Here is a 91,673-nt window from a genome sequence, read left to right on the forward strand (position 1 = left end):
TGGCGGCCGAACGCATCAAGGACGATCCCGGATTCGATAAGGATCACTGGCCATCGATGGCGGATTCGACATGGGGTACGCAATTGCATGACTACTACAATCGCCGTCCGTACTGGCTGGCGACCGGGGAGCTTCCGGGACGCGATCCTGGCATGAACAACCCGGTTGACCTGTAAAGGCAGTCGGGCTTCGAGAGCGCTTATCGTCCGATCGTCCAGATTGACACGGACCTGATGTAAAACAATCGCCTGGGCGGCAAGCCGGGCATCGGTTTGATCGGCCGATGCCCGCTCTCTTGTGTCAGGGTGGTCGTCGCAGTCTAACGCGGCGACGTGCGGCACACTTTCTGCTGGCTAATCCCACGATGCCGCGCCGGGGCATGCGTGGTCGCGCCTCCAGGAGAAGGCGGGGCAATTGAATAACGCGGCGCGTGCCGCTGCGGATGAAGGGCGCAAGGCGACCATAGACATCACTAATACGAGGGCTGGCGACGGGACCCGACTGGCCATGGCGGTAGTGCTCGACGATGCGAATCGTGAATACGCGTATGGGCCGGCGCAAGGCCTTCCAGACTCGAAATCGGTACATTTACGTCCGAGCTTACGACGAAGCAATCCGCTCCGGCTGGGTCGTGATCAGCATGAACGTGACTGGAAATGTATCTTCTCGTGGGGGAAATAGATTGCGGCAACGCGTTCGGACAACACACCCATTTTTGCCACATTCCCGCATCAACGGGGTAGCGCTAGCGCCTTAAGCTCCTTGCGCGCCGTACCAAAGCTACCAAGCTGATAGACCGACGCACCGACCACGAAAAACGAGAACGGTGGGTATGGCTGCGTGAGCATCTTGTTTAGATACGTTTGCGTTCCGACGCCGATCGTCACGTGCGGATTGAAGTGCTTACCCGTCGCCTCGGGGACAAAGCTGGCGACGTAGAGAATCAGCGATTTCTGGATGTCGTGCCCATCCTCCTCGCTGAAGAACGCCGCCGGCGCTCCTGTCTTCACGGTGAAAGGCTTCACGGCTGATATGAGTTCATTCTGCAGTCGATGCAGGTCTTCAGTCGGTTCGACGACGATTCCAGCAAGGCCAACCGGCGGATCCGGGATGTAGTAATATTTGTATGCCTTCAGCGTCCATGTTGCGGGTTTTTCTTTGGCCAGCACTGCGTTCGCCGCTGCATAGACCTTGTCGAGGTCGTCTGTGCGGACGAACCGTTGCAGTATTGAAATGTGCGGGTGGTGCGTCGCATCCAGCGCGAAGCCCTTTGGAAAATCGTTGAGTAGCACGACGTTTGCGTCCATCGCGTGCTGCATCATCGTCGCGTCGGGTTCAAGCGCAATGTCGATCGCTGTTACAGGATTTTGCTGGGCGACTGAACTTTGCGCAAGCGAGAGCGCCAGTCCCAGCCCGAGTCCAATCGTCACGAAGGGTTCCAGGTACTTGCGCATATGTGCCTCTTCCTTTTTATGCGTCGAGCCCGTGCAAAGGATCTGATACCTGGAGCATAGTAGAATATGCCGTTTTATCGACCTGATGCGCATCCATATTCTCGAGACGCGGGAGCGGGCTTTGAAGCTGTCATCGCGCGGGTCATGATCTAACGATACGACTGCTCGTTCCGCACGTCCGCAGCGGCACGCGCCGACGCATTCATTTCGCGCGTTTCGTGCGCCCGACGGAAGCGGTGCGCTTGCGCTCCACGCGCAGCGCGTACCGGAACGCGCCGCTGCGGAAATAAAGATACTCAAAATCGACCGGATTGCCGTCGCTGTCCTGCGTAAGCCGTTCGATACGCAGCAGCGGCGCGTCCTTCTTGATCTCCAGCGCACGAGCGATCGCGCTTTCGGCTGCGACGGCGTCGATATTCAGATCCGCGCCGCTAAGCGCGATGCCGCAATCGTTCTCCAGAATCAGAAAGATGTCGCGTGTCGCGAGGTCGGCGCGCTGCAGACGCTTGCCGATCGCTTCCGGCACGAAGGTGATCTCGTACGAAACCGGCTCGCGTTCGAGCAGACGCACGCGATGGATTTCGGCCACGGTAGTCCGCGCCTCAAGACCGAGCTGCTGTGCCACGTGCGCCGGCGCAGGCACGAAGCGAAACTGCAGGACGCGATTGACGATCTCTTGACCGCTCTCCTGCATCGCCTCGGCGAAGCCTTGCAGCGACGTGATGTCTTGCACGGCTTTCGGCTGCGAGACGAACGAGCCCTTGCCGTGCACCTTGAATATCAGCCCTTCTTTCTGCAGGTCGCCGAGCGCCTGCCGGATCGTGATGCGGCTCACGTCGAACATTGCCTGCAGTTCGCTTTCCGAGGGCATGCGGCTCATGGGCGGATATTCGCCGTCGAGAATCCCGGCGCGCAGCGTGTTCTTGATCTGGACGTAGAGCGGGACGGGCGACTCGATCTCGAAGGCAGAGGACATGGCGGCGAAGGGCAGGGCGGCGGTCGATGGCGTGCGCAACTGAAGGTCCTGGAATTATACGCTGCGCCTCGTCGGGAGTCCCGGTGCGATTGCCATCCTCAACTTGTTATGACATGATATGTCGTGTTGAATCTAGATGCGCCAACGTGCGAGTGCGCAAGTCCGTCATTGGGCCCTCGCTATTACCGGAAGACGATCATCGACTCCGCCCTCTGGCTCTTTGCCGTGGCGCTCGGTTGCAGCGCGCTAGGCGGCATGCTCGGCATAGCGAGCGGCCTTTTCATCGTCCCCGCGCTCACCGTGTTCGGCCACATGGACCTGCATGCGGCGATAGGCGCGAGCCTGGTTTCCGTAATCGCCTGCTCGTGCGGCGGCGCCGCGCCGTATCTGCGCGGGCGTCTCACGCACGTGCGCCTCGCGGTGTTGCTGGAAAGCGGTACGACGCTCGGCGCCCTGACGGGCGTCGTGCTTGCCGGCGTGGTGTCCGTGAGGGCGCTCGATTTCCTGTTCGCGGGCGTCATGCTGGTCTCGGCGTGGCAGATGTTCGTGCAGCGAGTGGAGCGTCCTGGCGTGCCGCCAAACGGAACCGGGCGTTCGAACGCCCTCGACAGCAGCTATCCCGACACCGCGACGGGTCGCGAAATCGCCTATACGGTCGGGCGCGTGCGGTTGGCGCTCGGGCTCATGTATGTGGCGGGGCTCGTTTCTGCGCTGCTGGGCATCGGTAGTGGCGTGCTGAAGATACCCGCGATGGACACGGCGTTGCGCCTGCCTATCAAGGTCTCCACGGCCACGTCCAACTTCATGATTGGCGTGACCGCCGCCGCGAGTGCGTGCGCCTACTTCCTGCGCGGTGAGATTGTCACGTCGATTGCGGCGCCGATCGCTCTCGGTTCCGTTGCTGGCGCGCTGGTCGGCGCGCGCATCCTTATGAAGGTTTCCAGCCAGCGTCTGCGCGGGCTTTTCGTTGTGGTGCTGGTGGCGGTAGCCGTGCAAATGTTGCTGCAAGGTTGCGGCATTAACCCGTTCTGACGCTCGAACCATGCACCTGGTCCCTGGGACTCCCCGCAAGCCGCGCGCGAGCGCGAGGCTCGAAAGGCTTCTGGCTGCGCTGCTCCAGTATGGCACGTGGGCGGGCTCGTGCGCGATGGCGGCTGGCATCGCGGTGCGCTGGTCGGCAAGTGCGGCTGTCGAGCAGTTCGGCGGCGCCGCGCTCACGGTGGGCGTTTGCATCATCATCCTGCTACCCGTCGCGAGACTGATGCTGATGCTCGCTGTTTATACGATCGAACGCGACTACCGGTTTGCCTCGATTGCGGCGTTCGTGCTGCTGATCGTGATCGCGGGTTGTGTTGTGGGTGTCGCATTGGGGCCGCTTGGGGGGTGACTGGCACGAAGCCAGCGGGTTTCAAGACGAGAAAATCGGCACATGCGTGTAACCAGGTCGCGTGGCGCACCGATATACCCTGTGGAGACCGCAATCCGGTCGCATTGGTTGAACACCCACACCGGCGCGTTTCGCCGGCTTGCCCATAGGGAAATCACGCATGAATCCGCTTTCGTCTGTCTTCCGTCTTGCCGACCCGTGGTGGCTAGTCTCGAAGTTTCAACGTTATGCGCCGTTACCAGTCCGCTTTGTAGTCGGTTACGGATTCATGGCGCACGGGTACGCAAAAATTGCAAAGAATCCCGAGCATTTCGCCGCCATCCTCCACGCTCTTGGCGTGCCCGTTCCACACTTCATGGCATGGGCGACCATCGTGATCGAACTGCTGGGCGGCTTTGCGATTCTCTGCGGAGCATTTGTTCCGCTCGCGACGGTGCCAATGCTTGCTGTGCTGCTCGTTGCGACGCTTACCGTCCATCTGCAGTTCGGGTTCACCTCGATCAAGTTGATGGATGTCGTGAGCGGTGTGCCGCGGTTCGGGCCGCCTGGTTATGAAACCGACTTGCTATACGTAGCAGGGTTGCTGTCGCTCGTATTTGGTGGTGTGGGCCCACTCGCTGTCGATACGCTGTTGCGTCCATGGTACGCACACCTGAGCACACGACTCCGTGTGTCTGGAGAGGCAGTCTGAACGGACAAAAGCCGGCGCTCCGGCGCCTCTTTTGAGATTCTGGATCATGATAGTCAGCAAACTGAACCCCGCAGCCGGAGTGCATGAGCACGCGACGGCCAGTTCGGAGGTTGAACGCCGGTTGACTTCGCTCCTCGCGCAGTCGCTTGAGGGCGACAGGAAGGCTTACCGGACATTCCTTTACGAGCTGACGGGACATTTGCGGGCACGCTTGAGAAAGAAACTGCGCAGGAAGGACGAAGACATCGAGGACCTGATGCAGGAGATCCTGATTGCGGTCCACAAGGGTCTTGAAACATTCAAGCCGGAAGTACCGCTGACCGCCTGGATAAGCGCGATCGTCCGGTACAAGGTTGCAGACTATCATCGCGCGTACTTTCGCTGGGATTCGCTGCACGAGCCGTTGGATGATGATGGTGAGCTGTTCACCGATTCCGGCACAGAAGCTGCGGATGCGAGACGCGATTTACAGCAATTGCTGGCGACATTGCCGAGAGGCCAGCAATTGCCGATTGTGCACATGCGCCTGTGGGGCATGTCCGTTGCGCAAACAGCTTCGGCGACGGGGCTTTCCGAGTCTGCAGTGAAGGTTGGCGTGCATCGCGGACTCAAGGCGCTCGCCGCGAAAATTCGGAAGAAAGCCCATGAAGACTGAAGATCTCATTGTGATGCTGGCAGACGCGCCGCGCCCTCCGAGCCGTGCGGTGGCTGGCAAACGGCTGGGCCGGGCCCTCGCGATGAGCATCGTAACGGCGTTGCTGCTGATTCAAACGATCCCGGTTAGCGGCGTGCGGCTCGAGGGAGTGGTCTTTACGCCGCTCTTCTGGATCAAGGTTCTGCTACCGCTTTCGATGACGGTAGGTGGGGTATGGGTCACCGCGCGCCTTTCACGACCGGGTGTCGAAGTGGGGCGCCTCTGGCTTGCCCTCGGGTTGCCAATGGCAGCCGTGTGGCTGGTGGCAGTGATCACCCTGCTTGCGTCACCCGCCCCGACACGGACAGATCTTGTGCTGGGCCATACGTGGCGTACGTGCTCGCTATACATTGCGGAGCTGTCATGCCTGCCACTGCTTATACTGTTCTGGGCAATGCGGGGGCTGGCCGCAACACAGCCGGTTGCGGCAGGCGTGGCTACCGGAGTGCTGGCAGGAGCAATCGGCACATTGGCCTATTGCTTTCGCTGTCCAGAGACCGCAGTACCTTTCTGGGCGACGTGGTACTCGCTTGGCATGGCCATTCCCGCCCTGATCGGTGGAATGGCCGGTAGATGGATACTCCGTTGGTAGAGCCCCCCATCTCTGCAGCGCGTGGCGGCCACTGCTGCAGTAGCGTGGATTCTGTTTCCACGTCTGATGTGAAGTGTCTCCCACGATACTGGATTGCATGCCGCTACGGTTGTTGCACAATCCGATCTCGATGAAGCAGCTGTAAGAAGCGAATTCGTTTCTCCGCTGTAACCAAAAGCGTATTTGAATCGATGTATCCAGTAGCAAGCTCGAGAATGTGCTTGCCACAGAGGCGATGATCAAAACGATCATAATTAGGATGACGAATTAAGCCGGTTGCTCTTTCGGTACAGGAAAAAACGCTCAAGCTGAAGTGCCAGCGTTTTAGGGGCCTGTCAGGAGGACAGCAGGTGAACCTTATGAGGAGTTGAGATGAACGTGCGAAAAATTATGGGCGTAATCCTGGTTGCCGGTATTTGCGGGGCGGTTGTAACAGACGCAAACGCTCAAGGAAGGACCCGTGCGGAAGCGCGACAGGAACTTATTGATGCGGAAAATCACGGTCTGAATCTGGTCACCGATACCTCGTACCCGGATGTTAGTCCGATCTACCAGCAACGTCCGGCCCAAATGAACGCGATGCAAGACAGCGGTACCGGGGCGGGATCGAGCGGAACTAATGAAAGTGGTACGAAGGAGACCCCTCCGAAACCCTCCTCGAGTGACAGTTGTGTCGGCCCGGTCAGTTTCTGCAACATTTATTTTGGCAGTTGAGTGAGGCTCGTTCGCGCGCTGACGGCTAGCTTCGGTAGGTCGGAGAACCTGAGGATTTGCGTCGACTCGCTCGATCTTGGCGAAGACGTGGACGTTGGCGTGCAGATCGAAAGGGTCAACGGCCACCACCGTGGCCAAGGCGGGATCGTTGATTCGCTCCGCGCTGCTTGCTATATCTTGCATTGACCTCGACGCCAAGAGCGGGATGATGGCCGTTCTTCATGCGCTCGACGAGCTGCAGCGGGAGACCGGCTGCGCGATCCTGATCGTGGATCACAACGGCTATCCGGCTATCCCGGAACCGCCTGAACTTGGCGGACACAAGGTCCTCCTCGAGGCGCTGCACATGACGGTCGGGGTATGGCGCGGAGGCGACCGCCAAGAATTCGGCTGCCAGAGTTTCACTGACGAAATGTCGATTACCGTGGCCTGATCGACGGATGGACGTCGAAGATCGAAGCAGCTGTCGAGCGCGGCAGAGGCCTGGCGTGGCCGCGCCATCGCCGATTCTCACGCGTGAGATGCCGTTGGCCGCGCATCCGTAGCGGAACGGTTGACGCCAAGGGTCGCTGAAAGGTTGTATCGTATGGCGACCCCAACACCATGACATCGCAAATGATTGAGATCCGCCAGCGCTGGGCACCGCTGAGGTATTCGCTAATGTTCGTTCTTTCCATCGCCGCGGCATCGGCTGCTGTCATGACCGCGGGATGTACGGCGTCCTCGCATGCGGTTTCTCGCGACTCGCAAGCGTCCTCGTTGAAGGAGACCTCGCTGACTGCGGCCATCGACGGCCCCCAGCGCAGCGAAAAGGCGAGGGCGCGAGACGTCTACCGTCATCCAAAGGAAACTTTGCAGTTCTTCGAGGTCGGTTCGACGCAGACCGTCATGGAGATCGCGCCGGGCGGCGGATGGTACACGGACATACTCGCCCCGTATCTACATGACCATGGGCATCTTTACGAAGCGCAATACATCAGTACGTTGGCAGAGCTGGCGGGCGAGGACCGTCCAACGGATGCGGCCTATCTGCGCAAGCTGGCGGGAGAGCCGGCTATTTACGGTAATGTCGTGGTTGGCGCGTTGCGCGCCGGGGAATTCATGGGTTTCGACGCGGATGGTCAATTTGATCGTGTGCTTACGTTTCGCAACATCCACAACTGGATGAAAGACGGTCAGTTCGACGCGAATCTCCTGGCCTTTTATCGCGCGCTCAAGCCTGGCGGAATACTGGGTGTCGAGGAACATCGCGCGCGGCCGGGGACAACCTTGCAGCAAATGATCGACACCGGCTACGTAACGGAAGACTACGTGATCGAACATGCGAAAGCCGCCGGTTTCATATTGACTGCACGCAGTGAAATCAACGCGAACGCTCGGGATACCAGGGACTATCCGCACGGCGTCTGGTCACTTCCCCCGACATACGCGGGCGGCGACGTCGATAGGGCACGCTACGCTGCGATCGGCGAATCGGATCGCATGACGCTCAAGTTCGTTAAAGCGGAATAACCTGGCGTACAAACAACCGTGAATACTCCGGTTGCGATCGACTGTAGTTAGACGGTATCGCCGCGCTTGATCTCGGGGTCCGGGGAGCAATGGAACAGTGAAGTCAGTTAAGCCCGTAAACCCGCCCAATGCACTTCATTGATCGTTTCCCCTCGTCAAAGGGCGCAGCTCTCCGCGCGTCACGGACTCGGGCACCGAGAACGAATAGCGCCCGAGCATGTTGATGTGCTCATGGGCGAACGGCGACAGCCGCGCCTCATTCTCGGGCAGCACCGGGTAGCCCTCGCTGCGTAATTGCGCCTGCACCGCGTCCATGTAGAGCGTGTTCCACAGCACGATCGGGGAGGTTCAGACTGCGGAAGATGAGCTCAGCGCAATGGCACAACACCCGCGAGGGAGGCTAAGGGTGGGACTGGCACTTTCGGCGGGGCTACCACTGCCCGTGCTTTCAGCGTTCATGGAGCGCTATCCCGAGATTGAACTCGATCTTGATTTCACTGATCGACTGGTCGATGTAATCGATGAAGGGTTCGACGTAGTCATTCGTGGGAGCACGCTTCGAGATTCGCGCCTGGTGTCTCGCCCGCTGGGTCCCTGGCGCGCCTGTCTGGTGGCCGCACCAGCGTATCTGGAAAGAATGGGGACTCCGACAAAGCCGGATGACCTTTTGAATCACGCATGTCTGCACTATCGCTGGACACCTACTGGAAAACTGTATCAATGGCCGCTGCGGCATTCAACATTCACGTCAGCAGGCTCGTCGCTGCCTTTGACGATGGTGTGCAACAGCCTGGACGTCATGGTTTATTTAGCTCTGGCGGGGCGCGGGATCGCATGCGTGCCTGACTTCTCTGTCGAGAATGCCGTCGCTGGTGGACGCCTGAAAACCGTGCTGGACACCTATGTGGCGGACTCCAGCACTATTCACGTGGTGTGGCCCAGCAATCGGAAAATGACGCCAAAGGTACGCGTCTTCGTGGACTTTGTGCGCGTCAATTTTGGCAAGCACCTGGTCACTGAAACGGACGACCGGAAGCGACAAAGGGTTAGGCCGCACACTTGAATACGTCTCGCTTCACCGGAGCGGTGCTCGATGGAGCAGGCTGAGACGAACGCGACGCGGTGAACAGGCTGAAATTGAGCCAAGCTATGCCTTACATCTCGAATGACCGCCGCCAAAACGCGTTGCGCCATGCGAACGTCGCTGACTGCGCACAGGTGACGGTCCCTTGATGGCCGACTGCCGCCTGACGCGGTCGGCGGTAGTCGACCCCTCAAGCGCCATTTCGACTCGGCGGACGAATGGCGGCTTTCCGCGCAGCATCTCTTCTCGCTGTGACGACCTGTCGGCGCCGAGTTACGGTTTCGCACGCGGGAGTGACACCGAAAAGGTGGTCTCCGTCTCATCCGAGCGCGTTTCGATGGCGCCGTGGTGGGCCCTGGCGATCTCACTCGCGATATACAAACCCAGTCCGAGGTTCCCGGCCCTCTCGTCCTGGTTCTGGTGGTCTCGTCCTCGCTCCAGGGGATCGAAGATGCGGGCGAGCGTTGCGGGTTCGATCGCAGCGCCGCAGTTGCTGACGTCGATTCGGACATGAGTTACATCGCCCGTCACCATCACGCGCACAGGTGTGTCCTGTGCCCCGTACTTCATGGCGTTGATCACGAGATTCCCCAGCAATTGCTGCAGGCGCAGGCTGTCCCAGATTCCCTGGAGATCACCCGTCACGTGTAGCTCAATCTGTCTGTCCGGATGAATAGCACGCAACTCGTCCAGCGCCTCAGCAAGCACATCCGCCAGATTGGTATGCGTAGGCGAGACGTTGATACCCAAACCCAGTTTTGTCCGGTTGAATTCCGTCAGATCATCAAGCAAGGCCTGCATCCGGGCCCCGCTGCGTATCAGGCGGCCGGCGGCCTTCGATACAGATTCCCCCGCATTCAGCGCTGCCAGATACGATGAGGTCACCTGAATCGCCTGAAGGGGGCTGCGCATGTCGTGCCCCAGCATGCCAAGCAGAAGGTTCCGGTTCTGCTCGATCTGCATATTGAACGAGATGACCGATTCGGCAAGCGCCTGATCGATCGCCTCATTGAAGCGAATGATATCGTCGAGGTCAGGCGCTTCCGGCGCGCAGACGTCCATCCACAGGCGAAGCACGCTTGCGCGTAACGCGCGATATTCGGCGGCGAGTTGGTTGACAGTGAAGCCGCCCCGAGCCCTCAGAAAGCCATGCGTTCGCGCCGCTGTTTCGGATGTCCCGACCCGCGTGGGACCTTGGTCTAACGATTTTTTGCGTTGGGCTTCTCTGGTCTGCGGGGTTCGCAAGTCTGCAGCTACGGCGCGCAGCATTTGCTCTGCCTCTTCGCGCAACTCTACCGATCCCATCTCTGACGACGCCGGCAGCAGGGTGGCTGCGAATGCCTCCCATGTCGCAAGTATCGCCTCCATGTCTCGCAAGATAAAGTCTGCAAGCCGCATGTCCGCCTCTCCAAACGGTAAGTGGACTACTGCTGGGGCAATCAGCGTAGCTATGTTACGCGCATATTGGTTACGCCCTCCAATCGAAGGAGTACCCGGCACCTTGGTGACAAGAGAGCGCCTTTTTGTCTGCGGTATGCCGCAAACTCGTACGCGGCGCCAATCGAAAGCGGTCGTTCGCGCGCCGCTATCGAACGTCTCAAGATGGCCAGACTGTGTCCCACGATTGAGCGAGACAGTCATCTCGTGTCGTGCTTGATGCGACAGGCATAGGTCGACCCTCAACGGTCCTTCGCCTCTCCTGATAACGGCCACACGACCCGGACTGGCCACGTAGTTTAGCGACAGGGCACGCCGCGCTCAGAGGAAGTTCCTGATTAGCATCGTCACCCACCACCAGGCACCGCCGCAGCCGGCGGCCCGGCAGCGCGCATCGGGATCCGCCAGAAGGCGGCCATTGGCGTCGCTCACCGAACTTGAGTTGCGCAGGAAGTACGCCACGCTGTCTTGCAAGGGATCGAGCCCGTCCTCAGGGATATCTATCCACAGGCCGTTTTCGGTATTCAAGCGGGCCGACAGCGAATCGAAATTGAAACTGCCGAGATAATATCGATGGCCGTCGATGAGGACCAGCTTGGCGTGCATCATGCGGTTCTCTCGGTCGGAATATTCGCGCACCTCGATCCCGGCATTCACCAAGCCGGGCAGATCGTCGGCATAGGCGCGCCCGACTGCGGGGAATTCCTGCGTGATGCTCGCCAGCGAGGCGCTCACCAGGATCACGTGGACACCTTCGCGCCGCTTGCGCTCAAGCTCCTCGCGCAGTTCCGGCACCAGGATCAGGTAGGGGTTGATGATCAGGATTTCGTGCTGCGCCGTATCGAATGCTTGTAGCATGTCCTGCAACGTGCCTGGCGAGCGCTTGTCGGGCCAGTCGTGGACATAGTGCAGGCGCTCGCAGGCGATCGGCATCCAGGCGGGATCAAAATACGCCCCGGGCGCGGGCGGAGCGGCGGGATCATTGGGCGTATCGGAGGCAGATGGTGTATCGGTAGCGGCCAGGTCTGTCGTCTGGGCTGCAGCATCGAGCGGAGCCAGCAGCCATTCGCGCCAATAATGGATGCGCGCCGGGTCCAGCGTCGCATAACCCTGCGAGACGCGATAAGGACTTGCGACTTTGAGGAATTTTTCCGGCTCGGGGCGAACCACTTCCGGGCTATTCCAGAACAGGGCGAAATGCTGGTACATGGCGTGCAGTGAGGAAGCATCCTGGCCGGCGTCGCCCGACACCATCAGATCGCGCTCGCTGAGCCAGTTGCGGAAGCTCGCATCCCAGATCGAGGTACTGCCGATCACGGCCGTGTCGCCAACCAGGAACAGTTTGTCGTGCATGCGATGCGAAATCTCGACGAGATCGGATCGTGGATGGAAGATTCGGAGTTCAATGCCGGGAGCCACCTCGTGCAGGGCGACGATGAACTCGTCCTCGAACGGGTAGTGCGGCTCGGGGCCGATGCCGTCGACCAGCAGCTTGACCGGCACGCCTCGGCGCGCAGCCTCGACCAGATGACGCAACAGCAGGCCGCCGGTCTGATCGATTTCGAAGATGTAGGCGAGGATGCGGATCTGCTCGGTAGGCGTGGCACGCTCGACCAGCGCAATCCGCGACTGCATCAACTGACCGTCGTCAAGACTGGCGACCAGGTCGACACATTGCGCGTGGCCTTGCTGAGAAGAGGCAAACACGCATGCAAGAATGAGCGCGAGGCTTCTTGTTGTGGCCATGATGTGGCGAACTGGTTCGATGTGTCTCCGGCCCTACGTCCTTGAAGGTCTGGAAGGCTTTGTCGCGTTAGCGCGGTCAAGTAGCTCGCTGTTACTTCGAGAAGGTGAGCAGAACGGCGAGCCTGCACATTAAGCACGCAGTGGACAGGACATCAGCGCAGTTGAAAGAATGGCTTTCCAGAATGTCCGATTGTCGCCGATCTATGAGCACTGTTCCAACGACCCGCTCATGGCCGCACTCGGGAGTTCGTCGCCAACGCTGCCCGTCCATCCTACCGCCGCTCCGAACTTCCGCAGTCGACCCCGAGCTGCCCTTCGTGCCTATGTAAGATGTGTCTGCTGGATTCTCTGAACCGGTCACTCGAATCGTGTTCGACGAGCAGCGGTATCGCCGAAATGTGCAAACCACGCCCGCCTTCTGCTTGCTCTCAGGCAGCGCCTCTCACACCCGTGTACGATGGCGACCGGCGACGCCTTCGCTGGGTCGGCGTCGCGCGCCCGGCACCTTCTCGCGACGTCCCCTCCTTCAAGTCTTCAACTGTTCGATGAACACTGAGAACTCGGTCCAGCCGGACTCGTCCGCTGAAGAGCACGCCCTCATCGAGCGCGAGACGCATCTCGTGCTCGCGATGCCGCCCGCGGACTCGCGCCGCTCGCCGAAACCGCGTCGCCCGTTGTCGCCTGTGGTCGATGATTTGCGTCTCGCGCAGGCCGTTCGCTTCATGGAGCGCAACATGGCCGAATCGGCCCTGCTGAACGCCGTCGCGGCAACGTCGATCTGAGCCCGTTTCACTTCCAGTGTTTTTTCAAAGAAGCGATGGGAGAACCGCCAACCGCGTATGTCCGGCGCGTGAAGCTCGACGAAGCAGTGGTCGGTCTGTGGATCAACGACAAGCCCGTGATCGATCTCGCGTTAGGCTCGGGTTATGGCAGCCACGAGGCCTTCGTGCGCTCGTTTCATCGCCAGGTTGGCCTCGTGCCCTCACAGTACCGTGCGTATGCGAGACGCGCCGCAAGTCAACCGGAGCCAGCGGATCACACGCGCGCCAAAACGGTGCGCGTGCAACCAATGCCCACCACTACGCTTCTGGCGATGCGCTTCTACGGCCCTTATGCGAATGTCGAAGTGCACTGGCAGCACTCTGCGCGAGCGCTTCGCGCGGAGGGTCTTGAGCCGAAGGGGCAGCAGGCGATCGGCATTACCTACGACAGCCCGAAAATTACGCCAAACGAACTGGTCCGCTACGACTGCGCGATCGTCGATCCGGGATTCAATAGCCCTCGCTCCCCTTTCACGCCGCTCAAGCTCGCATCCGGTCTCTACGCAGCGCTGAGGCACCACGCTCGCTATCACGCGATCTTCGAGACATACCGGACCGTCAGCGTCACCAGGCGCGCCGGCGCCGCGCGCAACTATGCGGTTGAGGTCATCCGGGCCTACGAGCTCCCGTCTGCGTTTGCGGGTGCACATCGCTAACTCCTGCAACGATTTGGGAGACATAGCAAGATTTATCAAGTAATGTCTTACGCGCCTTGCTAAAGTCGCGCGTCTGCGCGTCTGCGCGTCAGGCGGGGACAACGGGGCGCCTCCTGCTCGACAACGCGGAGCGATACGCGACGAGCGGGCGCGCTTTAGGGCGTTCGACCGTGACCGCTACGCGGCGCGCGCGGAGATCAGAGAACAAAAGAAACATAGGACAGGCGCCGTCTCGGAGGCGCCGGAGGCCGCGCGGCGCTTTGCCAACGCGCAGATCACGAACTACAGCCAGCGACTCGAAAGCCTGCATGGCGCCGGACACGCGCCTTCGACCAACGGTATTTCGCTGTCGCTTCCCACGCCAGCGCCCGGCGCCGGCGCGCCATGTGAAGACGCAGCGTCGCCCACGTTACGCGATGGCTGCCTGCGCGCTAACCAGGACCTCGGCACTGCCTCGTCGACGTCTGGAGGCGCGGCCAGAACCAGGCAAAGCCTGGCGCAAAACGCAGCGCCCGTGAATACTCATCGGACCTCGCATTCTGGAGCGCCGGCTCGGTCGACTTCGGCATGAACGACGCGGGCGCGCAACGCCAGGGGTTCCGCTTTACGACGCCCGGCGTGACGGCGGGGATGGACTACCGCATCTCCGACCGGTTTTCGATCGGCGCCGGGTTCGGCTATGGCCACGACTCCACCGACATCGGCAGCGACGGTACGAAGAGCACCGGCGATTACTACAGCGTCGCGCTGTACGGCAGCTACCGGCCGCAGCCGGCTCTGTTCGTCGACGGTGTCGCCGGCTTCGGAACACTCAGTTTTAATGCGCAGCGCTGGGATACCCAAGCGAACGCGTTCGCGGTCGGAGCGCGTAGCGGCCACGAGACCTTCGCGTCGCTGTCGGCCGGCTATGAGCGCCGCAGCGAGACGTGGCTCATCTCACCCTACGCGCGGATGTCGTATTCGGAGGCAACGCTGAACCAGTACAGCGAAAGCGGCGCCGGCATCGACTCGCTCACCTACTTCGGGCAAACGGTCACCACCGTCTCGGGCACGTTCGGGATACGCACCGAATACGCACTGGCGACAAAGTGGGGCGTGCTGTTGCCGCAGGCGAGGCTCGAATATCAACACGATTTCAACGGGCAAAGCACCGTGGGCATTGCGTACGCCGACCTGAGCAGCGCCGGCCCCGCTTACTTCGTGACGACGACTCCGTTCAGCCAGAACCGGATGCTGGTCGATGTCGGTTCCAGATTTCAGATGCGCTGGATGACGCTCGGCCTCGACTACAGCGTGATGTTCGGCAACAACAGCTTCTTGCAGACGGTACGGTTGTCGCTGTCCGCACCGTGGTGAGCGGCGTAGCGGGTTCGCGCACAAACGGCCGCTATCTGATGGTGAGTCGACGTTCGAATGTCCTTGGAAGGGCACGGGGCAATGTCGGGAGATGGCCGGTTTCGCGCGGACGGAGGAGCGCCCAAAAGCAGCCGCACGAACTCAAATTCAGTCCGTGCGGCATGCGCCGGTCCGGTTAGATCTCAGTCTGTTTGGAGATCTCCAGGGCATCGTCAACTTCGATCCCAAGGTAGCGCACTGTACCTTCCAGCTTGCTGTGACCAGGCAAAAGTCGGACAGCCCTGAGATTCTTTGTGCGCTTGTCTATCAATGTCACTTTGGTTCGGCGCATCGAATGGGTGCCATGAGCGGTTGGGTCAAGCCCCGACGCAACTGCCCATTGATGTACCATCCGGGCGTATTGCCGGGGCGAAATGTGCGGATACTCCGAAAGTCGACTCGGGAAAAGACGTTGCTCCGGCCTTAGCGAGGCCTTCTCGAGCTAAGCTCCAATGGCGGATCGGGTTGGCTCGGTCAGTTCAAACTGTACGGGGCGCCGGGTCTTTTGCTGAACGACCAGCGCCCGGGGCAATACCTGATTGCCGTGAGTGACGTCGCGAACTCTCAGACTGACAAGGTCACAGCCGCGCAGCTTGCTATCGATAGCCAGGTTGAACAAAGCGAGATCACGGACCGCGTAGGCGTTCTGGAGGTGGACCCTGATGGCCCAGACGTCTTTTGGCCGCAGCGGAGGCTTTGGCCGATGAGCTTCCATTGGCGCTTATGGCCGATGACGCGACGGCGGCTTCCAGCGACCAAGTGACCGCTTACCGAGTGGAGCGGTCGTCTCATTGATCTGGCAACCCATCGATTGACAGTCGCTTCGCGGCCGGCCACGGAGTTGGGTGGTCATCGCATGAACCGCGAATACCGGTCCTGGGCGCCTCTACCATGAGGCCGGAACAGGTGAATCGACAGGGACGGGCGCGCCATGGCGGCAGTGCGCGCAGGCGACGGCACCTTGCTTCCCTTGATAAGGGGCGTCATCACGGCAGATGTGCAGACCGACAGGACGAAAACGGGAGTCTGCGTTGGTCCTTGCTGGGCGGGTTCTGTGGACGCCAAGCCCTCCGCCCGTGTCTTCACACGATTACCCTGGATAGGCGAGGCCACGGACAACAACTTTCCACGTAATGCACCGCCAAAATTGCAGGGTTCCAGCCGGCTGACCACGTAAAGCACCTCGAAATTCGTGATTTCGTATTTCGGGTCAAATTACGTGGAATATCGGACACCGATTACGTGGAAGCACTAACGTCAGGGTCGCCCTTGCACTGACGCAAAATACTGTATAAATTAACAGTATGTGTTTACGTCCAGTAGGAGCGTCGCATGGAACCGCTAGTCCGCATTGTGAATGACGAAGACCGTCAGGCGTTTGAATGGCTGATCGCAAATGTAGGTGCGGATCGCGTTGCTGCTGCGACCCAACGGCTCGCTGGTGGAGGGAAGCGGCCGTTCGTTTCCGCGCTGTGCCGATACCTCGGTGCGTGGCCACCTGCTGCGCGTCGTGCCCGAAAGGCCGAGCCCGTGCATACGGCCGTTGGCGATCTGCATCTGGCGCGCATCCGCGAGTTGCTTGCGCAACGCAACGCAGTGAAAGTCGGCGCGCACTGATTTGCCAGCGCACCCTCGCTCGAGGGCACAACAGCGCTGCACTCACAATCCGCTTGCGATGACTTCCTATCGCAGCGGTGCCTTGTTTGACGTCTTGCGTCACCAGACAGTGCGAAACCCGTAGTTCGTCTTTTCTTGTCTGACTGGCTGAGATCCACTCTGACAAGTCAACTTTTCGCAAGCCTGTTCGAAACATGCCGCCGCCATACTTCGGGGTCAACCAATCTGCGTAATGAATTGGGGAAACTCCTGACTCATATAGCATTCATGACGCGGATTTAACAAAGTTAGAATCAAGGCTCTAGATCGACGCCGGCACTCGTTTCCGAATGGGCAACGCCACTCGCGTTGAAAAGCCATACATCAGATGCGGTCGATGCAGACATAGCGATTGATGAAATGCACGGGGGGTTAAATAAGTATGCCTAATAAAAAATTCGCAGCTGCGGAAGGCGAATCGTGGGCCGCAAATTTCGCGACGCGGACCGGTCATCTATTCGATGGTTTTTGTGAACTCGCGCGCCTGAATCTCGCGACTTGCAGGTCGATATTCACTGGGACGCAACAGCACTTCGAAGGCATGTTGTCCGCGCATACGCCGGAGCAATTTGTCCGCAACCAGGTCGAGATGTTGCCGTGGGTTGCTTCGCAGGCGGCCGGGTACACGCGCGCATGCATGGACATTGCGTCGGAGACTGCGGCGAAGCTGCGGTAGCACGCATGGCGGTTGGGCGGCGAGTGCGCTCGCAATCGCGAAGAAGTGGAATCAAACAGGATCAAGCGGGAGGGAAATAACATGTTGAGCCCCCACGAACTTGCCACGTTGATGCTGATAAAGAATGCGCCAGGGCGGATCGAGCCAGACCGGGAGGAACTCGGTGCGCTTCGCGATCTTCATCTGGTCATCGTCGATACGCCCGAATCCGGCTTCCCTACGCCCCGAGTGACGCCTCAAGGCGATGCGCTCCTGAGAGCGGTCGCCCGCGTGCGCTGATTGGCGGTCGAGGCCGCATAGTCTGTCACACGAACGGGCTATATTCAGAGTGCGTTGCTCACAATTGGGTTGCGATCCGCATGGATCCAGGGAGGCTGACGTGGACCAGTCCTGGTTGGGTATGGCTGCCGGCACGATCGTGCTCGTAATAGCCGCAGTTAGTGTCACCGCTCACTACCGGCGCGAACGGCGCAGGGCCGATTTGCTGCGCAATCTCGATCACCACGAGTGGTGTCGCTGGACACGGGTTCGACGCTGAGAACCCGGTGTCGCACTCCCGCGGCGCAGGCGGATTTCGATATTCGATGCCGCTTTGCTTAGGATAATTGATCGGTTGCTACCTGGCGATCGCCATCGCTCGCGCGATGCGCATGCGGATGACATGCTACGATCGACCGCATCTCACTTCAATTTGTGCAAGCCATGGCGACGTTGTATGACTTGCTGGGCGTACGCGACGACGCGAGCGACGCAGACATCAAACGGGCCTACCGCAGGGCCGCGATGAAAGCGCATCCCGACCGTAATATGGGACGCGAGGCCTCTGCGCATGCGCAGTTCCAGGAGATCAAGGAAGCTTACGCGATTCTTTCCGATCCGGCGCAGCGCAGCGTCTACGACGCGGTCTATGCCGGGGAGATGGGGCGTATCGCCCGTGAACAGGAAGAAGAGGCGCGTTTGCAGGAGGCGGCGCGTCAGGAGGCGTATGCGCGGCACGTGTCCGTGGCCATGCGCTTCGCGGAGCAGGGCTACAACCGTGATGTCGTGTTCGGCGCACTGCTCGCTGGCGATTGCGAAGCCCAATTGGCCGGGCGCATTGCCGACGGTGCTATCGCGCTGCACCTGTCGCGTCAGGCGGACAACGCCACGCCGCGCCATGCCGGGGAGCCGGACGAGGCCATGCCGCCGTCTTCATCGCACGGCGCAGGCGAGGGCGAGTCGCAAAAGTCCGACGATCATCGTCACGCCAGCCTCTTGAGTGCGATCTGGCACGGTATGTTCGGGTTACATCCCTGAATGCGTCCCGGTGCCAAAATGAGCCAGACGGGCAGGAGCGGGGGTACGATAGTGGCGGATACACTACTCAACGTGGCCACCCTATGACTTCGAACTCACATGCCGCCCGCGATGTCGACACAGAGGCGTTGGCAACCTTGTCAGAGTACCTGGAGCTTGCGCTCGACAAGGGGGGAAGCCTCATTCTCGTTCGAACGCCTGGCGGGAAAAGCGAGGTCTATCTGGGAGATCCCGCGCTGTTGCAGGAAGACTGGGCACACCTTGGGGCGATTCCGGAGCCGGTGGCCCGGGCGATACTGGAGGGCACGCGCTCCGGGCTCAACGAACTGACTATCCAGGCGCAAAGCTATCGTTTCGTACGGTTGTTCGCTCAGGTTGCCGATGTGGGGGCAGTCGTCTTCGTCGCGGCCTGAACGATCCGCTGCTTCCGCTTGCTTTCGACGCCGTAAAAGTCGTGCGGTCACGTTGGAAGGGGGCGTGAGCGAAAGCCACTATGATTAGCGAATGGTGTCCACGCGCAGGAGACGATTCGTGGCAACGTACAAGGAACTGAAGGCGCAACTCGCGGAACTCGAGAGTCAGGCGGCCATCGCCCGTCAACAGGAGTTCGAGACGGTTCTCGCCGATATCCGCGCAAAGGTGGCGGAATTCGGGTACACGCAGCAGGACATCTTTGGTAGTCGTCGCGGCAGGCCGGGGCTTTCGCATAGCGCGGCGCCCCCGAAATATCGTGATCCCGCAAGCGGCGCAACCTGGTCCGGCAGGGGACGCGCACCGAACTGGATCAAGGACGCGAAGAATCGCGACCGGTTTCTGATAAGCGAATGAATTGCCCCGTAGCGAGCGTCTGGCCGGGGACCGACGCAATCCTCAAAAAAGGTCGCGCAGCGGCAGGCGACGCAAATCGTCGGTGACCGGGACGCTCGCGAGAATCACCAGCAGCATCGACAAAGGAACGCCGGCGGCAAATCCAAAATGCCGGAAAGCCACGGCGCCCAGCGTTCCGCCAAGCAAAAACATCCCGAGCAGGGAACCGAGTACGCGTACCCGCTTGATATCAGCCGCCACATGTTGCGACGCTGAGGCCGGCACGCCCCAATTCCAGTACAGTGCCTTCCCAAGTTCAATTCCCAGATCTGTCACGATGCCGGTCACATGCGTCGTGCGGATCTCGGCGCGCGAGATTTTCGTGATCATGGCGTTCTGCACGCCCATGATGTAACAGAGCACAGCCACCGTCAGCGGCACGAAGAGAACGCGATGTATGCCCAGATTCGCGCCGAGCGCGGCGAAGCAAAGGAGCAGGGCGGCTTCGAGCAGGAGCGGCAGCGCATAGACGCTGCGCGCGCAACGGCGGCGTCCCCAGTTGATCAGAATGGCGGAAGTCGCGGCGCCACTCACAAAGGCAAGGACGGAACTGATAGCGGACAGCGCGATACCGCTATCGCCAAGCGCGGTGCTGTCGGCAAGCGACGAGACGATGCCCGACATGTGCGACGTGTATTGCCCAACGGCGAGGAAGCCGCCGGCATTGATGGCACCGGCGACCCAGGCCAGCGCACGGCCGAGCCGCAGGTTGGCACGCTCGGTGCGTTCGACAGAGGTGAAGCTGCGCAGATAGTGAATGGGCACGACGGCTTTCCGGACTACGAGCGTCGAAACCCACAGTGTACGATGCGGACTGATTGCACGGCCCGACGCCATATGGCGTTTGAGGTGCGGTTGTTTGCCGCAGGTCTTCCCGCATTGTCGCAAATTCGTGTAAGTCGACTGCGCATGTCTTTTTTGCGCCAGACCCGGGTCTCGATCGAGCGTCCGCAAGGCCGGACAGTCGGTGATCCGCGATGCGCAACGCTGTGAGGTCGTTCAGGCTTGCGCTTCGGGCATCGTCTGGACGATCAGCCTGTAAAGATCGTTGAGATTGTCCTCGGTCTCCAGACTCTCGAACGGATCGCGATTTGCGGCGAACGCCTCATCGATTTCCACCCAGTCCGATACGGTCAAATAACGTTGCGCGCCGGGCAGGATGACGGACTCTTCCAGGTGCCGGTGACTGGCGTAGAAGTCGGCGTAGCCATACACGCCGTCGCGCAACGCGGGCAGCAAGTCGGCGCCAGCGAGTTCATATCGTCTGAGCGCGCGTTCGAGCGCGTGAACGCGCAGCCTGCCGTCCTCGTGCTGGCGCGCGAGTTCCCCGGTGACGGCGTCGAATTGTTCAGAGCGCTCTCGAAGCCGCGCGAACAGGTATTGCTCCTCTTTCGGATGATGAACCTGCTCGGGGAATTCGCTGATGTAGTAGAGCATCGCCCGCATCAGCATGGCGCTGCGTGGGCCAGAGCCGGACGTCATGCCATCGACCACACGCAGCATGCCGCTGACGATGCTCGTCAGACGGCGGTGTTCGCTCAGTATCACTTGTATAGCACTGCTTCGGGTGGCGAGTTCCATGTCGGGCTCCGTGAGAGGAGCGGCCGACCTGGGTCAAGGGAGCGGGGGGCACTTCGCGAAAGCGCACGACATCGCGCCCGCCGGCCCGTCCCGCCCGTCCAGGCCTTACTGCGTCGGCTCGTAGGGGACCGCCTGCTCGCCCCTGCTACTGCTCGTTGGGGTCAGGATCGGCGGCTCATAGCCGCCCGTGTCAACGGCGAAACCCGCTTTGGTTGGGCCGCTCACGCCCGGCGGGCCATAGTCGTTCGCAGCCCGTGCAGGACCCGCGCCGTGGCCTGCGCCGCTGCCCGTGCCGGCCACGGCTGGTGGACCGTAGTCGTTCGCAACCGGCGCAGCACTTGGCCTCGCGACCGCACCCGGGGCCGGCCCCGGTTGCGGTCGCGCTACGTTCGGCGGCGCGTAGTTCGCAACGGGCGCAGCGGGTGCCCCGGGAGTTGCGCCTCGGACCGACGTGGTCGCGCTCGTTGGGGGGGCATAGTCGCTCCTGGCTCGCGCGGGCACCGCCACGGCACTCATACGATGATCCGAGTCGGGCGGGTGCGGCGGTGGGCCGTATGCGTTTGTAACCGTTGCATTTCTGATCGGCGCCGGTGGATGAGGTGGCACTATTTCGACCATAGCCGTAGGTGCACTCACGCTTGGTGAGCCGCGGCCCAAAGGTCCACCAGGGCCGCCTGTACTCGCGCTACCTGAGGAGCTACCCGCACCCGAGCTACCGCTTGCACCGGCGCTACTTCCACCGGCGCTACTTCCACCAGCGCTACTTCCACCGGAACTGCCTGCGCCCGAGCTACCTGCGCCCGAGCTACCTGCGCCCGAGCTACCTGCGCCCGAGCTACCTGCGCCCGAGCTACCTGCGCCCGAGCTACCTGCACCGGAACTGCCTGCACCGGAACTGCCTGCACCGGAACTGCCTGCACCGGAACTGCCTGCACCGGAACTGCCTGCGCCGGAACTGCCTGCACCCGAACTGCCTGCGCCGGAACTGCCTGCGCCGGAACTGCCTGCGCCGGAACTGCCTGCACCCGAGCCCGAGCTCGACCCTGAGCCCGACCCAGAGCCGTGGCCACCGCCCGCACCGGCACCCGCGCCGCCGCCATTACCGCCGCCATTGCCTCCACCGTTACCGCCGCCATTGCCTCCACCGTTACCGCCGCCATTGCCTCCACCGTTACCGCCGCCATTGCCTCCACCATTGCCGCCGCCGTTCCCTCCGCCATTACCGCCGGCCGCACCATAAGCCGCACCCGACAGGGCCAAAGCGAGTACCCATACCACGGTCTGCTTCGTTGATCGGTTCATCGTTCCCCCCCATTTCGCGCAAGCCGCTTCAAATGCACGCCTTGCCCGCGCAAAGCCACTCCGCGCGTTGGTCAACAGGCGCGCAAGCGATGTGCCTCGACACGTTCCCCCGGTGCGTGTCGTTGGCATTGTTCAGAAGAACTATCTTCATTGCGACTCTGCCTGCAATTAGCGGAACGCAATGACGCATCGCTGCAGAATACGGCGATTAGAAATGCAAGTCATCCGTCATTTGATTCGCATTGCGAAGCATTATGATTCACGTACTCGATAAGCGACGCAGCCTATATGTGGATTGTCGAGGCTAGCAGTTGAGATGGAATAGGTTGGCGAAGAAATGCTAGTGAATGGCGTTGGTCCGGGACGTCAGCACATGACGATGGCAGCGCGGGCAAACAAAGCGCTTTCAATAGCCGCTTTTAATTAAACAGAAGTAGGTTTCGTCCATCCCTGAGTGGGGTCAGGCCCGGTAGCGTGGGTTAGTGTAGAGGCACTGCGTTTTCTTCTTCGCTGCCGCGAAAGCGGTTTTCCGAATCGATCATGCGCCGCTTCAGTGGCGGCACATTGTTGACGACACGCATCGCCGTGCGCATTGCCCCGAGCGCGAAGCGTCCGACAATGGGCCGATGTATTGCGTCGCGCTCGTCGAACTGTTTGCGCGATTCGGCCACCGCGTGAAAGCCATAACGGCGCATCTGCGTTTCATAGTCGGCAACCGCATCCACTAGCGCGAGTTCGCCGCGTGCTACCCGCACGAGTTGCGAGCCGAGCAGTTGCGCATCGCGCAGCGCGGTATTCGCACCGACGCCTCTGCCCGGCGTCATGAGATGAATCGCGTCGCCGAGCACGGTAGCGTTCGAGGCCGGCCAGGGCGCGACGGGCACCGACGTGCGCACGTCCAGGGCGAAAGTTGTCGAGAGGTCCGACGCGCGAATCAATGCGCGCAGACTGGGATGCCAGCCGTCGGTCATCTGCATGGCGAGCGCGAGCCGGGCGGGCGCTTCGAGCTTCATCGGGTCGGCGGGGACGTTGCGGCGCGCGCCCCACACGCCCCACATCAGGTAGTCGCGTGTGTTGTCGTAGAGCAGGCCCGGCCAGCGCTCGATCAACGCGGCGTCGTTGCCGCCGACGCCGGACCTGGCGCCGGCCTGGTCCCAGTTGAATGCCATCACGTGGATGATTGCACCGTAGCCCTTCGGCGCCGAGATCAGCGTAATGCCGTCGAGTACCTTGGGCGGCAGCAGCGCGCGGTTTTCTTCGGTCATCGGCACTTTGGCCGCGATGCTCACGATGCCGGTGTTTTCGAGCTTCGCGTGCGGCAGCAGTTGCCTTCGCACCTTCGAACGCGCGCCGTCCGCGCCGACGAGCACATCGGCGCTCGCGCTCGTGCCGTCGGCAAAGCGCGCAGTCACGCGGCCGTCGACGTGCTGCTCGTATTCGACGAAGGTCTTGTCGAAGTGCACGCGCTCTTCGAGGCCTGTAAGGAGGACCTGGCGCAGCGTCATGCGGCTCACGGACTTCCCGCCATCGATCTCGCTTTCGCCGATCCCGACCGAGAGCAGCTCCGACATGCGCTCGGTCAGCATGTTGAAGTAGCGTGGCGTGCGCGCACAGGTGGCGAGGAACGTAGCGAAGAGTTCAGGCGGCAGCGCGGCCTTCAGTGCGGCGAGGCCGTGTGGATCGACGCCGACGCGATAGCCTTGCAGACCGTCAACGCGCGTGCGATCCCGTTCGTACACCTGAACGTCGATGCCGGCACGCTGCAGGCCGTGCGCGAGACACAGGCCGCCGGTTCCCGCGCCAATGATCATGACCGAGAGCGGAGTTTGCGGGGTGACGTGCGACATGGCTATTTCTCCTTCGATGATTCGCGTGCTGCAGGCGCGTCGGACGGCGGTGCGAAACGCTCGGCGAGTTCACGCAGCCAGGGCTCGCTCCACGTGAGATTGCCGGCTTTCAGGTCGCCCACGACGCTCGCGACCCAGTCGAGCTCGGTCTTGAGCGACGCTCTCATGAGTTCGCCTTCGAGCAGGAAAAGGCGCGGCACCTGCATCGCCTCGGCGCTCGCATACAAGGCGTCCATGCGGGCGAGTTCGCGCGTGAGGGCCGCCACGCGCGTTTCGAGCTGACGGCGGGCGTCGTCGGGCGGCAGCAAGGGCAACAGCGAAAGCGCTGCCGGAAACGCCGGGAATTCGCGCGCGGGCTGCGCGAGCTGCTCACGCAGCCACAGGCGGGCGGTGTCGCGCCCCGCATCGGTGATTTCGTAGATCGTGCGTTCGGGAAACGCGCCGTCGCGCTCCGTTTCCCGAACGGCGATCAGGTCGCCGCGCAACAGCCGGTCGATCGTCTGATAGAGGCTGTTGCGCTGCTTCACGTTGACGACTTCGTCCTTGCCGCGCGCCTTGATGAGCTGCTGCATCCGGTAGGGATGCATTGGTGCTTCGGTCAGCATGGCGAGAACGGCGAGGGCGAGCGGCGAATGTCGGAGCATGACGGGCTAGTAACTGTGTGTCTAGTTATATTATGACTAGACGCGCCGGAATGCAAACGAAGGCAGGCCGACATGCCAGCGCCTGAGCAGCACGCCATAGAGAGCGTAGGCGGCACTTGCGCAAAGCATCAGCAGATCGCCCGCATGCAGGCCGCCCGCGAGTAACGCCGGCGGATGGCCGGCTGTGATCAGCCAGACGAGTCCCGCGAACGACAGCACACCGCCACTGGCCATGCCGGCCGTCGGCGTTTCGCCGAGCAGCGCGACCGCGAGCAGCATGGTGAGAAGCGGCACGAGGGCAGTCATGATCGCCATGTTGGTGGCCGTCGTCGTCCTGGCGGCTTCGTACGACAGGCACTGGAACAGCGCCATCGCGAGCAGGCCGAGAAAGGCGAGCTTCGGCAGTTGCGGAACAATGGCAGCGCGGTTGCGCCATGCTCCCACGGGCACGAAGAGACTCATCAGCAAAACGGCGAGCACGAGGCGCCAGAAGGTGATGGCATACGGGTCGATGGTGTGTGCGGAGAGGCGCGACACCATGACATTGCCGGACCACAGCGCAAGCGCCGCGACGGGAAAGAGTGAATAGTGCGCGGAGCGCGAGGAAGGAGCGGGCATCGGTGCCTCCTGAACACAGTCGTGTGAGTGGAAGAACGATGAGATTGCCCGCCGCGAATGGGGTCTGTCTCGCGCTAGAATGGCTGTTCCTGTCGCAAAACTGCCACCCAGCCTACACGTCGATGACTGCTCTCCCGCCGATCTGCTCATGCGTCTGTTGCTCGCCGAACTCGCGGTCATACCGCGTTTGCCGCTGTATCTGCCATGGCCTGCCGGCACGCGACTGCGCAAGCTCTGCGACGCGATCATCGATGCGCCGGACGCGCCGCACGAAGTTGCGCACTGGGCGCACAGGCTGGGCATGGCGGAGCGCACGCTGCACCGAGCGTTCCAGCGCGAGACTGGCATGACGCTCGGGCGCTGGCGCCGGCATGCGCGGCTCTTTCTGGCGCTCGAGCGTCTCGCGCGCGGCGAAAAGATCGTGACCGTCGCACTCGATCACGGCTACACGAGTCAGAGTGCATTTGCTGCGATGTTCAAGCGGCATTTCGGTGTCGCGCCTTCCGAGTTTTACCGCTGAGATAACGGCCGCAGAGTCCTCGGGGCGAGGGAGCGGCACATCGTTGCCGCTTCGCTCAAAGCCCAGGCGAGCGCGCGCCGCTCGCGCGCAAAATCAACCGCACCACTTCCTCGGTGCTCGCCTCGAACCCCGCTGATGAAAGCGCGCGCTTGCCCGAGAGCGCGCGAATTTGCGCCTCGAAATCGGCATAGTGCTGCGTGGTCGCCCAGATCATGAAAAGCAGCGCTTTCGGATCGACGGGTGCGAGCAAGCCTTCCGCAATCCAGCGATCGATCAGCCTCACGCGCGTTTCCATCCACGGCTTCACACGCTTGAGCAGGATGTCCTGCATATGCGTCGCGCCGCTGATGATCTCGTTCGCCCACACTTTTGATCCAAGCGGCCTGCGCCGCGAGAGTTCCATCTTCGCGCGCACGTAACCGCCAATGGCCACGACCGGATCGTCGCTCGCGTCGAAAGTGTTCGCGGCCGCGTTCCATTCCTCGAACAGATCGTCGAGCACGCGCCAGTAGAGCGCGAGCTTGGTCGGGAAGTAGTAGTGCAGATTGGCCTTCGGCAGGCCCGCGCGCTCCGCGATCAGCGCCGTGCTCGCGCCTTCGAAGCCGCGCTCGGCGAACACGGCCTCCGCGCAGGCGAGCAGATGCGCTTCGTTCGACTCGCGAATGGCGGCTTTGCGCCGGCGCGGCTTGTGCGTTGCGTCAGCGGCTTCCGGTTCGTGCGCCGTGCCGCGCATCGCGTGGGTCGCGGCTCGCGTGGTGGGTTCGTCGTCGCGCATGATGGTCGGTCCATTCGGAAGGAAGAGGCGGCGCACGGCGTTCGCGCCCATGACGGCTTCATTGTAGTCACGATGTAAGCGCCTCGTGCACTCACCGCCCTCGGGGGAAACGCGCGGAGCGCCGGGGCGTTATCGCGCACTGCAGCATGGATGGCACGCTTCTCGCTGGTAACACCGCATTGAATTCGCGAAGTTTATCGTCTACAACCTGTCCAATCGGACAGGATTCGCGGGGCGAGGTTTCGGGAATCGCGAAGCGCCATTCAAGCGCGCACCGCCATGGCGCTTCCCGCCCCAGAAGGTGGCACGAATGCACGTTTGACGAACACGGACAGGAGGACACGCATGAACGCAGTAAGCGAAGCCGCGCTGACGACCGCGATTCACGTGAACGGCCAGCGGTTGTGGGACAGCCTGATGGAGATGGCGAAAATCGGCGCTACGCCCAAGGGCGGCGTGTGCCGTCTCGCGCTCACCGACCTCGACAAGACAGGGCGCGATCTCATCGTGCAATGGGCGAAAGGGGCGGGCTGCACGGTGAGCGTCGACCAGATGGGCAACGTGTTCATGCGCCGCGCGGGGCGCAACAACGACCTGCCGCCGGTGATGACCGGTTCGCACGCCGACTCTCAGCCCACGGGCGGGCGCTTCGACGGCATCTATGGCGTGCTGGGCGGGCTCGAGGTGATCCGCTCGCTTAACGACCACGGCATTCAAACCGAGCGCCCCGTCGAAACCGTGATCTGGACCAACGAGGAAGGCTCGCGTTTCGCGCCAGCCATGGTCGCCTCCGGCGTGTTCGCGGGCGTCTTCACGCTCGACTACGGGCTCTCGCGCAAGGATGTCGATGGCAAGACCATCGGCGAGGAATTGCAGCGCATCGGCTATGCGGGCGAACTGCCGTGCGGCGGGCGCAAGATTCACGCGGCATTCGAGCTGCATATCGAGCAGGGGCCGATACTCGAAGCCGAAAACAAGACCATCGGCGTCGTCACGGACGCGCAGGGGCAGCGCTGGTACGAAGTCGTGCTCACGGGGCAGGAAGCCCACGCGGGCCCGACGCCCATGCCGCGCCGCCGCGACGCGCTGCTGGGCGCCTCGCGTGTCGTGCAGCTCGTCAACGAAATTGGCCTGCGCCATGCGCCGCTAGCCTGCGCGACGGTCGGCATGATGCAGGTGCATCCGAATTCGCGCAACGTGATTCCGGGCCGCGTGTTCTTTACCATCGATTTCCGCCATCCTGAGGACGACGTGCTCGCGCAGATGGACGCCGAGCTGCGCGAGGGAATTGTAAGGATTGCGGAGCAAGGCAAGCTCGAAACCCAGGTCGAGCAGATTTTCTATTACGCGCCGGTGCCGTTCGACAAGGCCTGCGTGAACTCCGTGCGCGCGGCGGCGGAGCGCTTTGGCTACTCGAACCGCGAGATCGTTTCGGGCGCGGGCCACGACGCGTGCTATCTCGCGACGGTCGCGCCGACTTCGATGGTGTTCGTGCCATGCATCGACGGCATCAGTCACAACGAGGTCGAGGACGCGACGATCGAATGGATCGAGGCGGGCGCGAACGTGCTGCTGCACGCCATGCTCGAGCGCGCGAGCGAACCCGGCTGACGCCTTTGATGCTAACGCAAGCGGCCTGAGAGCCGCGCTGTCTTTCCCGTTGTCCCCACGTACCGGCTGCGCACGTCACGCACAGCCGGCGGGCCCGTGTTTTGCCTCGCAAGGAGCATCCGGATGTCCCAGCTCAACTCGAATGCCGCCGACGGCATCGCGCCAGGCCGCCTCACGGCCGAGCAGCTTGGCTGCAACTTTGCCGACGTCGCGCCGCCACTTTCCACCCACGCAGCCGTCATCGCCGCCGACCGCTGCCATTACTGTTACGACGCGCCATGCGTCGCGGCTTGTCCGACCGGCATCGACATTCCGGGCTTTATCCGCAAGATCGGCAACGGCAATCTCAAGGGCGCGGCGCGCGATATATTGAGCGCGAATCCGCTGGGCGGCACGTGCGCGCGCGTGTGCCCAACCGAAATCCTCTGCGAAGGCGCGTGCGTTCGGAATCATCAGGATGGCGAACCAGTTCGGATCGGCGCGCTGCAGCGCCATGCCACCGATTTTCAGATGGCGCGCGAAGCCGCCGGTGCGCCCGTGCTCTTCAAGCGCGCGAGTGAGACCGGACGGCGCGTCGCCGTGGTCGGGGCCGGCCCGGCGGGGCTTGCCTGCGCGCATACGCTTGCCCTCGCCGGGCATCGCCTGACCGTATTCGACGCGCGCGAAAAGCCCGGCGGCCTCAACGAATACGGCATCGCGGCGTACAAGGTCGTCGACGATTTTGCGCAACGCGAAGTGCAATGGCTGCTTTCCATCGGCGGGATCGAAATACGTCAGGGCCAGCGGCTTGGCCGCGATGTCACGCTTACGGAGCTGCGGGCCGCGTATGACGCCGTGTTCATTGGCGTGGGCCTCGGCGGCACGCAATCGCTTTCCATTGAAGGCGAAGCGCTCGATGGCGTGCGCGATGCGGTGGAATTTATCGCACGCCTGCGCGAAGCCGACGATCTTACTACGCTTGCGGTGGGCCGCAAGGTGGTGGTGATCGGCGGCGGCAATACGGCCATCGATGCCGCCGTGCAAAGCCGCAAGCTGGGCGCGGAGCAGGTGACGCTTGCGTATCGCCGCGGCGCGGCGCAGATGAGCGCCACGTGGGCCGAACAGGAATTCGCACGCGCGCAGGGCGTGGTACTGGCCGAATGGATGAAGCCGCTGCGCATTACCGGCGACACCCGCGTGCAGGCTGTGGAGTTCGAGCGCACCGCGCTCGATGCGGGCGGCGCGTTGCGCGGCACCGGCCAAATCGTGCGCGTAGAAGCCGACATGGTCTTGAAAGCCATTGGCCAAAAGCTCTTGCCAGAAGGCCTGATCGGCCTCGACGCCCTGCAACTTACCGCGGGCGGTGCGCGCATTGCCGTGGATGCGGATGGAGCGACATCCATCGAAGGCGTATTCGCGGGCGGCGACTGCGCAGGCCATGGCGCAACCGATCTCACCGTGCAGGCCGTGCAGGACGGCAAGCTCGCCGCGCGCGCGATCGACCGCTACCTCGCGAGTCAGTCCGCCAAAGCCGCTTGAACTACGCGGCTGGAGCCAAGCGAACAACACACCGAATCCAGACAATACGAAGGAGTCGCACCATGGCCGACCTGCGCTGCACGATTGCCGGCATCGAATCGCCGAACCCTTTCTGGCTCGCTTCCGCGCCACCGACCGACAAGGCCTACAACGTCAACCGCGCCTTCGAGGCGGGTTGGGGCGGCGTGGTCTGGAAAACACTCGGGCTCGACCCGCACGTGGTGAACGTGAGTTCGCGCTATGGCGCCACTACGTGGCGCGGCCAGCGCATGGCGGGGTTGAACAACATCGAGCTCATCACCGACCGGCCGCTCGACGTGAATCTCAAGGAAATCGCGCAGGTGAAGCGAGACTGGCCCGATCGGGCGCTCATCGTCTCGCTGATGGTGCCGTGCACCGAGCAAGACTGGAAGTGGATCCTGCCGCTGGTGGAAGATACCGGCGCCGACGCGGTGGAGCTCAACTTCGGCTGCCCGCATGGTATGAGCGAGCGCGGCATGGGCGCGGCCGTGGGGCAGGTGCCCGAATACATCGAAATGGTCACACGCTGGGTGAAGGAGGGTACGCGCCTGCCGTGCCTCGTGAAACTCACGCCCAACGTGACCGACATTCGCCACGGCGCGCGCGCGGCGATGAAGGGCGGCGCGGACGGCGTCTCGCTCATCAATACGATCAACTCGATTGTGGGTGTCGATCTCGACGTGATGGCGCCGCTGCCGACCGTGGATGGAAAAGGCACGCACGGCGGCTATTGCGGCCCCGCCGCGAAGCCCATTGCGCTGCATATGGTCGCGGAAATCGCGCGCGACCCGCAAACGCACGGCTTGCCCATCTCCGGCATCGGCGGCATTTCCGATTGGCGTGACGCCGCCGAATTCATCGTGCTGGGCGCGGGAAGCGTGCAGGTTTGCACCGCCGCGATGCACTACGGATTCCGAATCGTCAGCGATATGATCGACGGCCTCTCCAACTGGATGGACGACAAGGGCTACGAGAATCTCGACGCCATTCGCGGCCGCGCCGTGCCCAACGTCACCGACTGGCAGTACCTGAACCTCAACTACGACATCAAGGCGCGCATCGACCAGGACCGCTGCATCCAGTGCGGGCTCTGCCATATCGCCTGCGAGGACACCTCGCATCAGGCCATTACCGCTACGCGCGACGGCAAGCGTCACTTCGAGGTCGTCGATGCCGACTGCGTCGGGTGCAATTTATGCATGCATGTCTGCCCGGTCGACCAATGCATCACGATGGAGCGCGTCGACTCGGCCCGCTACGCGAACTGGACCACGCATCCCAACAACCCGGCGCGCGTGGCCGATCCGAAAGCCGCCTGACGCATCGAAACAGCACTGAGCCGAACCGAACCAGACCAACGACAAGCCACGGAGAACTGCAACCATGAGTCAGCCATTGACAGGCGACGCGAGCGTGCGCCGCGCCGAAAGCGAGCTATACAACGACGATCTCGCGCCAACCGGCGCGGCGCAGCGCACGTGGCGCTGGTATCACTTCGCTGCGCTCTGGGTGGGCATGGTGATGAACATCGCCTCGTACATGCTCGCGGCCGGGCTCACCGAGCAGGGAATGTCGCCGTGGCAGTCCGTGCTCACGGTGCTGCTCGGCAATCTCATCGTGCTCGTGCCGATGCTGCTGATCGGGCACGCCGGCACGAAATATGGCATTCCTTACGCGGTGCTGGTGCGTTCTTCGTTCGGCACGCAGGGCGCGAAGCTGCCCGCCATGCTGCGCGCCATCGTGGCGTGCGGCTGGTACGGTATCCAGTCGTGGCTTGGCGGTAGCGCCATCTATACGCTCGCCAATATCCTCACGCACAACGCACTGGTGGGCGACGCGCTGCCGTTTCTCGGCATCTCGATCGGCCAGGGTGCGTGTTTCCTTGTGTTCTGGGTGCTGCAACTCTACTTCATCCTGCACGGTACCGATTCGATCCGCTGGCTCGAAAGCTGGTCCGCGCCCATCAAGGTCGTGATGTGCGTGGTGCTCGTGTGGTGGGCCTGTTCGAAGGCGGGCGGCGTGGGTTCGATGCTCTCGCAACCTTCCCAGTTCGCCGCTGGCGGCAAGAAGGCGGGTCTCTTCTGGGCGACATTCTGGCCAAGTCTCACGGCCATGGTGGGCTTCTGGGCCACGCTCGCGCTCAACATTCCCGACTTCACGCGCTTCGCAAAAACGCAAAAGGACCAATTCGTGGGGCAGGCCATCGGTCTGCCTATTCCGATGGCGCTGCTTTCGGTGGTCTCGGTCGTCGTGACTTCGGCCACGGTGGTGATCTACGGCAAGGCGATCTGGGACCCCATCGATCTCACGAGCCGCATGGAAGGCGTGGGCGTGGGCATTGCGCTCGTCATCCTCACGCTCGACACGATGTGCTGCAATCTCGCCGCGAACCTCGTCGGACCGGCCTACGATTTTTCGAGCCTCTGGCCCAAGGCTATCTCGTACAAGGCGGGTGGGCTCATTACCGCGGGGATCGCCATCGTGATGATGCCGTGGAAGATTCTCGCCACCACGCAGGGCTACATTTTCACCTGGCTCGTCGGCTATTCGGCGCTGCTCGGACCTGTGGCGGGTATTCTCATCGTCGATTACTTCTTCGTTCGCGGCACGCGCCTGAATACTGCTGAGCTATTCGAGGAGAACGGCGAATATGCCTACACGAACGGCTGGAATCTCGCGGCCGTCATCGCGCTGGTCCTGGGCGTGCTGCCCAATCTGCCGGGCTTTCTCTACACCGCGTTCCCCACTGTGTTTCCCTCCGTGCCCGACGCGTTCAAAAGCATTTACACCTATGCATGGTTCGTCGGGCTCGCCATTGCGGCGCTCGCCTACGGCGTGATGATGAAGCTCGGCAAGAGCCGCCGCGCGAGCGTGGCAAACGCGTGAGTTGCTGCAGCGTGAATTCGTTCAACTGAAGGAGACTTGACATCATGGCGATCCTGATTCGAGGCGGCACCATCGTCAATGCGGACAAGAGCTGGCGTGCGGACGTGCTCTGCGAAAGCGGCGTGATCCAGGCCGTGGGCGAAAATCTGGACGCGCCCGCGGGCGCGACCGTGGTCGACGCGGGCGGCCAGTATGTGATGCCGGGCGGCATCGACCCGCATACGCACATGGAGCTGCCGTTCATGGGCACGACAGCGAGCGACGACTTTTACACGGGCACGGCGGCGGGCCTGGCGGGCGGCACGACGTCGATCATCGATTTCGTGATTCCGAACCCGAAGCAGCCGCTCATGGACGCGTTTCGCGAGTGGCGCGGCTGGGCCGAAAAAGCTGCCGCCGACTATGGCTTTCACGTAGCGGTCACGTGGTGGGACGATAGCGTGCATCGCGACATGGGCCTGCTCGTGAACGAACACGGCGTGTCGAGCTTCAAGCACTTCATGGCGTACAAGAACGCCATCATGGCCGACGACGAGATTCTCGTGAACAGCTTCGCTCGCTCGCTCGAACTGGGCGCTTTGCCTACCGTGCATGCGGAAAACGGCGAACTCGTCTTCCAGTTGCAGCGGCAGTTGCTCGCGCGCGGCTTCACGGGGCCCGAGGCGCATCCGCTTTCGAGGCCGCCCGAAGTCGAAGGCGAGGCGGCAAATCGCGCAATTCGCATTGCGCAGGTGCTGGGCGTGCCGGTGTACATCGTGCATGTTTCGGCGAAAGACGCGCTCGAAGCCATCGCCCGTGCGCGCAGCGAAGGGCAACGCGTGTTCGGCGAGGTGCTCGCGGGGCATCTGGTGATCGACGAGTCCGTCTATCGCGACCCGGACTGGACGCGCGCCGCCGCCCATGTCATGAGCCCGCCGTTCCGTACGAAAGAGCATCGCGACGCGCTTTGGCGCGGGCTGCAAGGCGGCCTGCTCCACACCACGGCGACCGACCACTGCGTGTTCTGTGCTTCGCAGAAGGCAATGGGACGCAATGACTTCACAAGGATTCCGAATGGATGCGGCGGCGTGGAAGACCGCATGGCCGTGCTGTGGGACCAGGGTGTGAACACGGGCCGGCTCACTCCGAACGAGTTCGTGCGGGTGACCTCCACTAACGCCGCGCAGATCTTCAACCTGTATCCGCGCAAGGGCACGGTGGCTGTCGGCGCCGACGCCGACCTCGTCGTGTGGGATCCGCAGGCCACGCGTACGATCTCGGTGAAGACGCATCATCAGAACGTCGACTTCAACGTCTTCGAAGGCATGACGGTGCGCGGCGTGCCTACGCATACGGTCTCCCAGGGCGAACTCGTGTGGGCGAACGGCGATCTGCGGGCGCGGCGCGGTGCCGGACGTTACCTGAAGCGGCCTGCAAATCCCGGCTATTTGCAGGCGTCGCGGCTCGCGAAGAGCCTGAAGGAGACGCAACCCGTGCATCGCGAGGGGGATTCGTCTAACTAGCGGCGAGGCAACCGATCGTTCAACTCACGATTCCGCTATATTTGCGAACCTTCTTGAACCCATTTGCGTGGGCTATGCTTTCGAGACCGCGCGGCGATAAGCGTGGCTCGCGTGAATGCGCTCGATCGACGGGAAGAACATGAAGCGGGAGACCGAAGATGAGCGGAGCCAATGGGGCCAATTATCCCAAGACCATTTTCATCATCAGGCATGGGGAAAAGCCGGGTGACCCGGCGACGGACAGTCCTCAGGACGGCGTCAATCTCTCGATGCGCGGCTATGAACGTGCCGCAGCGCTCGCGCCGTATTTCATCGCGACATTCGGGAAGCCCGATGCCCTGTTCGCCACGCAGGCGTCGAACCACAGCAATCGTCCTGTCGAAACCATTACGCCACTGGCGCAAGCATTACAGATGACCATCAAGTCGGATATCGCGGATGATGACTACGGTACGCTCACCAACAAAATCCTTTCGGACAGTCACTATGCCGGAAAGATTCTGTTGATTTGCTGGCATCACGGCAATATCCCAGCGCTCACGCAGAGTCTCGGTGGTCAGCCACCCCAGACCCCGTGGCCCGGCACGGTGTTCGATCGCGTGTGGCAGATCGACTATCCGGCCGGCTCGGGGAAACCATCAGGACTACCAGTCAAAAATATTCCCCAGCAACTGTTGTACGGCGATCAGTCTGATTGACGGCGAAGTGTCGTTTCAAGGCACCAGACATCTCACGTAGTTGATCGGGGCGTGATCCGCGAGGTCGCGCACCATGACATCACCGATGCGCCAAGCGTATGTGAGCACATAATCTTCGCGCGCGGCGGCGCGGTCCGCTTGCACGAATGCATCGTCGGCGTGCGGAGCCAGTTCGCCTACACGCGTGATGTAGTTCGACGCTCCCGCGTGAATGTATCCGCCAATGGGCGGCGGCAAATCGGTGACGAGATCGCAGCAGTCGACATAACGCGTGATGGCGACCCCGTCGAGCGTCGCGACAAACGTCGCGTCGCCTACGCGTGGCGAGCCGATCGTGACCAGGGCGTTTGGCTTGCATATGCTGGCAAAGAGCGTCGCGATGGCCGCACCGAGGCTATGGCCGGTCAAGATGAGTTGGGTTCGCGTCGTAGCGGTCGCTTGCAACCAGTCATCGACCGCTTCGCGCAAGCCGCGGGCGGCGCATGCGAATCCAGCATGAACCTGACCGGCGCTCTCTGTCCACTCCGTCAAGCTGCCTTTCAGGTCGAGAGCGATATCGGAGAGCGACTGCGGTTCCGTTCCCCGGAATGCGAGCAGGGCGAGGCCATCGGAGTGCCTTACGGCGCCGAAGCCATGCGTGTCGTCGTCGGCATTATTGAAGGGAACGGCGCCCTCAAATCCAACCAGCGCGAGCGCTTGTTCGAGTCGCTGGAGGTCAGCACCGCCATTCTCGTAGCGTATGTAGGCAAGCCGCGCTAACTCGGCGCACAGTCCGTCAATGTCGTAATTGCCTTCGGCAGTGAATACTGTCGGCCTGAGTTCCGGTGAGTTGAGCGCGTCGCACGACGCGTCGTAGGGGATAGAACACATGTGCACCTCCGTGTTCACAGCGACAGCAGGTTGCGCATCTGCGAATATCCCAACTCGCGATGCGATTCCCACTGGACGTCGTCAAAAAACTGGTTGGCGGTGGTCTCGTTGGGAAACGAGGGGTTCTGCTTCCGATATTCCCGCACGTCCGGCGGCGCGGCGGACGTGACGCGCGGCTTGATGACCAGTATCTGCCCGTTGCTCCCGTTGGCGAAGGTGACGGCGAACTGGAGCGCGAGGAACTTTCGCTTCTTCCTGAATTCTCCAATCGACAAGGCGATATGGGCCGGATTCAGGCGGAACCAGGAAGGGAGGGGGAGCCGTGTGCGCGGCTCGCGTATTTCGGCGCCGAAATCGACGCGCGCGCGGCGAATCAGGTTTGCGATATCGCCGAACTGGTATTTTGGATCGTAGCCATTGTCGATCAGCACGATGAATTTCAGCTTGCGACGCAGCAATTCGTAGGCGCCCGTGTTTTCGAAATGACCGCCATCGGTGAGATACCAGCGGCGGCCACGGGGCCCGTCGTATTCGCCCATCAGTTCGTCCATGAGGCAGAACTGCGTGCCGAAGAGCTTCTCGGAGAGAAAACGGTGAGGCAGGTTCGCGTCGGGTATCGGCACACGCTTGCGCTCGAAGTTCACCGCGCCCAGCTGGAATGGCTTCGAAAACGTATCCCACCAATAGCCGAGGCGAATATTCGCCACGCCAAGCAGCAGTGAGTAACCAACGTGCGTATTCTGGCCGAGCCCAGTGCTCACAGCCGCACCGGAAATGGCGACCCAGTCGCCCAGCGTCATCGATTCGAGCCAGATGTCACGCGTGCGCGATTCCCCACGGACGTAACAGGCCGGCGTCGAAATATCGTTCGCACTTTCCCATTCGCACTCGAGCACGCCGAGCCTGGCGCCCACGGTCATGCCGGCTGGCCCGATGCTGAAGGCGAGCCCGCGGGCGCCACGCTGCACCAGCGACGAGTCCCAGTCGATCGTCTTGTTGATCGTCGCGTTGATGAGATGAACCGGCGCATGGCTGCGGGAGTGGAAATATTCGGCCATCGTGATGCTGTCGCCAGCCACGAGATTGGTCACGTCACGCATGGCGGGCATGTTCAGCCGCGCGGCATTGGTCGCGCCCAGGAAGGCGCGGGTCAGGCGCGTGCTGTAGAGCCGCTGATAGGTCGAGAGGTTCAGGAACTGGATGCACAGGCCATCCACGATCGCTAGCACGAGAAAGGCGCCACACAGGATCGCCAGGCGCGAGGCGTAGTCCTGGCCGTTACCGTAATGTCGCCATATGACCATCGAGATCGAGAGGGCCACGGCGGACCAGAACGCCAGCGTGGCGAGCGCGGCGAAGACCGCGGCGACCGAAGCGAGAACGAGGCGCGGGATTTTGCTGAGACCGCCAACGATGTTGTCGCCTTTCGCTAGCAGGAAACGGGCGAGACTCCATAGCACGGCGCCGATGCCGGCCAGCGCGCCCAGTGGGCCAGAGTTCGGCGCACTCAGGAAGTTCATGGAGAGATGGCGGGTGGCTTCGTAGGTGAGTCCACCGAGTGCGTCGACGAGTGCGAGAAGCAGCATCCAGAGCACTATCTGAATCGGCCCGGCGCCGACACGATGTCCGCAGAGACGAAGCGGTGTTGTGAACGCGTTCGTGAGCGCATTGCGCAAGCGGTCAACGAAGGCGCGGCTATCCGAGCGCGGCGAAGAGGAGGGAGTCGAGCCGCGGTACCACGATTTGCCGGACCCGCTGCCGCGCTTGCCGACGTACATCCACGCGATGACGAGAAACAGGGTGCCGAGCACGCCCGTGCTGATGACGAACAACGCGGCGAGAAGCTTGCCGGACGGATGCGTCAGCTGGCCGAGCAGCAGCGTTGCGACCGGCTTTGACGATCCGTGATTGAATACGGCGATCGTGCTGACGGCCAGTGAAGTGACTACGAATAGCGAAATGAATGGCAGCCACTTTCCGACGAAGCCCGTTTTCTGTGCGAGGTTCTGAGTCAGCCAGTAGGCGCGGCTGAGCGGAGAAAAAACAAATGCGGCGATGAAGGCGGCGATGGCCGCCGGCAACAGCGAGCGCGCCCACCAGATGTCGGGCACGGCCGATTGCAGCGGAGCCCACCAGGGGTCGCCCACGATCAGCGGGGAACACCAGACGTCGGGGACGGACGAGAGCAGCGGAGACCAGCACACTTCAGGCGAGACCAGGTGCAATTGCTTGAGATCCGCTACGGCCATCGAGGGATGTGTCAACCACGTCGCAGGGTGGGGTGAGAGTACGTAGAACCACCAGACGTTTGATGCTGGCAAGGGCGGCCCGAGGAGCTGTGCGGCCAGACCGTGCACAGCGAAGTCCAGCAGGCCAAACGCAAGGAGGATCGTCAGGAGCGACACGCCGATTACGTACTGTACGGCAAACCAGTTTCTCATCGAGAACACAAGGTATTGAAGGTAGTCCTTCAAACCGTTCGGCACGAGATAGTTGCAGTTGTCGCGCAAATAGGCGATGGGCGTGACCGCGTCCGCAGCGGTAGGCGCCGCGTCCGGACATAACTTGCCCGACGCGCTTTGGGCCTGAGCGATGTAAGCGGACTGCGCAAGCCGCAAATTCCCCGCGCGTAGTTCGTCCGGAACGAAAAGACTGCCATAGAAAGCGCCGATGTAGCTGCCGCCTGAAACCGTTGAAAGATAGTCGAAGTGCTTCAGCGTATTCGTGTCCGCCATAGCCTGAAGGATGCCTAACGAAAATACGGCACTCCGTATGCCGCCGCCCGAGATGGCCAGGCCGCAGGCATCGGCGGCGCTGGGCAATGCGGAAAGATTGACCGCGTGCCGATGACGCTCGACCTGCTCCAGTTCCCGACGGGAGAAGTCCTGGGGCAGTTGCCACGACGGTGCTGGTGGGGGCGTCGACACCGTGGCGGGCTTGCGCGCTGGCCGCAGTAGGGTCCTGACAATGAACGAAAGTAGACCCGGCATCATTCACTCCTGTTCCCTGGACGATGAACGGCGCAGCACTTGTCAAAATATCAGGATAGCCAGGCACAGGATGCGAGATCGTAGCGTGTCCAGACTGCCGCGGCGCGCGAGCCAGCCCCCCGGCGCACACCGAAGCGACGCCGGACTTAAGCTGACGTGAAGCGCCAACGGCAGGCGCTTTACGGATGCTCCTTCGAACACATATGAGGAAATTAAAGGCCGGATAGTTAGCGGCGTATGTGATCTGGCGAACACAAGTGGCGCAAACACCCTGGAGACGATCGCAATCGTTCGTAACGCGCAAGCGTCCGTTTGCTTGCAACGTGCCAGTAGGCGTACTGGCCGAGGTGGCGAGTGGGGAGTCGATCGCTAATCAAAAGAGCTTATTCTGTATCGTTTGTTGTTAATTGTTTTATATATGATGGAAAACGGAAATTCTTTAAGAACGACTCCTATCAGAGCTTCGTTATTGCAATAAATTTCCTCTGGTCCTACGGTTTCGATGGTTTTCAAGAGTGAGTGGGGGTCGCCCGTGAATTCCAGGCGACAATCTACCTTCCATTCCTGTTGCAGGTTCAACGGGTAGGCGGAATCGTCGATGGCAAGTGTCTTTTTATAGCGTTGATCTTCGGGGAGTGCCGCTTCCGCCTTCGCGAAATCATCAAAGCACTGGCGGCTGGTGACATATCTCTCCCACGGCAATATTGCATGCACTGGTGAGCAGTCTTTGTAGAAGTCAGCCTTTGCTCTGCTGTTGGCATGGTGCACCAATGTCAGTACCCTGATCAAAGACTCGTCTTTCACAAAAGAGAGCAAATAATTTTGGCAATTCGCCAGCGTATATCCAACACCGGCAACATCGTCCACCAGCAGGATTCTCTTGCCGTCCTTGATGCAGCCGTCGACAAGATCAAACACTTTCTTGTTGTTGATTTCAGCCTTTTCCTCCCGACGATCGTAGTGTACGAAGTCCACGGGTAGGCCCAACATCTGCGAAAGCATCAGGGCAGGTATGGCGCCTCCGCGCAAGATGCCGAGTATCAAGCCTATGTTTTCTTGAATCAGTTGCTCTCTTTTAGACAAGCAAAACGTTTCTATGTCGTCGTAGCCATAGAAGTAGACGGGAAGTCTGGAAAATTCTGTGTTCACCTATTTTTGCTCCGTTCACCTACAACGATATCGGCAACGCAAGATGTCGGGCGTACATCAGATCGCGATGTTCAAGCAAGATGTGATCCAACGCCGCGTCGGTCTCCGGATCCCGTGTTTCGAAAGCAGTCCTCACGCCAGCGTCCATCGGACACACGTCATGCGGTAGCGGGCGAAAGAGCGCCAGGACAGTGGCACTGTAGATATCAACCGCAGTCACTGAATCGCCGATGTAATACGAGGAGCCCGCCTCGCGCTGCGCCTTCAGACGCGTGGTCAGCATTCCCAACACGGCCTTCACGCGGTCGGCCGCAGCGGCACCGGCCTCCGGACTGTACCCGTACTTCTTGCCCAGATACTTCGCGACCCGGTCGGGAAAGCCACCGTCATTCTGCAAGCCCGCATGAATCAGCTGCAAACGGCGCGACCACCCCAAACCGCTCTCACCGCACAGTTTATGCGCGAGGCCGAAAGCCAGAGCACGCTCGGTGGGATCATCCGGCAACAACGACGGTGGGGGCGCCAAATGCTCCGCAAGCAGAAGAATATCCGCCCATCCGCGGCGCGGTCGCTCCTGCCCGATCATGAGCACAGGCGCGCTCAGTTCCCCGGCCCACTGCTTCAGTGTCTCGCTGTCGTAGGCGAGTCGCGCGGCAGCCCACTCGATACCCTTGATGTGCAGGATGCCCTTGGCCGCTTCGCTCCAGGGACTCGGAACACCGCCGACCACGACCATACGCAAGCCATCGCGCTGGACTGCGGTTTCGACGTCGATATATTCGACCGGTATCTATCTGCTCCCCCAAGGCGAGCAGGGCCAGCGCACTAGCCCCGTTCTCCCGATCCAGGTCCGAACTTCACGTCACGCCACGCGCTTTACTGCGTGGGCGGACCGCTGCCTTGCTTGAGCGTCGGATCGAGCACCGCATCCTTGACGTTGAGCGAAGACGTTTGTCCGAGCTTGGCGTAATCCTTCTTGAGCCACAGGTCGGCGATCTCGCGTCCACGGTCGAACAGCATTTTGAGCAACGCCCAGGACGTGCTGCTCTTGGAGACGAAGCCGAACTGCGCGAGAAAGTCGTCGTCGCGAATCAGGTGAAACCGGATGGTCTTGAAGCGGCTTTGGCTCGCGGCCTGCTCGCCAACCGAATCGAGCACACGGTTGACCGCTTCGATCGCATTGATCTCCAGCACCACTGAAGCGTTGAAGCCGATTTCGTTGAGCCGGTCCAGAATGCCGCGAGCATTTTTCGGTGGCATGTCCTCGCGCTTGAACGGATTCACGAGGATTAGAATCAAGTCCTGCGCGTGGGCGATCAGTGGCGCCAAAGGCGGATTGCCGAGATAGCCGCCGTCCCAGTACGGCACGCCTTTTACGTCCACAGTGCGGAATTCGCTCGGCAGGCACGCGGAAGCGCGCAACACGTCGACGGATATTTCGGGTTGCGTAAAGATGGCGCGCTCGTTGGTTCGTACATTGGTGGCGCATATGAAAAGCTGCGGGCTGCCGCTCTTCGCGTTGAGCGTAGAGAGGTCAGATTCTGAGAGCGCGGAGCGGATCACCGGGCCGAGCGGATCGCGATAAAAGGGATTGTTGTAAGGCGAAGCGACGAGTCCCACGATCTCCGTGAAAATGGCGCCGGGACTCCAGTCGATATTCCAGCGGCCAAACGGCCCAGGTTCGGAAAAGCCGAAAAGCGCATTGCCGGCCAGTGTCCCGGCGCGCGACACCGACTCCCAAAAGGCGCGCAGCATCTCGCGCGCTTTCGTGGCTCCCCCGCTGGCGAGGCCTGCTGCGCAAAGTGCTGCGTTGATTGCGCCCGCGCTCGCGCCGCTGATCGCCGCGACATTGAATGGCGTTGCCTGCGAAGTCGATTCGAGCAATCGATCGAGCACGCCCCACGTGAAGGCGCCGTGTGAGCCGCCCCCTTGCAAGGCAAGCGCGACTTTGGGGCCGGACTGTTGCACACCGCTCGGGGATTCCTCGATCGCCATGGCTCCTCTCTCGTCGTTATCGCGTTGCTCGCAATCGTACGCGTGCGGGTGAATGCGCGTGCTGTGAATGCCGCGTCAGAAACCGACGAGGTCAGGCGGCGCGACCTTCAGCGCATGCGTCATCAGGGCAATCGCCATTCGCTCTCCGGCAGGATCGGCCGGAATGCGTCCGTCGAGCGCCAGCGTCGCGAGGCCGTGGACGAGCCCCCAGCAAGCGAGCGCGCCAGCCTCGACCCCATTCGGCGCCAGTTCCGCCACGCGGCGGGCCATCAACGTATAAGCGCCCCGGCAATCCTCATGGGGCAGCGCGAGTCCGGCCCCATCGGCGAACATCAGCCGGAACAGCGCGGGATGCGCGCGGGCGAAGCCAACGTAGGCCACGCCCTGCGCGGCGAGTGCTTCGCGCGCATCGTCCGATTCATTGGCCCGCGCAGCGTCCGCCTCCAGCATGGCAAAGCCTTTGAGCGCGACGGCGCCCATCAGCGCCGTCTTGTCCTCGAAATGGCGATAGGGCGCCATCGCCGAAACGCCGGCCGCCCGCGCAACCGCACGCAGGCTGAGGTCGCTTTCGCCCTGTTCGAGCAAGGCCAGCGCGCAGTCGACCAGCCGGTCACGAAGGGACAATATCGAATCGCTCATCGCTGTTTACACTGTAATCATCTGGGACTATGCTTACAGCGTAAGCAGCCGGGAGCCGCCATGCAAGCCTCTGTTACCCGCAGGTCCGTCGACCTCAGCACGTACCCGAATCTTGTGGTCATCATCCTGGGCTTTCGCGTGCGCCGGTTGCGGGGGATCGCCACCTTGTTCGGCATCGGCAAAGGCTTGCGGCAAATCGAGTTGAATCCGCCTGCCGGATTGCTCTCGAGTGAGCAGTTTCTTTTCGCGCTCAATCATGTGGGTATCCGCCAGTATTGGCGTGACCTCGAAAGCCTCGAGGCGTTTACTCGGAGCGCGCCGCATTCGCGCTGGTGGGGCGAATTCCTGCGCGACAGCGGCGGCGCGGGCTTCTGGCATGAAAGCTACAGCCGGCAGGGAATGGAGGCGGTTTATATCGATATGCCCGGACCCGTGGGCTTCGACCGCTTCGCACCGGCGCGCCAGCCGACCGGACCTTTCATGACCGCGCGAAAGCGCATGGCGGCGGATTAGAACTCTGCCGGTTCAATTGGCGCTAATACGTGCGCAAGCACCATGGTTATCAAACACCTCGATATCCTCGTGCAGAATGCGCCGGATTTCGAAAATCGCCTCAGGTGTTTCCTGAACGCTATGTCCCGAAACGATCACCTTTTCGGAGAGCGCGCCGTCGAGGTGCGCGCTGCGATACGGGACGACCCCATCATCGGAATCCTCAAGCGGGCCCGTCTCACGGCGCCGCGCAATAATCGAGTGAAAGCACACCGTTGGGCTGATCGGCAGTCGTGAAATCGACTGGATGATCGGATCGGTCTCCCGCAACTGCTCAATGCTGTTGGGAACCGGGATGGTCTTGCCCGCCCGCTGGGTGCTATCCGCGTTGGTGGCGGTCTGCAGCATCTCGTCGATCTCCTTCAACAGCGTAAGCGGCAAGCGCACCAGGTTTGCGACCCAGCGAGAAAGGCGATTGCTCGCGAACGGCGTGCCGCGGTGCGGCGTGGCGATGAAGATCGCCCGCTCGACCTGTGGCATCGGCGTAAAGCGCAGCAGACGATTGAGCCGCTCATCCTCGCGCACGATGTCGATACCTTCGGGCAGGTACTTGTTCTGGATGGTTACCCACAGAACATCGTCGGAGGACGAGACGAGCAACCGCGCGAGCACACCGCCCATACTGTGCCCAATCAGCACCATACCGTTTGAAGCTGGCAGCTCGCCTGCGGGATCGAAATGCGCGAGCGTCAGTTGCACCGCCTGTCGTATTCTCGCGAGGTTCACGAGTATGGGCATGTTGGTCGGGTAGTAGACCTGCCAGACCTGGAAATGCTGCCGAAGCATTTCGTCGCCCTGAATGTCGTTGGCGACGTTGACCCATGCCTCGGGACTGCTGGCCAATCCGTGCAGCATCAGAACGATGCGCCGGTCCGGATCGAAGGGTTGCATCATGTAAATGCGTGGGCGATCGATGCCCCTCGTGCGGCCGAGCAGCGAACGCAAGGATTGCCTGGCAAAGCCGGAGCGGGCAAGCCAGATGCCGTAGCCCGCACTGAAGTTGGCCGCGAGCGGCACTGTCTCGCCGTTGAGTTCTACGCTCTCTACGCGAAACGGATCGTAGGCGGAGAACACCACGTCGTGCGAATCGAGCACCTGCTCGAGCGTGCCCTCGCCAAACGACAGCAGTGCGGTGACGTTCGGCGAAGGCATTTCATTGAACGGACGCGAGCCGGGTGCGAACCAGATGCTTGCGCGTGCGTTCGCATTCGCATTGTCCTCAGCCGTTGTCGCGGTGCCGGCTGTCGCGCTATTAGTCGCGCTGTCAGTCCTGGTGCTATCCGGGTCGGACTGGGCGGCCTGTGTGACCGCAACCAGATCCGCACCCAGGCCGTCCCGGCGATAGGTATTGTGGAGTCCCGCGAATGACAGTCCCGAGGCGGGAATGACTTCGCTGAGTTCGCGTACGCCCTCGGGGAGCCGGACCTCGCGCAGGTCGATATGAACGGTCCAGCCTGCTATGAACTGCTTCTCCGGGTCGCGATGGCTGGCGTTCGCTTCGGAGGTGCCGCGCAGAAACAGCGCACCGGCAAGCTCCTGGACCGCATAGTTGTAGTAGTCGCGAACCTGCGTCTGGCGGTCCTCGAATGCCCGTTCGCCAGCCGTGCGTTGGCCCAGGAACAGGAACGCGTAAGCGTATCGCGCTGTTTTGAGCCACGAATCGAATTGAGCGTCGGTCCAGGGGGTGCCAGCGGGCGGCGTTTGCTCAAGCGCCATCTGGAGCGATAACTCGGCGAGGCTGGCAAGGCGCTGTCCGGTATTGAGTCCGCCGACGGTTCCGATCGTGTCGATACACGCTTGCGGCGCGCTCTGGCACGAACTTTCGTCCAGGGCCGCAACCCGCAACGTGGCCCGTGTCGCTGCGCTCAACTGCCCGGTCGAGAGAATATCTCCCCGACGCATGGCAAAGTATTGCTGCGGGCCGAGCGAGTTCACGCGCACCATCGCGCAGCCGGATAGCAGCGCGGCAACAAGAAGGGCCAACACATTGGCCAGCAGCGGGCAACGCGACATGCGTGATGAGTAAGGGCGCGTCATGAAGGATCCAGGCCATTCGCGCGGTCGCGCACAAGCGTGTGGCGAAATGGGGGCCGTCGCAGCGCTGTGGCCGGCAGATCGATATATACCAGCCTGGTCTGGATCGCGTCCGCACGGTGATCCGCGGCCGGCCGAGATGCGGTCGCCCGGGTTGACTGGCGGCCCTGGCATCAACAGACTCTAGTCACGATCGATCCACGCGGGAGCGAACTTGGCCAACCCGGATCTTATTGAAAGCGAGCGGAAGGGCGCGCATGTCGTCTCCGTGCAGGCGAGCCCGTGCGACGAGCTCGTCATCCGCACGCAGCCCACCACAGTCGACCGTCCGTGCCGGCGCAAGCGTCTTGCGCTCGCTGCGACGATCCTGGGTTCGAGCATGGCGTTCATCGACGGCTCCGTCGTCAACGTCGCACTGCCGTCCATTCAGAGCGAACTCGGAGCGAGCGTCGCGGCGATGCAATGGGTCGTCAACGCGTATTTGCTTTTTCTCGGCTCCCTCGTGCTGGTCGGCGGGTCGATGGGGGACAAGCTTGGCCGCCGCACAGTGTTCATCGCGGGCATCGCGCTGTTTACGCTGGCGTCGGCGGCTTGCGGCCTGGCGCCGAATGCGGCTGCGCTGATCGCCGCGCGCGCGGTTCAAGGCATCGGCGCGGCGCTGCTCGTACCCAGCAGTCTCGCGATCATCGGCGCGGTGTTCGACGACGAAGCGCGTGGACGGGCGATCGGCACCTGGGCTGGCGTCGGCGCGATCACGTCGGCGGTGGGGCCCGTGGCGGGCGGCTGGCTCGTCGATGCATTTTCCTGGCGCGCGATCTTCTTCCTGAACGTCCCGCTAGCCGCGCTAACGATCGCGCTCGCCATTTCATCCGTGCCCAACAGCCACAGGCTCGATGCGCCCGGGCAGCTCGACTGGCCCGGCGCGCTGGCCGCGGCAGGGGGACTCGCCAGTCTGACTTTCGGCCTGACCCAGGCGTCGGCGCGAGGCTTTCAGCATCCGTTCGTATTGGGCGCAATGGGCGCCGGCGTGCTCGTGCTCGCCGCATTCGTGATGATCGAAGCACGCAGCGCTAACCCCATGATGCCGCTCGATGTGTTCCGTTCGCGCGACTTCACCGGCGCGAACCTCGTCACACTGCTCCTTTATTTCGGGCTGGGCGGCGCGTTCTTCTTCCTGCCGTTCACGCTGATCCGCGCGCATGGTTTCACCGCGACCGAAGCGGGCGCGGCGCTGTTGCCGGTGCCCGTCATCATCGGTTTGCTGTCGCGCTTCACCGGTGGGCTGACGAGCCGCTTTGGATCACGCGCCCTGTTGACCGTTGGCCCGGGCGTCGCCGGCATCGGGTTCACGCTACTGGCGTTGCCGTTCGTGCGCGGCAGCTATTGGACCGGATTCTTCCCTGCGCTCGCGGTGCTCGGGCTCGGCATGACGATTACCGTCGCGCCGCTCACCACGACCGTGATGGGCTCGGTGTCGAGCGAGCGCACCGGCGTCGCGTCCGGCATCAACAACGCCGTTGCGCGCGTGGCGAGCCTGCTGGCGGTGGCGGTGCTCGGCATCGTGTTCGTGTGGTCGCATGACGCAGCGCTCTCGGCGCGCCTCGACGCGTTGCACGTGCCGGTGGACGCACGCCAGAAGGGGCAACTGCTGGAGCCGGACGGGCAAGGCGGGATCGCATCGAACGGCGCCAACACGTCGCACGGGACGCTGGTGGCGCGTGCGCAAGCGGACGCCATGATCGACGCGCTGCGCGCCGTCGCCGTTGTGTCTGCCGCGTGCGCGTTCGCTGGAGCGGGTATTGCGGCGGCAGCCATACGGCCACGGCGATCAGCTGCAAACGTTTGCAGCTGATCGAATTGGCGGAAATTACACTTCGGCACGAATATTTCGAGAATCCAGGTGGGTTAATGCGCGCACGCCGAACATGCTTAGCAGTGCATCTAATGGTGCTATTCTTTCGACCGCGCGTTCGCGTCCGGACGGATGCTCATAAAAGATAATTCTGTTTGACCTCATACCCTGGCGTGCAGGGCAGATCACATTCAAAATGAAAACGACTGAATTCAAGTTTCGTATTCGGGGAAGCTGGCGATCTGGACTAGTGAATGCGGTGCCGCGTTAAATTAGCGCGCCCATTTTTACGCGCAAACGTTTTCGTATTTTATTTGTCGTGCAGACGTGACAAATCGAGCGCTGCAGACAAATTAAAAAATAAACCTGGCGAGAATCATACGTATAATCCGCCGCGCGCGTCAGTTGATCTCCCGTCCTTCCGGAATCACCCACAAAGATCGCCTGCGCTTAACGCCGGTCACTGCGCGAATGGTGACCATGGCCGCTTCTGCAAGTTCTGTTGACCCGATGCGCCTCCTTTCCGGGCGCATGAATAGGTGATGAATTCCATGCCAGCACCGCAATGGCGTCCGTTCCTGTCGTTCCTCACACAAGAGTTGACGCAGAACCTGACGCCCAGGTTTTTGACCCAGCTCATGCGTGCCGCGGGCGGGCAATTCGCGCGTCAATATGCGCTTGGTGAGGCGGGGACCGTGGCCGCGATGCGGGAGGCCATGAATCAGGTGTGGGGCGAGCTGGACTGGGGCCAGGTCGAGATACGCGAGGCTCAGGACTGGCTGGTGCTCACGCACTATTACGCGCCGCTCAAGGCCGTATTCGGCGCGGAGAATGTGGCGTGGGCCGCGGCGTTCCTCGAAGGGGCCTATGAAGCATGGATGCACCAGCTGGGCGCCGATTCGCAGTTGCGAATGACCACGGCAGGTCCTGCGGATGCGTCGGGAACGCTGGTTTTCCTGTTCGGTAAGTAGCGGTCAGCAGGTCGGCAGGTCAGTAAAAAAACACAAAACGTGCGGCGCGCATGACGCGCTTTGATGGACAGCACAACAAATACTACGGGGTCGGGGCATGAGCAGCGCATCGGACATTGCGAATCTTTTCGAGGTAGCGGACGCAAGCCCATCGCAGTACCAGGAAGTGGAAAGGGCGGAGCAGATGCAAGGTCTGCGTGGGCGCTGGTCCATGCTGCACGCGCAGGAGCCGGAGCCCGTCGCGCCAGTGGCGTTGGCGCAGAGCAACGCCACTGATTCGGCCGATGGTCCCATTACGACCGATGCGCCCGACACGACTGATTCGTCACCCGACGCGGTTTGCGCCACGCCTGCAACCGCGTCCGAACCTCCCCCGGCTGAGCAGGCCGCACCCGCACAGCCTGTCGTTCAACCCACGCCCGAGCCTGTCGTCGCTGTGCAGCAGTCTGCCGCGCTGACCAGTGTGTTTGCGCGCCTCATGGAACGCAATGAGCCTCGCGGCGAGGTTGCGCAGCGTGGGGCGCCATGATCGTCAAACAGAAATCGATGCGGCCGCAACGACAACCGGCCGGTGCGGTGCAAAGCGACGATGCCGGAGACTGGGACGACAAACTGCTGCAAGCGGGTGCGTCCCTGCTCGCGTCGCGCTGGTCGCGCGTACTCGTGACGCTGGCGGCCGTGCTGTTGTTCACGTCGGCCATGACGGTCCATCTGGCTTTGTCGAAGCAGTGGGTGTTCGCCATTCTGTGCATGAGCGTCGCGATCGCCCTGAGCCGCATTCGCGGCCGCGTCCTCACCGTGTCGCTGGTGGCGTTGTCGGTCTTCATGTCGCTGCGCTACCTGTACTGGCGCGTGACGCAGACCCTCTCCTTCACCAACTCGCTCGACAGGACCTTCGGCTATTTGCTGTTGCTGGCCGAAGGCTACGCGGTGCTCATGCTGTTGTGCAGCTACTTCCAGACGCTCTGGCCGCTGCATCGCCGGCCTGCGCCGCTGCCGGCCGATACGTCGGCCTGGCCCACGGTGGACGTCTACATCCCCACCTACAACGAGCCGCTCGAAGTCGTGCGGCAGTCGGTGCTGGCCGCGACGCTGCTCGACTGGCCGGCCGACAAGCTGCGCGTGTACCTGCTCGACGACGGCCGTCGTGACGAGTTCCGGGCATTCTGCGAGCAGGCCGGCGTGGATTATCTGACTCGCCCCGACAACACGCACGCCAAGGCGGGCAATCTCAACGCGGCGCTGGCGAAGACCCACGGCGAGTACATCGCCGTGTTCGACTGCGATCACGTCACCACGCGCTCGTTTCTGCAGATCTGCATGGGCTGGTTCCTGAAAGATCCGAAGATGGCCATGGTGCAGACGCCGCACGTGTTCTATTCGCCCGATCCGTTCGAGCGCAACCTCGAAACCTACCGCAAGGTGCCCAACGAGGGCGACCTGTTCTATGGCGTGCTGCAAAACGGCAACGATCTCTGGAATGCCGCGTTTTTCTGCGGTTCCTGCGCGGTGTTGCGACGTTCCGCGCTCGACGAGGTGGGCGGCGTGGCGACCGAAAGCGTCACGGAAGACGCGCTGACCGCGCTCAAGATGAGCATGAAGGGCTACAACACGGGCTATCTCGCCATTCCGCAGGCGGCGGGTCTGGCGACCGAAAGCCTGGGCCGCCACATCGGTCAGCGGATTCGCTGGGCGCGCGGCATGGCGGAGATCTTCCGCCAGTTCAACCCGCTGTTGATCTCGGGGCTGACGCTGCCGCAACGGCTGTGTTACCTCAGCGCGATGATGCACTTCTTCTTCGGCTTGCCGCGCATCGTGTTCCTGATCACGCCGATGGCCTATCTGTTCTTCGGCGCGCATGTCTTTCATGCGTCGGCGCTGATGGTGCTGGCCTATGCCGTGCCGCATCTCGTGATTTCGAGCATCGGCGCTTCGCGCATTCAAGGACGCTTCCGCCATTCGTTCTGGAGCGAGGTCTACGAAACGGTGCTGGCGTGGTACGTGATTCTGCCCGCGCTCCAGGCCGTGCTGTTTCCCGGCAGAAAAGGCTTCAACGTGACGTCCAAGGGCGGCGTGATCCGACAGTCCTTCCTGGATTGGGCGATGGCGCGGCCCTACATCGGCCTGTTGCTCATCAACCTCGCCGGGTTCGCGGTGGGGGTGACCGGTCTGATCCGCAGTCCCGGCTGGCCCGAGGCGATGAGCATTTTGTTCAACCTGATCTGGGTGATCTACAACGTCATGAACCTGAGCGCGGCGGCAGGCGTGGCGTCCGAGTCGAGGCAACTGCGCCTCATGCCGCGCGTGCAGATCGAGTTGCCGGCCGCCATCCGTCTGGCCGACGGGCGTCGCGTCGTCTGCCAGACCAGCGACTATTCGCACGGCGGCCTCGGACTGGTGCTGCCCGAGGACGCGCCGCTGCCGCAGCGCGGCGAGCGCGTCGTGGTCTCGGTGTTCCGCGACGACTACGAGGGCAAGTTCCCCGCCGAGGTCCAGGTGTGCCGCGGGCGCACCGTGGGCGTGAGTTTCCCGGCCCTGACGATCGATCAGGAACGCGACCTGATGCGCGTGACGTTCTCGCGCGCCGACAGCTGGATTGCTTCCTGGGGCCGCTATCGTCGCGACCGGCCGTTGCGCAGCCTGCTCGAGGTGCTCGGCGTCGGCATGCGCGGCCTGAAGGAGTTGTTCCGGCATCTGCTGATGGGCTCGCGAGAACGTCTCGCGCGTTCGGCCGAGGCGCAGGCGGGCGAGTTGGGATCGAAGTCGTGAGTCGCGCCTATCTGTTGCCTTTGCGCGCCCTCGCGTGCACGCGCCGGTTGGCGCCGCGGTTGGGTTCGGTGCTCGCCGTGCTCGCGCTCGGCGCCAACGTTGCGCTCGCCGCGAGTGCGCCGCCCATCGCGCGAGCCGCATCCGCGCCGTCGTTTGCGTCGCAGGCCGTGACGGCCGAAGCGCCTTCATCAGCGCAGCCGCAGCCCGCTACCGACTCTGGCGATACCTATACCTATCGCATCCCGCTGCTGCGGCAAAGCGCTGCGCAAGGGCTGACGTTGCTCGGCGAGGACGCCTATGGCGGCATGGACTTCGGTGTGCGCCGTGACGAGCGCGTGGTCGGCGCGCGGCTCGTGCTGGACTACCGCTATTCGCCCACGTTGCTCCCCGCGCTCTCGCACCTCAATGTGCTGCTCAACAGTGTGGTGGGGGCGACGATTGCGTTGCCAGAACCTGCGCCGCGCACGTCGACGCAGGTGACAGTGGATTTGCCGGTGTCGCTGCTCACCGAGTTCAATCACCTCAACCTCGAACTGATTGCTCATAGCAAGGCCAGCGATCAAGGCAACGATCCGCTGAGTCCCGACCTGTGGCTGAAAGCCGGCCCGAATAGCGCGCTCGAACTGACCGTGGCGCCGGCGGCGCTCGCGAGCGACCTGTCGCAATTGCCCGCGCCGTTCGTCGACGGGCGCGACGTGCGCAGGGTGAAACTGCCCGTCGTGCTGCCGCGCGCGCCGGGCGCGAGGCGCCTCGAATCCGCGGGGATCGTGGCCTCGTGGCTGGGCGCGCAGGCGGGCTATCGCGGCTCGCACTTTGCCGCGAGTCTCGGCGCGCTGCCCGCACATGGCCATGCCGTCGTGCTGGCGCTGCGCGACGAGTTGCCGGTGCTGGGCCTGGCCCCGCTCGCGATCGATGGTCCGACGCTGGCGATCGTGCCCAACCCCAACGACCCCAGCGGCAAGCTGCTCCTGGTCACGGGCCGCGACGAGCCGCAACTGCGCACGGCGGCGCTGGCGCTGGTGCTGGGCGCGAAGACGCTCGCAGGGCCACAGGTCCGCATCGACGGTCAGGTTTCGGCAGCGCCGCGCAAGCCCTTCGACGCACCGAACTGGTTGCCGGGCGACCGCCCGGTGGAACTGGGCGAACTGTTGCCAGCGGACCGGTTCACGATCCAGGGTTTCCGCCCCGGCGCGATCGATGTGGACCTGCGCCTGCCGCCGGGCTTGTTCGGTTTCAACAACAGCGGCGCGGTGCTGAATCTGCGTTATCGCTATACGGCGCGCCCCGAGTCGACTCATTCGGCGCTGCACGTGCTGGCAGGCAATACGCCGATCGCGGCGTTGCCGCTACCCGGAGACGCATCGGACGGCCATGCCTTGGTTCGGATTCCGACGTATCTGCTGCCGCCGTTGACGACGCTGCAATTCGACTATCGCTACGAGTCGGTCAAGACGAAGGACCACTGGCAGGACGTGCCCGGCGGCCCGCTGCTGAGCGCCATCGATCCGACTTCGACGATCGATATTTCGCAGTTGCCGCGTTACACGGCCATGCCGGATCTGGGCGCGTTCGCCAACGCGGGCTTTCCGTTTACGCGCCTCGCCGATCTGTCCGAAACCGCGGTGATTCTGCCCACGCAGCCGGCCGCGGACGACTACTCCGCGTATCTGACGCTGATGGGCAGCATGGGTCAGGCCACCGGTTATCCGGTTCTGGGCGTGACGGTGGGCAATCCGGCCCAAGTCGAAACGCTGCGGCAAAAGGACTTGCTCGTGCTGGCGTCGGGCGACAACCAACCTGTGCTCAAGACGTGGCGCAGCGATTTGCCGCGCGGGTTCTTCACTCCGGCGGCGGCGTCGGGCAACGGGCTCGCCGGGTGGTGGGACAAGCTAACCGGCGGCCAGACACAAGCCAGGCGCGAAGCCGACATCGCCGCGCTCTATCGCAGCGACGACCATGACGGCATGGTGGCCGGTCTCGAGTCGCCGCTGGCGCATGGCCGCAGCGTGGTGGTCGTATCGGGCAATACGCCGGGTGGCCTCAGTGCGGTCGTGGACGCGCTGCAAGCCCGCCACTACCGTGCCGACGACACGATAGGCGGCAGCCTCGTGGTCGTGAATGACGGCATCCTCACCACGCTGAACAAGGATCAGAGCTATTTCATCGGGTCCTTGCCGCTTCGGCTCGCCATCGAGTGGTTCTTCGCGAGTCACATTCTGCTGCTGCTCGTGGCGACGCTCGTCAGCGTCGTGCTCATCGGTTTGCTCGGCGGCGTACTCCTGCATCGGCGCGCCCTGAGCCGCCTGAATCTGGACATTCCCCAGACATCGCAACGTGAAGAAGGACGACGAGGTTCTCATGTTTAAAAGACGGCCTGCTATTTCCCGGGCACGCCTCGCGCGTTGCATGACCGTACGGCCGGTATTGCGGGCGTTGCCTGCACTGCTGCTCGGCTGCACCTTCGTCTTGACGGCGCACGCCCAGGCCGCGGCAAGCGGCAATGGCGCAAACAACGCGCAGGCGCAGCCCGCTGCGGCTACGGCGGCGTCGTCAACGACCGTGACCTGGTCGTTGCGGCAATTGGGTGCGCAATACGCGCTCAACCTGCGCGGTGTCGACGGCAGCAACACGGTGCCGGTCGGCGTGCGCGACGATCAGGTGGTGAGCGGTGCGCGCCTGAATCTGCGCTACGCCTATTCGCCGGCGCTGCTGCCCGATCTCTCGCACATCAACGTGCTGGTCAACGATCAGGTGGCGGCCTCGATCGCGGTGCCGAAGGACACGGCCGGCTCGAGCCTGCAGCGCACGATCGCGCTGCCGGCGTATCTGTTCACCTCGAACAGCAAGTTGCGTCTGCAACTGATCGGCCACTACACCACGCAGTGCGAGGACCCGCTGCATTCGAGCCTGTGGGCCAACATCAGCAACGAAAGCACGCTGAGCATCGACACGCAGCCGCTGCCGCAGGCCAACGATCTGGCGCGCTTGCCCAAGCCGTTCTTCGACGGCCAGGACATCCGCCGGCTGAACCTGCCGGTCGTGTTCGCGCGCAATCCCGATACGGCCGCGCTGGAGGCCGCAGGCGCCGTGTCGTCGTGGTTCGGCGCGCTGGCCAGCTATCGCGGCGCGGACTTCCCGGTGTCGCTCTCCGCCGTGCCCGCGCAGGGCGACGCGGTTGTCATCGTCGAAGGTACGGAGCAGGCGGCGCTCGCTGGGGCCCCGCTGCAAGGTCCTACGCTCGCCATCGTCAGCAACCCGAACGATCCCAACGGCAAGCTGCTGCTCGTCATGGGCCGCGACGGCAAGGAACTCAAGCAGGCGGCCGACGCGCTGGTCACGGGCAGCCAGACGCTGTCGGGCTCGAGCGCGCTCATCACGCATTTCGCCGATCTCGCGCCGCGCAAGCCCTACGACGCACCGCGCTGGCTGCGCACCGACCGCCCCGTGTCGTTCGGTGAACTGATCGACACCAAGCAGTTGAGCGTGTCGGGCTACAGCCCAGACCTTATCCGCATCAATACGCGCGTGCCGCCCGACCTGTTCGGCTGGCACGCGCCCAACGTGCCGATCGACCTGCATTACCGCTACACGCCGCAGCCTTACATGGTCAATTCGTCGCTGCTGTTCAGCGTCAGTGATCAGTTCATGAAGTCGATTCCGCTGCTGCCGCTCGAGCGCCTCGAAGGCGGCGACAAGCTGCGCGCCGAAGTGCTGCCCGACAGCAGCCTGCCGCGTCGGGCGAAACTGGAAGTGCCGCTGGAGACGCTCCTGCAGCCGAACACGCAGCTCCAGTTCCGCTACATGTACGACTACATCAAGCAGGGCGAGTGCCGGGACATCATCATCGACAACGTGCGCGGCGCGATCGATCCCGAATCGACGATCGATCTGTCGACGTATCCGCACTACATCGCGATGCCGAATCTGGCCGCGTTCGCCCAGGCGGGTTTCCCGTTCACGCGCATGGCCGATCTGTCCGACACGGACGTCGTTCTCGGCGCCAATGCGGGGCCGCAGGAGTACAGCACGTATCTGGCCGTGATGGGCCGCATGGGCGACTCGACCGGCTATCCGGCGCGCGGCGTCACCGTGCTGCGTGGCCAGCGCATCGACGCCATGCCAACGGCGAAGGATCTGCTCGTGATCGCCTCGGGCGCCGATCAAGCCTGGCTCAAGGACTGGGCGCCGTACATGCCCGCGGCGTACGACCACGGCGCGCAGTTCTCGCTCTCGGATCTGCCGGGCCGCGTGCGTGGGTGGTTCCACTCCAATCCGCGTCTGGACGCGGCACCCGGGCGCCTGTCGCTCGCCTGGACGGGGCCGGGCGTAAGCGCCGTGCTGGCGGGGTTCGAGTCGCCGAAGGAGAAGGGCCGCAGCGTGGTCATGCTGGTCAGCAATCAACCGGACGGGCTGAAGGATGCGGTCTCGGCGCTCCTGGGCGTGCCGAACTACGACAAGCAGCCCATCCAGGGCAGCCTCGTGTCGATCCGCGGCAACGAAGTCGATGCGCTCGTGGGCGAGCACACGTACTACGTCGGGCATCTGGGTCTCTGGCGCGGCCTCGACTGGTGGCTGGCTTCGTTCGGTGTGTCGCTGGCCTCGCTGCTGAAGGCGCTCGGTGTCGTCGCACTCGTGCTGCTGGCGGCGGGTGGGTTCGTGGTCTTGCGGCGCCGTCAGGCGCGGCGCGATGCCGAAGCCGAGGCACGGCTGCGCGCCAGGCAGCACGCGCAACAATAATCAGGAAACCTTCATGTTAGTCAGCCGCAGCCAGGCCTGTGTTCTGGGTTTGTTGCTCACCTCGGTCAGCCACCCCGCGTGGGCGCAGGACGCCAGCTCCAGAATGCTGCTCGAGCAGGGCCGCTATTGGCAGGCGCATGACAAGCCCGATCTGGCCGCGCAGTCCTGGTCGAAACTGCTGCTGACCGACCCGAAGCAGCCCGAAGGCCTCTATGGCATGGGGTCGATCGCCGTGGGCAAGAAGCAGTTTTCGGTCGCCAGCGACTATCTGGCGAAGCTGCGCGCCGCTGCGCCCGACAGCCGCTTCGTGCCGCTGCTCGAGCAGGACTTGCGCCTTGCCATGGAACCCGGCAAGGCCACGGTCGCCCGGGCGCGCCAGATGGCGCAGGACGCCGTCAACCAGAACGACCCGAAAGCGCTGACGGCCGCGATCGCGCAATACGACAAGGCATTGGGCGGACGGGCCCCGCAGGGCAGTGTGGCGCGCGAGTACTACACCTACCTCGGCTATACGGATGGCGGCGTGGATCCCGCCATTCAGGGCTTGACGCGCCTGAACGCCGAGACGCCCAACGATCCGTACACCCTGTTGGCGCTGGCCCAGCATCAGGTGCGCGACGAACGCGATCGTGCGGCTGGCGTCGCCTTGCTGGAAAAACTGGCCGCGCGCCCGGACATCGGCGGCGCGGCCACGGAAGCCTGGCGCTCCGTGTTGACCTGGGTCACGCCTACGCCGAAGAACAAGTCGTGGTTCGAGGACTATCTGAAGCTGCATCCCGATGACGATGAAATTCGCCATCAGATGCTGTCGCCGCGCGCGGCAGGCGCCGCCGCCGTGCCCGTCATGGACCCGCGCCTGACGCGCGGCTTCGCGGCGTTCAAGGCGGGCGACATCACGACCGCCGAACAATCCTTCACCGATGTGCTGCGCGACAAACCCAACGACACCGACGCGCTCGGCGGCCTGGGTCTGGTGCGCATGCAACAGGGGGATCTGGCGCAGGCGCAGACGCTGCTCGCGCGTGCAGTCGCGCGTCCGGGCGCCGGAGCCAACTGGAACAAGGCGCTCGCTTCGGCGCGCTACTGGCTGCTGGTGAATCAGGCCGAAGGCGCGCAAAGCGTGAGCGACTACGCAACCGCGCGCAGCAAGCTCGACCAGGCGCTGCGCATGGACCCCGCGGAGCCGGGCGGCCTCAATGCATCGGCCCGGCTGTATGCGGCGCAGGGCGATCTGACCCGCGCCGAAAAGGTCTACCGCGAGGTGCTGGCGGCACACCCGAACAACCGCGAGGCGGTGAGCGGGCTCGTCGATATCCTGGCCGCAACGGGGCGCGCCGACGAGGCCCAGAAGTGGGTCGATGGCATGTCGCCCGAGCAGCAGGCGGGCATCGGCGGCCTCGATCGGCTGCGTGCCGCCGTCGCCTCGGGCCGCGCCGACGCCGCCGAGCAGCGCGGCGATCTGGACGCCGCGCGACATATTCTCGAAGACGCGCAGCGCCGCGATCCCGACAATCCGTGGATCCGTCTGGAACTGGCGCGCTACGAGCTGCGGCAGGGCCATGCCGACGAGGCGAGGGAACTCGTCGACGGCCTGCTCGCCTCGAACCCCGACAATCCCGACGCCCTCTACGCGAGCGCGCTGCTGGCCATGCAGATGGGCGACTGGACGCGCGCGCAGGACACGATGGCGCGCATTCCCGCTGCCGCGCGTACGCCGAACATGGTTGCGACCGCGCAGCAGATCGACTTCCAGGCGGTGGCGGCGCAAGCCTCGCAACTGGCGCGCGACGGCAATCTGGACGACGCGCGCAATATGCTGGCGCGGCTCGAAGCGTCGGCGGGCAAGGACCCGGCGCGGGTGAGCGCGCTCGCCCAGGCCTATGTCGACGCTGGGAATCTGCCGCGCGCCATGGCCTTGATGCATGGGCTGATGCCGGGCGGCCTGAAGGGCAGTGGTCCCGATGTGCAACTGGCCTATGCGGGCCTGCTGCTCAAGACCGGCCAGAACGTTCAGGCACAGGACGTGATCCGCGGGTTGCAGGGCGAGACGCTGACCGCAGACCAGCGGCGGCAACTGGATGATCTGAATTACCTCTACGCCGTACGCCTCGCCGAGCAGCAACGCCAGCAAGGCGATCTTGCGCAGGCCTACGACACGCTCGCGCCGGTTCTCGCGAAGCGGCCCAACGACAGCCTGGCCAACGCCGCGCTGGCGCGCATGTATGCGGCCGACGGCCAGTACAGCAAGGCACTGTCGCTCTATCGGAAGGCGCTCGCGAACGACCCCGACAACCCCGGTCTGGAGCTGGGCGTGGCGATGACGGCGGTGCAGGCCGGCGAGGGCGGCGTGGCGGACGCCGCCTTGAAACTGGCCGTTGCGAAGGCGCCGAACGATCCGGACGTGCTGGCGGGCGCCGCGCGCATCTACGTCATGCAGGGCAAGACCCGCGAGGCGCAGTCGCTGCTGGTGACGGCCATCGCCGCCAAGGAAAAGCGGCTCGGCGTGCAGGCGCAAGGCGTCCACGTGGCGGGCAATCCCTTCGTGCACGACGACGATCGCCGCCGCCGTGCGGCTCGCGAGAAGCGCCAGCCGGCTGCCAATGCGTTTGCCGCGCAGGGCACAGCAGGCGCTGCCACTGATGGCGTGCTCGCGAACGACGCGGGAACGGCTTCTGGTCTCGCGTCTGCAACGACGTCGAAGGCGGCGCGTGCGTCCGCGCTGCCTTCCGTGGCCGGCACGCCGATCGGCGAGCAGACGCCGCAGGACGCGGCGGCCACGAGCGCGCCTCAGGAGGGCGCCATCTCGCTCGACGACATGCGCAACGAACTCGACGATATCCGCTCGGAGCGCTCAGCGGAAATTCGCGGTGGCCTGTTCGTCTCGTCGAACAACAGCGCCGGCGGGACCTCGCAATTGACGAATGTGCAGCAGCCGCTGGAAGCCTTGCTGCCGGTCGGCAACGGCAAGCTGTCGCTGCGCGTGACGCCGGTGGAGCTCGAGGGCGGCACGCTTGGCACCGACGTCTACAGCAGCAGCCAGTTCGGCGGCGGCCCGGTCGCGGCGCAGGCGCAGAAAGACGGCACGGTCGCTGCGCCCGGCGCGCAGAGCGCCCATGGCGTCGGTCTGGGCGTGGGCTACGAGACGCGCAAGTGGGCGTTCGACATCGGCACGACGCCTCTGGGTTTCCAGTACACCAATGTCGTCGGCGGCGTGTCGTTCAAGAGCGCCATCGATGCGAAAGCGGGCAGCTGGTTCAACGCGGGCGTGTCGCGCCGTGCCGTGATCGACAGCATCACGTCGTTCGCCGGCTCGACCGACGCGCGCTCGGGGCTGCGCTGGGGCGGCGTGACCGCCACGGGGCTGCATGGCGCGATCGGCCTCGACAACCAGGAATACGGCTTCTACGGCTACGGTTCCGTGAAGTACCTGGACGGCTATAGCGTCCAGTCCAACGAGGGCGCCGAGGTCGGCGCGGGCACGTACTGGTACCTGCTTCGCAGCGCCAGCAACATGCTGACCATCGGCATGAATGTGAGCGGCGAGTTCTACCGCCACGACCAAAACAACTTCACCTACGGCAACGGCGGCTATTTCAGTCCGCAGCGCTTTTATGCGTTCACCGTGCCCATCACGTGGTCGCAGCGCTCGGATCGCTGGACCTACAAGCTGCAAGGGTCGGCAGGTTTGCAGTACTACCACGAGGCCGGCGCGCCGTACTTCCCGACCGACAGCACGCTGCAGGCGGCCGCCGCCACGGCAGCGACGTCGCTTGGCTTGAGCGACGGCGCGGTCCATCCCGCGCAGTCGAAGACCGGCATCGGCTACAACCTGCTGGCCGCGGCCGAATACCGCTTCAGCAATCACCTCACGGGCGGCGCATCGGTAGGCGCCAACAACGCGTCCAGCTACCGCCAGTGGGTGGCTGGGCTGTATCTGCGCTTTAGTTTCGCACCGCAGACGAAGTCGCTGGATATGCCGGTCATGCCTTACCAGTCGCATTACAACGATCAGTAGCCCGATCGATCGGAGATCGATCGTTTTTCAGGAGTTTTACGTTCATGCTTGCTTCCGTACTTGCAGGTCTCAGCATTCTCATGATTGGCGATAGCCATCTGAGCGAGCCGGGTTATCTCATCGACACGTTTCAGGACCAGCTGATCGCCGCTGGTGCACAGGTGCATACCTACGGGGTGTGCGGCAGTGCGCCAGGCGACTGGGTGAAGTCGGTGCCGGGCACCTGCGGCGGAGCCACGCGTAACGGCAAGTCGCCGCTCGTCGTCGATCACAGCGCGAAGACGCAGCCGATCGATCAACTGATCGCCGCGAACAAGGCCAACCTCGTCATCATCGTCGAAGGCGACACCATCGGCGGATACGGCAAGGACGAATTTCCCAAGAGCTGGGTGTGGCAGCAGGTCACGGCGCTCACGCACGATCTGGCCGCGAGCAAGACTGCGTGCGTCTGGGTCGGGCCGGCCTGGGGCACGGAGGGCGGTAAGTACCAGAAGACCTTTGCGCGCGTGAAGCAGCTCTCGTCGTTCCTTGCCACCAATGTCGCGCCGTGCCAATACATCGACTCGCTCGCATTTTCGAAGCCGGGCGAATGGGCAACGGTCGACGGTCAGCATTTGACGACGACCGGCTACAAGAACTGGGGCGCGGACATCATGAAGGCGCTGGTCAAGCTGCCGGTCGTACAACAAAAGTAAGGCGCCGCCGCCGTTTCGTCACATCGAAAGTCCGAGAAAAACAATGAAGAACGTCCTTTCCCAGCCGTTGCGCATCGTCCTTCGCAGCCTCGCGCTGTCCGGCTTCGTGCTGGCCGCGCAGTTTGCTATTCAACCGGCCACGGCCGCCGATATCCCGCTGTACCCGACCGGTCCCGCGGAGGATTCGTCGTTCGTGCGTTTCGTCGATGGCGGATCGCATCCTGTGGACGTGACCTCGGCAGGTTCGAAAGCGCGTCTGACGCTCGATGCCGCGAGCCCGGCCAGCCACTTCTTTCCGATCACCGCGGGCAAACCCGTGGCCGGTACGTTGACGGCCGGCGGCGCGCACCAGGATGTCAGCGCGACCGTGAAGCCCGGCGAGTTCGTCAGCATCGTTGCGCTCGACGGCGCGGAAAAGGGCGCGCGTTCGCAGGTCGTGACGGTCCGCGAAAAGCCGGACGACTTCAACGCGCTCAAAGCCTCGGTGGGCTTTTACAACCTCGATGCGCACTGCGCGACGCCCACGCTGAAAGTGCCGGGCCGCGACATCGTGCTGCTCGACGGCGTGGCCGCGCGGCAGAGCAAGCGCCGGCAAGTCAACCCGGTCGCGTTGTCGGTGCAACTCGCCTGCGGCGGCCAGCCGGTGGGTCAGCCGCTGAATCTGGGCACGCTCGTGGCGGGACAGCGTTACACGGTGTTTCTCGTGCCGGCCGGGGCACAGTCGCGCATCTTCTTCGCGAACGACGCGGTGAGCCGCTGATCGCATGGTTTTCGCGTCCCTCGAATTCCTGACGCTGTTTCTGCCGGCCTTCCTCGCGATCTACGTCGTGTCGCCGGCGCGCTGGCGCAACGGCGTGCTGCTCTTTTGCAGCTGGTTCTTCTACGCCTGGTGGAGCCCGGTCTTTCTGCTGCTGTTCATCGCGCTGACCTTCTGCGGGTGGTTCGGGGGCGTGGTCATCGACCGCGCGCCGAGCCCGCGTGCGCGGGGCGGATGGCTCGCGGTCTTCATCGTCGTGAACGTCGCGATTCTGTGCTGGTACAAGTACGCCAACATCGTGGTCGATAGCCTCGACAATGTGCTGGCGGCAGGCCATGTGGGGCCGCTTCCCTGGCAACACGTCGTGTTGCCCATTGGACTGTCCTTCATCGTGCTGCAATCCATCTCGTACCTGATCGACGTGCAGCGCGGCACGGTCCCGGCCGACCGCAGCGTGATCCGCTATGGGGCCTATCAGGGAATGTTCGTACACCTGATCGCCGGGCCGATCATTCGCTATGCGTGGGTCAAGCGCGAGCTGGTGTCGCGCACGGTCGACTGGGACGCGTTTGCGGCGGGAGCGCGGCGCCTCATGGTGGGGATGAGCATGAAGGTGCTCGTGGCCGACACGCTGTCGCCCATCGTCGATGCGGTCTTCGGCATGCATGCGCCCACGCTGGCGGACGCGTGGCTCGGTTGCGGCTTCTATACGCTGCAGCTTTTCTTCGATTTCGCGGGCTATAGCGCCATGGCCATCGGGCTGGGGCAGATGCTGGGCTTTCGCTTCCCCGAGAACTTCGACCATCCGTACCTCGCCAGCAGCATTCAGGACTTCTGGCGTCGCTGGCACTTGTCGCTGTCGAGCTGGATTCGCGATTACCTGTACATCCCGCTAGGCGGCAACCGCGATGGCGAGTGGCAAACCTCCCGAAACCTGCTGCTGACCATGGCCATCGCGGGCCTGTGGCACGGCGGAGATAGCTGGAACTTCCTGCTGTGGGGTATCGCTCACGGTGTGGCGCTGATGGTTGCGCGCCTCTGGCGGCGCGTCGGCATGCGCGCCGTGCCGCTCGGGTTGTCGCACGTGCTGACGCTCGTTTTCGTCATGCTCGCGTGGACGCTATTCCGCGCGGTGGGTTTTCATGCCGCGCTCGCCATGTACCGTGGCCAGTTCGGCTTGAACGGAATCGGCTTGAGCGACGCCACGATCGTGCTGCTGCGGCCCGTGCATGGGCTGGCCGCCGCGCTGGGCATCGTCTGTGTGCTGCTGCCGATCTGGGAATCGCGCTGGGGCCGCCTGGCAGACACGGCGCCGGGCCGGTTGTGGCAGGCCGTGTGGCCGCTCGCGGGCTTTCTGCTGTCGTTCGGGTTGATCGTCGCGCGCGGCGCGGTGCCTTTCCTTTACTTCCAGTTCTAACGCCATGGAAGATCCCAAGCCGCTACCGCAAATTCCCGCTACGCGCGCCGGCAAGGTCGTTGCGGTCATCCTGATGGGCTTTCTGTTTGCGGGCCTGTTCTTCAATATCCGGTTCGCCGCGACGACGGCGTCGCTGTTGCCTCACGCCGTCACGCGTGCGGGCATGCTGGACGGTACGGTATCGAAGGAACTCGCCAGCCGCATGGCCGATACGCCGATCGCTGCCGACGCCGCGCGCATGCAGCGCGCGCTGGGCTGGCTGACGCTGGGCGATCTGGGCCCGCGCGTGCGGCGGGGCTGTCCCGGCTGGCTGTTTCTGCGCGACGAACTGAACGTGTACGCCGACGGCGACCACCATCTCGCGGCGCGCGCCAGTACAGTCGCCGCAGTACAGCGCGAACTCGCGAGTCATGGCATCGCGTTGCTCGTCGCCGTGGTGCCCGACAAGTCGCGCATCGAACCGCAACATCTGTGCGGCCTGTATCGGCCGGCATCGCTGAGCGCGCGTCTGAACGACTGGACATCGCGTCTCGCAGCCGTTGGCGTGCCGGTGGTGGACCTGGGCGCGGCGCTGCGCGGCGTGCCGGGCAACGCGTTTTTCCGGACTGACACGCACTGGACCCAGGACGGCGCGGGCGCTGCGGCGCGCGCGGTGGCGCAGCGCATTCAGGCGATGGGCGAGCCACCGGGTTCGAGCGTTTCGAGCCAGCCCGGCTACCGCGTTGCCGACAAGCCGCCCGCCCGGCGCCCCGGCGATCTCGTGCGACTGGCCGGCCTGGATGCGTTGCCGGTGTCCTGGCAGCCGAGAGCGGAGATCGTGACTGGCCGGGATTACCTTCACGTGGCCCAGGCGGCTGCGTCGGCCGACGATCTGTTCGGCGATGCCGATCTGCCGAGTATCGCGGTCATCGGCACCTCGTATTCGACGACGTCCGATTTCGTGCCTCAACTGGCGTTGGCGCTAGGGAGGGGCGTGGGGAATTTCGCGCGCGACGGCGGCAAGTTTGGCGGCTCGGCGCGCGCATATTTCGCGAGCGCGGCGTATGCCCAGACGCCGCCCAAACTTGTTGTTTGGGAACTGGACGAACGGGATTTGCAGGCGCCGCTCGAAGCGGAGGACGACGTTGTCGTGCCGAAATCCCGTCCGGTCGGCACGATGGCTTCGCGTTGAGACTTTCGGTCCGGGAAATCGATGCAGCGGGCCAGCGACGATCAGGCCTTCAGCAGCTCGGCTGCGAAAGAATTCGCATGCGCTACGGCCTCTTGCGCGTTGAGGAATACACCGAGCTGCTCCCAGCGCTCCTCGACCGCGTATGTGCCTTTTATCGCGAGCGCTCTCTGTACGCGCAATTGCGCTGCGTACTTGCCGTCCTCCAGGGGGCGAGCCGTCGCAACGATCCTGTGCGGAGGGCCGGATCTTTCTGGCTGGACTAACTGTGCAGGATCGCCAGGGATGCCGACATCTTTCAACTCGTTTCGGGTGTTGCAGTCCGGGCAGTAGAAGCACCACCCCTCGTCCTCGTGACTGGCTCTGACCTGCCCGCGAGCCAGCACGGCACGACATTCAACGTTTTCGCAGATGAACGGCATCGCAGTCTCCGGAGTTGTTTGAAGGGAGCCTAGCACGTCCGCCGCCGGTCAACCATTGGCGATGTTGCCGGGCCCGACGTTAAGGAAAACCCTCAAGCGCGCGCCGACGTCGTCGCGTTAAGCGGCACTCGCAACGCTCCATGTCGCCCGATGGGCGTACTCGGAGAAGCTGACCTCTGCCCCGAACGGCAGAGCGCAGTCCTGGGTGTAAAAGAAGAACCACGCTCCCTCGCGCGCAAAGTGCGCCCGGAAACAGGTCGAATCGTCACGCACTTCCGGCGCGTCGGAACAGCGAAACCAGTAGGTGATCCCGTCCAGAACACCGTGGGCGAGGCGGTGCGAAGGGACCTTTTCGCAAGCCGGGGATTGGTAGGCAAGGGCGCGGCTCACTCTCCCACCGGGCAGGAGAACGGTCACTTGACCGGCGACGCGATCCTCGCAACTGGGGGCCGTGTTATTCGGAGCCGGATCGATTGCGTCGCCACCCGTGCCGGGATGCCAAATCAGGGAGCGAACGTGTGCGAGGTGGAAGGACGGTATCGCCTTCGATCCGGGGCGAAAGGGCTTGATGTTTGCCACGCTGCGGCTCCTGTGCAATTGGTTCTCGGGGCAATTGCAAGGATAGGATTGCACGGGCTGGAAGCCTGCGACCTGGCGGCGCACATTGAGGCTCCACTCTACCTTTTGGGCAGAGCGGCCTTTTATCAATCGCGTGCGGTTGATATGTCCACTAACATATCGAGCGTGATCGCGAGCCGCCGGAAACGGTAAGCGAAATACCGATAAGGCCAGCGCTAGAACGCACTGGCCGGGTCTACGCGCTACGCGACCTTGCGAGTCAAATCCACCTGTCCCGAGGCGCCGGCGCTCAGCTCGGCGCGATCCGACTCGGGCACTTCACCCGCGCGCCGATGGATGTCGTGCGTGACGAAGCCTTGCTCGCGGCTCGGTATCGCGAACCAGTCCGGACGTGCAAACGACGCGCGAATGTCTTCAACTCCGCTCGACCAGTGCTCGTTCATGGTGTCGGCACTGAATTCGTAGTCCTTGTAATGTCCTTCGTAAGGCTTGTTCTTGTAGATCAGATGAACCACATTGATCGACGAACCATCGGCCACATTCTCGGCGAGCCGGAAAAGGGGATCACTGCGGCGCGCTTCGGCAGGTACGTGCTCGAGGAGTTCCTTGATAAAGCGCGCGTGCTTTTGCCGGTCGGCAAGCATGTTGGTGATGGCGCGCGTGCGGCTCGAATATTGAATGTCCTTGGCTCGCTCGGCCACGTCCATGAAATCGGCGGGTACGTTGCCGCTCGCGCTCCATAGATCGACCTGGAATACGAGCGTGTCCTTGTGGTCCGCGTCACGCAGCACCTCCGTGAGCGGTGTGTTCGACACGAGGCCGCCGTCCCAGTAATACTCGCCTTCGATTTCCACGGCCGGAAAGCCCGGCGGCAGCGCGCCGGATGCCATGAAGTGCTCGGGCTCGAGCCGCATTTTCGCGTTGTCGAAATAGACGAGATTGCCGCTGCGCACGTTCACGGCGCCCACTGACACCCGGATTGGGCCATCGTTGATACGGTCGAAATCGGCGAAACGTTGCAGCGTCGACTTCAATGCGGCGGTGTCGTAGTAACTTACCGCAGTCGGCGTTGCCTTATGCCAGCCCGCGACAGGCAGCGGGCGGCGCGGTGCGAAAAAGCCTGGCTGACCTTCAGTGAGCGCACGACCCGCGGCCCACATGCTGGCCCAACGGCGCGACAATTCTTGATGGCTGAACATCGGCATGGCGAGCGCGCCGAGGTTCCCGAACCAGTCGAGCGGATGGCAGATCGACTCCCAAAAGCCACGCAGCGCTTCGACGCGCCGCGCGGGCTCGTTGCCCGCAATAATCGCCGTGTTGAGCGCGCCGATCGACACGCCCGCAATGCGATGCGGTTCGACGCCAGCCTGCGCGAGCCCTTCGAACACGCCGGCCTGATAGGACCCGAGCGCGCCGCCGCCCTGCAAAACAAGAGCGATTTCGTCGTAGCGCGGCAGCTCAAACGGCTTGCGCTCCGTGCGGACGGCTAGATTGCTGCTGCGCATACGTTCTCCCTTCGTTCGTTGGTTGCTTAGTGCATCGACCAGCCGTGCGTGACGAGCACAGACTGGCCCGTCAACGCGGCCGACTCGAAGCCCGCGAGGAACGCGACCGTGTTGGCCACGTCGTCGAGCGAGGTGAACTCCCCGTCCACGGTGTCCTTGAGCATCACGTTCTTGACGACTTCGGCTTCCGAGATACCGAGTGCCTTGGCCTGCTCGGGAATCTGCTTGTCGACGAGCGGCGTACGGACGAAACCCGGGCACACGACGTTGGCGCGAACGCCGCGCGGACCGCCTTCCTTCGCCACTACGCGGGCAAGGCCGAGCAAACCGTGCTTCGCGGTGACATAAGCAGCCTTGAGCTTCGACGCCTCGTGCGAGTGCACCGATCCCATGTAGACGATCGAGCCGCCCTTGCCGCTGCCGTACATATGCTTGAGCGCGGCCTTGGTGGTGAGAAAGGCGCCGTCGAGATGGATCGCGAGCATCTTCTTCCAGTCGGCAAACGGGAACTCGTCCACAGGGCTGATAAACTGGATGCCCGCATTCGATACGAGCACGTCGATCCCACCGAAGACTTTCGCCGCTTCTTCGATGCCTGCATTCACGGCTTCTTCGTTGGTGACATCCATCGCCACGGCAAGGGCCTTGCCGCCCCCGGCCACGATGCTGTCCGCTACTTTTCCAGCGTTCGCGAGATTGAGGTCGGCGATCACGACCGCCGCACCCTGGCTCGCGAACGTGCGCGCGCAATGTTCGCCAATGCCGCTCGCGGCGCCCGTGATGACTGCAACCTTATCTTTCAAAGACATGCGTATTCCTTAATAAAAGCGATTTATATACAGATCAGGCGAGCTCGGCTTCGGGTTCGCCCAGGGCGGCGTCCTGGCTCGATGTCGAGGCGAGATAGTCGAAGGCGACCTCGCCGATGTCGAGCGTGAGGTCCGCGATGACGTGACGTGCACCCACCACGCGACGCACCGGCAGATCGGCGACGGGCGCGAGCGCGTGCGGATGCAGCTCGATCGCGGCCGGTCCGCTCCATGCGCCTCGCACCGTCACGTCGCGCAGATAGAAGCGCACGAGTTCGCAGATGCGCGCTGTGCCGTCCACATGCGGAATGATCTTGAGAAGATAGTTGGGCGTGTCGGCGAGCTTGCGGCGCTCGTCTTCGCTGTTGAGCACGTGATGCTTGTAGCCCATCGTGCCGGTAGCGATGCGCTGCGTGCCGTAATCGAGCGTGCCAAGCAGCGTGTCGTTGCCATCGACTGCCAGCACGGGGCGCGCGAGCTTCTTCGGGAAGCCCCAGATTTCACGGCCGCCGGCAATCGGGCCTTCGTCGTCGAGATACATCGAATGCGTGTAATTCGCGAGGCGACCTTGCGGATCGCGTACGGAAATCACCTGTCCGCTTTCGGTGTAATCGCCAAAACCTGACGAGTCGGGCATGCGGATGAATTCGTAGTGAACGAGATTATTTTCCGGCTTTAGCGGCTCCGGCACGATGGCGCGCAGCGCATCGGGATCGGTTTCGTACGTGATGATGAAATATTCGCGATTGACGAAGCGAAACGGCGGCCGCGGATACGCGGGGTTGTGCATGGGCATCGCGAATGCATCGCGGCGGATTCTTGCCAGATCCATACTGTTCTCCAGGCTAGGCTGCGTGAAAACGTCGGGACAGATGTTAAATGGAAAACATGACACGATCGCATTTATGACGATAAAACACCGTTTCAATTTCGTTAAATAAAAAGGAAATTGAAAGTTTATTGATCATCTCGACGACATTTTCGTGTGACTGGCTCAACGCCGCGTATGCCGATTTCCGCTGCTTAATCATGACATTACGTTTGTTGCGCTGGAAACATATGATGAATGCTGCTCAAAACAGGAAATAGATTGATGCGTGGATTGGGAGAGGAGGCCAGCCACCTTGCACAGTGAAGGAACGCCTCGCCCCGGCATAGATGTAGTTCGTCGTAATTTAGAAGGAGTACGAAGGGTATGGCTGCGTGGGAGAAGCCGCCGCGATACTGCCTCGTCGCGCACTGAGCACCATGTTATATGACATCTCTATGGTTGGCTGGCGTAATATATCCCCGCTTCCAGCGGGGAAGCGGGCGGGGCCGGCTGTGACCGACTAGAATGGATTGGCACGCCTAAGCACGAGACGTGCTTCCTGCTTCGCGAGCCAGCGAGCATACCGGCGAGATGCGATGAGCATATTCAGGTTTCAATCGGCGACGGAATCGGCGTTCCTCAAACGCTCGCATGCGCCCAGCGCCGTTCGCGCATGGCTGGTCGATATGCTTTGCTGGCCCGCTCGATTCGAGGATCCGCAGGTCGAACGGGAATTTACGGAGGACTATGGTCGGCGTTTTGCCGACTTTCGCCGTGCGGCGTTGGTGCTCGGAACCCTGATCTGGGTGTGTTTTGGCTTTTGGGAAATCAGCCTTGCGCAGAGCAGTCCGGTGTTCCGGCCGTACTTTCCGGAGGTTTTCGCGTTCCGCTGTGCCGGTGCGCTTGGCGCGACCGTCGGCATCGTGCTGGCCTTCAGGCTCGAATTTCATCGGGACAAGGTTGCCCACTGGATCCTGCTGTCGGGCTTGGCGTTCATGTGCCTTTGCCTGTTGATGCAAACGGTCCTTGCCCCACGCCCATTCAATTTCACCCATTTTTTTGTCGGCTTTTATTTAATTCTCTTTTATTTGTTTGGCTTTCTTCGCCTGCGGGCCAAGGCGACGCTAATGCTTACTGTGTGCGTGATCGCCGTAATCGTGATGACTCAACTGGTCACTCAGGCGGTCGAGCCGGACAACTTCGCGGCGGGCATGTTCTATCTTTTGAACGTCGCCGTTCTGGGGCATAGCGTCAACGTGAATGCCGAGCGGCATGTGCGCGACCGGTATGTTGCCGTCCAGGCACTTGCCCATAGCAACGATGCGCTGCAAAGCGCTAACGCCGAGCTCGCGCAAAAGCACCATGACCTCGAGCACGCACGGCGCGACCAGCAGACCAAGTCGGAAGCCCTGATCGCCTTGCGCGAGCAGCAACGCGAAGACGCAGAGCAGGCGAGCCGGGCAAAATCGCGCTTTCTGGCCGCCGCAGCGCACGACCTGCGCCAGCCCATGCACGCGCTGAACCTTTTTCTTGCGGCGGCAGACGAAGCGCTGGGAGCGCGCGACATCGAAGCATCGAGCAAGCTGATCGGCGAAGCGCGCAAGGCGTCGGTATTGACGGCGCGTCTTTTCAACGCGGTGCTCGACCTGTCGAAGCTCGAATCGGGGCACGTCAACCCGAACTATACGAGCGTCGATCTGAGCCGCGTGACCGAGGAGGCGGTCGAGCAACTCGCGTCGTTCGCTGCGAGCCGCGGCGTGGTGCTGCGCTATGCAAAGGCGCTGCAAAAACCCGCGTGGGTACGCACCGACGCCGACTGGATTCCCCGCGTGCTGAGCAACCTCATTGCGAACGGAATCAAATATTCGGATCCGTCGAAAGCGGGACGCTCCACGGTGCTCGTGGGTTTGGTACGTATGCCTAATTATGTGCGGCTCGACGTGCTCGATAACGGAATTGGCATCGCGTCAGAGCATTGGGATGCGATCTTCCAGCCGTTCGTACAACTCGGAAACCCGGAGCGGGACCGCGAGAAAGGGCTCGGACTCGGTTTGTCGATCGTGAATGCGGTGGTGTCACTGCTCGAGGGACATCGTCTCGAACTCAAGTCGATCGAGGGTCATGGGTCGCGCTTCTCGGTGCGCATGCCGGTGGCGGATCAATTCGCGCGCGAGGATGCCGCGATATCGCCCGCTGATGCGGCATCGTCGCCGTCACCGTCGTCGCTGCGCGGTCGCTACGTGTTGCTGGTCGAGGACGACAGCCTGGTGCGCGCCTCGATGGAGGCCTTGTTTGCACGATGGGGGGTGCTGTCCGATTCGGTTCGCTCCGCAGCCGAACTCAACGATCTGCTGCAGACGATCGAACGCGTGCCGGACCTGGTGATCAGCGACTACCGGTTGCCGGAGATGTCGACCGCGCACGACGTCATCCGTCTCCTGGGCGATCACTTTGCGCGGCCCGTGCCGTGCCTCGTGGTGACGGGGGAAGCCGTGGCAAGCACGCAGGGTGTGTTGCCGGAGCGCTGCGTGCTCAGCAAGCCATTGTCTCCCGACCTGCTGATTGCGCGGATGCTCGAATTGACGGAGGCAGCGGCCCGGCCCGGTTAGACCGCCGGGGCGTGCGCAACGGTGGGAATCTCGATGCCGCGGCGCGCCATTTCGACGATCAGGAACGTGCGCCGCGATACGTTGAAGCGGCTCAGCAAATCGCTGATGTACTCCTTTGCGGTGTTCTCCGAGATATTCATCTTTCGCGCTATGGCCTTGTTCGACATGCCCTGCAGGAGAAAACCCAAGGTTTGCGCGAGGCGCGGCGGGAGGTTCAGCGAGTCGATTGGAATGGCCTTGCTCGGGCCCGGGGACTGCGGGGTATGGCCGCCCTTGCCGAGTACGCTGTTGGGCAGGTAGACCCGTCCATTCAAGATCGTCTGCAGGGCTTCCCGGAACACCGCACCGCCCTCCTCGCTGGCCTTCGAGATGAAGCCGCCAGCGCCATTCTTGATGCAGTCCAGCACGGTCTCGCGGTCGTCCTGCGCGGACAGCATGACCACATGCGCAGCGCGCTCGTTTTCCTGCAGCCAGCGCAGCAAGTCAAGCCCAGTGTGATTGTTCCCGATCTGGTAATCGAGAAAAACCAGGTCGTAAGCCTTGTTCTGCAACCGTTCGACGGCAGCGTCGTACGAGCCGGCCTCGTCGATGTCGAGCGTCGGTTCTGAGGTCAGGATCAGGCTCTTCATCGCGATACGCGTCAAGCCCTCGTCTTCTACGAGCAGTACGTGGCGGAAATACAGGTTGTCCATCGGCTCTTCTCCAGTGGAGACCACTGTACCCGCATTCCTTCAGGTTGCGATCCCCCCAAAGCGGGGGACGCTTCTGGGGCCGCCTTGTGGGGGCGTTTTTCCCCCGGCATGGCCGGTTTTGCCAGAACCCCGGTCCGCGCACGATGGAGTCGCTGCAGTTCGGACGATAAGGGACACCATCATGCACACGCCGCATCCCGACTTCAAAAGCCTGCTGAACATTTTCCGCTTCGCGTCGGATGACGAAACACGCGCACGCCCTTGCAAACCGGAGCCTGAACCGGCGACGCAGCCGGACGCAACGATCCTGGCCGAGTTGCTTCGGGCAAGGGCGCTCATGGTCCGCATCGAGTCGAGCGGCGTGAAATTTCCGGACCAGATCTACGACGTCTTCGTGCAGGCCCTGGCCGCCTATGACCAGAAGTGCTGGACGGAGCAGATCGACCGGAGTTTCTGCATCACGTTGAGCCTGCTGGAGTCAGTCGCACGCCACCGGCGTGGCGCCGCAGCGGCGCGCGCCGTGTGCACGGATGCGACCCTTGTTAATCACGACAATCCGGGCCCGACGGTCATCATCAGCGAGCACCGGAAGCACCGGAACGTGCTCGACGGTAATTGGTGAGCGATCAACACATGGGCGGTTGAACTGCCTGGCCGACGAGGAGATCGTGCGATGCAAGACAATTCCATCGGGTACGACGCTTTCGATGAACAGCGCCTGCAATCCCTGCTTGCGCAGGAACGTGAAAGCCGGGCGGGAGGCCGGCGGGCAGGGAGCGAGAAAACGATTCAGGCAAAGACGGAGACGGAACGCCGACCTCTCAGTCCCTACACTGTCCACAATCTCGACACCGCAATTGCGCACCTGGAAAGCGCGATCAGCGCGGACAAAGCGATGGCGATTTTCGGTGCGAGCTATTGGCACTCTCGCGTGATCGAGCTCCGTTCCACACCGGGCATCCTGCACATTCAGGAGCGTCGGCTGCAGTGTTTGCTGGATCAGTTCGTGGCGAGGTCCGGGGGATAACAAATTGACTGAATAGTGCCTGAATCGGGAGAGCAAAGGAGATCGAATAAATTCGGGAAGCGTGAGAGACCACCAAATAATCAGCGAAAAAACCATTAACTTGTATTAACCGGCAATGGCGGCTAGAGATCCAGCGTCACGCCGGCCGCTGCCGGATGCCCGACGCAGATCAGCGCGTAGCCCGGCTCGACGTCGAATTCCGGTGGTTCGTTGTATTCCACCCTGCCATCCAGCACGCGCGTAGCGCAGGTCCCGCACATGCCGGAACGGCAGCTGGACACCGCGTCGGTGCCGCAGCGCTCGGCGGTGTCGAGCAGCGAACCTTGCTGCGGCGCCCAGTGCACCGTTTTCCCCATGCGGGCAAATGTCACCGGTCTGGCTTTCGTTGGCTCGCTCGCAACGGGAGCCTGATTAGACACACGCTTCAAACTCGATGGCCCGAACGCCTCGAAGCGGATCCGCTCGTCCGCAATATTCAGCGCGCGCAGCCCGTCGTACAGATCGCGCATGAACGCTTCGGGGCCGCACAGATAGAAGTCGTAGTCGTCGAACGGCAGGAAGCGACGCATTGCATCGATGTCCACGCGGCCCGCGAGCCGGTCGCCATCGAGCGAGTCGTGCTGCGCCGTGCTGTCGAACAGATGCACCGACACGTTCGGATGCGCGCGTTCGATCTCCCGCAGCGCCGCTGCGAATGGTCTTTCGCGCTCACCGCGCGTACCGTGGAACACGTGGATTCGGCGTTGAGGTTCGAGCGTGAGTGCCGCGTCGAGCATCGCCAGCATCGGCGTGATGCCGATGCCTGCCGCCGCCAGCACGATCGCGCGCGGGCTGCTTGCATCGAGTTTGAACGAGCCGCGGGGCGCCAGCGTGTCGATCAGCGAGCCGATGCGTGCGTGTTCATGCAGCCAGCGCGATACTGCGCCGTCGCGCTTCACGCTGATCCGGTAGCGCGCCGGACGTGCCGCATCGCGCGCCGCAGAGAGCGTGTACGTGCGCATGAGCGGCTTGGCCGACCCAGGCATTGCGATGCGCAGCGGGAGGTACTGCCCAGCTTCGAACAGCGCGAGTGGTTCGCTGTCCACCGGTTCGAAATGGAACGAGCGGATCGTTGGGGATTCGTCGCGCACCTCGGCCACGCGCAGCGGGCGCCACGGGCGCGTGTCGGCTTCTTTCGGCGCAGCCGTCGATGAGGATTCCGTTGAAACCTGTGCGAACTGCGGCGCATAGTCGACCGCCGACCATCGCAATGGCAAGGCTTCTCGCACGCGGCGGACTTCCGCCACATGAAACCGCACCAGCCGCTGTGCCAGCGGGAATTGCGCGATTTCGGGGCCGTCCCAGATCACCTCGGCGCGTACAGCCAGATACAACAGATCACCGCGCGCAAAGTCGACGAACAGCAACCCCGCGCGCGGATCGCGCAGCAGGTTGCCGATCGTGTTGAAAAACTTGTTCCCACTGAAGTCCGGCGCGGTCAGCGTGCGCACGTCGTCGATCCGCACGAAGCCGGGCATGCCGCCGCGATGCGAAACGTCGGCGCCGCCCGCCGCGCCCGCTGCCTCATCGAGATTGGCGGTGGCGATGAAAAATACATCGGCGCGCGCGATCAGCGCGCGGTCTTCCTGCGAGAGTGCGTCCGCATGTTCGACCATGGCTTTCGTCGGCGCGTTGCCGACGAAAGCGGGCTCACGTCCGTTGATGTACTTCGCGCAGTTGCCGAAGCTCTGTTTGACTGCAAGCGTCACCACGCCGCCATCGACCGCTTCGATCACGCCATTCACGCGATTGCGCCGCCTTGTGTGCGGCTGGATGCCGAGCCCGCCAATACGCGCGCCCGGCACCCAGCTCCCTTCGAGCGGATCGCCCGGCAGCACGCCGCCGTCGATGCGCAGCGTGCGGCTGTCCGGCGTCGACACGAAGCCCGCCGTATTCGCGCGCAGTGTCGCCCACGGCTGACCGCTTGCGTCGACACCGCCGAACACCATGAACGGCAGCATCGCGAAGAACGCGCGATGCTGGTCCGGCATGTAATCGCGGATGCCGCGCGAGCCGTTTTCGAGTGCGACGCTGGCCACCCCCGCGCGCAATTGGGCCTCGCGCTCGCCGTCGTGAAACGGCCCGGCGGCGCGGTACGAATCCAGTACAGGGAGAGCGGTCATGACGGTCTCAGGTTGGCGGCGCGCAACTGCCGTTTAGGCGGCGAGCAGGCCCGCTTTTGTCGGTGGCATCGGCACAAAGCCCGGCAATGCGGCCACGCGGTCGAGCCATGCGCGCAGATGCGGATACGGCTCCAGCGACACGCCGCCTTCAGGCGCATGCGCGATGTAGGTATGCGCGGCAATATCGGCGATCGTCACGTGATCGCCGGCCGCGAATGGCTTGCTGGCGAGTTCGGCATCGAGCAGCGGCAGCAGCGTCCTCGCGATTTCCTGTGCGCGTGCCAGATCGAGATCGCGCTTGAATACGTGGACGAGACGTGCGGCGCACGGGCCGAACGCGATCGGACCGGCTGCGAGCGACAACCAGCGTTGCACGGCTGCCGCGCCACGTGGATCGTCCGGCAGCCACGACGAATCGCCGTAACGCTTTGCCAGATAGACGAGAATCGCGTTCGAATCGAACAACACCGTATCGCCGTCGACGATGGTTGGCACCTGGCCGAAGGGATTGAGCTTCAGGTACGCGGGCTGGCGGTGTTCGCCCGCTGCGAGATCCACCGGCACGATCTCGAACGGCAGATCCAGCATGGACAGGAACAGCCGGACGCGGTGTCCGTGGCCGGAAAGCAGGGTCGTGTACAGGCGAATCGGCGTGGCGGGACGGACAGCGGGCATTGCATTCTCCATAATAAAAGCGCCTCGGGAAGAAGCGGCAGGGAGCGTTCAGGATAGGCAATGGCTGCGCGCGCGAGAAGACTGCTAAGCTTGCATTCATTTTCTATCGAAAGTGGACAATCGCCGATGACTGATGTGCGCGACGTGAATCTGAACCGGCTGGCGGTGTTCGTTGCCGTGGTCGAGGCGGGCTCGCTTACGGCGGCGGCTGAGCGGCTCGGCATCGCCAAGACGATGGTCAGCGCGCACATGCAGCGCCTCGAACGCGAGATCGGCGCGAGCCTGATCACGCGCACCACGCGGCAGCTGTCCGTGACCGATGCGGGTCGTGCGTTTTACGACGCCAGCTGCCGCATCCTGCAGATGACGGAAGAGGCGCTAGCGGCCGTCTCGGACGAGGCCACGCCCGCGCGCGGCGCGCTGCGGGTGAGCGCGCCTGTCGACTACGGCGCGCAGATCGTCGCGCCCGCCCTCGTCGATCTGCGTGGGGTCTATCCGGAACTCGACATCGAACTGATTTGCGCCGATCACTACGTCGACCTGATCGGCGAGGGGATCGATCTGGCTGTGCGGCTGGGCAATCTGCCGGACTCGAACTACCGTACGGTGAAACTCGGTAGCTACGTGCGTTGGCTGGTTGCGAGCCCCGCGTTCGTTGCGCGGCACGGCATGCCGAGGTCGCTGAACGCTTTGGCGTCCTTGCCGCATATCGCGATGACAGTGCTGCGGCATCCGTCGACGCTCGAGTTGACGCGCGATGCCGGGCGGCTCGCGGCGAGCCGCGTCACCAACGACCGCGCCGTGCGCCGCGTGCGCTGCGTGAATGCGCTGAGCGTGAACACGGCGACGTCGGCGCGCGCGGCGGTCCTCGCGGGTGGCGGTTTTGCAGCGCTGACCGATTTCTCGACCCGGGCTGATCTTGCGTCTGGCGCGCTCGTCCGGTTGCTGCCCGAGTGGTCCGGTGTGCCTTCGAATGTGCAGGCCGTGTTTGCGCCGACGAGCTACCCGTCGGGCAAGGTGCGGGCGGTCATCGAGGCCCTGAAGGCGAGGATCGCGAAAAGTGCCGCGTAAGCGTGCCTCGCTGCTCACGTGAGTGATCTTGAACACGCGCCGTGAGATTAGCCGTGAGGCAAAAAGCGATCCTCGACGAAGAACCGCCGGCGAGCCTCTTCGTCCGAGGGCGTCTCAGGACCGAGCCCCGGGAGATCGGGCGCGCGATCGGGCTCCATGGCGAAACACGGCAGGATGCGTGCGCGGCGTTCGTCGGCGATCGCGCCGCGTTCGTACAGCAGCTGGGTGAGCCAGTCCAGTACGCGGTGCAGGGCGCCGTAATACCGGTCGTGCTCAAAGGCGTACGCGTGTGCGGCGGCTTCCCAGTCATCGGTCGCGAGCAAACGGTCAAGCAGCACCCTGACGTCACGCAGCGTCAACGACAGCCCGCATCCCCATGACGGGTCGCTGGCGGCCGCCGCGTCTCCGATCAGCACCACGCGGCCGTTGCAGGGATGCTCGACCCAGATGTCCGCTCCTGGATAAGCCGCGAGCGGCCCAATGACACTCGCGCGTTCGAACCAGTCGCGCGGCACGCCCGTGTCGACGCAGGCGTCGAGGAACTCGCGGATCTGCCCGCTGCCGCTGATGGGGTGCGCGCGCTGCCCGACCCATGAGACAAAGTACGACCTGAACCGCTGGTGCCCGATCGGAAAAATCAATGCGGCCTGTCCCAACGCCGGGGACTGGAAGTGGTGGACCGAATTTTCCGGCGCGTCGAGCCCCTCGTAGAGCACACCCGCCACGACCAGTCGCCCGGGATCCTGGTTGAGCGTGAAGCCGGCTATTCTGCGCACCGTCGACCTGCGTCCGTCGGCGCCCACCACGAGCCGCGCTTTCACCCGATGTGTGCCGCCTTCCATTCGAATCTCGACGACCGGCAGCTTGCCCGGGGTATCGCCCGGCTCGATGCGCACGACCTCGGCGCCGCGCAGCACAACGGCCCCCGATGACTCGGCCGCGTCCAGCAGGGTGCGCTGCATCGACGGATGATAGAAGTCCAGACACGGGGTGTGCTTTGGGGTGGTGTCCGCGAGGTCGCGGGATTCGGCTGGCACCAGTCCGCTGTATCGCCTCCAGAACGGGACCACGTGCGCCCCGTCATCACACAGCAGTCGATCGATGCCGAGCGCTCGGGCTTCGACGACACCCCAAGGCATCATGCCCTCGCCGCGGACGCGATCCCTGAACGCCGCCTCGCGTTCGACAACGAGCGTCCGCAATCCAGCGCCTGCCAGTGCACGGCCAAGCGTTGCGCCGCCGAGACCGCCGCCCGCGATCACGATGTCGTAGCTGCCCTGTGTCATTTGAAAACCTCCATGCCATGGCGGCGGCGCGAACTCAGACGTCAGCAAACTGACGGCGCACGAGGCGCACGAGCGTGTGTGCCGCGAGGCGTGCGGATAGCGCTATTATGCGACTCGCATAGTCCGCGGAGGCAAGATTCGATGTTCGGGAGGCGAAGCGCCTTGATGACAAAGTCGAGCGTCGGCGTGCTGCCTCAATTCACGCCAGTGGCATAGCGGCGACAATGCTCAAGATATCCAGCTTCGTGGCTGCTCGCCAGTTGCACGATGCTTGTCCAGAGCCACAGCGGCGCATCGATCGTCTTCGAGCGAGCGCGCCGGAGTTCGGCGAGCCAACTGCGCCGGGTCGGCGGATCCATCTGGCGTGCGTGCGCGTTGCCTACCACCGCCGCGAGATAGAACGCGACCTTGCGCGCCTCGCCCTCGGCGAGTTCATCGATTTCGAGCTTGAGATCCTGTGGCAGCAACTCGCGAATCACCACGGCGCGATCGAGCAAGCGGGCCGCCCGCATGCGCTCGCCGAGAAAGGGCGAGAGATGACGCGCGCCTTCCACCACTCGCTCGGCGTTGTCGCGCGGCATCGATGCGTCTTCGTAGCGCGGCGCAGCGGCTTTCACGCCCTCCTTGATGTCCATGAGGCACAGATCGTCGCCATCGATCACACCGCCGTCGACATCGAGTAGGACTGCATAGCGTAGCCTGCCGAGCGAGCTGCAACCCTTGACCCAGTACGCCGCGTCGATCACCTCGACCTTGCCGGCATCATTGCGGCCGCGCAGGCCCGTGGGCAGACTCGCGATGGCTTCGTCGCGAAAGAGCGTGTCGATTGCCTTGCGCTCGGAGCGCGTGAGCGGCCAGAAACGCTTGCCAAGCGGTATCGTGGGCTCGAGATCCTCAATGCGTTCCTCGGCCAGATGCTGCCATGAGCGGCGTACGGCCACTTTCATCGCAAGATGCACGGGTTCGGGGCGCCCGGACATTTGGACCTTCGCGCGCTTTGTTGCGAACGCAGATTCGTAGCCCGCTGCGAGCGCCTCCATCATATGCACGATGGTGAGACCGGAAAGCGAGGAGCCGCGTGCCGCGGTCGCCAGCGAGAGGCCGAGGCGGATGAGGTCGTGCGCGGGGTTGCCGATCACCGTCTGATCGAGGTCGCGGATGTGGACTTCGACCTTGCCTTCCTGATTCGCGACGGGGCCGAGATTGCCGGTATGGCAATCGCCGCAGATCCAGATCGCCGGGCCGCGCGGCAGCGAGTCGCCGTTCGTCTCGACGATCCATTCGTAGAATCGGGTCGTATTGCCACGCACGTAGGCATGCGGCGAGCGCGCCATTTTCAGGCGACGCTGCCCGGTAAGGATGGCCGCGCGCTCGCCGGGTCTGGGCAGCGCCTTTGACGGCCCTGCGCCTTTCGAAGCTTTCGGGTTCCGCTCTTTCGGCAGTTTGCCGCGTTTTTTTTCGCTGGACATGTTCGTCATCCCCTTTTTACAGGCGCTCAATTGCATCGACGCCTATGTCATGGTTCGCGGGGTGAGAGCAAGCGGTGTGCCGCCAGTGTCGTTACGGGCCGAAAGATCGATGTTGTGCTGCCGTCACGAACGCGGCGGGACACGAAACCACGTGACTGCCACAACCAGCAGGAACCCCGCATAGGCCGTCGCAAACACCCAGCCGGGCAAGTCGTAATACAGCCAGTCGCTAACCCAGCGCTGGACGAAGCCCTGCGGCCCCGCGTGTCCGGTACGTAGCCAGTCCTCGAGGACCGTGAGCGGACACGGGATGCCAAGGACAGCAAGAATGGCGACGACGCCTATCGCAATGAGATGCGTGAGCCGGAACACGCGGTTGCGTACCCAACCGCGCCCGAGCCAGGCGCCCACCCAGATCGCGAGCAATCCGCCGACGATGAAGAGTACGACCAGCGCGTGCAACACGAGAACGGTATTGGCCAGCCAGTTCATGACGGTGCTCGCAGTTGCCCTCGCCCTGCGTTCCCTGCTTCGATGATACGTCTTCAAAGGTCGATGGGTCGGGGTAGGGTTCCCGCGTTTGGAGTCGGCCCGGTTGCCGTGAACGGCGAGTCGAAAGCCGTAATTTCGATTTCAGGATTGACGAGGTCGTTGTCGCGCTTGTTCTGCTCGGTCCAGATCCGGCTATCGGGAAACCAGAATGCGTTTTCGCGTGGAGGCACGACGAGCCTCACCCGCAGCGACGGATTGAAGATCTTCGACCACGCCGAGAGATAGGAGGGCGTCTTGATCAAATGGCCGCAATTTGCGAGGAGCAGGCTCGCGACCAGTGCTTCGCGGCCGATTGCGAGTCCGGGATGTCCGCTGAAGTGCACGGGCTTCTCACCGCTCGCGAGCAACGTGGCAGGCGCGACGTTGACGGGCACAGCGAAGCCCCACTTCTGGAAGAAATCGAGGAAGGTCTGCTCGTCGCTGGAGACGAAGAGGTTCGTGAGACGGTGATCGTCCGCAAGTGTTTTCTCGACCAGGCGGCAAAACGCATTCCAGTCGATCGTCTGGGCCTCGAACTTTTTATCTGTGCCGCGAAAATGGACGCCCAACGTCGAAGCGCCGATATCGAGCCGCTCGCAGATGCGCGCGACTTCCTCCCGGATCGATTCGCCTGGCCGATAGTTCGACAGGAATAGCTTACTAGCCCGCTCCAGCCCGAGGCCGGCTTCGTAACGGCGAAAGCCCAGATCGCCGAGATCGCGCACGAGCGACGTTCGCAAACCAGGCCTCGCGGCGTCCGGCACGGCGGACGGTGCAAGGTTTTCAAAGCATTCGGCTAGCCAGTCGATCTTGCCTTCCTCGTCGCCATAACTGCCGCCGCGCGCCGAAATGACGGGCGTCAATCGCTTTTCGTCGCAGTACAGCAGGATGCACAAGACGATCTGCATGACGGAAAAGAAGCCCGAATTTGCGCGAATCTCTATGACGAAGTAGCCGCGGTTGAAGCGTTGCTTCGCATGCAGGCAAAGGCGAGCTGGCGTATTGAGCACGTTCTTGAAGTCTTCGCTGCGCCGCACCTGTCTTGCGAACTCGATAAGGTTTCTGAACATGCCATGTCCCTTCGATCCACGAAACGGGGATTACCTTTCGAGCAGAGCGACGCCGCTTCCTGTTCGCAGGCGAGCGGGGCGCTCACGGTAGATTCCGTCGATGGATTCGCCATTAACTGCGTTAGCAACGATTGTGGGAGGAGACGTATATTTTCCGACGATAGCTGATCGTCGCACACGCTTGGGCTGGCTGGTTATTTGGCATCCTAAGCGGTTGAGGCATTCTAGGATGCCATGTTTACGCATTGATTAAGCTGAGGATTAGGTGGCATCCCCAATGCCAACGAACGCTGGCGCGACTAGTCAAACGGCCTGAGCTGCGAATCTGGCACGTCGACGCGCAAGTTTACCATCAGCACCGTTTCGATCGGCTCACGTGACTCGCCTTCGCTCACGACCTTGACGGGCAGCCCATGGCTCGAATCGAACCACAACTCATAACGGAACACGCCGGTCGAAAAGTGTCCAGGCCGGCACGTCACGATCACATGCGCCGCCCGGTGCGTGCCGATCGTCTCGGCGCCGACGACCTGCGTGTCCCCTTGTTCCTGCAGCTCACGAACATTGACTAACAGTGCGCCGATATCGGACTCGTCGACGCGATGGCCCTGCGGGCTCTGAATCATGTGATTGTCGGGGCTCAGCGTGAGCCTCGGAAACGTGTCGATACCGAACGGCCAAAGCTTGACCTTCCCCGATTCCGGGTTGAAGGTGAGTGTCGCGCCGCCATGCGGCCGGATGAAGTCCATCCGAACGAAGCCGGGCTTTCGGTAGCCATAAAGCACCTCGACCGTTTCCGCTCCCGCCGATGTCGATTTCAACGTGACCAGATAGTTTGCGAGCGCATCGAAGCGTGCCTGCGCGACGGCAACGAAATCGCGGTCCGGAAGCGTCATCGCCGCCTCCTATACTCGAATGTGAATGTCAGGTAATTCTGGAGCACGGCTTCACACCACGCAAGGCACGCCTGGCCCTGGCGCAGACAAGGAGGAAGCGAACGATGGCGGAATTCCGTCTGACCACCTTGTGGTGCATCGAGGCGCCGCTGCAGCCGGTGTGGGACGCGATCCACGATTCGACGAATTGGCCGAGGTGGTGGAAGAACGTCGAAGCGGTACGCGAGTTGCAGGCGGGCGAGACCGACGGGCTGGGCGCGGTGCATCGTTACACGTGGAAGGGTGTGCTGCCTTATCGGGTGATCATCGACGTGCGCGTCACCCGCGTCGCGCCGCTCGTTGCCCTGGAGGGAGAGGCCAGCGGCGCGCTGGAGGGCGTGGGGCGCTGGCATTTCGCAGCCGACGGCAGCCGCACGGTGGTGCGCTACGATTGGCACGTCAGGACGGCCAGTGCGTGGATGAGCGCGGTCGCGCTCGCGCCTCTCGCGCGGCTGGCATTCCGCTGGAATCACGATTCGATCATGCGCGAAGGCGGCCAGGCGCTTGCGCGCCTGCTCAAGGCACGATTTATCGACTACAGCGGCAAACCGCGATAAGTGCAACAATCGAATTCGTCAGTGCGGTTGCACACGCTTTCTGCGAGATTTCTGCAAGACGGAGGTGTTATGAACAGTCCCCACCGCGCACTTGCCTTGCATGGGAGGCACCATGATTGAGATCGAGAAGGAGCCAGTCGTCGCAGCGCTGAACAAGATCCTCGAATCCGAGCTGGCGGGCGTTGTGCGGTACACGCACTATTCGTTCCTGGTGTTCGGTTTCGGCCGCATTCCGATCGTCTCCTGGCTGCGGCAGCAGGCGGACGAGTCGCTCTTGCATGCGCAGCAGGCTGGCGAATGGATCACGACGCTCGGCGCGTATCCGTCGCTCGCAATCGGTCCGCTGCTCGATTCCCACACTTTCGATATCGGGGCCATCCTGCGCGAATCGCTCGAGGCCGAACAGATCGCGCTCGGCCTTTACCGCGAGCTGCTTTTGCTCGTGGAAGACCGCTCGGTTGCGCTCGAGGAGTACGCGCGCCAGATGATCCAGGTCGAGGAACTGCACGCGGGCGAGGTCGACAAGATGCTGCGCCGTCCAGGCTCCACCACGACGTCGCCGCAGCACGGTATGGGGCTCGCCGAATAGGCGCTGCATCTGGCTCAACATGCTGACGCTTGCCAACGTATCGAAGCACTATGACGGCACCACGCCGCGCAACGTGCTGCGCGGCGTGAATCTCGAACTGCGCTCAGGTGAATGCGTCGCGATCATGGGCGAGTCGGGCGCGGGAAAATCGACGCTGCTCAATCTCGCTGCAGGTCTCGACCGGCCGGACGCGGGAGATATCGTTTTCGACGGACGCGATCTGGCTACACTCGACGACGACGCGGCCACCCTGCAGCGCCGCCGGAAAATGGGCTTCGTGTTCCAGGCGTTCCATGTGCTGCCGAACCTCTCGGCCGCGCAGAACATCGCGCTGCCGTTGCTCTTGAACGGGATGCGGGGGAAAGACGTGCCGGTGCGCGTGTCGTTCGTGCTGCACTCGGTCGGGCTCGGCGGGCGCGAGCACGCGCTGCCGCGCGAGTTGTCGGGCGGCGAGTTGCAGCGCGTGGCGATCGCGCGTGCGCTCGTGCATCAGCCGCGTCTTGTGCTGGCCGACGAGCCCACCGGCAATCTCGATCATGACACGGCGATGCGCATCCTCGCGCTCCTGCGCGAGCTGGCGCAAAAGAACGGCGCGGGCGTGCTGCTCGCGACGCACTCGGCCGCCGTGGCGGCTGCCGCCGACCGCGTACTGCGGCTCACGCCCGACGGGCTCGAGCCGTACGCGCCCGGCGCAGGCGGCGCGTAGGCGATGCGCTGGTTCGGCGCCCTGGGTTCATCGCGCGACTCCGCCGCATCGCGCGCATCGCGTTGCCCGGGCAATCGCGTGCTCGCTGGCGGCGTCGGCGCGGCGCTCATCGCCGGTGAAATGCGCGCGCATCCGCTGCGCACATTGATCGGCATTCTCGCGATTGCGGCGGGTGTCGCGATGGGCTACGCCGTGCAGTTGATCAATCGCGCGGCGCTTAACGAACTGTCGGCGACCGTCAACTCGCTGATGGGCAACGCCGATATCGAGCTGCGCGGCCCGCGCGCGGGCTTCGACGAAGCGCTTTACCCGCGCATTGCCCGCTTGCCCGAAGTCGCCGCGGCGAGCCCGGTGGTTGAGGTCGATGCGCGCGTGGTGGGTCGCGACGAGTCATTGAAGCTGATCGGCGTCGATGTGTTTCGCGCAGGGTATGTCACGCCGAATCTCGTCGGCCGCGTGAAAATGGCGGATCGCACGAATGGCACGAAGGCCACCACCCTCGATCTGCTCGACCCCGACACCGTATTTCTCTCGCCAGCGGCGCTGAGCTGGCTCGCGCTCAAGCCCGGCGACTCGCTCACGGTGCAAGTCGGGCTCGCTTCGGTCGCGCTGCGCGTCGCCGGCGTGTTGCCCGCATCGGGCGATGCGGTGCGCGTCGGCGTGATGGACATCGGCGCCGCGCAATGGCGCTTGCAGCGGCTCGGCACGCTGGAGCGCATCGACATCAAGCTCAAGCCGGGCGTCGATGCCGAAGTGTTCGCGCAGTCGATCGCGCCGCGCTTGCCCGCGGGTGTCGCCGCCGTTACACCGGGCGACAACGCACACCGCACCTCGATGCTCTCGCGTGCGTATCGTGCGAATCTCAACGTGCTCGCGCTCGTTGCGCTGTTCACGGGGGCGTTCCTCGTCTTCACGATGCAGGCCCTCGCGGTGCTGCGGCGCCGTGCGCAGTTTGCGCTGCTGCGCGCGCTCGGCGTGACGCAGCGAGGCGTGCTGTGGCTCGTCGTCTCGGAGGGCGCGATTCTCGGCGTGCTCGGCGCGGCAGCGGGTCTTGCCATCGGCTTCGCGCTCGCGGCCGCCGTGCTCCGCTATGCGGGCGGCGATCTAGGTGGCGGCTATTTCGAAGGGGTTCAGCCGCGCGTGCATTTCGATGCGATGCCCGCGGCGATATTTTTTGCGCTGGGGATGGCCGCGTCGGTGCTTGGCAGTCTCGCGCCGGCGCTCGAAGCAGCGAGAGCGCGACCCGCGCGGGCGCTGAAAGCGGGCGACGAGGAAGCGCGGGCCGCCCGGCTGCGTACGAAGCGCACGGTCACGGCGGCGCTGCTCGCTGTCGCCGCCGGGCTCGTAACCGCGCTATTGCCGCCCGTGGCTGGCTTGCCGGTGTTCGGCTATCTCGCCATCGCGCTGTTGTTGCTGGGCGGCGTGCTGGCGATGCCGGCGCTCGCGCGCGCCGTGTTCGCGGTGCTGCCGCGCTCGAATCATGCATTGCCGCAGCTCGTGCTGGCGCAGCTCGCCAATGCCCCCGGCCGCGCGACGATTGGCCTCGCGGGCATCGTCACGAGCTTTAGCCTGATGACGGCGATGGCGATCATGGTGTCGAGCTTTCGTGTGGCGGTCGACGACTGGCTGCAGTTGCTGCTGCCCGCGCCGCTCTATCTGCGCGCTTCGCCCGGCGGCGACAGCGCATTCCTTTCGCCGGGCGATCAGGCGGCCATCGCCGCCACGCCCGGTATTGCGCGCGCCGAGTTTCTGCGCGCGACGCAAATCTCGCTCGACGCTCGCCTGCCGCCCGTGAGCCTGCTCGCGCGGCCCATCGATCCGCGTAATCCCGCCGCGCGCCTGCCGTTGACGACTGTGCCTCGTGTGCCGCAAGCCGGCGAGCCGCCGCCGGTGTGGATCAGCGAGGCGGCCGCCGATCTGTACGGGATGCACCCGGGCCAGCGCATCACGCTGCCGCTGGCGGGCCGGCGCCTCCCGTTCACGGTGGCCGGCATCTGGCGCGACTATGCACGCCAGTTCGGCGCCATCGTGATCGACGCGAGCGACTATCGCCGGCTGACTCGCGACACACGCGTGACCGATGCCGCCTTATGGCTCGACTCGGGCGTGGCGCCGGCGCAAGCGATCGCACGGTTGCGCGAGAGCGTGCACGGTGGGCAGCGCCTCGAGTTCGCGCAGCCCGGCGAGATCCGCGCGGCGAGCCTGCGGATCTTCGACCGCAGCTTCGCGGTGACGTATCTGCTGGAAGCGGTGGCGGTGATCATCGGTCTGTTCGGTGTCGGCGCGAGTTTCGGGTCGCAAGCGCTCGCGCGCACGCGCGAGTTCGGCATGCTGCGGCATATCGGCGTGACGCGTCGCCAGATCGCGGTCATGCTCGCGATGGAAGGCGCGCTTGTTGCGCTGCTCGGCGTGCTTGCCGGCTTGACGCTGGGCTTGAGTCTCGCGATGGTGCTCGTGCATGTCGTCAACCCGCAGTCGTTTCATTGGACGATGAGCGTGCACATGCCGTGGGGGTTGCTGGCCGCGCTGGCTTCGGCGGTCGTCGTGGCCGCGGCGCTCACGGCGCTCCTGAGTTCGCACGCCGCGATGTCGGTCGATGCGGTGCGCGCCGTGCGCGACGACTGGTGACGCGATGAGACGGCGCACGTTCCTGCACAGGTTCCTGTCATGGCCGCTCGCCGCGCTGTCGCCGGGCGTTGCGTGGGCGCGCATGCCGGACTATCCAGCGGTGACGAGCGGACAGCCACTTGTGTTCCCGCGCGACTATGGCGCGCACCCGGGCTATCGCACCGAATGGTGGTACGTGACGGGCTGGCTGCAAACGGACGCCAACGCGGCCGCCGCTGGCAATGCATCGCTGGGCTTCGAAGCGACGTTCTTCCGCTCGCGCCCCGCGCTCGACGACGCGAACCCGAGCCGCTTCGCGCCGAATCAATTGCTGTTCGCCAACGTGGCGCTGAGCGATCCGCACGCGGGCCGCCTGCAGCACGACCAGCGCGTTGCGCGCCGCGGCTTTGGTCTTGCCGAAGCGAGCGAGACGGACACAGCGGTCCACATCGACGACTGGTCGCTCGAGCGCAACGCGGACGGCCGCTACCACCTGAACGTCGCGACGCCCGGCTTTGCGTTCGCCTTCACTTTGGCGCCGACGCAGCCAGTGCTCGTCAACGGCGCAGGCGGGTACAGCCGTAAAGGTCCGCTGCCGGACGAAGCGAGCTACTACTACAGCGTACCGTGGCTGCAAGTCGACGGCATGCTCGAGCGCGGTGGTCATTCGACTGGCAATGCCGGGCACGTGCGAGGGCAGGCGTGGCTCGATCACGAATGGTCGTCGGCGCCGCTCGCGGACGAAGCGGTCGGTTGGGATTGGATCGGCATCAACTTCGATGACGGCGGCGCGCTGATGGCCTTGCAGATGCGCGACAAGGCAGGCCGCAAGTTCTGGGCAGGCGGCACGTTGCGCACCGCCGATGGAAGCACACATACGCTATCGCCCGATAGCATCCGCTTCACGCCGCTGCGCCAGTGGCATTCGCCGCATACCGGCGCACGGTATCCGGTGGCGATGCGCGTCGATGCGCAGGACCTGCATCTGACGCTAGTGCCGCTCATGGACGATCAGGAGTTCGACAGCCGCGCGAGCACCGGCGCGGTGTACTGGGAGGGCGCGGTGACGGCGTTTCAGGCGGGCGGGGCGAGCACAGGCACTGCAAAAACCGCTGCGAAACCCGCAGGAAAACCGCTAGGACGCGGCTATCTCGAACTCACGGGCTACGTTCAGCGGCTCGAGCTTTAGAAGTTTCAACCCAGCTCGAACGACGTCAGCCCAAACACGCGATCGATTGCAATCGCGGGCGCGTTTTTCGTGTACATCCGCGCGGTTTCGAAGACACTCGTCATACCATGCCGTTGCGCCAGCGCGACGGCCGCAGGGTTCGTTTCCGGCACGTCGAGCACGATGACCTCGCCGGGCATGCTCGCCGCCAGCGCGCGAAAGAGGCCCGTGGCCACGCCCGCATCATCGGCGAAAAGCGGGCCGATCTTGCAGCCCGCCTCGCAGCGACGCACGACGCCATATCCGACGACGCGGCCCGCGTCGACTGTCGCGAGCGCAACGGCATCCGGCTGCGCGATCCAGGCGAAGAGGAAACGCTCGCGCGCCGCGGGAAAACAGGGGCGATCGTAGGCAAGCAACTGCTCGAACGGCACGTCTGCGGCTGCCGCCACATGCGCGCACCCGATGCCGCTCACGCGCCCTTGATAGCGGACGTTGCGGTACGCGAGCCGGAATCCGGACTTACCGTAGTTCGCCTGTTGGGCAACGACGCCATCGAGACCAATATTGCGGCCTCCCAGGTAACGCATGCCGTGCTGCCAGATTTGCATGCCGAAGCCCTTGCCGCGAAATCCGGGTTTCACGATGTAGAGGCCGATGAAGCCAAAGCTGTCGTCGTAGGCGACCGCGGAGAGGCACGCGACCGGCTCGCCGCGCCAAACGCCGACGAAGAAACCGTCCGGGTCCGCTTCCCTGAAACAGCGCGGGTCATGCCGCCCGGGGTTCCAGCCCTCTGCAGCCGCCCATTCGACCGACATGGCCACCTCGTCGGCCGACATGGTGCGCACGATGAAGTCGTCAGTTTGATCCATGAAATTGGGGCTGCGGTGCGTGATGCCGTGGTCACAGCACAATGCGCCAAAACTAAAAACCAGTAAAGCATGCCGGCACCGTGATCGCAATCAGGCTGCCAGCGCTGGTATCCCAGTGTTCTTCAGTCATGCAATGCGCAACGTCGTGTCGATGCGCGTGCCGCGCTTGATGAAGAGCGTGACTGGCGTCTTTTCGCAGATTTCGGCAAGGCGCGCGCGCTGCGCTTCTTCAAGCGGTCCGTCGACCGCAACGCCGCGGCGGATGTACTGGGTCCCGTCGTGATCCGCATGCAGGCTGACCTCGACGGCGATTGTGGCGGCTGGCCAGGTCTTGCGCTGCATGTAGATGCGCAGCGTGGCGGCCGTGCACGCGGCAAGCCCGGACAGCACGAACGCGAAGGGCGCTGGGCCGCGATCCTGGCCGCCTTCGTGCGGGCCTTCGTCGCCGGTCAGCGGATGGTGGCCAGCTTCGATGGCGACGACGTAATCGGGCGCATCGGCGGCAAGGCGAGCCGTAGCGGAAGCGAGCGGCATGGGCAAACTCCTCGGCGTGGTGCGATCTCGCGTGCGAGATCAGTTGAAAGAACGCGGCTGAAAAGTCAGTCGAGCTGCGCGACGATCCCCTTTGCTCGCTCGACTATGGGACGATCGATCAGTCCCGAAACAGGGGAGCTTAGCGTAGCTCAGTTGATTGGCTTCCATGGCCAGCCCGTCCTCATCGCAGATGTCTGTGACGCTCCGCCGATTTCGTCGTCGCGATCGTTCACCTGTGTTGACGTGCGTGTCGTCTCGTCGAGTTCGAGTCCGAACCAGCTGACCTTCTGCCTGACGTAGGCGGCGTATGATGCCCAGCCTTGCGGATCGTCCGCGAAGAGTTCGCGTTGCACCGTCAAGGCTAGCCCGATGCGATCGAGTTCGGTCTCCAATAGCGCCTTTGGCCAGTTCGCATAGGCGCCTGCGGCCCGTTCGAGAAAATCTCTCGCACGCATGCCAGGCGACATCTGCTGCAGAAAGGGTAGCGCCTGCAACGAAGGCTCGCGCGACGCAAGGTGCGCAACGGGCGAAAAGGGTTGAGTCGCGACGACCACGTTGCGCATCGCTTCCAGTACATCTCCAAGGTGCAGCAAAAGTTCGCGTCGGTCGAATCGGTCGTCCACAGTACGTTCCAGGTCGTATTCCCCGGCGGTGGTGCGCGGCCGCGTGCCAGGGACAGGGTGATGAGGGTAACAGCGGTGCGCTTCGGCAAGCCATGCGCTTGCCCACAGGAGAAGTTTACCGGCTCATCGTGCATAGAACGTTTCGAGTTGTATCCGGGAGCGGTGAGCCTGTCCCTCAAAGAGTTCGGGCTCCCGGGGCGCGTGCCTGTATGGATCAAGCTCGACGGATAAAAAAAACGCCAACCCGGATGGGTTGGCGTTTTGCTTGGGGTATGACCGGTATCAGAACTGATTCATGGTGTTGTCTTTACCCGCCGCTTTCAGCGCCGCTTCGCCGCTGAAATACTCCTTGTGGTCGTCGCCGATGTCCGAGCCCGACATGTTCTGGTGCTTGACGCAGGCGATGCCCTGACGGATTTCCTTGCGCTGCACGCCAGCCACATAACCCAGCATGCCCTGGTCGCCGAAGTATTCCCTGGCCAGGTTGTCGGTCGACAGTGCGGCGGTGTGGTACGTCGGCAGCGTGATCAGGTGGTGGAAGATACCTGCTTCGCGCGCCGCGTCGGCCTGGAAGGTGCGGATCTTTTCGTCGGCGGCGATCGCCAGTTCGGTCTGATCGTATTCCACGCTCATCAGCTGGGCGCGCTCGTATGCCGACACATCCTTGCCTGCGGCCTTCATCGCGTCATACGCCTGCTGACGGAAGTTCAGGGTCCAGTTGAACGACGGGCTGTTGTTGTACACGAGCTTGGCGTTCGGGATGACCTTGCGAATCTCGTTGACCATGCCGGCGATCTGGGCGATATGCGGCTTTTCGGTTTCGATCCACAGCAGGTCAGCGCCGTTTTGCAGCGAGGTGATGCAATCCAGCACGCAGCGCGCTTCGCCCGTGCCGGCGCGGAACTGGAACAGGTTGCTAGGCAGGCGCTTGGGACGCAGCAGCTTGCCGTCGCGCTTGATGACCACGTCACCATTGCCCAGTGCGTCGGCCGGGATTTCGTCGCAATCGAGGAAGGAATTGTATTGGTCGCCCAGGTCGCCCGGCGTGTGGGTCACGGCGATCTGCTTGGTCAGGCCAGCGCCCAGCGAGTCGGTACGGGTCACGATGACGCCGTCGTCCACACCCAGTTCCAGGAAGGCGTAACGAATGGCGCGGACCTTGGCCAGGAAGTCCTCGTGCGGCACGGTGACCTTGCCATCCTGGTGGCCGCACTGCTTCTCGTCGGACACCTGGTTTTCGATCTGGATGCAGCAGGCGCCCGCTTCGATGAACTGCTTGGCCAGCAAGTAGGTTGCTTCGGCGTTGCCGAAGCCCGCGTCGATGTCGGCGATGATAGGCACGACGTGGGTGACGTGGTTGTCGATCTTTTCCTGGATGGCGGCCTTGGCAGCGCCTTCAGCCGCGTCCAGCTGGCGGAACAGGCCGCCCAGTTCACGGGCGTCGGCCTGGCGCAGGAAGGTGTACAGCTCGCGGATCAGCGCGCTGACGGAGGTCTTTTCGTGCATCGACTGGTCCGGCAGCGGGCCGAACTCCGAGCGCAGCGCGGCCACCATCCAGCCGGACAGGTAAAGGTAGCGGCGCTCGGTGCTGTTGAAGTGCTTCTTGATGGAGATCATCTTCTGCTGGCCGATGAAGCCGTGCCAGCATCCCAGCGACTGGGTGTACTTAGCCGGGTCGGCATCGTAGGCGGCCATGTCGGCGCGCATGATCTTCGCGGTGTACTTTGCGATGTCCAGGCCCGTCTTGAACTTGTTCTGGGCCCGCATGCGTGCGGCAGATTCGGGATTGATGGCATTCCAGCCGCTGCCTTGTTTCTCCTTCAAACCAGCAACTGCCTTGATGTCGTCTTGATATTGAGCCATGTGTATCTCCTGAGTCTCCGAAGAGCAAAGCGCGTTTGAGTGAACGGTTCAGCGTGCCGCTACGTATGTCGAAGCGAACTGCATGGCTCAATTGTAGGGTCTTCCTGATGCGTCGCAGCAATGTCTTATATAAGACATATGACTTATTTATTTGTTATTTATCAATGGGATAGCTAACAATTTTTGCGCTGTAGAACATGTTTTCATAAAGCGGAATGGGGCCGCCTCGGGAATTTAAGATGCATTCCACAATGTGAACTGCACTTTCGGTTGCCGGAGCAGGGGGCGAGCGCGGATGGCTCGAGCAACGGCAGCTGGGGGGGGTAGACGTCCGTTTTGACGAACGGACGTCTCAACGCGCGATCGGACACGCTTTCGATGCGGCCTGAATGGAACAGGCAACCGTCACGTGTCGTGGACTGGTGAACGCGTGCTGGCGCGCGTCACTGCTTCAGGAAGCGTTGTGCCAGGGCTTCGTAAAGCGGCGGCGCGAATAGCCTGGAAACCTGGCTCGAAACGAGCGCCGTTGCCATCAACGAGATCACGAGCGCGTGCCCGTCGATCATTTCGATGACGATGACGAACGCCGTGATCGGGCTCTGCGTGACGGCGGCCAGATAGCCGACCATGCCGAGCGCGATCAGCATCGGCAACTGCATCTGCCCGAACACCATGTGCAGCACGTTGCCGATGCCCGCGCCGATCGCCAGCGAA

The 91,673-nt window shown here is 63.2% G+C and carries 81 protein-coding genes and 4 pseudogenes; 45 read left to right on the top strand and 40 right to left on the bottom strand.

Annotated features, from left to right (window positions below):
* Nucleotides 1-731: 731 nt before the first annotated feature.
* Together M3I54_RS22920 and M3I54_RS22925 are read right to left on the bottom strand one after the other, a co-directional pair.
* Nucleotides 732-1,454, bottom strand: coding sequence for a 2'-5' RNA ligase family protein (locus tag M3I54_RS22920; RefSeq protein WP_254340127.1), 723 nt, complete (start codon nt 1,452-1,454; stop codon nt 732-734).
* A 202-nt stretch (nt 1,455-1,656) separates the two neighbouring features.
* Entirely contained in the window at nt 1,657-2,430 is a 774-nt protein-coding gene (locus M3I54_RS22925; RefSeq protein WP_254340263.1) for a GntR family transcriptional regulator, read from the bottom strand.
* 195 nt (nt 2,431-2,625) lie between these two features.
* On the opposite strand from M3I54_RS22925, the gene M3I54_RS22930 reads away from it, so the two are divergent.
* The 8 genes from M3I54_RS22930 to M3I54_RS22965 all read left to right on the top strand — a co-directional run bounded on the left by M3I54_RS22930 (nt 2,626) and on the right by M3I54_RS22965 (nt 8,020).
* Nucleotides 2,626-3,462 carry a sulfite exporter TauE/SafE family protein gene (locus tag M3I54_RS22930; protein ID WP_254340264.1) on the top strand — a complete coding sequence of 279 codons (837 nt, stop codon included), beginning with the start codon at nt 2,626-2,628 and terminating at the stop codon, nt 3,460-3,462.
* Nucleotides 3,463-3,472: 10 nt separating this feature from the next.
* Nucleotides 3,473-3,817 carry a DUF1634 domain-containing protein gene (locus M3I54_RS22935; RefSeq protein WP_254340128.1) on the top strand — a complete coding sequence of 115 codons (345 nt, stop codon included), beginning with the start codon at nt 3,473-3,475 and terminating at the stop codon, nt 3,815-3,817.
* 160 nt (nt 3,818-3,977) lie between these two features.
* Nucleotides 3,978-4,508, top strand: a complete 531-nt coding sequence (locus tag M3I54_RS22940) for a DoxX family protein (protein WP_254340129.1) — start codon at nt 3,978-3,980, stop codon at nt 4,506-4,508.
* 46 nt (nt 4,509-4,554) lie between these two features.
* The gene (locus tag M3I54_RS22945; RefSeq protein WP_254340130.1) at nt 4,555-5,163 is read left to right on the top strand and encodes a sigma-70 family RNA polymerase sigma factor; all 609 of its coding nucleotides are present in this window, start codon (nt 4,555-4,557) and stop codon (nt 5,161-5,163) included.
* On the top strand, nt 5,153-5,794 hold the full coding sequence (locus M3I54_RS22950) for a DUF1109 domain-containing protein (protein WP_254340132.1): 642 nt from the start codon (nt 5,153-5,155) through the stop codon (nt 5,792-5,794). Before M3I54_RS22945 ends, M3I54_RS22950 begins: the two co-directional genes overlap by 11 nt.
* Nucleotides 5,795-6,166: 372 nt before the next feature.
* A complete protein-coding gene (locus M3I54_RS22955) occupies nt 6,167-6,508 on the top strand; it encodes a DUF4148 domain-containing protein (RefSeq protein WP_254340134.1) in 342 nt (113 codons plus the stop codon).
* 130 nt (nt 6,509-6,638) lie between these two features.
* Entirely contained in the window at nt 6,639-6,941 is a 303-nt protein-coding gene (locus M3I54_RS22960) for a helicase RepA family protein (protein WP_254340136.1), read from the top strand.
* A gap of 182 nt (nt 6,942-7,123) precedes the next feature.
* Entirely contained in the window at nt 7,124-8,020 is an 897-nt protein-coding gene (locus tag M3I54_RS22965) for a class I SAM-dependent methyltransferase (protein ID WP_375542192.1), read from the top strand.
* Nucleotides 8,021-8,155: 135 nt separating this feature from the next.
* Here the strand turns inward: M3I54_RS22965 and M3I54_RS22970 are convergent.
* A pseudogene (locus M3I54_RS22970) lies at nt 8,156-8,359 on the bottom strand (Tn3 family transposase); the annotation flags it as partial.
* Nucleotides 8,360-8,396: 37 nt separating this feature from the next.
* On the opposite strand from M3I54_RS22970, the gene M3I54_RS22975 reads away from it, so the two are divergent.
* Nucleotides 8,397-9,083, top strand: coding sequence for a LysR substrate-binding domain-containing protein (locus M3I54_RS22975; protein ID WP_302059088.1), 687 nt, complete (start codon nt 8,397-8,399; stop codon nt 9,081-9,083).
* 294 nt (nt 9,084-9,377) lie between these two features.
* On the opposite strand, the gene M3I54_RS22980 is transcribed toward M3I54_RS22975, so the two are convergent.
* Both M3I54_RS22980 and M3I54_RS22985 read right to left on the bottom strand, forming a co-directional pair.
* Nucleotides 9,378-10,502 (bottom strand): sensor histidine kinase, encoded by a 1,125-nt coding sequence (locus tag M3I54_RS22980; RefSeq protein ID WP_254340140.1) that lies wholly within the window; start codon nt 10,500-10,502, stop codon nt 9,378-9,380.
* A 360-nt stretch (nt 10,503-10,862) separates the two neighbouring features.
* A complete protein-coding gene (locus M3I54_RS22985; RefSeq protein ID WP_254340142.1) occupies nt 10,863-12,287 on the bottom strand; it encodes a phosphatidylserine/phosphatidylglycerophosphate/cardiolipin synthase family protein in 1,425 nt (474 codons plus the stop codon).
* A gap of 545 nt (nt 12,288-12,832) precedes the next feature.
* Between M3I54_RS22985 and M3I54_RS22990 the strand changes: the two genes are divergently transcribed.
* The 3 genes from M3I54_RS22990 to M3I54_RS23000 all read left to right on the top strand — a co-directional run bounded on the left by M3I54_RS22990 (nt 12,833) and on the right by M3I54_RS23000 (nt 15,120).
* Nucleotides 12,833-13,069 carry a hypothetical protein gene (locus tag M3I54_RS22990; protein WP_254340144.1) on the top strand — a complete coding sequence of 79 codons (237 nt, stop codon included), beginning with the start codon at nt 12,833-12,835 and terminating at the stop codon, nt 13,067-13,069.
* A 35-nt stretch (nt 13,070-13,104) separates the two neighbouring features.
* Entirely contained in the window at nt 13,105-13,764 is a 660-nt protein-coding gene (locus M3I54_RS22995; protein ID WP_254340146.1) for a GyrI-like domain-containing protein, read from the top strand.
* A 567-nt stretch (nt 13,765-14,331) separates the two neighbouring features.
* Nucleotides 14,332-15,120: an autotransporter outer membrane beta-barrel domain-containing protein gene (locus M3I54_RS23000; RefSeq protein WP_254340148.1), complete on the top strand. Its 789-nt coding sequence runs from the start codon at nt 14,332-14,334 to the stop codon at nt 15,118-15,120.
* A gap of 175 nt (nt 15,121-15,295) precedes the next feature.
* On the opposite strand, the pseudogene M3I54_RS23005 reads toward M3I54_RS23000, so the two are convergent.
* Nucleotides 15,296-15,874, bottom strand: a pseudogene (locus M3I54_RS23005) (tyrosine-type recombinase/integrase).
* Between the two features lie 626 nt (nt 15,875-16,500).
* On the bottom strand, nt 16,501-16,716 hold the full coding sequence (locus tag M3I54_RS45390) for a hypothetical protein (RefSeq protein WP_375542193.1): 216 nt from the start codon (nt 16,714-16,716) through the stop codon (nt 16,501-16,503).
* Nucleotides 16,717-17,197: 481 nt separating this feature from the next.
* Here M3I54_RS45390 and phaP point away from each other — a divergent pair, with 481 nt between their 5' ends.
* Nucleotides 17,198-17,491, top strand: a complete 294-nt coding sequence (gene phaP, locus M3I54_RS45395; RefSeq protein ID WP_375542194.1) for a TIGR01841 family phasin — start codon at nt 17,198-17,200, stop codon at nt 17,489-17,491.
* 51 nt (nt 17,492-17,542) lie between these two features.
* Here the strand turns inward: phaP and M3I54_RS45165 are convergent, their stop codons facing one another.
* Nucleotides 17,543-17,674 carry a hypothetical protein gene (locus M3I54_RS45165; protein ID WP_309249630.1) on the bottom strand — a complete coding sequence of 44 codons (132 nt, stop codon included), beginning with the start codon at nt 17,672-17,674 and terminating at the stop codon, nt 17,543-17,545.
* Nucleotides 17,675-18,211: 537 nt separating this feature from the next.
* Between M3I54_RS45165 and M3I54_RS23015 the strand changes: the two genes are divergently transcribed.
* The 3 genes from M3I54_RS23015 (at nt 18,212) to M3I54_RS23025 (ending at nt 19,615) form a co-directional block, all read left to right on the top strand.
* Nucleotides 18,212-18,787, top strand: a complete 576-nt coding sequence (locus M3I54_RS23015) for a J domain-containing protein (RefSeq protein ID WP_309249631.1) — start codon at nt 18,212-18,214, stop codon at nt 18,785-18,787.
* A gap of 83 nt (nt 18,788-18,870) precedes the next feature.
* Nucleotides 18,871-19,200: a hypothetical protein gene (locus tag M3I54_RS23020; RefSeq protein WP_233886705.1), complete on the top strand. Its 330-nt coding sequence runs from the start codon at nt 18,871-18,873 to the stop codon at nt 19,198-19,200.
* Nucleotides 19,201-19,318: 118 nt separating this feature from the next.
* Nucleotides 19,319-19,615: an H-NS histone family protein gene (locus tag M3I54_RS23025; RefSeq protein ID WP_254340152.1), complete on the top strand. Its 297-nt coding sequence runs from the start codon at nt 19,319-19,321 to the stop codon at nt 19,613-19,615.
* 42 nt (nt 19,616-19,657) lie between these two features.
* On the opposite strand, the gene M3I54_RS23030 is transcribed toward M3I54_RS23025, so the two are convergent.
* From M3I54_RS23030 to M3I54_RS23040, 3 genes are all read right to left on the bottom strand, one after another.
* Complete coding sequence (locus M3I54_RS23030; protein WP_254340154.1) at nt 19,658-20,419, bottom strand: YoaK family protein; 762 nt, start codon at nt 20,417-20,419, stop codon at nt 19,658-19,660.
* Nucleotides 20,420-20,653: 234 nt separating this feature from the next.
* On the bottom strand, nt 20,654-21,235 hold the full coding sequence (locus M3I54_RS23035; protein ID WP_254340156.1) for a hemerythrin domain-containing protein: 582 nt from the start codon (nt 21,233-21,235) through the stop codon (nt 20,654-20,656).
* A 105-nt stretch (nt 21,236-21,340) separates the two neighbouring features.
* Nucleotides 21,341-21,751, bottom strand: coding sequence for a hypothetical protein (locus tag M3I54_RS23040; RefSeq protein WP_254340158.1), 411 nt, complete (start codon nt 21,749-21,751; stop codon nt 21,341-21,343).
* A 546-nt stretch (nt 21,752-22,297) separates the two neighbouring features.
* On the opposite strand from M3I54_RS23040, the gene M3I54_RS23045 reads away from it, so the two are divergent.
* Nucleotides 22,298-22,528, top strand: a complete 231-nt coding sequence (locus M3I54_RS23045; protein WP_254340160.1) for a hypothetical protein — start codon at nt 22,298-22,300, stop codon at nt 22,526-22,528.
* A 488-nt stretch (nt 22,529-23,016) separates the two neighbouring features.
* On the opposite strand, the gene M3I54_RS23050 is transcribed toward M3I54_RS23045, so the two are convergent.
* The 3 genes and pseudogenes from M3I54_RS23050 to M3I54_RS23060 form a co-directional block, all read right to left on the bottom strand.
* The gene (locus M3I54_RS23050; RefSeq protein WP_254340162.1) at nt 23,017-24,384 is read right to left on the bottom strand and encodes an NAD(P)/FAD-dependent oxidoreductase; all 1,368 of its coding nucleotides are present in this window, start codon (nt 24,382-24,384) and stop codon (nt 23,017-23,019) included.
* Nucleotides 24,385-24,386: 2 nt separating this feature from the next.
* Nucleotides 24,387-25,028, bottom strand: a complete 642-nt coding sequence (locus tag M3I54_RS23055; protein WP_254340164.1) for a PadR family transcriptional regulator — start codon at nt 25,026-25,028, stop codon at nt 24,387-24,389.
* A 54-nt stretch (nt 25,029-25,082) separates the two neighbouring features.
* Nucleotides 25,083-25,646: pseudogene (locus M3I54_RS23060) on the bottom strand (DMT family transporter); the annotation flags it as partial.
* A gap of 73 nt (nt 25,647-25,719) precedes the next feature.
* Between M3I54_RS23060 and M3I54_RS23065 the strand changes: the two are divergent.
* Nucleotides 25,720-26,166, top strand: a pseudogene (locus M3I54_RS23065) (helix-turn-helix transcriptional regulator); the annotation flags it as partial.
* Nucleotides 26,167-26,221: 55 nt separating this feature from the next.
* Here the strand turns inward: M3I54_RS23065 and M3I54_RS23070 are convergent.
* On the bottom strand, nt 26,222-26,941 hold the full coding sequence (locus M3I54_RS23070) for a TetR/AcrR family transcriptional regulator (protein WP_375542195.1): 720 nt from the start codon (nt 26,939-26,941) through the stop codon (nt 26,222-26,224).
* Nucleotides 26,942-27,286: 345 nt separating this feature from the next.
* On the opposite strand from M3I54_RS23070, the gene M3I54_RS23075 reads away from it, so the two are divergent.
* From M3I54_RS23075 to M3I54_RS23100, 6 genes are all read left to right on the top strand, one after another.
* Entirely contained in the window at nt 27,287-28,552 is a 1,266-nt protein-coding gene (locus tag M3I54_RS23075) for a Zn-dependent hydrolase (protein ID WP_254340166.1), read from the top strand.
* Between the two features lie 123 nt (nt 28,553-28,675).
* Complete coding sequence (locus M3I54_RS23080; protein ID WP_254340167.1) at nt 28,676-30,070, top strand: NAD(P)-dependent oxidoreductase; 1,395 nt, start codon at nt 28,676-28,678, stop codon at nt 30,068-30,070.
* 62 nt (nt 30,071-30,132) lie between these two features.
* Nucleotides 30,133-31,410, top strand: coding sequence for an NAD-dependent dihydropyrimidine dehydrogenase subunit PreA (gene preA, locus M3I54_RS23085; protein WP_254340168.1), 1,278 nt, complete (start codon nt 30,133-30,135; stop codon nt 31,408-31,410).
* A gap of 64 nt (nt 31,411-31,474) precedes the next feature.
* Nucleotides 31,475-32,977 (top strand): NCS1 family nucleobase:cation symporter-1, encoded by a 1,503-nt coding sequence (locus tag M3I54_RS23090; protein WP_254340172.1) that lies wholly within the window; start codon nt 31,475-31,477, stop codon nt 32,975-32,977.
* A 44-nt stretch (nt 32,978-33,021) separates the two neighbouring features.
* A complete protein-coding gene (hydA, locus tag M3I54_RS23095; RefSeq protein WP_254340174.1) occupies nt 33,022-34,479 on the top strand; it encodes a dihydropyrimidinase in 1,458 nt (485 codons plus the stop codon).
* A gap of 158 nt (nt 34,480-34,637) precedes the next feature.
* Nucleotides 34,638-35,177, top strand: coding sequence for a histidine phosphatase family protein (locus tag M3I54_RS23100; RefSeq protein ID WP_254340177.1), 540 nt, complete (start codon nt 34,638-34,640; stop codon nt 35,175-35,177).
* A gap of 15 nt (nt 35,178-35,192) precedes the next feature.
* Here M3I54_RS23100 and M3I54_RS23105 read toward each other — a convergent pair whose 3' ends face one another.
* The 6 genes from M3I54_RS23105 to M3I54_RS23130 all read right to left on the bottom strand — a co-directional run bounded on the left by M3I54_RS23105 (nt 35,193) and on the right by M3I54_RS23130 (nt 42,820).
* Nucleotides 35,193-36,047, bottom strand: a complete 855-nt coding sequence (locus tag M3I54_RS23105) for a lipase family protein (RefSeq protein ID WP_254340179.1) — start codon at nt 36,045-36,047, stop codon at nt 35,193-35,195.
* 14 nt (nt 36,048-36,061) lie between these two features.
* Nucleotides 36,062-39,040, bottom strand: coding sequence for a patatin-like phospholipase family protein (locus tag M3I54_RS23110; RefSeq protein ID WP_254340181.1), 2,979 nt, complete (start codon nt 39,038-39,040; stop codon nt 36,062-36,064).
* A 366-nt stretch (nt 39,041-39,406) separates the two neighbouring features.
* Nucleotides 39,407-40,186, bottom strand: a complete 780-nt coding sequence (locus M3I54_RS23115) for a phosphoribosyltransferase family protein (protein ID WP_254340183.1) — start codon at nt 40,184-40,186, stop codon at nt 39,407-39,409.
* A gap of 19 nt (nt 40,187-40,205) precedes the next feature.
* Nucleotides 40,206-40,922: a glutathione S-transferase C-terminal domain-containing protein gene (locus M3I54_RS23120; protein ID WP_254340185.1), complete on the bottom strand. Its 717-nt coding sequence runs from the start codon at nt 40,920-40,922 to the stop codon at nt 40,206-40,208.
* 140 nt (nt 40,923-41,062) lie between these two features.
* Nucleotides 41,063-42,181, bottom strand: a complete 1,119-nt coding sequence (locus M3I54_RS23125; protein ID WP_254340187.1) for a patatin-like phospholipase family protein — start codon at nt 42,179-42,181, stop codon at nt 41,063-41,065.
* A 75-nt stretch (nt 42,182-42,256) separates the two neighbouring features.
* Nucleotides 42,257-42,820 carry a TetR/AcrR family transcriptional regulator gene (locus tag M3I54_RS23130; RefSeq protein WP_254340189.1) on the bottom strand — a complete coding sequence of 188 codons (564 nt, stop codon included), beginning with the start codon at nt 42,818-42,820 and terminating at the stop codon, nt 42,257-42,259.
* A gap of 60 nt (nt 42,821-42,880) precedes the next feature.
* Here M3I54_RS23130 and M3I54_RS23135 point away from each other — a divergent pair, with 60 nt between their 5' ends.
* Nucleotides 42,881-43,333, top strand: a complete 453-nt coding sequence (locus M3I54_RS23135) for a monooxygenase family protein (RefSeq protein ID WP_302059090.1) — start codon at nt 42,881-42,883, stop codon at nt 43,331-43,333.
* Nucleotides 43,334-43,345: 12 nt separating this feature from the next.
* Here M3I54_RS23135 and M3I54_RS23140 read toward each other — a convergent pair whose 3' ends face one another.
* Nucleotides 43,346-45,409 carry a triacylglycerol lipase gene (locus tag M3I54_RS23140; RefSeq protein ID WP_254340193.1) on the bottom strand — a complete coding sequence of 688 codons (2,064 nt, stop codon included), beginning with the start codon at nt 45,407-45,409 and terminating at the stop codon, nt 43,346-43,348.
* A 211-nt stretch (nt 45,410-45,620) separates the two neighbouring features.
* Here M3I54_RS23140 and M3I54_RS23145 point away from each other — a divergent pair, with 211 nt between their 5' ends.
* The 11 genes from M3I54_RS23145 (at nt 45,621) to M3I54_RS23195 (ending at nt 63,790) form a co-directional block, all read left to right on the top strand.
* Complete coding sequence (locus tag M3I54_RS23145) at nt 45,621-47,258, top strand: MFS transporter (protein ID WP_254340195.1); 1,638 nt, start codon at nt 45,621-45,623, stop codon at nt 47,256-47,258.
* A 551-nt stretch (nt 47,259-47,809) separates the two neighbouring features.
* Nucleotides 47,810-48,229, top strand: coding sequence for a cellulose biosynthesis protein BcsD (bcsD, locus tag M3I54_RS23150; protein WP_254340197.1), 420 nt, complete (start codon nt 47,810-47,812; stop codon nt 48,227-48,229).
* A 97-nt stretch (nt 48,230-48,326) separates the two neighbouring features.
* Nucleotides 48,327-48,758, top strand: a complete 432-nt coding sequence (bcsR, locus tag M3I54_RS23155; protein WP_254340199.1) for a BcsR/BcsP family cellulose biosynthesis protein — start codon at nt 48,327-48,329, stop codon at nt 48,756-48,758.
* Nucleotides 48,755-50,998: a UDP-forming cellulose synthase catalytic subunit gene (gene bcsA / locus M3I54_RS23160; protein ID WP_254340201.1), complete on the top strand. Its 2,244-nt coding sequence runs from the start codon at nt 48,755-48,757 to the stop codon at nt 50,996-50,998. Before bcsR ends, bcsA begins: the two co-directional genes overlap by 4 nt.
* A complete protein-coding gene (gene bcsB / locus M3I54_RS23165) occupies nt 50,995-53,364 on the top strand; it encodes a cellulose biosynthesis cyclic di-GMP-binding regulatory protein BcsB (protein ID WP_254340203.1) in 2,370 nt (789 codons plus the stop codon). Before bcsA ends, bcsB (M3I54_RS23165) begins: the two co-directional genes overlap by 4 nt.
* Nucleotides 53,365-53,404: 40 nt before the next feature.
* Complete coding sequence (gene bcsB, locus M3I54_RS23170; protein WP_254340205.1) at nt 53,405-55,735, top strand: cellulose biosynthesis cyclic di-GMP-binding regulatory protein BcsB; 2,331 nt, start codon at nt 53,405-53,407, stop codon at nt 55,733-55,735.
* A gap of 13 nt (nt 55,736-55,748) precedes the next feature.
* Nucleotides 55,749-59,750 (top strand): cellulose biosynthesis protein BcsC, encoded by a 4,002-nt coding sequence (locus M3I54_RS23175; protein ID WP_254340207.1) that lies wholly within the window; start codon nt 55,749-55,751, stop codon nt 59,748-59,750.
* Between the two features lie 44 nt (nt 59,751-59,794).
* Nucleotides 59,795-60,445, top strand: a complete 651-nt coding sequence (locus M3I54_RS23180) for an SGNH/GDSL hydrolase family protein (RefSeq protein ID WP_254340209.1) — start codon at nt 59,795-59,797, stop codon at nt 60,443-60,445.
* 43 nt (nt 60,446-60,488) lie between these two features.
* Nucleotides 60,489-61,205, top strand: a complete 717-nt coding sequence (locus M3I54_RS23185) for an alginate O-acetyltransferase AlgF (protein ID WP_254340211.1) — start codon at nt 60,489-60,491, stop codon at nt 61,203-61,205.
* A 4-nt stretch (nt 61,206-61,209) separates the two neighbouring features.
* Nucleotides 61,210-62,619, top strand: coding sequence for an MBOAT family protein (locus M3I54_RS23190; RefSeq protein WP_254340213.1), 1,410 nt, complete (start codon nt 61,210-61,212; stop codon nt 62,617-62,619).
* A 4-nt stretch (nt 62,620-62,623) separates the two neighbouring features.
* Nucleotides 62,624-63,790 (top strand): cell division protein FtsQ, encoded by a 1,167-nt coding sequence (locus M3I54_RS23195; RefSeq protein ID WP_254340216.1) that lies wholly within the window; start codon nt 62,624-62,626, stop codon nt 63,788-63,790.
* 41 nt (nt 63,791-63,831) lie between these two features.
* Here the strand turns inward: M3I54_RS23195 and M3I54_RS23200 are convergent, their stop codons facing one another.
* The 5 genes from M3I54_RS23200 to M3I54_RS23220 all read right to left on the bottom strand — a co-directional run bounded on the left by M3I54_RS23200 (nt 63,832) and on the right by M3I54_RS23220 (nt 67,934).
* Complete coding sequence (locus M3I54_RS23200; protein ID WP_254340217.1) at nt 63,832-64,209, bottom strand: hypothetical protein; 378 nt, start codon at nt 64,207-64,209, stop codon at nt 63,832-63,834.
* Nucleotides 64,210-64,326: 117 nt separating this feature from the next.
* Nucleotides 64,327-64,788 (bottom strand): hypothetical protein, encoded by a 462-nt coding sequence (locus M3I54_RS23205; RefSeq protein ID WP_254340218.1) that lies wholly within the window; start codon nt 64,786-64,788, stop codon nt 64,327-64,329.
* A 242-nt stretch (nt 64,789-65,030) separates the two neighbouring features.
* On the bottom strand, nt 65,031-66,293 hold the full coding sequence (locus M3I54_RS23210) for a patatin-like phospholipase family protein (protein WP_254340219.1): 1,263 nt from the start codon (nt 66,291-66,293) through the stop codon (nt 65,031-65,033).
* 26 nt (nt 66,294-66,319) lie between these two features.
* A complete protein-coding gene (locus tag M3I54_RS23215; protein ID WP_254340220.1) occupies nt 66,320-67,102 on the bottom strand; it encodes a 3-hydroxybutyrate dehydrogenase in 783 nt (260 codons plus the stop codon).
* A 34-nt stretch (nt 67,103-67,136) separates the two neighbouring features.
* Nucleotides 67,137-67,934 (bottom strand): acetoacetate decarboxylase, encoded by a 798-nt coding sequence (locus tag M3I54_RS23220; protein ID WP_254340221.1) that lies wholly within the window; start codon nt 67,932-67,934, stop codon nt 67,137-67,139.
* Nucleotides 67,935-68,599: 665 nt separating this feature from the next.
* On the opposite strand from M3I54_RS23220, the gene M3I54_RS23225 reads away from it, so the two are divergent.
* Nucleotides 68,600-70,522, top strand: a complete 1,923-nt coding sequence (locus M3I54_RS23225) for a hybrid sensor histidine kinase/response regulator (RefSeq protein ID WP_254340222.1) — start codon at nt 68,600-68,602, stop codon at nt 70,520-70,522.
* Here M3I54_RS23225 and M3I54_RS23230 read toward each other — a convergent pair.
* Nucleotides 70,519-71,214: a response regulator transcription factor gene (locus M3I54_RS23230; RefSeq protein ID WP_254316393.1), complete on the bottom strand. Its 696-nt coding sequence runs from the start codon at nt 71,212-71,214 to the stop codon at nt 70,519-70,521. The two genes, M3I54_RS23225 and M3I54_RS23230, sit on opposite strands and share 4 nt — an antisense overlap.
* 181 nt (nt 71,215-71,395) lie before the next feature.
* Between M3I54_RS23230 and M3I54_RS23235 the strand changes: the two genes are divergently transcribed.
* Complete coding sequence (locus tag M3I54_RS23235; RefSeq protein ID WP_254340226.1) at nt 71,396-71,836, top strand: hypothetical protein; 441 nt, start codon at nt 71,396-71,398, stop codon at nt 71,834-71,836.
* A 51-nt stretch (nt 71,837-71,887) separates the two neighbouring features.
* A complete protein-coding gene (locus M3I54_RS23240; protein WP_254340227.1) occupies nt 71,888-72,241 on the top strand; it encodes a hypothetical protein in 354 nt (117 codons plus the stop codon).
* 122 nt (nt 72,242-72,363) lie between these two features.
* Here the strand turns inward: M3I54_RS23240 and M3I54_RS23245 are convergent, their stop codons facing one another.
* Entirely contained in the window at nt 72,364-74,403 is a 2,040-nt protein-coding gene (locus tag M3I54_RS23245; protein ID WP_254340228.1) for a pyridoxamine 5'-phosphate oxidase family protein, read from the bottom strand.
* 33 nt (nt 74,404-74,436) lie between these two features.
* Nucleotides 74,437-75,078, bottom strand: coding sequence for a glutathione S-transferase family protein (locus M3I54_RS23250; protein ID WP_254340229.1), 642 nt, complete (start codon nt 75,076-75,078; stop codon nt 74,437-74,439).
* 126 nt (nt 75,079-75,204) lie between these two features.
* Here M3I54_RS23250 and M3I54_RS23255 point away from each other — a divergent pair, with 126 nt between their 5' ends.
* The gene (locus M3I54_RS23255) at nt 75,205-76,149 is read left to right on the top strand and encodes a LysR family transcriptional regulator (protein ID WP_254340230.1); all 945 of its coding nucleotides are present in this window, start codon (nt 75,205-75,207) and stop codon (nt 76,147-76,149) included.
* 47 nt (nt 76,150-76,196) lie between these two features.
* Here the strand turns inward: M3I54_RS23255 and M3I54_RS23260 are convergent, their stop codons facing one another.
* The 5 genes from M3I54_RS23260 to M3I54_RS23280 all read right to left on the bottom strand — a co-directional run bounded on the left by M3I54_RS23260 (nt 76,197) and on the right by M3I54_RS23280 (nt 81,401).
* The gene (locus M3I54_RS23260) at nt 76,197-77,435 is read right to left on the bottom strand and encodes an NAD(P)/FAD-dependent oxidoreductase (protein WP_254340231.1); all 1,239 of its coding nucleotides are present in this window, start codon (nt 77,433-77,435) and stop codon (nt 76,197-76,199) included.
* 194 nt (nt 77,436-77,629) lie between these two features.
* Nucleotides 77,630-78,904, bottom strand: a complete 1,275-nt coding sequence (locus M3I54_RS23265) for a DUF2252 family protein (protein ID WP_254340234.1) — start codon at nt 78,902-78,904, stop codon at nt 77,630-77,632.
* A 123-nt stretch (nt 78,905-79,027) separates the two neighbouring features.
* Nucleotides 79,028-79,396, bottom strand: a complete 369-nt coding sequence (locus M3I54_RS23270; RefSeq protein WP_254340236.1) for a DUF2784 domain-containing protein — start codon at nt 79,394-79,396, stop codon at nt 79,028-79,030.
* Nucleotides 79,397-79,449: 53 nt separating this feature from the next.
* Nucleotides 79,450-80,505 carry a hypothetical protein gene (locus tag M3I54_RS23275; RefSeq protein ID WP_254340238.1) on the bottom strand — a complete coding sequence of 352 codons (1,056 nt, stop codon included), beginning with the start codon at nt 80,503-80,505 and terminating at the stop codon, nt 79,450-79,452.
* A 299-nt stretch (nt 80,506-80,804) separates the two neighbouring features.
* Complete coding sequence (locus M3I54_RS23280; RefSeq protein WP_254340240.1) at nt 80,805-81,401, bottom strand: sigma-E factor regulatory protein RseB domain-containing protein; 597 nt, start codon at nt 81,399-81,401, stop codon at nt 80,805-80,807.
* 104 nt (nt 81,402-81,505) lie between these two features.
* Between M3I54_RS23280 and M3I54_RS23285 the strand changes: the two genes are divergently transcribed.
* From M3I54_RS23285 to M3I54_RS23305, 5 genes are all read left to right on the top strand, one after another.
* Entirely contained in the window at nt 81,506-81,997 is a 492-nt protein-coding gene (locus M3I54_RS23285) for an SRPBCC family protein (RefSeq protein WP_254340242.1), read from the top strand.
* Nucleotides 81,998-82,109: 112 nt separating this feature from the next.
* Nucleotides 82,110-82,586, top strand: coding sequence for a bacterioferritin (locus M3I54_RS23290; protein ID WP_254340244.1), 477 nt, complete (start codon nt 82,110-82,112; stop codon nt 82,584-82,586).
* A 19-nt stretch (nt 82,587-82,605) separates the two neighbouring features.
* Nucleotides 82,606-83,292 carry an ABC transporter ATP-binding protein gene (locus M3I54_RS23295; RefSeq protein WP_254340245.1) on the top strand — a complete coding sequence of 229 codons (687 nt, stop codon included), beginning with the start codon at nt 82,606-82,608 and terminating at the stop codon, nt 83,290-83,292.
* 3 nt (nt 83,293-83,295) lie between these two features.
* Nucleotides 83,296-85,920 (top strand): FtsX-like permease family protein, encoded by a 2,625-nt coding sequence (locus M3I54_RS23300; RefSeq protein ID WP_254340247.1) that lies wholly within the window; start codon nt 83,296-83,298, stop codon nt 85,918-85,920.
* Between the two features lie 4 nt (nt 85,921-85,924).
* Nucleotides 85,925-87,088 (top strand): lipocalin-like domain-containing protein, encoded by a 1,164-nt coding sequence (locus M3I54_RS23305; protein WP_254340250.1) that lies wholly within the window; start codon nt 85,925-85,927, stop codon nt 87,086-87,088.
* A 5-nt stretch (nt 87,089-87,093) separates the two neighbouring features.
* Here M3I54_RS23305 and M3I54_RS23310 read toward each other — a convergent pair whose 3' ends face one another.
* The 5 genes from M3I54_RS23310 to M3I54_RS23330 form a co-directional block, all read right to left on the bottom strand.
* Nucleotides 87,094-87,939: a GNAT family N-acetyltransferase gene (locus tag M3I54_RS23310; RefSeq protein WP_254340252.1), complete on the bottom strand. Its 846-nt coding sequence runs from the start codon at nt 87,937-87,939 to the stop codon at nt 87,094-87,096.
* A 126-nt stretch (nt 87,940-88,065) separates the two neighbouring features.
* Nucleotides 88,066-88,473, bottom strand: a complete 408-nt coding sequence (locus tag M3I54_RS23315; protein WP_254340254.1) for an OsmC family protein — start codon at nt 88,471-88,473, stop codon at nt 88,066-88,068.
* A 149-nt stretch (nt 88,474-88,622) separates the two neighbouring features.
* The gene (locus tag M3I54_RS23320; RefSeq protein ID WP_254340256.1) at nt 88,623-89,096 is read right to left on the bottom strand and encodes a hypothetical protein; all 474 of its coding nucleotides are present in this window, start codon (nt 89,094-89,096) and stop codon (nt 88,623-88,625) included.
* 282 nt (nt 89,097-89,378) lie between these two features.
* On the bottom strand, nt 89,379-90,959 hold the full coding sequence (locus M3I54_RS23325; RefSeq protein ID WP_254340259.1) for an isocitrate lyase: 1,581 nt from the start codon (nt 90,957-90,959) through the stop codon (nt 89,379-89,381).
* A 443-nt stretch (nt 90,960-91,402) separates the two neighbouring features.
* A partial coding sequence (locus tag M3I54_RS23330) for a chloride channel protein (RefSeq protein WP_254340261.1) occupies nt 91,403-91,673 on the bottom strand: 271 nt, incomplete at its 5' end.

It is taken from the genome of Paraburkholderia sp. CNPSo 3274 (assembly GCF_024206475.1).
GTDB lineage: Bacteria > Pseudomonadota > Gammaproteobacteria > Burkholderiales > Burkholderiaceae > Paraburkholderia.

Coding starts and splice junctions, on each gene's coding strand:
- M3I54_RS22920 (WP_254340127.1), bottom strand. CDS start 1,454: ATGCGCAAGTACCTGGAACCCTTCGTGACGATTGGACTCGGGCTGGGA.
- M3I54_RS22925 (WP_254340263.1), bottom strand. CDS start 2,430: ATGTCCTCTGCCTTCGAGATCGAGTCGCCCGTCCCGCTCTACGTCCAG.
- M3I54_RS22935 (WP_254340128.1), top strand. CDS start 3,473: ATGCACCTGGTCCCTGGGACTCCCCGCAAGCCGCGCGCGAGCGCGAGG.
- M3I54_RS22940 (WP_254340129.1), top strand. CDS start 3,978: ATGAATCCGCTTTCGTCTGTCTTCCGTCTTGCCGACCCGTGGTGGCTA.
- M3I54_RS22945 (WP_254340130.1), top strand. CDS start 4,555: ATGATAGTCAGCAAACTGAACCCCGCAGCCGGAGTGCATGAGCACGCG.
- M3I54_RS22950 (WP_254340132.1), top strand. CDS start 5,153: ATGAAGACTGAAGATCTCATTGTGATGCTGGCAGACGCGCCGCGCCCT.
- M3I54_RS22955 (WP_254340134.1), top strand. CDS start 6,167: ATGAACGTGCGAAAAATTATGGGCGTAATCCTGGTTGCCGGTATTTGC.
- M3I54_RS22965 (WP_375542192.1), top strand. CDS start 7,124: ATGATTGAGATCCGCCAGCGCTGGGCACCGCTGAGGTATTCGCTAATG.
- M3I54_RS22975 (WP_302059088.1), top strand. CDS start 8,397: ATGGCACAACACCCGCGAGGGAGGCTAAGGGTGGGACTGGCACTTTCG.
- M3I54_RS22980 (WP_254340140.1), bottom strand. CDS start 10,502: ATGCGGCTTGCAGACTTTATCTTGCGAGACATGGAGGCGATACTTGCG.
- M3I54_RS22985 (WP_254340142.1), bottom strand. CDS start 12,287: ATGGCCACAACAAGAAGCCTCGCGCTCATTCTTGCATGCGTGTTTGCC.
- M3I54_RS22990 (WP_254340144.1), top strand. CDS start 12,833: ATGAACACTGAGAACTCGGTCCAGCCGGACTCGTCCGCTGAAGAGCAC.
- M3I54_RS22995 (WP_254340146.1), top strand. CDS start 13,105: ATGGGAGAACCGCCAACCGCGTATGTCCGGCGCGTGAAGCTCGACGAA.
- M3I54_RS23000 (WP_254340148.1), top strand. CDS start 14,332: ATGAACGACGCGGGCGCGCAACGCCAGGGGTTCCGCTTTACGACGCCC.
- M3I54_RS45390 (WP_375542193.1), bottom strand. CDS start 16,716: ATGCAGATCGCCAACGGCCGTATGCACGGGCTCGGCCTTTCGGGCACG.
- phaP (WP_375542194.1), top strand. CDS start 17,198: ATGCCTAATAAAAAATTCGCAGCTGCGGAAGGCGAATCGTGGGCCGCA.
- M3I54_RS45165 (WP_309249630.1), bottom strand. CDS start 17,674: ATGAAGATCGCGAAGCGCACCGAGTTCCTCCCGGTCTGGCTCGATCCG.
- M3I54_RS23020 (WP_233886705.1), top strand. CDS start 18,871: ATGACTTCGAACTCACATGCCGCCCGCGATGTCGACACAGAGGCGTTG.
- M3I54_RS23035 (WP_254340156.1), bottom strand. CDS start 21,235: ATGGAACTCGCCACCCGAAGCAGTGCTATACAAGTGATACTGAGCGAA.
- M3I54_RS23040 (WP_254340158.1), bottom strand. CDS start 21,751: ATGAGTGCCGTGGCGGTGCCCGCGCGAGCCAGGAGCGACTATGCCCCC.
- M3I54_RS23050 (WP_254340162.1), bottom strand. CDS start 24,384: ATGTCGCACGTCACCCCGCAAACTCCGCTCTCGGTCATGATCATTGGC.
- M3I54_RS23055 (WP_254340164.1), bottom strand. CDS start 25,028: ATGCTCCGACATTCGCCGCTCGCCCTCGCCGTTCTCGCCATGCTGACC.
- M3I54_RS23070 (WP_375542195.1), bottom strand. CDS start 26,941: ATGCGCGACGACGAACCCACCACGCGAGCCGCGACCCACGCGATGCGC.
- M3I54_RS23075 (WP_254340166.1), top strand. CDS start 27,287: ATGAACGCAGTAAGCGAAGCCGCGCTGACGACCGCGATTCACGTGAAC.
- M3I54_RS23080 (WP_254340167.1), top strand. CDS start 28,676: ATGTCCCAGCTCAACTCGAATGCCGCCGACGGCATCGCGCCAGGCCGC.
- preA (WP_254340168.1), top strand. CDS start 30,133: ATGGCCGACCTGCGCTGCACGATTGCCGGCATCGAATCGCCGAACCCT.
- M3I54_RS23090 (WP_254340172.1), top strand. CDS start 31,475: ATGAGTCAGCCATTGACAGGCGACGCGAGCGTGCGCCGCGCCGAAAGC.
- hydA (WP_254340174.1), top strand. CDS start 33,022: ATGGCGATCCTGATTCGAGGCGGCACCATCGTCAATGCGGACAAGAGC.
- M3I54_RS23100 (WP_254340177.1), top strand. CDS start 34,638: ATGAGCGGAGCCAATGGGGCCAATTATCCCAAGACCATTTTCATCATC.
- M3I54_RS23105 (WP_254340179.1), bottom strand. CDS start 36,047: ATGTGTTCTATCCCCTACGACGCGTCGTGCGACGCGCTCAACTCACCG.
- M3I54_RS23110 (WP_254340181.1), bottom strand. CDS start 39,040: ATGATGCCGGGTCTACTTTCGTTCATTGTCAGGACCCTACTGCGGCCA.
- M3I54_RS23120 (WP_254340185.1), bottom strand. CDS start 40,922: ATGGTCGTGGTCGGCGGTGTTCCGAGTCCCTGGAGCGAAGCGGCCAAG.
- M3I54_RS23125 (WP_254340187.1), bottom strand. CDS start 42,181: ATGGCGATCGAGGAATCCCCGAGCGGTGTGCAACAGTCCGGCCCCAAA.
- M3I54_RS23130 (WP_254340189.1), bottom strand. CDS start 42,820: ATGAGCGATTCGATATTGTCCCTTCGTGACCGGCTGGTCGACTGCGCG.
- M3I54_RS23135 (WP_302059090.1), top strand. CDS start 42,881: ATGCAAGCCTCTGTTACCCGCAGGTCCGTCGACCTCAGCACGTACCCG.
- M3I54_RS23140 (WP_254340193.1), bottom strand. CDS start 45,409: ATGACGCGCCCTTACTCATCACGCATGTCGCGTTGCCCGCTGCTGGCC.
- bcsD (WP_254340197.1), top strand. CDS start 47,810: ATGCCAGCACCGCAATGGCGTCCGTTCCTGTCGTTCCTCACACAAGAG.
- bcsR (WP_254340199.1), top strand. CDS start 48,327: ATGAGCAGCGCATCGGACATTGCGAATCTTTTCGAGGTAGCGGACGCA.
- bcsA (WP_254340201.1), top strand. CDS start 48,755: ATGATCGTCAAACAGAAATCGATGCGGCCGCAACGACAACCGGCCGGT.
- bcsB (WP_254340205.1), top strand. CDS start 53,405: ATGACCGTACGGCCGGTATTGCGGGCGTTGCCTGCACTGCTGCTCGGC.
- M3I54_RS23175 (WP_254340207.1), top strand. CDS start 55,749: ATGTTAGTCAGCCGCAGCCAGGCCTGTGTTCTGGGTTTGTTGCTCACC.
- M3I54_RS23180 (WP_254340209.1), top strand. CDS start 59,795: ATGCTTGCTTCCGTACTTGCAGGTCTCAGCATTCTCATGATTGGCGAT.
- M3I54_RS23185 (WP_254340211.1), top strand. CDS start 60,489: ATGAAGAACGTCCTTTCCCAGCCGTTGCGCATCGTCCTTCGCAGCCTC.
- M3I54_RS23190 (WP_254340213.1), top strand. CDS start 61,210: ATGGTTTTCGCGTCCCTCGAATTCCTGACGCTGTTTCTGCCGGCCTTC.
- M3I54_RS23195 (WP_254340216.1), top strand. CDS start 62,624: ATGGAAGATCCCAAGCCGCTACCGCAAATTCCCGCTACGCGCGCCGGC.
- M3I54_RS23200 (WP_254340217.1), bottom strand. CDS start 64,209: ATGCCGTTCATCTGCGAAAACGTTGAATGTCGTGCCGTGCTGGCTCGC.
- M3I54_RS23210 (WP_254340219.1), bottom strand. CDS start 66,293: ATGCGCAGCAGCAATCTAGCCGTCCGCACGGAGCGCAAGCCGTTTGAG.
- M3I54_RS23215 (WP_254340220.1), bottom strand. CDS start 67,102: ATGTCTTTGAAAGATAAGGTTGCAGTCATCACGGGCGCCGCGAGCGGC.
- M3I54_RS23220 (WP_254340221.1), bottom strand. CDS start 67,934: ATGGATCTGGCAAGAATCCGCCGCGATGCATTCGCGATGCCCATGCAC.
- M3I54_RS23225 (WP_254340222.1), top strand. CDS start 68,600: ATGCTTTGCTGGCCCGCTCGATTCGAGGATCCGCAGGTCGAACGGGAA.
- M3I54_RS23230 (WP_254316393.1), bottom strand. CDS start 71,214: ATGGACAACCTGTATTTCCGCCACGTACTGCTCGTAGAAGACGAGGGC.
- M3I54_RS23235 (WP_254340226.1), top strand. CDS start 71,396: ATGCACACGCCGCATCCCGACTTCAAAAGCCTGCTGAACATTTTCCGC.
- M3I54_RS23240 (WP_254340227.1), top strand. CDS start 71,888: ATGCAAGACAATTCCATCGGGTACGACGCTTTCGATGAACAGCGCCTG.
- M3I54_RS23245 (WP_254340228.1), bottom strand. CDS start 74,403: ATGACCGCTCTCCCTGTACTGGATTCGTACCGCGCCGCCGGGCCGTTT.
- M3I54_RS23250 (WP_254340229.1), bottom strand. CDS start 75,078: ATGCCCGCTGTCCGTCCCGCCACGCCGATTCGCCTGTACACGACCCTG.
- M3I54_RS23255 (WP_254340230.1), top strand. CDS start 75,205: ATGACTGATGTGCGCGACGTGAATCTGAACCGGCTGGCGGTGTTCGTT.
- M3I54_RS23260 (WP_254340231.1), bottom strand. CDS start 77,435: ATGACACAGGGCAGCTACGACATCGTGATCGCGGGCGGCGGTCTCGGC.
- M3I54_RS23265 (WP_254340234.1), bottom strand. CDS start 78,904: ATGTCCAGCGAAAAAAAACGCGGCAAACTGCCGAAAGAGCGGAACCCG.
- M3I54_RS23270 (WP_254340236.1), bottom strand. CDS start 79,396: ATGAACTGGCTGGCCAATACCGTTCTCGTGTTGCACGCGCTGGTCGTA.
- M3I54_RS23275 (WP_254340238.1), bottom strand. CDS start 80,505: ATGTTCAGAAACCTTATCGAGTTCGCAAGACAGGTGCGGCGCAGCGAA.
- M3I54_RS23280 (WP_254340240.1), bottom strand. CDS start 81,401: ATGACGCTTCCGGACCGCGATTTCGTTGCCGTCGCGCAGGCACGCTTC.
- M3I54_RS23285 (WP_254340242.1), top strand. CDS start 81,506: ATGGCGGAATTCCGTCTGACCACCTTGTGGTGCATCGAGGCGCCGCTG.
- M3I54_RS23290 (WP_254340244.1), top strand. CDS start 82,110: ATGATTGAGATCGAGAAGGAGCCAGTCGTCGCAGCGCTGAACAAGATC.
- M3I54_RS23295 (WP_254340245.1), top strand. CDS start 82,606: ATGCTGACGCTTGCCAACGTATCGAAGCACTATGACGGCACCACGCCG.
- M3I54_RS23300 (WP_254340247.1), top strand. CDS start 83,296: ATGCGCTGGTTCGGCGCCCTGGGTTCATCGCGCGACTCCGCCGCATCG.
- M3I54_RS23305 (WP_254340250.1), top strand. CDS start 85,925: ATGAGACGGCGCACGTTCCTGCACAGGTTCCTGTCATGGCCGCTCGCC.
- M3I54_RS23310 (WP_254340252.1), bottom strand. CDS start 87,939: ATGGATCAAACTGACGACTTCATCGTGCGCACCATGTCGGCCGACGAG.
- M3I54_RS23315 (WP_254340254.1), bottom strand. CDS start 88,473: ATGCCGCTCGCTTCCGCTACGGCTCGCCTTGCCGCCGATGCGCCCGAT.
- M3I54_RS23325 (WP_254340259.1), bottom strand. CDS start 90,959: ATGGCTCAATATCAAGACGACATCAAGGCAGTTGCTGGTTTGAAGGAG.